The organism is Blastococcus sp. SYSU DS0510 (assembly GCF_054050835.1).
In genome coordinates this window covers 1-104,881 of the sequence record NZ_JBJHAC010000017.1, presented here as the reverse complement: position 1 = coordinate 104,881, position 104,881 = coordinate 1, and the positions used below count along the sequence as shown (strand labels likewise).

The 104,881-nt window shown below is 72.4% G+C and carries 98 protein-coding genes, 9 pseudogenes and 2 other annotated features; of the genes and pseudogenes, 59 read left to right on the top strand and 48 right to left on the bottom strand.

The genetic code is table 11. The features are described 5' to 3' along the window. The coding region (locus ACI79P_RS14925) for an SDR family oxidoreductase (protein ID WP_456581830.1) at positions 1–775 on the top strand (775 nt) is incomplete at its 5' end. Here the strand turns inward: ACI79P_RS14925 and ACI79P_RS14920 are convergent. Both ACI79P_RS14920 and ACI79P_RS14915 read right to left on the bottom strand, forming a co-directional pair. Further along, entirely contained in the window at positions 762–1,532 is a 771-nt protein-coding gene (locus tag ACI79P_RS14920) for an MBL fold metallo-hydrolase (protein ID WP_456581829.1), read from the bottom strand. The two genes, ACI79P_RS14925 and ACI79P_RS14920, sit on opposite strands and share 14 nt — an antisense overlap. Beyond that, complete coding sequence (locus tag ACI79P_RS14915) at positions 1,529–2,080, bottom strand: DUF429 domain-containing protein (protein ID WP_456581828.1); 552 nt, start codon at positions 2,078–2,080, stop codon at positions 1,529–1,531. Before ACI79P_RS14915 ends, ACI79P_RS14920 begins: the two co-directional genes overlap by 4 nt. 27 nt (positions 2,081–2,107) lie before the next feature. Here ACI79P_RS14915 and ACI79P_RS14910 point away from each other — a divergent pair, with 27 nt between their 5' ends. Together ACI79P_RS14910 and argG are read left to right on the top strand one after the other, a co-directional pair. Beyond that, on the top strand, positions 2,108–2,599 hold the full coding sequence (locus ACI79P_RS14910) for a ribose-5-phosphate isomerase (protein ID WP_456581827.1): 492 nt from the start codon (positions 2,108–2,110) through the stop codon (positions 2,597–2,599). Between the two features lie 90 nt (positions 2,600–2,689). After that, positions 2,690–4,141: an argininosuccinate synthase gene (gene argG / locus ACI79P_RS14905; protein ID WP_456581826.1), complete on the top strand. Its 1,452-nt coding sequence runs from the start codon at positions 2,690–2,692 to the stop codon at positions 4,139–4,141. Positions 4,142–4,282: 141 nt separating this feature from the next. Here argG and ACI79P_RS14900 read toward each other — a convergent pair whose 3' ends face one another. Next, positions 4,283–5,524: a GNAT family N-acetyltransferase gene (locus ACI79P_RS14900; RefSeq protein WP_456581825.1), complete on the bottom strand. Its 1,242-nt coding sequence runs from the start codon at positions 5,522–5,524 to the stop codon at positions 4,283–4,285. 295 nt (positions 5,525–5,819) lie between these two features. Between ACI79P_RS14900 and ACI79P_RS14895 the strand changes: the two genes are divergently transcribed. The 3 genes from ACI79P_RS14895 to ACI79P_RS14885 all read left to right on the top strand — a co-directional run bounded on the left by ACI79P_RS14895 (position 5,820) and on the right by ACI79P_RS14885 (position 10,498). Then, positions 5,820–7,484 (top strand): hypothetical protein, encoded by a 1,665-nt coding sequence (locus ACI79P_RS14895; RefSeq protein ID WP_456581824.1) that lies wholly within the window; start codon positions 5,820–5,822, stop codon positions 7,482–7,484. Between the two features lie 108 nt (positions 7,485–7,592). Continuing rightward, entirely contained in the window at positions 7,593–9,380 is a 1,788-nt protein-coding gene (locus tag ACI79P_RS14890; RefSeq protein WP_456581823.1) for a bifunctional metallophosphatase/5'-nucleotidase, read from the top strand. A gap of 134 nt (positions 9,381–9,514) precedes the next feature. After that, positions 9,515–10,498 (top strand): sigma-70 family RNA polymerase sigma factor, encoded by a 984-nt coding sequence (locus ACI79P_RS14885; protein ID WP_456581822.1) that lies wholly within the window; start codon positions 9,515–9,517, stop codon positions 10,496–10,498. A gap of 178 nt (positions 10,499–10,676) precedes the next feature. Here ACI79P_RS14885 and ACI79P_RS14880 read toward each other — a convergent pair whose 3' ends face one another. From ACI79P_RS14880 to ACI79P_RS14870, 3 genes are all read right to left on the bottom strand, one after another. Further along, positions 10,677–12,047 (bottom strand): FAD-dependent oxidoreductase, encoded by a 1,371-nt coding sequence (locus tag ACI79P_RS14880; protein WP_456581821.1) that lies wholly within the window; start codon positions 12,045–12,047, stop codon positions 10,677–10,679. 121 nt (positions 12,048–12,168) lie between these two features. Further along, positions 12,169–13,818, bottom strand: coding sequence for a LuxR C-terminal-related transcriptional regulator (locus ACI79P_RS14875; RefSeq protein ID WP_456581820.1), 1,650 nt, complete (start codon positions 13,816–13,818; stop codon positions 12,169–12,171). Between the two features lie 74 nt (positions 13,819–13,892). Then, a complete protein-coding gene (locus tag ACI79P_RS14870; RefSeq protein WP_456581819.1) occupies positions 13,893–15,440 on the bottom strand; it encodes an MFS transporter in 1,548 nt (515 codons plus the stop codon). 132 nt (positions 15,441–15,572) lie between these two features. Here ACI79P_RS14870 and ACI79P_RS14865 point away from each other — a divergent pair, with 132 nt between their 5' ends. Next, complete coding sequence (locus ACI79P_RS14865) at positions 15,573–17,615, top strand: cation:proton antiporter domain-containing protein (RefSeq protein WP_456581818.1); 2,043 nt, start codon at positions 15,573–15,575, stop codon at positions 17,613–17,615. A gap of 142 nt (positions 17,616–17,757) precedes the next feature. Further along, positions 17,758–19,902 (top strand): RNA polymerase recycling motor ATPase HelR, encoded by a 2,145-nt coding sequence (helR, locus tag ACI79P_RS14860; RefSeq protein ID WP_456581817.1) that lies wholly within the window; start codon positions 17,758–17,760, stop codon positions 19,900–19,902. Between the two features lie 6 nt (positions 19,903–19,908). On the opposite strand, the gene ACI79P_RS14855 is transcribed toward helR, so the two are convergent. Together ACI79P_RS14855 and ACI79P_RS14850 are read right to left on the bottom strand one after the other, a co-directional pair. Continuing rightward, positions 19,909–20,778 carry a DUF4349 domain-containing protein gene (locus tag ACI79P_RS14855; RefSeq protein WP_456581816.1) on the bottom strand — a complete coding sequence of 290 codons (870 nt, stop codon included), beginning with the start codon at positions 20,776–20,778 and terminating at the stop codon, positions 19,909–19,911. A gap of 41 nt (positions 20,779–20,819) precedes the next feature. Next, complete coding sequence (locus ACI79P_RS14850; protein WP_456581815.1) at positions 20,820–21,137, bottom strand: GNAT family N-acetyltransferase; 318 nt, start codon at positions 21,135–21,137, stop codon at positions 20,820–20,822. A 173-nt stretch (positions 21,138–21,310) separates the two neighbouring features. On the opposite strand from ACI79P_RS14850, the gene ACI79P_RS14845 reads away from it, so the two are divergent. Continuing rightward, positions 21,311–21,682, top strand: coding sequence for a CBS domain-containing protein (locus tag ACI79P_RS14845; RefSeq protein ID WP_456581835.1), 372 nt, complete (start codon positions 21,311–21,313; stop codon positions 21,680–21,682). A gap of 22 nt (positions 21,683–21,704) precedes the next feature. Here ACI79P_RS14845 and ACI79P_RS14840 read toward each other — a convergent pair whose 3' ends face one another. Both ACI79P_RS14840 and ACI79P_RS14835 read right to left on the bottom strand, forming a co-directional pair. After that, positions 21,705–22,172 (bottom strand): hypothetical protein, encoded by a 468-nt coding sequence (locus ACI79P_RS14840; protein WP_456581814.1) that lies wholly within the window; start codon positions 22,170–22,172, stop codon positions 21,705–21,707. Further along, entirely contained in the window at positions 22,169–23,023 is an 855-nt protein-coding gene (locus ACI79P_RS14835) for a hypothetical protein (RefSeq protein ID WP_456581813.1), read from the bottom strand. The genes ACI79P_RS14840 and ACI79P_RS14835 overlap by 4 nt, the downstream gene beginning before the upstream one ends. A gap of 87 nt (positions 23,024–23,110) precedes the next feature. Between ACI79P_RS14835 and ACI79P_RS14830 the strand changes: the two genes are divergently transcribed. Next, positions 23,111–24,829: an FAD-dependent oxidoreductase gene (locus ACI79P_RS14830; protein WP_456581812.1), complete on the top strand. Its 1,719-nt coding sequence runs from the start codon at positions 23,111–23,113 to the stop codon at positions 24,827–24,829. A 5-nt stretch (positions 24,830–24,834) separates the two neighbouring features. Then, positions 24,835–25,431: an SRPBCC family protein gene (locus ACI79P_RS14825; protein ID WP_456581811.1), complete on the top strand. Its 597-nt coding sequence runs from the start codon at positions 24,835–24,837 to the stop codon at positions 25,429–25,431. Between the two features lie 75 nt (positions 25,432–25,506). Here the strand turns inward: ACI79P_RS14825 and ACI79P_RS14820 are convergent, their stop codons facing one another. After that, complete coding sequence (locus tag ACI79P_RS14820; protein WP_456581810.1) at positions 25,507–26,283, bottom strand: hypothetical protein; 777 nt, start codon at positions 26,281–26,283, stop codon at positions 25,507–25,509. 180 nt (positions 26,284–26,463) lie between these two features. Here ACI79P_RS14820 and ACI79P_RS14815 point away from each other — a divergent pair, with 180 nt between their 5' ends. Further along, complete coding sequence (locus ACI79P_RS14815) at positions 26,464–26,856, top strand: DUF2200 domain-containing protein (RefSeq protein WP_456581809.1); 393 nt, start codon at positions 26,464–26,466, stop codon at positions 26,854–26,856. Here the strand turns inward: ACI79P_RS14815 and ACI79P_RS14810 are convergent. Continuing rightward, positions 26,846–27,862, bottom strand: a complete 1,017-nt coding sequence (locus ACI79P_RS14810; RefSeq protein WP_456581808.1) for an SDR family oxidoreductase — start codon at positions 27,860–27,862, stop codon at positions 26,846–26,848. The genes ACI79P_RS14815 and ACI79P_RS14810 overlap by 11 nt on opposite strands. 151 nt (positions 27,863–28,013) lie before the next feature. Here ACI79P_RS14810 and ACI79P_RS14805 point away from each other — a divergent pair. Together ACI79P_RS14805 and ACI79P_RS14800 are read left to right on the top strand one after the other, a co-directional pair. Further along, a pseudogene (locus tag ACI79P_RS14805) lies at positions 28,014–28,379 on the top strand (hemerythrin domain-containing protein); the annotation flags it as partial. 70 nt (positions 28,380–28,449) lie between these two features. Beyond that, positions 28,450–28,641: a hypothetical protein gene (locus ACI79P_RS14800; RefSeq protein WP_456581837.1), complete on the top strand. Its 192-nt coding sequence runs from the start codon at positions 28,450–28,452 to the stop codon at positions 28,639–28,641. Between the two features lie 174 nt (positions 28,642–28,815). Here the strand turns inward: ACI79P_RS14800 and ACI79P_RS14795 are convergent, their stop codons facing one another. Both ACI79P_RS14795 and ACI79P_RS14790 read right to left on the bottom strand, forming a co-directional pair. Beyond that, complete coding sequence (locus tag ACI79P_RS14795; protein ID WP_456581807.1) at positions 28,816–29,532, bottom strand: spermidine synthase; 717 nt, start codon at positions 29,530–29,532, stop codon at positions 28,816–28,818. Next, positions 29,529–29,909: a MerR family transcriptional regulator gene (locus tag ACI79P_RS14790; protein WP_456581806.1), complete on the bottom strand. Its 381-nt coding sequence runs from the start codon at positions 29,907–29,909 to the stop codon at positions 29,529–29,531. Before ACI79P_RS14790 ends, ACI79P_RS14795 begins: the two co-directional genes overlap by 4 nt. Positions 29,910–30,114: 205 nt before the next feature. On the opposite strand from ACI79P_RS14790, the gene pgi reads away from it, so the two are divergent. The 5 genes from pgi (at position 30,115) to ACI79P_RS14765 (ending at position 34,240) form a co-directional block, all read left to right on the top strand. Next, a complete protein-coding gene (gene pgi / locus ACI79P_RS14785) occupies positions 30,115–31,746 on the top strand; it encodes a glucose-6-phosphate isomerase (protein WP_456581805.1) in 1,632 nt (543 codons plus the stop codon). 197 nt (positions 31,747–31,943) lie between these two features. Next, entirely contained in the window at positions 31,944–32,855 is a 912-nt protein-coding gene (locus ACI79P_RS14780) for a hypothetical protein (RefSeq protein ID WP_456581804.1), read from the top strand. Positions 32,856–32,963: 108 nt separating this feature from the next. Further along, positions 32,964–33,335: a hypothetical protein gene (locus tag ACI79P_RS14775; RefSeq protein WP_456581803.1), complete on the top strand. Its 372-nt coding sequence runs from the start codon at positions 32,964–32,966 to the stop codon at positions 33,333–33,335. Further along, on the top strand, positions 33,332–33,538 hold the full coding sequence (locus tag ACI79P_RS14770) for a hypothetical protein (RefSeq protein WP_456581802.1): 207 nt from the start codon (positions 33,332–33,334) through the stop codon (positions 33,536–33,538). Before ACI79P_RS14775 ends, ACI79P_RS14770 begins: the two co-directional genes overlap by 4 nt. 84 nt (positions 33,539–33,622) lie before the next feature. After that, positions 33,623–34,240, top strand: coding sequence for a hypothetical protein (locus ACI79P_RS14765; RefSeq protein ID WP_456581801.1), 618 nt, complete (start codon positions 33,623–33,625; stop codon positions 34,238–34,240). An 8-nt stretch (positions 34,241–34,248) separates the two neighbouring features. Here ACI79P_RS14765 and ACI79P_RS14760 read toward each other — a convergent pair whose 3' ends face one another. Then, a complete protein-coding gene (locus ACI79P_RS14760) occupies positions 34,249–35,223 on the bottom strand; it encodes an ADP-ribosylglycohydrolase family protein (RefSeq protein ID WP_456581800.1) in 975 nt (324 codons plus the stop codon). Positions 35,224–35,296: 73 nt separating this feature from the next. After that, complete coding sequence (locus ACI79P_RS14755; RefSeq protein ID WP_456581799.1) at positions 35,297–36,982, bottom strand: ribonuclease J; 1,686 nt, start codon at positions 36,980–36,982, stop codon at positions 35,297–35,299. Between the two features lie 488 nt (positions 36,983–37,470). Between ACI79P_RS14755 and ACI79P_RS14750 the strand changes: the two genes are divergently transcribed. Next, a complete protein-coding gene (locus ACI79P_RS14750; RefSeq protein ID WP_456581798.1) occupies positions 37,471–38,520 on the top strand; it encodes a S1C family serine protease in 1,050 nt (349 codons plus the stop codon). Positions 38,521–38,894: 374 nt separating this feature from the next. Here ACI79P_RS14750 and ACI79P_RS14745 read toward each other — a convergent pair whose 3' ends face one another. Then, entirely contained in the window at positions 38,895–39,323 is a 429-nt protein-coding gene (locus tag ACI79P_RS14745) for a TIGR03618 family F420-dependent PPOX class oxidoreductase (protein WP_456581797.1), read from the bottom strand. Then, positions 39,320–39,919, bottom strand: coding sequence for an NADPH-dependent FMN reductase (locus tag ACI79P_RS14740; RefSeq protein ID WP_456581796.1), 600 nt, complete (start codon positions 39,917–39,919; stop codon positions 39,320–39,322). The genes ACI79P_RS14745 and ACI79P_RS14740 overlap by 4 nt, the downstream gene beginning before the upstream one ends. Before the next feature lie 299 nt (positions 39,920–40,218). Between ACI79P_RS14740 and ACI79P_RS14735 the strand changes: the two genes are divergently transcribed. The 15 genes from ACI79P_RS14735 (at position 40,219) to trxA (ending at position 54,487) form a co-directional block, all read left to right on the top strand. Then, positions 40,219–40,575 (top strand): sigma factor, encoded by a 357-nt coding sequence (locus ACI79P_RS14735; protein WP_456581795.1) that lies wholly within the window; start codon positions 40,219–40,221, stop codon positions 40,573–40,575. Positions 40,576–40,898: 323 nt separating this feature from the next. Then, a complete protein-coding gene (gene ftsH, locus ACI79P_RS14730; protein WP_456581794.1) occupies positions 40,899–43,028 on the top strand; it encodes an ATP-dependent zinc metalloprotease FtsH in 2,130 nt (709 codons plus the stop codon). Positions 43,029–43,296: 268 nt separating this feature from the next. Next, positions 43,297–43,740 carry an Hsp20/alpha crystallin family protein gene (locus ACI79P_RS14725; protein WP_456581793.1) on the top strand — a complete coding sequence of 148 codons (444 nt, stop codon included), beginning with the start codon at positions 43,297–43,299 and terminating at the stop codon, positions 43,738–43,740. Positions 43,741–43,948: 208 nt separating this feature from the next. After that, complete coding sequence (locus ACI79P_RS14720) at positions 43,949–44,674, top strand: peroxiredoxin (protein ID WP_456581792.1); 726 nt, start codon at positions 43,949–43,951, stop codon at positions 44,672–44,674. A 51-nt stretch (positions 44,675–44,725) separates the two neighbouring features. Beyond that, positions 44,726–45,016, top strand: coding sequence for a glutaredoxin family protein (locus ACI79P_RS14715; RefSeq protein WP_456581791.1), 291 nt, complete (start codon positions 44,726–44,728; stop codon positions 45,014–45,016). A 73-nt stretch (positions 45,017–45,089) separates the two neighbouring features. Beyond that, complete coding sequence (locus ACI79P_RS14710; RefSeq protein WP_456581790.1) at positions 45,090–45,473, top strand: DUF2267 domain-containing protein; 384 nt, start codon at positions 45,090–45,092, stop codon at positions 45,471–45,473. A gap of 145 nt (positions 45,474–45,618) precedes the next feature. Continuing rightward, positions 45,619–46,092 (top strand): Dps family protein, encoded by a 474-nt coding sequence (locus tag ACI79P_RS14705; protein ID WP_456581789.1) that lies wholly within the window; start codon positions 45,619–45,621, stop codon positions 46,090–46,092. A 277-nt stretch (positions 46,093–46,369) separates the two neighbouring features. Beyond that, positions 46,370–46,849 carry an Hsp20/alpha crystallin family protein gene (locus ACI79P_RS14700; RefSeq protein ID WP_456581788.1) on the top strand — a complete coding sequence of 160 codons (480 nt, stop codon included), beginning with the start codon at positions 46,370–46,372 and terminating at the stop codon, positions 46,847–46,849. 151 nt (positions 46,850–47,000) lie between these two features. Then, complete coding sequence (locus ACI79P_RS14695; RefSeq protein ID WP_456581787.1) at positions 47,001–47,390, top strand: hypothetical protein; 390 nt, start codon at positions 47,001–47,003, stop codon at positions 47,388–47,390. An 87-nt stretch (positions 47,391–47,477) separates the two neighbouring features. Then, a complete protein-coding gene (gene dnaK / locus ACI79P_RS14690) occupies positions 47,478–49,364 on the top strand; it encodes a molecular chaperone DnaK (protein WP_456581786.1) in 1,887 nt (628 codons plus the stop codon). 10 nt (positions 49,365–49,374) lie between these two features. Further along, positions 49,375–49,995: a nucleotide exchange factor GrpE gene (locus tag ACI79P_RS14685; RefSeq protein ID WP_456581785.1), complete on the top strand. Its 621-nt coding sequence runs from the start codon at positions 49,375–49,377 to the stop codon at positions 49,993–49,995. Further along, positions 49,995–51,029 (top strand): DnaJ C-terminal domain-containing protein, encoded by a 1,035-nt coding sequence (locus tag ACI79P_RS14680; RefSeq protein ID WP_456581784.1) that lies wholly within the window; start codon positions 49,995–49,997, stop codon positions 51,027–51,029. Before ACI79P_RS14685 ends, ACI79P_RS14680 begins: the two co-directional genes overlap by 1 nt. Continuing rightward, positions 51,026–51,388, top strand: a complete 363-nt coding sequence (locus ACI79P_RS14675; RefSeq protein WP_456581783.1) for a chaperone modulator CbpM — start codon at positions 51,026–51,028, stop codon at positions 51,386–51,388. Before ACI79P_RS14680 ends, ACI79P_RS14675 begins: the two co-directional genes overlap by 4 nt. A gap of 1 nt (position 51,389) precedes the next feature. After that, entirely contained in the window at positions 51,390–54,026 is a 2,637-nt protein-coding gene (clpB, locus tag ACI79P_RS14670) for an ATP-dependent chaperone ClpB (protein WP_456581782.1), read from the top strand. An 11-nt stretch (positions 54,027–54,037) separates the two neighbouring features. Continuing rightward, positions 54,038–54,487: a thioredoxin gene (gene trxA, locus ACI79P_RS14665; protein WP_456581781.1), complete on the top strand. Its 450-nt coding sequence runs from the start codon at positions 54,038–54,040 to the stop codon at positions 54,485–54,487. 113 nt (positions 54,488–54,600) lie between these two features. Here the strand turns inward: trxA and ACI79P_RS14660 are convergent, their stop codons facing one another. From ACI79P_RS14660 to ACI79P_RS14620, 9 genes are all read right to left on the bottom strand, one after another. Continuing rightward, positions 54,601–55,815 (bottom strand): calcium:proton antiporter, encoded by a 1,215-nt coding sequence (locus tag ACI79P_RS14660; RefSeq protein ID WP_456581780.1) that lies wholly within the window; start codon positions 55,813–55,815, stop codon positions 54,601–54,603. 94 nt (positions 55,816–55,909) lie between these two features. After that, positions 55,910–56,527 carry a hypothetical protein gene (locus ACI79P_RS14655; RefSeq protein WP_456581779.1) on the bottom strand — a complete coding sequence of 206 codons (618 nt, stop codon included), beginning with the start codon at positions 56,525–56,527 and terminating at the stop codon, positions 55,910–55,912. 117 nt (positions 56,528–56,644) lie between these two features. Further along, on the bottom strand, positions 56,645–57,631 hold the full coding sequence (locus ACI79P_RS14650; RefSeq protein ID WP_456581778.1) for a M48 family metalloprotease: 987 nt from the start codon (positions 57,629–57,631) through the stop codon (positions 56,645–56,647). 1,787 nt (positions 57,632–59,418) lie between these two features. Beyond that, the gene (locus ACI79P_RS14645; protein WP_456581777.1) at positions 59,419–60,531 is read right to left on the bottom strand and encodes a CapA family protein; all 1,113 of its coding nucleotides are present in this window, start codon (positions 60,529–60,531) and stop codon (positions 59,419–59,421) included. A gap of 416 nt (positions 60,532–60,947) precedes the next feature. Next, entirely contained in the window at positions 60,948–61,574 is a 627-nt protein-coding gene (locus ACI79P_RS14640) for a LysE family translocator (protein WP_456581834.1), read from the bottom strand. 427 nt (positions 61,575–62,001) lie between these two features. Beyond that, entirely contained in the window at positions 62,002–62,556 is a 555-nt protein-coding gene (locus ACI79P_RS14635) for an SgcJ/EcaC family oxidoreductase (RefSeq protein WP_456581776.1), read from the bottom strand. A 371-nt stretch (positions 62,557–62,927) separates the two neighbouring features. Then, positions 62,928–63,197 (bottom strand): helix-turn-helix domain-containing protein, encoded by a 270-nt coding sequence (locus tag ACI79P_RS14630; RefSeq protein ID WP_456581775.1) that lies wholly within the window; start codon positions 63,195–63,197, stop codon positions 62,928–62,930. A 14-nt stretch (positions 63,198–63,211) separates the two neighbouring features. After that, positions 63,212–64,150, bottom strand: a complete 939-nt coding sequence (locus ACI79P_RS14625) for a hypothetical protein (RefSeq protein WP_456581774.1) — start codon at positions 64,148–64,150, stop codon at positions 63,212–63,214. A 316-nt stretch (positions 64,151–64,466) separates the two neighbouring features. Beyond that, positions 64,467–65,210, bottom strand: a complete 744-nt coding sequence (locus tag ACI79P_RS14620; RefSeq protein WP_456581773.1) for an SDR family oxidoreductase — start codon at positions 65,208–65,210, stop codon at positions 64,467–64,469. Between ACI79P_RS14620 and ACI79P_RS14615 the strand changes: the two genes are divergently transcribed. Further along, positions 65,136–65,555: an RrF2 family transcriptional regulator gene (locus tag ACI79P_RS14615; RefSeq protein WP_456581772.1), complete on the top strand. Its 420-nt coding sequence runs from the start codon at positions 65,136–65,138 to the stop codon at positions 65,553–65,555. The genes ACI79P_RS14620 and ACI79P_RS14615 overlap by 75 nt on opposite strands. A 147-nt stretch (positions 65,556–65,702) precedes the next feature. Here ACI79P_RS14615 and ACI79P_RS14610 read toward each other — a convergent pair. Next, positions 65,703–65,993: pseudogene (locus ACI79P_RS14610) on the bottom strand (MerR family transcriptional regulator); the annotation flags it as partial. Positions 65,994–66,207: 214 nt separating this feature from the next. Here ACI79P_RS14610 and ACI79P_RS14605 point away from each other — a divergent pair. Further along, positions 66,208–66,879 carry an aminotransferase class IV gene (locus ACI79P_RS14605; protein WP_456581771.1) on the top strand — a complete coding sequence of 224 codons (672 nt, stop codon included), beginning with the start codon at positions 66,208–66,210 and terminating at the stop codon, positions 66,877–66,879. Positions 66,880–67,513: 634 nt separating this feature from the next. On the opposite strand, the pseudogene ACI79P_RS14600 reads toward ACI79P_RS14605, so the two are convergent. Then, positions 67,514–68,332 (bottom strand): annotated as a pseudogene (locus ACI79P_RS14600) (MFS transporter); the annotation flags it as partial. A 48-nt stretch (positions 68,333–68,380) separates the two neighbouring features. Here ACI79P_RS14600 and ACI79P_RS14595 point away from each other — a divergent pair. After that, positions 68,381–68,764 carry a MerR family transcriptional regulator gene (locus tag ACI79P_RS14595; protein ID WP_456581770.1) on the top strand — a complete coding sequence of 128 codons (384 nt, stop codon included), beginning with the start codon at positions 68,381–68,383 and terminating at the stop codon, positions 68,762–68,764. A 497-nt stretch (positions 68,765–69,261) separates the two neighbouring features. Here the strand turns inward: ACI79P_RS14595 and ACI79P_RS14590 are convergent, their stop codons facing one another. Beyond that, positions 69,262–69,555 (bottom strand): DUF1330 domain-containing protein, encoded by a 294-nt coding sequence (locus tag ACI79P_RS14590; protein ID WP_456581769.1) that lies wholly within the window; start codon positions 69,553–69,555, stop codon positions 69,262–69,264. A gap of 554 nt (positions 69,556–70,109) precedes the next feature. Between ACI79P_RS14590 and ACI79P_RS14585 the strand changes: the two are divergent. Further along, positions 70,110–71,375, top strand: a pseudogene (locus ACI79P_RS14585) (IS256 family transposase). Between the two features lie 55 nt (positions 71,376–71,430). On the opposite strand, the gene ACI79P_RS14580 reads toward ACI79P_RS14585, so the two are convergent. After that, on the bottom strand, positions 71,431–72,024 hold the full coding sequence (locus tag ACI79P_RS14580) for a hypothetical protein (RefSeq protein ID WP_456581768.1): 594 nt from the start codon (positions 72,022–72,024) through the stop codon (positions 71,431–71,433). A 134-nt stretch (positions 72,025–72,158) separates the two neighbouring features. Between ACI79P_RS14580 and ACI79P_RS14575 the strand changes: the two genes are divergently transcribed. Further along, entirely contained in the window at positions 72,159–72,425 is a 267-nt protein-coding gene (locus tag ACI79P_RS14575) for a hypothetical protein (RefSeq protein WP_456581836.1), read from the top strand. A 10-nt stretch (positions 72,426–72,435) separates the two neighbouring features. Here ACI79P_RS14575 and ACI79P_RS14570 read toward each other — a convergent pair. From ACI79P_RS14570 to ACI79P_RS14550, 5 genes and pseudogenes are all read right to left on the bottom strand, one after another. Then, positions 72,436–72,732: pseudogene (locus ACI79P_RS14570) on the bottom strand (pyridoxamine 5'-phosphate oxidase family protein); the annotation flags it as partial. 128 nt (positions 72,733–72,860) lie between these two features. Next, entirely contained in the window at positions 72,861–73,586 is a 726-nt protein-coding gene (locus ACI79P_RS14565) for a sodium-independent anion transporter (protein WP_456581833.1), read from the bottom strand. 102 nt (positions 73,587–73,688) lie between these two features. Continuing rightward, positions 73,689–74,444: pseudogene (locus ACI79P_RS14560) on the bottom strand (SulP family inorganic anion transporter); the annotation flags it as partial. A 28-nt stretch (positions 74,445–74,472) separates the two neighbouring features. Further along, positions 74,473–74,733: pseudogene (locus tag ACI79P_RS14555) on the bottom strand (SulP family inorganic anion transporter); the annotation flags it as partial. 98 nt (positions 74,734–74,831) lie between these two features. Continuing rightward, a complete protein-coding gene (locus ACI79P_RS14550; protein ID WP_456581767.1) occupies positions 74,832–75,212 on the bottom strand; it encodes an ArsR/SmtB family transcription factor in 381 nt (126 codons plus the stop codon). Positions 75,213–75,762: 550 nt separating this feature from the next. Between ACI79P_RS14550 and ACI79P_RS14545 the strand changes: the two genes are divergently transcribed. The 6 genes and pseudogenes from ACI79P_RS14545 to ACI79P_RS14520 all read left to right on the top strand — a co-directional run bounded on the left by ACI79P_RS14545 (position 75,763) and on the right by ACI79P_RS14520 (position 80,077). After that, positions 75,763–76,503 (top strand): GAF and ANTAR domain-containing protein, encoded by a 741-nt coding sequence (locus ACI79P_RS14545; RefSeq protein ID WP_456581766.1) that lies wholly within the window; start codon positions 75,763–75,765, stop codon positions 76,501–76,503. 73 nt (positions 76,504–76,576) lie between these two features. Next, the gene (locus ACI79P_RS14540; protein WP_456581765.1) at positions 76,577–76,732 is read left to right on the top strand and encodes a helicase-related protein; all 156 of its coding nucleotides are present in this window, start codon (positions 76,577–76,579) and stop codon (positions 76,730–76,732) included. A 422-nt stretch (positions 76,733–77,154) separates the two neighbouring features. Then, positions 77,155–78,407 (top strand): IS3 family transposase gene (locus ACI79P_RS14535; protein WP_456581764.1). Its coding sequence is split into 2 segments (ribosomal slippage): positions 77,155–77,449 and positions 77,449–78,407, totalling 1,254 coding nucleotides; the frame shifts between segments, so codons are not numbered across the junction. After that, positions 77,436–77,567: a sequence feature (AL1L pseudoknot), on the top strand. (Overlaps the previous gene by 132 nt.) 30 nt (positions 78,408–78,437) lie before the next feature. Continuing rightward, positions 78,438–79,336 (top strand): annotated as a pseudogene (locus ACI79P_RS14530) (IS256 family transposase); the annotation flags it as partial. A 206-nt stretch (positions 79,337–79,542) separates the two neighbouring features. Further along, positions 79,543–79,776 carry a hypothetical protein gene (locus ACI79P_RS14525; protein WP_456581763.1) on the top strand — a complete coding sequence of 78 codons (234 nt, stop codon included), beginning with the start codon at positions 79,543–79,545 and terminating at the stop codon, positions 79,774–79,776. Next, positions 79,766–80,077 (top strand): type II toxin-antitoxin system PemK/MazF family toxin, encoded by a 312-nt coding sequence (locus ACI79P_RS14520; protein ID WP_456581762.1) that lies wholly within the window; start codon positions 79,766–79,768, stop codon positions 80,075–80,077. The genes ACI79P_RS14525 and ACI79P_RS14520 overlap by 11 nt, the downstream gene beginning before the upstream one ends. 365 nt (positions 80,078–80,442) lie before the next feature. On the opposite strand, the gene ACI79P_RS14515 is transcribed toward ACI79P_RS14520, so the two are convergent. The 3 genes from ACI79P_RS14515 to ACI79P_RS14505 form a co-directional block, all read right to left on the bottom strand. Then, positions 80,443–81,255, bottom strand: a complete 813-nt coding sequence (locus ACI79P_RS14515) for an ABC transporter permease (RefSeq protein WP_456581761.1) — start codon at positions 81,253–81,255, stop codon at positions 80,443–80,445. Beyond that, positions 81,252–82,151, bottom strand: coding sequence for an ABC transporter ATP-binding protein (locus ACI79P_RS14510; RefSeq protein WP_456581760.1), 900 nt, complete (start codon positions 82,149–82,151; stop codon positions 81,252–81,254). The genes ACI79P_RS14515 and ACI79P_RS14510 overlap by 4 nt, the downstream gene beginning before the upstream one ends. A gap of 173 nt (positions 82,152–82,324) precedes the next feature. After that, a complete protein-coding gene (locus ACI79P_RS14505) occupies positions 82,325–82,696 on the bottom strand; it encodes a hypothetical protein (RefSeq protein ID WP_456581759.1) in 372 nt (123 codons plus the stop codon). A 988-nt stretch (positions 82,697–83,684) separates the two neighbouring features. Between ACI79P_RS14505 and ACI79P_RS14500 the strand changes: the two genes are divergently transcribed. From ACI79P_RS14500 to ACI79P_RS14470, 7 genes and pseudogenes are all read left to right on the top strand, one after another. Beyond that, positions 83,685–84,818, top strand: coding sequence for a sensor histidine kinase (locus ACI79P_RS14500; RefSeq protein ID WP_456581758.1), 1,134 nt, complete (start codon positions 83,685–83,687; stop codon positions 84,816–84,818). Then, the gene (locus ACI79P_RS14495) at positions 84,815–85,471 is read left to right on the top strand and encodes a response regulator (protein WP_456581757.1); all 657 of its coding nucleotides are present in this window, start codon (positions 84,815–84,817) and stop codon (positions 85,469–85,471) included. Before ACI79P_RS14500 ends, ACI79P_RS14495 begins: the two co-directional genes overlap by 4 nt. Before the next feature lie 416 nt (positions 85,472–85,887). Beyond that, a complete protein-coding gene (locus ACI79P_RS14490; protein WP_456581756.1) occupies positions 85,888–87,549 on the top strand; it encodes a response regulator in 1,662 nt (553 codons plus the stop codon). A gap of 223 nt (positions 87,550–87,772) precedes the next feature. Continuing rightward, positions 87,773–87,916 (top strand): ATP-binding cassette domain-containing protein, encoded by a 144-nt coding sequence (locus tag ACI79P_RS14485; protein ID WP_456581832.1) that lies wholly within the window; start codon positions 87,773–87,775, stop codon positions 87,914–87,916. 8 nt (positions 87,917–87,924) lie between these two features. Next, a complete protein-coding gene (locus ACI79P_RS14480; protein WP_456581755.1) occupies positions 87,925–88,386 on the top strand; it encodes an ABC transporter ATP-binding protein in 462 nt (153 codons plus the stop codon). Beyond that, positions 88,383–88,703, top strand: coding sequence for a hypothetical protein (locus tag ACI79P_RS14475; protein ID WP_456581754.1), 321 nt, complete (start codon positions 88,383–88,385; stop codon positions 88,701–88,703). The genes ACI79P_RS14480 and ACI79P_RS14475 overlap by 4 nt, the downstream gene beginning before the upstream one ends. Positions 88,704–88,714: 11 nt before the next feature. Continuing rightward, positions 88,715–89,964, top strand: a pseudogene (locus ACI79P_RS14470) (IS3 family transposase). Further along, positions 88,993–89,121 (top strand) — a sequence feature (AL1L pseudoknot). Its footprint overlaps the pseudogene before it by 129 nt. Before the next feature lie 743 nt (positions 89,965–90,707). Here ACI79P_RS14470 and ACI79P_RS14465 read toward each other — a convergent pair. After that, positions 90,708–91,487 (bottom strand): DUF389 domain-containing protein, encoded by a 780-nt coding sequence (locus tag ACI79P_RS14465; protein ID WP_456581753.1) that lies wholly within the window; start codon positions 91,485–91,487, stop codon positions 90,708–90,710. 165 nt (positions 91,488–91,652) lie between these two features. Here ACI79P_RS14465 and ACI79P_RS14460 point away from each other — a divergent pair, with 165 nt between their 5' ends. Further along, on the top strand, positions 91,653–92,606 hold the full coding sequence (locus tag ACI79P_RS14460) for an IS481 family transposase (protein WP_456581752.1): 954 nt from the start codon (positions 91,653–91,655) through the stop codon (positions 92,604–92,606). Positions 92,607–93,126: 520 nt separating this feature from the next. Continuing rightward, the gene (locus ACI79P_RS14455) at positions 93,127–93,321 is read left to right on the top strand and encodes a MerR family DNA-binding transcriptional regulator (protein ID WP_456581831.1); all 195 of its coding nucleotides are present in this window, start codon (positions 93,127–93,129) and stop codon (positions 93,319–93,321) included. Positions 93,322–93,577: 256 nt separating this feature from the next. Here ACI79P_RS14455 and ACI79P_RS14450 read toward each other — a convergent pair whose 3' ends face one another. The 7 genes from ACI79P_RS14450 to ACI79P_RS14420 form a co-directional block, all read right to left on the bottom strand. Beyond that, positions 93,578–94,447 (bottom strand): alpha/beta fold hydrolase, encoded by an 870-nt coding sequence (locus ACI79P_RS14450; RefSeq protein ID WP_456581751.1) that lies wholly within the window; start codon positions 94,445–94,447, stop codon positions 93,578–93,580. After that, the gene (locus tag ACI79P_RS14445) at positions 94,444–94,956 is read right to left on the bottom strand and encodes a hypothetical protein (protein ID WP_456581750.1); all 513 of its coding nucleotides are present in this window, start codon (positions 94,954–94,956) and stop codon (positions 94,444–94,446) included. The genes ACI79P_RS14450 and ACI79P_RS14445 overlap by 4 nt, the downstream gene beginning before the upstream one ends. A gap of 122 nt (positions 94,957–95,078) precedes the next feature. Continuing rightward, positions 95,079–95,948: a metallophosphoesterase gene (locus ACI79P_RS14440; RefSeq protein ID WP_456581749.1), complete on the bottom strand. Its 870-nt coding sequence runs from the start codon at positions 95,946–95,948 to the stop codon at positions 95,079–95,081. Next, on the bottom strand, positions 95,945–96,949 hold the full coding sequence (locus tag ACI79P_RS14435) for an alpha/beta fold hydrolase (RefSeq protein ID WP_456581748.1): 1,005 nt from the start codon (positions 96,947–96,949) through the stop codon (positions 95,945–95,947). The genes ACI79P_RS14440 and ACI79P_RS14435 overlap by 4 nt, the downstream gene beginning before the upstream one ends. Then, positions 96,946–97,602: a phosphatase PAP2 family protein gene (locus tag ACI79P_RS14430; protein WP_456581747.1), complete on the bottom strand. Its 657-nt coding sequence runs from the start codon at positions 97,600–97,602 to the stop codon at positions 96,946–96,948. Before ACI79P_RS14430 ends, ACI79P_RS14435 begins: the two co-directional genes overlap by 4 nt. Positions 97,603–97,613: 11 nt before the next feature. After that, positions 97,614–98,417, bottom strand: coding sequence for a phosphatase PAP2 family protein (locus ACI79P_RS14425; protein WP_456581746.1), 804 nt, complete (start codon positions 98,415–98,417; stop codon positions 97,614–97,616). 247 nt (positions 98,418–98,664) lie between these two features. Then, positions 98,665–99,099 (bottom strand): ATP-binding protein, encoded by a 435-nt coding sequence (locus tag ACI79P_RS14420; RefSeq protein ID WP_456581745.1) that lies wholly within the window; start codon positions 99,097–99,099, stop codon positions 98,665–98,667. A 475-nt stretch (positions 99,100–99,574) separates the two neighbouring features. Between ACI79P_RS14420 and ACI79P_RS14415 the strand changes: the two genes are divergently transcribed. The 4 genes from ACI79P_RS14415 (at position 99,575) to ACI79P_RS14400 (ending at position 104,545) form a co-directional block, all read left to right on the top strand. Next, positions 99,575–100,330 carry a response regulator transcription factor gene (locus ACI79P_RS14415; RefSeq protein WP_456581744.1) on the top strand — a complete coding sequence of 252 codons (756 nt, stop codon included), beginning with the start codon at positions 99,575–99,577 and terminating at the stop codon, positions 100,328–100,330. Between the two features lie 8 nt (positions 100,331–100,338). Then, positions 100,339–102,144 carry an ATP-binding protein gene (locus tag ACI79P_RS14410; protein ID WP_456581743.1) on the top strand — a complete coding sequence of 602 codons (1,806 nt, stop codon included), beginning with the start codon at positions 100,339–100,341 and terminating at the stop codon, positions 102,142–102,144. 1,079 nt (positions 102,145–103,223) lie between these two features. Further along, positions 103,224–103,817: a helix-turn-helix domain-containing protein gene (locus ACI79P_RS14405; RefSeq protein ID WP_456581742.1), complete on the top strand. Its 594-nt coding sequence runs from the start codon at positions 103,224–103,226 to the stop codon at positions 103,815–103,817. After that, a complete protein-coding gene (locus ACI79P_RS14400; protein WP_456581741.1) occupies positions 103,814–104,545 on the top strand; it encodes a B3/B4 domain-containing protein in 732 nt (243 codons plus the stop codon). Before ACI79P_RS14405 ends, ACI79P_RS14400 begins: the two co-directional genes overlap by 4 nt. Here the strand turns inward: ACI79P_RS14400 and ACI79P_RS14395 are convergent. After that, on the bottom strand, positions 104,514–104,738 hold the full coding sequence (locus ACI79P_RS14395; protein WP_456581740.1) for a hypothetical protein: 225 nt from the start codon (positions 104,736–104,738) through the stop codon (positions 104,514–104,516). The two genes, ACI79P_RS14400 and ACI79P_RS14395, sit on opposite strands and share 32 nt — an antisense overlap. Positions 104,739–104,881: the final 143 nt, after the last annotated feature.

Genomic DNA, 104,881 nt, shown 5'->3' with positions numbered 1-104,881 from the left:
GCATCCTGTCGGGATGCCGCACCCCACCCGCCAGCGCATCTTCATCTCCGGCGCCAGCTCCGGCCTCGGCGAGGGCATGGCCCGCCGGTTCGCCGCCATGGGCCGGGACCTCGCCCTGTGCGCCCGCCGCGTCGACCGGCTGGAGGCCCTGCAGGCCGAGCTGCGCGCCGCGCACCCCGGCATCCGGGTCGAGGCGGCCGCGATGGACGTGGACGACGCCGCCTCGGTGCCCACCGTCTTCACCGACCTGGCCGACCGCCTCGGCGGCTTCGACCGCGTGATCGTGAACGCCGGCATCGGCGCCGGGAAGTCCGTCGGCACCGGGGGCGCGGCGGGCAACCGTGCCGTCCTGCACACCAACGTGCTCGGCTCGCACGCGCAGTGCGAGGCGGCGATGGAGCTCTTCCGCCGCCAGGGGATGGGGCACCTGGTGCTGATCTCCTCGGTGGCCTCCGTCCGGGGGATGCCCGGCAGCCGGACCGCCTACGGCGCCAGCAAGGCTGCGCTGAACTCCCTGGCCGAGGGCATCCGCTCCGACGTCTACGGCTCGCGGATCGTCGTCTCCACGATCCTGCCGGGCTACATCGCGACCGACATCAACGTCGGCCGCCGCGGCCCGCTGACCGTCGGCCTCGACAAGGGCGTCACGGCACTCGTCGAGGTGGTCGAGCGGGAGCCGGTGCGCGGTTACGTGCCGGAGTTCCCGTGGCGCCCGGTCGCCGCGCTGCTGCGCGTCCTGCCGCTGTCGGTCGTCCGCCGCCTCACCGGCTCGTGAGCGGCCGCCCGGCGGCGACCGCCATCGTCGCCGCCGGGTAGGGCCCCGGCCCGCCCTGGCGCAGGGCGGTCAGGACGGCGAGCAGTTCCTCCCGCTGGGCACCGACGAAGCCCGCGTCCACCACCGCGCCGTGCCCGGGCACCACCGGGCCGCGGGCCAGCGCGTGCAGCCGGCCGAGGGTGGCCGGCCAGTCCGCCGGCCAGGAGTCCTCGAAATCCGGCGGCGCCCCCTGCTCGACCAGGTCCCCGGCGAAGAGCACGGTCGCGTCGCCGGCGGTCTCCACCTCGACCACCAGGTCGTGGTCGGTGTGCCCCCGGCCGAGGTGCCGCAGGACCACCTCGCGACCGCCGACGTCGAGCACGGCGACGTCGTCGACGAGGTGGTCCGGCGGGTCGATCGGGGTTGCCCGTAGCAGTGGGGCCTCCTCGGCGCCCAGCGTGGCGACGACGGCGGCCCGCTGTGCCTCGCCGTCGGCACGGAGGGCGGCCGCGCAGCCCCGCGAGCCCCACACCTGCGCCGGGCGGAAGGCCGCGTTGCCGAAGCAGTGGTCGTAGTGGGCGTGGGTGTTCACCACGGTCCACGGGTGCGGCGTGACCGCGCGGACGGCCGCCACCAGGTCCGCCGCCTCGCCGAGGTGCGACCGGGTGTCGACGACGAGGCACGCGCCCTCGCCCAGCACGAGGCCGCAGTTGAGGTCCAGGGAGCGGTGCCGGCGCACCAGGACGCCCTCGGCCACCTCCTGCCAGCCGGTGCTCACCAGGTGATCCGCATCGGCCGGCCGCGGGCGTCGAGACGGCCGTCGCCGACGTACTCGGCGCGCCCCTCGGCCAGCCGCTGCGCAAGCCCGCGGGCGGTGATCTTCGGGTCGCGCACCCGGTCGTCCAGCGCCCGGAAGGCCAGTTCCGGGTGGACCTCGTGCACCCGCGGGTCCGGCGGCTCGCCGAGGGCGTCGTCGAGCGTGCGGATCGACGGCACGAGGAACCACGCCTGCTTCGACAACGCCTTGCCGGACGCCTCCACCGAGAGCCGGCACGCCTCGGCGCAGTCGGCGGCGTCCAGCACCGGTCGCAAAGGCGCCGGGAAGACCGAGCTGCCGGCCCGGCCCAGCAGCCGCCGCGCCGCGACGTCGCAGCCGCGCGACCCGTCGACGGAGAGCCCGATCGGCATGTCGACGGCGACGACCTCCACCCCGGGTACGGCGAGCGCCGCCGCCGCGTCGGGGAGGGCGAGGAGGGTCACCCCACCGTCGTCCAGCAGCGCTCCGGCCCAGGCCCCGCGCCAGCCGTCCAGCCCCAGCACCGCCACATCGGGCAGCCTGTCAGACTCCCCGGCATGCGCGTCTTCATCGGCACCGACCACGCGGGCCTGGAGTTCAAGGAGCACCTCAAGCAGGCGCTCGCCGAGGCCGGTCACGAGCCGGTCGACTGCGGCGCGTTCGAGTACGACGCCCAGGACGACTACCCGCCGTTCTGCTTCGAGGTGGGGGAGCGGACGGTCGCCGAGCCGGGCACCCTCGGCGTCGTCATCGGGGGCTCGGGCAACGGCGAGCAGATGGCGGCGAACAAGGTCCCCGGTGTCCGGGCCGCGCTGGTCTGGAACACCGCGACCGCGCGGCTGGCCCGCGAGCACAACGACGCGAACGTGGTCTCCATCGGCGCCCGCCAGCACAGCGACGAGGAGGCCACGGCCCTGGTCCTGGAGTTCCTCGGGACGCCGTTCAGCGGCGACGAGCGGCACATCCGCCGCATCGGGCTGATCACCGACTACGAGCGCGACCGGCACCGCCCGGCGGGCGGCCTGCCCACCCGCACGCAGCACCCCTGACCCGTCCCGACGGCGGGGCGGCCCGCGCCGCCGTCGGGAAGCTGGACGGCCGGTTGTGAATGACCATGCACGGTCATGCATACTTGTGCCGTGTCCAAGGTGCTCACCTCCCTGCCCGTCGGCGAACGCGTCGGCATCGCCTTCTCCGGTGGTCTCGACACCTCCGTAGCGGTCGCGTGGATGCGCGACCGGGGCGCGGTGCCCTGCACCTACACCGCCGACATCGGGCAGTACGACGAACCGGACATCGCCTCGGTCCCGGGCCGGGCCACCGCCTACGGTGCGGAGCTCGCCCGCCTGGTCGACGGCAAGGCCGCCCTGGTCGAGGAGGGGCTCGCCGCGCTCACCTGCGGCGCCTTCCACATCCGCTCCGGTGGCCGCAGCTACTTCAACACCACCCCGCTGGGGCGCGCGGTCACGGGCACGCTGCTGGTCCGCGCGATGCTCGAGGACGACGTCCAGATCTGGGGCGACGGCTCGACCTTCAAGGGCAACGACATCGAGCGGTTCTACCGGTACGGCCTGCTGGCCAACCCGGCGCTGCGCATCTACAAGCCGTGGCTGGACGCCGACTTCGTCACCGAGCTCGGCGGGCGCACGGAGATGTCCCAGTGGCTGGTCGCCCACGGCCTGCCCTACCGGGACAGCGCCGAGAAGGCCTACTCCACCGACGCGAACATCTGGGGCGCCACGCATGAGGCGAAGACCCTCGAGCACCTCGACACCGGCATCGAGACCGTCGAGCCCATCATGGGCGTGCGGTTCTGGGACCCCGCGGTCGAGATCGCTCCCGAGGACGTGACGATCGGCTTCGCCCAGGGGCGGCCGGTGACGATCAACGGGGAGGAGTTCGGCTCCGCCGTCGACCTGGTGCTGGCGGCGAACGCCATCGGCGGACGGCACGGCCTGGGCATGTCCGACCAGATCGAGAACCGGATCATCGAGGCCAAGAGCCGCGGCATCTACGAGGCGCCGGGCATGGCGCTGCTGCACATCGCCTACGAGCGGCTGGTCAACGCCATCCACAACGAGGACACCCTCGCCACCTACCACTCCGAGGGCCGGCGGCTGGGCCGGCTCATGTACGAGGGCCGTTGGCTGGACCCCCAGGCGCTCATGCTGCGGGAGTCCCTGCAGCGCTGGGTCGGGATGGCGGTCACCGGCGAGGTGACCCTGCGGCTGCGCCGGGGCGAGGACTACTCGATCCTCGACACCGCCGGCCCGGCGTTCAGCTACCACCCGGACAAGCTGTCGATGGAGCGCACGCAGGACTCGGCCTTCGGGCCGGTCGACCGCATCGGGCAGCTGACCATGCGCAACCTCGACATCGCCGACTCCCGGGCGAAGCTCGAGCAGTACGCGCGGCTGGGCATGGTCGGGGGCGCGCCGTCGCACGTGGCCATCGGCGCGGCCCAGGCCGCGGCGACCGGGCTGATCGACGTCACCGAGGAGGGCGGCGCCGAGACGATCGCCTCCCGCGGTCAGGTGCCGGCCGACGAGGAGCTGCTGGACCGGGCGGCGATGGAGGCCGGCACCGACTGAGGAAGGACCTCCCTGCCCCCCACACCTCGCAGGCTCGGCGCGGGTCCCTGCAGGGAGGCCGTTCCAGCACGTCGCCGGGCTCGGCGCGGGTCCCTGAAGGAGGCCGTTGCAGCACGTCGCCGGGCTCGGCGCGGGCTCTCTTCAGAAGCTGTCGGGGCACCAGGGCGTCACCGGCCAGCCGAACGCCGTCGACGCCAGCGTCACCGCCCCGGGGCTCACCTCGGTCACCCGCCCCGCCGCCTGCAGCCCGGCCAGCGAGACGCCGCCCAGGTAGGCCGCCGAGAGCTCCTCGATGCCCAGCACGATGTCGGGGTCGCGGTCGGTGCGGCCGCAGTAACCGCCGGCCGGGTGCCCGGAGAGCCGCCAGCGCCCCTCGTTCCAGGGGCAGAACGGGTCCCGCACCTCCAGGACGAGGTCGATGGGCGCGGGGTAGCGGCGGGCGGCGAGGGCGCGGTCGACGTCGACCAGCCGCACCCAGAGCCCGTCGACCGGGGTGCTGTGCAGCGCGCGGGCGTCGGTGATCAGCCAGCGCAGCGGGTCGTCGGGGGAGGCGGCCTGGTACTTCACGGTGCGGACCAGGTCGATCGAGAGCAGCACCTGCCACAGCGCGGCGTAGGCCGGGGTGCTCGTCGCCCGCACCTCCTGGACGATCACCGTGCCCTCGGGCTCGCCGGCGTCGCTCCAGGCGCCCTTCACCCGGTAGGCGGCGTACCCGGTCACCGTGCCGTCGGCCTCCCGGTGCAGCAGGTACCGCCGCGCGGACGCGCCCTCCCGGCCGGAGGGCTCGTCGCGCAGCTGCCGGTCCCACCACCGGTCGTCGCGCACCATGTTGCCGGGCACCCAGCGGTGCACCGCGCCGTGCACGGCCACCGCGGCCGGGCGGTACTCCTCGACCGGCACCTGCTCCACGCGGCCGGTGCCCAGGTCGACGTCCGGGCGCAGCCGCAGCCGCTCCGTGCGGCCGGAGAACCGAGCCTCCCGGGTCGCCGGCGCGTACCCGAAGCGGCCGTAGATCGGGTACTCGGCCGCCCACAGCGCGGCCACCGGCTCGCGCTCCTGCTCGTGCAGCTCCGTCAGCTGCCGGCGCATGATCGCGGTGAGCACGCCCCGCCGGCGCTGGGTCGGGGCCACGGTCACCCAGGTGACGCCGGCGCAGGGCACCAGCGCCCCCGGGACGGCGAGGGTCCGGCTGTAGATGCCGGCGGTGGCGACCACCCGGTCGCCGTCCCACATCGACAGCGACCGCTCCAGCTCGGCGACCGAGGAGGGCTTCTCGGCGAAGGACGGCGGCGCCTCCTCCGCGAAGACGTCGTGCATGGCGTGGGCGAAGGCCGGCCACTCGTCGAGGGTCACGGGGCGCAGCCGGGCGTCGACATCGGTCACGTCGACGTGTCTACCGGGCCGGTCCGACGGACCGCCAACGAGTTCGGCCCCCGCCCGCGCAGGCAGCCGGGCAGCGGGCACCCGCCGGCGCCGGGCCCGTCCCGTCGGGCGGCCGGTCCGTGGCCGGGCCGTCCCGGACTGGTGCCGTGGTCATCCCGGCGCGGAATGCTCCTCGGCCCGCGGCCAGCGTGTCCGGCGACCCGGCCGCGGCGCGCCCCCGGCTAGGGTCGGTGCCGTCACGCCGACGTCGACGTGCCCGTCCGGTCGTCGGCGCCCCGACCGACGGAGGCTCCACGTGCGCTCTCGCACAATCCCGCTCGCGCTCAGCGCCGCCCTGCTCGCCGGCTGCACCTCGTCCGGCGACGAGGAGCAGCCGGAAGAGGCTCCGGTCGCCGAGGCGGTCACGGCGGCACCCGGCGAGTTCCTGACGGTGGTCGCGGACGAGGACCCGGTGGCGACGGCGGTGAGCACCAGCCGCGCCCTGTACGGCTCCTCCGACGTCGCCGTCCTCGCGGACGAGGACGACCGCGCCGGTCTGCTGCTCGGGGCGTCGGCCGCGGTCGCGATGGGCGTCCCGCTCCTGGTCACCGGTGGCGCGGAGACCCCGGAGCCGGTGACCGGCGAGCTGGAGCGGCTGGGCACGGGCACGGTGCTCGCCGTCGGCGACGCCACGCTGTCCGGCTCGGGCGTGGACGTGGTGGCGGTGGCGGCCGACGCCGAGGCGGTGGCGGCGGCGACCGGCGTCGACCTCGCCGACGGCGACCCGGTCCCGACCGACGGCGACGCCCCGGCCGTGGCCGCGCTCGACCCCGAGCAGCCCACCGCGCTGCAGCCGGAGAGCGGCGGAGGCGCTGCGAGCGAGCCCGCGGAGGAGACGGCGGAGGACGGGTCGCCCGGGGAGCTCCCCGCGACCACCCGCCCCGAGCCGCTCGAGGACACCGTGGTGCTGGCCTCCGGCGAGCCCGGGTCGCTGGCCGCCATCGCGACGGCCCGCGCGGCCGGCGCCCGGGTGCTGCTGACCGGGGGGACCACCGACCCGCGGGCGTCCGCCGACGTGGTCAGCGCGCTCGGCGAGGCGGACCCCGGCTCGGTTCTGGCGATCGGCCCGGGCTTCGCCGCCGAGGAGGGCCTGGACTGGAAGGTGGAGACCGCAGCCACCGGGGTGGAGCTGCCCGGCGGTGGGCAGACCCTCTTCCCGGGGAAGCTGCTCGTCGCCCTCTACGGCCACCCCGGCACAGCCGCGCTCGGCCTCATGGGGGAGCAGCCGGTCGACGCGGCCGTCGAGCGGGCGCGGGCCCACGCGGCGCCCTACGAGCCGCTGGTGGAGGAGACGGTGGTGCCGGCCTTCGAGATCATCTCGACCATCGCGTCGGCGTCGGCCGGGGCTGACGGCGACTACTCCGCCGAGGCCGACATCGATCTGCTGCGGCCGTGGGTCGAGGCGGCGGGCGAGGCCGGCATGTACGTCGTCCTGGACCTGCAGCCCGGGCGCACCGACTTCGTCACCCAGGCGGAGCTGTACCGGCCGCTGCTGGAGATGCCGCACGTCGGCCTGGCCCTCGACCCCGAGTGGCGGCTGGGCCCGAACGAGGTCCACCTGCGCCAGATCGGCTCGGTGGACGTCGAGGAGGTCAACCGCGTGGTGACCTGGCTCGCCGACCTGACCCGCGAGAACCAGTTGCCGCAGAAGCTGCTGGTGCTCCACCAGTTCCGGCTGGACATGATCCCGGGCCGCGAGCGGGTGGACCTCAGCCGCGACGAGCTCGCCGTGATGGTGCACGCCGACGGCCAGGGCGGGCAGGGCGCCAAGCAGAGCACGTGGGCGGCGCTGCGGCGGGACGCGCCCGAGGGCCTGTGGTGGGGCTGGAAGAACTTCTACGACGAGGACATCCCGATGCTCACGCCGGAGGAGACGATCAGCCAGGTCGAGCCCGACCCCCAGTTGATCAGCTACCAGTAGCGCGGCGGTCACCGGCCGGCCGCCGGGCTGTCGGTCCCCGTCCCTACTCTCCATCGAGGATCCCCTGCACACCGTCACGGGGACCGTTCGATCGAGAGGAACCACCGGATGAGACGGCGGACCACGCTGTCCGTGGCGGCCACGGCCGCGGTGCTGACCATGGCGCCCCTGAGCCCGGCCGCGGCCGCGCCGCCCGCGGCGGACGACCTGACGCTGACCATGCTCGCCACCACCGACCTGCACGGCCGCGTGCAGAACTGGGACTACTTCGCCGACCGGACCTACTCGGAGAAGGCCGGTTTCGAGACCGGGCTGGCGAAGGTGGCCACGGTCGTGGACTCGGTCCGCGCGGAGCGGGGCGAGGAGAGCGTCCTCGTCGTGGACAACGGCGACTTCCTGCAGGGCACGCCGCTGAGCTACTACTACGCCAAGCAGGAGCCGGTCACCGAGACCCGCGTCGAGCACCCGATGGCGGCCGCGTTCGACGCCATCGGCTACGACGCGCAGGTCGTCGGCAACCACGAGTTCAACTACGGCCTGGACCTGCTCCGGGCCTACGAGAAGGACGTCGACCACCCGGTGCTCGGGGCCAACGTGCTCCGCGACGGCACCCCACGGCCCTACCTGAAGCCGTACACCATCGAGACGATGCGGGTGCCCGGCCACAAGCCGGTCCGGGTCGGCGTCATCGGCCTGACCACCCCTGGCTCGGCCATCTGGGACAAGGGGAACGTCGAGGGCCGTGTGACGTTCCAGGACATGGTCGAGGCGGCGGAGAAGTGGGTGCCGGTCGTCGACCGCAAGGCCGACGTCGTCGTCGTCCTCTCGCACGCGGGCGTCGGCGGGACGTCGTCCTACGGCCCCGAGGTGCCGACCGAGAACCCGTCGGACGTCATCGCCCGCACCGTGCCGGGGATCGACGCGATGGTGGTCGGCCACACCCACCGGAACGCCCCCTCCCAGGTCGTCGTGAACGAGGTCACCGGCGAGGAGGTGCTGCTCACCCAGCCCTACCGCTGGGGCGCCACCGTCTCGCAGGTCGACATCGAGCTCGAGCAGGTGCGCGGCGGGAAGTGGGACGTCGTCGGCACCTCGGCGCAGGCGCTGAGCACCGCGGGGGTCGAGGAGTCGCCCGAGGTGCTGGCCGCCACGGCGGAGGCGCACGGGAAGACGGTGGCGTACGTCAACCAGGTGGTGGCGACCTCGGCGGAGGAGCTCTCCGCGCGCACCAGCCGGTACGAGGACACCGCGATCCTGGACTTCATCCAGGACGTGCAGGCCGACACCGTGGCCGCCGCCCTGGAGGGCACGGACCGGGCCGACCTGCCGGTGCTGTCGATCGCGGCGCCGTTCAGCCGGGACGCCGTCTTCCCGGCCGGTGACGTCACCATCCGCGACATCGCCGGGCTCTACATCTACGACAACACCCTGGAGGCCGTGGAGCTCACCGGGGCGCAGCTGAAGGAGTACCTGGAGTTCTCCGCCCGGTACTTCCAGCAGCTGCCGGGCACCGGGGACGTCGACCCGGAGACCATCACGAACGCCCCGACGGCCGAGGCGCCGAACGGGACGCCGGACTACAACTACGACATCCTCTCGGGCGTCGACTACGACGTCGACGTGTCCCAGCCGGTGGGCTCGCGGATCGTGGGGCTCTCCTACGACGGCACCCCGGTGGCCGACGGCGACCGCTTCGTCGTCGCGGTCAACAACTACCGGCGCAGCGGCGGTGGCGGCTTCCCGCACATCGCCGCGGCGCCGGTGGTCTACAACGAGCAGCTGGAGATCCGGCAGCTGCTCATCGAGCGGGCGCAGGCGGTCGGCGTGATCGACCCGGCGGAGTTCTTCGTCGAGAACTGGCAGCTCGTGCGCGACGGCGAGCCGCTGCTGCCGTGACGCGCTGACACCGACCCGCCCTTCCGGGTGGGGAAGACCGGGAGCCCCCGGAGCCACGGCGCTCCGGGGGCTCCCGTTCTGTCGGTGGCCTGTGGTGTGCTGACCGGCACATCGATCCCGAGGGGTGGACTCCTGTGACCAGTGCCGTCATCGGTCCCGCGGAACAGCTCGACCCGCGGCTGCTCGAGCACCGCCGCGAGCTCACCGGGTACTGCTACCGCATGCTCGGCTCGGTCTTCGACGCCGAGGACGCGGTGCAGGAGACCCTGGTCCGGGCCTGGCGCGGGCTGGCCGACTTCGAGGGCCGGTCGGCGCTCCGGTCGTGGCTCTACCGCATCGCGACGAACGTCTGCCTCGACCAGCTCGCCGGCCGGCAACGCCGCGCGCTGCCCATGGACCTCGCCGGCTCCCCGTACCCGCCGGTCCCCGCGTCGCTGAACGGGCGCCGGCCGACGACGGCCTGGATCGAGCCGGTGCTCGACCGCCAGGTCCTCCCCGAGGACGGCGACCCGGCCGACCAAGCGGTGGCCAAGGAGTCGGTGCGCCTGGCGTTCGTCGCCGCGCTGCAGCACCTGCCGCCCAAGCAGCGCGCGGTGCTGATCCTGCGCGAGGTGCTGCGCTGGAAGGCCGACGAGGTCGCCGAGCTGCTCGACACCACCGTCGCCTCGGTCAACAGCGCCCTGCAGCGGGCCCGGGCGACGCTCGCCGATGTGGGCGGCCGTCCCACGCCCCGCACCCTGGACGACGAGGACCGCGCGCTGCTGGCCCGCTACCTGGACGCCTTCGAGCGCTACGACATCGACGCCTTCGTGCAGCTGCTGCACGAGGACGCCACCCAGCACATGCCGCCGTTCGAGATGTGGCTGCGCGGGCGTGAGGACATCGGCGCCTGGATGGTGACGGAGCCGGCCAGCGCCTGCCGGGGGTCCCGGCTGATCCAGACCTCGGCCAACGGGACCCCGGCCTTCGCCCAGTACCGGCCGGCGGAGGGCGGTGGTCACGTGCCGTGGGGCCTGCACGTGCTGGAGATCGAGGACGGTCGCATCGCCCACATCTCCAGCTTCCTGAACCTCGACTGCGAACTGTTCGCCGCTCTGGGGCTGCCCACGACGCTGTGAGCCCACGGCTCCGCAGCGGACGGGGGCTGACCCGGCCCGCGCCGCGTTGACCGGGTCGGCGGGGGAGTCCTGCGTCGGTACGGCCCGGCTGGAACACCAGCGGCATCCGCTGTGGCGCCGGGCCGCGGACGCCGGAGGTGGCTGGGCCGTGCGGAAGGCGGCGCGCCCGCCGCGGTAGTCAGCGCGTTCCCGCGGGAACGCCGGTGGTCACCTCGCGCCCGGTCCGGCGGCGGGACCCGAGCAGCACCCGCGCGACCAGGTGCGGGCGCATCAGCTCCCGAGGACGGGCGAGCATCCCGATGGCCCGGATGAAGGCCGCGGCCACGACGGGATCGCGGTGCGCCGCCGGCACGAGGCGCTGCAAGTAGGCGGTGGTGAGCCGCCACGACGCCGGCCGCGGGCCGTCCACCTCCGGGTGCGCGAGGTCGGAACCCGTCGCGAGGTCCCACGCGTCCTGCACGGCCGGACGCGCCGCCGAGAGCGTCCGGAGGCCGACGCCGTCCAGGCCGCGCGCGTCGAGGGCACGGCCCAGCTCAACGGCCTCGATGATCGCCACGGTCATGCCCTGCCCGAAGCGGGGATCGAAGGAGCAGACCGCGTCACCCGCGACGAGGAAGCCCTCGGGGAGCCGCCGGAGGCGGTCGTACCGGTGCCGCGAGAACGAGGGGAAGGCGACCCGGGCGGCGTCCCCGACCGGCTCGGCGCCTTCGACGATGCGTGCGAGGTCCCGGTTCCAGAGGCCGGCGGCGTAGTCGGCGAACCCGGGCAGGTCGGCCGGCGGGCGCTCGCCGAGCATGCCGATGAGGGTGACGATCCACTTCCCGTCCTCGACGGCCAGCGCGGCCCCGCCCCTGCGCCCGCCGGGCGGCACGTCCACGAGCACGTTGCGGCCCCCGTCCAGCACCGCCGGATCGCGGCGGAACACCCGGGTGGTGTAGTGCACGTCGACCTTGAGGCGATCTTCCGCCGGTGGCGGGTAGCCGAGCTCGGCCAGCCAGCGGGGCGAGGCGGAGCCGCGGCCGGTCGTGTCCACGACCAGGTCGGCGTCCAGGGTCCGCTCCTCCGCGCGATCGGCCTGGGACCGCAGCCGCACACCCGTGACGCGGGTCCGCTCCGCGTCCGCCGCCAGTCCGCGGGCGGCCCATCCGTCGAGCACCTCCACGCCGGCCAGCGCGCGGACCCGGTCGCGGACGACGCCTTCGATCAGCGGCCGGGTGGCCCCGGTGATGCGGAAGTCCGTGCCGGTCAGGTCCAGCCGGCCGCCGCCCATGTGGAAGCGCCACTCCGGCGCCTCGATGACGTGCGCACCGGCGGCGGTCAGGTCGTCCACGATCCCCGGCAGCAGCTCCTCCAGCCGGCTCAGGCCGCCCGGCACCAGCAGGTGGATGTGCTGACCCTGCGGCACCCCCCGGCGGTCCTCCCGGCCGTCGGGCAGCCGGTCCCGTTCGACCAGCGTGACGCGCCGGAAACGCCGGGCCAGCGGTACGGCGTGCACGAGCCCGGCCATTCCGGCACCCAGCACGATGGCGTGTTCTCCGAGGTGGGGCACGGCTTCCTCCTGGCGGCAGCGGCTGCGGGTCTCCTCACGCTAGGAACGGTGGGACCCCACCGGCATCGGCCAGACGGTGCACATCGGCGGGAGCTGACATGCACCGTCCTGTCCAGGACGGCTACACCAGGTGGTGCTCGTAGGCGTACGCCGTCGCGGCTGACCGGTTGGGCAGCGCGAGCTTCGTGAAGATGTTGTGCAGGTGCCGCGCCACGGTCTTGTCGCTGATCACCAGCTGCGCGGCGATCTCGCGGTTGGTGCGGCCGGCCGCCACGAGGCGGACGACGTCGAGCTCGCGGGGCGTCAGCCCGCTCGCGGGGGGAGGGGCGGAGAGGCGCTCCAGCTCCGGCGTCGCGCCGATCGACTCGAAGACGCTCCTCGCCGTGGTCACCTCCATCGCGGCCGTGTCCTCGTCACCCAGTCCGCGCAGCGCACGGGCGACCAGGACGCGGGTCCGCGCGGCCTCGTAGGGGGCCGCCAGCGCCGACCAGCGCGCCAGCGCGTCCGACAGGTGCTCCAGCGCCGGTGCGTACCTGCCCTCGGCCAACGACACCCTGCCCCGGGCGCACGCGGCCGTGGCCCGCATGGCGCTCGTGCCGACGACGTCGGCGACACCGTCCAGCTGGTCGCAGGCGTCCCCGGCCGCCCCGACGTCCCCCGCAGTCAGCAGGACCTCCACGGCGGCGGCGAGCAGCTCCGCCCGCGGGCGAGGAGCGCGCACCTCGCCGACCACCCCGGGCCCGCCCAGGGCGGGCCGGTCGACGGCGCAGCGGACGGCGGCCACCGCGGCCTGCGTCCGGCCCTGGGCCAGCCGCAGCAGCGCGAGCCCGGGCTGCGGGTCGTGGCCGAGGGAGACCGCCTGCTGGAAGGCGGCCTCGGCAGCGGCGGGCTCGCCGCGCACGCGATGCAGCTCGGCCAGCCGGTAGTACGCGGCTCCGGCCGCGAGGTCGGGTGGGTCCGACAGCCAGCGGCAGGCGCGCTGCGCCTCCGCGACCGCCTCCGCCCAGTCGCCGCGCCACTGGGCCAGCTCGGCGCGGTGCACCAGGCACTGCCCCCGGAACGGGACGAGGCCGGGCTGCGCCTCGCACCACCCGGTCAGCGCCGCCGTCCACTCCTGGGCCCGGCGCAGGTCGAGGACCTCCTGGCAGGCGAGGACCACGGCGCAGTAGACGATCCCGGAAGCGATCGGCGAGACCCGGCCGGCCTGGACGGCGACCATCGCCTCGTCGAGCTGCGCCAGCCCGCGGGCCGTCGCGCCGCTCCGGAGCAGCGCCTGGCCCTGCCCGAGGCAGCCGAGCGTCGCCAGGTCGACGTCCCTGAAGCGCCGGCCGGTCCTGGCCGCCCGGGCGAAGGCACGGCGCGCGGCCGCCGGATCACCGCGGTCCATCTCGCGCAGCCCGACCGGGAGCAGCAGGTAGCCCCGTTCGGCGCACGCTCGTGGCGCCGTCTCCTCCACCACCCGCTGTGCACGGGCGATCCAGCCACCGCCCCGCTCCTCGGCGCCCCGCGCCATGACCAGCACCAGGCCGAGCCAGAAGGCGCACCGGACGGCGGCCAGGGCGTCGCCGCGGTCGGCGAACGCCTCGTACGCACGCTCCCACGCGCGCTCGGCGACCTCGTCCCGGCGGGTGAGGTGGGCGCTGAGCCCCAGCCGCAGCAGGTCCTCCGCATCCCGCAGCCCGCCCTGGTCGTCGGCGGCGGCCAGGTGCCCGTACGCCTGCTCCCACGCGCGGCGGTCGACCGCGGCGCGACCCACCTGGAGAGGGTCCATGGGTCCTGGCTACACCTCGGCCGGTGCTGCGGACAGGGCTTGCCGCGCGCGGGCAGACGTCGGGCCGCTGGGCGTCAGGACGAGGCGGAGCGGGGCTCGGGGGCCGGCGCCTCGTCCCGAGGGTGCACGGCCGGGCCGGCCACCGGGCAGTGCAGGCACTCCTCGATCCGCATGCGCTCGGCGCCGGACGGCCGCGCCCGGGTCTCCGTTCCGGCGTCGCCGAGCGGGCGGCGCACGTACGCGGCCGCCACCAGCGCGCCGGCCAGCAGCAGCCCGGCGAGGATGAACACCGCGGTCCGGAAGCCGTCGGCGAAGACCTCCGGGTCGGAGTAGTCGGCGCCACCGAGCCCGGCCGCGACCGGGACGACCGCGACCGCGAGCAGCCCCGCCGCCCGGGCGACGGCGTTGTTGACCCCCGAGGCGACGCCGGCGTAGCGGTCGGCGGCGGAGTCGAGCACCGTCGCCGTCAACGGGGCGACCAGCAGCGTGAGCCCGGCGCCGAAGAGGACAGCGGCGGGCAGCACGTCGAGCAGGTAGGAGGCGTCCGGCCCGATCCGGAGCATCAGCAGGACGCCGACCGCCGAGACCAGCGGCCCGCCGGTGAGCAGGGCGCGGGGCCCGATCCGCTGGGCGAGCGCCCCGACGCGGGCCGAGAACAGCAGCATGAGGACGGTGACGGGCAGCAGCGCGGTGCCCGCCAGCAGCGGGCTGAACCCGGACACCACCTGCAGGTGCAGCACCAGCAGCACGAACAACGCGCCGAGCGCGGCGTAGACGAACAGGGTCACGGCGTTGGTGGCGGAGAACTGGCGGTCGGCGAAGAGCGTCGGCGGGACGAGGGGATGCCGCGACCGCAGCTCGACGGCGACGAACACCGCCAGGGCGACCAGCCCCGCGGCGCCCCACAGCCAGGGGCCCGCGCCGGCACCCGCCTCGCCGGCGGCGGTGAGCGCGTAGGTCAGCGCGCCGAGCCCGGCGACGACGAGCACGGTCCCGGTCCAGTCCAGCCGCGGCGCGGCCGCCGGGTCGCGCGACTCGGGCACGTGCCGCACGGCGACGAGGACGACCAGCGCCGCCAGCGGCAGGTTGATCAGGAAGACCGCCCGCCAGCTCCACTCCACCAGCCAGCCGCCGACGAACGGCCCGATCGCGGCGGCGACCCCCGAGAGCCCGGACCAGGCCCCGACCGCGGCCGCCCGGTCGGGGCCGGAGAAGGACGCCGAGATGATCGCCAGGCTGCCCGGGGTGAGGAGGGCACCGCCGATGCCCTGGAGGGCGCGCGCGGCCACGAGGGTGTCGATGTCCGGCGCCAGCCCGCACAACAGCGAGGCGGCGGCGAACCAGCACACGCCGACGACGAAGATCCGCCGCCGCCCGTAGCGGTCGCTCAGCGAGCCGCCGAGCAGGATGAGCGCGGCCAGCGTCAGCGTGTAGGCGTTGACCGTCCACTGCAGACCGGCGAAGTCCGCGTCCAGGTCGGAGCCGATCCGCTCCAGGGCCACGTTGACGACGGTGGCGTCCAGCATCGCCACGCCCGAGCCCAGCACGGTCGCGAGGAGCACCCAGCGTCCCCGGGCCGTGCCCATGCGGAGGCCCGTGCCGGCCGGGGATGGCGCAGCCATGGGTCGTCCTCCTCCACCGCCTGCCAGCAGCGTCGTCGCTCTGCAACGCCCGCGGCGCCCAGTGATTCCCCTTGACCCCGCGGCGCCGGTACGGCCTTGGGGACCCCGGCCGGCGGCGCGCATCATGTCGGCATGTCGCCCCAGGCAGACCTCGTCATCGCCGCCGGCGAGGTGCCCGGCTACCTGGCGCCCACCGCCGCCCTCGTCGTCGCGGCAGCGGTCGTCGGCTACCTCACCGCCCGGGCCCGGGTGGTGCCGATCGTCGGGTTCCTGGTGGCGGGCGTCCTCATCGGCCCGGCCCAGTTCGGCGTCGTCGACAGCAGCGAGGCCGTGGAGGCCGCGGCGGACATCGGCGTGATCCTGCTGCTGTTCACCATCGGCATCGAGTTCTCGCTGGAGCGCCTGGCCCGGGTCTGGACGTGGATCGCCGTCGCCGGCGGGCTGCAGCTGGTGCTCGCCACCGGCGCCGGGCTGGGGGTGACCCTCGCCCTCGGCGGCGACTGGCGCGACGGGCTGTTCACCGGGTTCCTGCTCGCCCTGTCGTCGACGGCGATCGTGCTCAAGCTGCTGGGGGAGCGGCGGGAGGGCTCCAGCGTCCGTGGCCGGCTGGCGCTCTCCGTGCTGATCGCCCAGGACCTCGCGGTGGTGGCGATGGTGCTGGTCGTGCCGCTGCTCGGCCCGACCGCCGAGGGCGGCGGCTCGGCCGGCGGCGCGCTGCTGTGGGCCGTCCTCACCGCGGTGGGCGTCATCGTCGCCGTCCTGGTGCTGGCCCGCCGGGTCATGCCCGCCCTGCTGGACGTGGTCGCCCGCACCTGCTCGCCCGAGGTGTTCCTGCTCGCGATCGTCGCGGTCTGCTTCGGCACCGCCTACCTGACCGCCCTCGCCGGGGTGAGCGTGTCGCTCGGGGCCTTCCTCGCCGGCCTGGTGGTGAGCGAGAGCCGGGCCAGCACCCAGGCGCTCGCCGAGGTGCTCCCGCTGCAGATCGTGTTCAGCGCGGTCTTCTTCGTCTCCGTCGGCATGCTCCTGGACGTCGGCTTCATGCTCGCCAACCTGCCGCTCGTGCTGGGCGCCGCCGCCGGTGCCCTGGTGCTCAAGACGCTGACCACCGCCGTCGCCGCCACCGCCGTCGGCATCCGCTGGCGCACCGCCGCCGCGACCGGGCTGCTCCTGGCCCAGGTCGGCGAGTTCTCCTTCGTGCTGCTCACCGTGGGCACCGCCGCCGGCCTGGCGCCGCTCGGGCTCGCGGACGACGGCGCGCAGGTCGTCGTCGCCGCCACGGTGCTGCTCATGCTGGGCACCCCGCAGCTGGCCGCGGCGGCGGCGCGGCTCGACCGCGCACCCGTCGCGACCGCGGGCGGTCCCGGGGCGACCGACGAGGACGGCGCGCACCGGGACCACGTGGCGATCATCGGGTGGGGGCCCACCGCGCTGGGCCTGGCGGCCACCCTGCGCGACCGCGGGGTGGGCGTGGTGATGACGACGCTCAACCCCGACGGGGCGGCGCAGGCGGAGGCGGACGGGCACGCGGTGGTGCGCGGGGATCCGACGAAGGCGGAGATCCTGCGGCTGGCCGGGGTGCCCGCCGCCCGCCTCGCCGTCGTCGCCGAGGACGACCCGGAGCAGGCCGTGCGGGTGGTCACGGCGGCGCGGGCGGTCACGACCGCCCCCATCGTCGCGCGCCCGCTGGGTGCCGTCGACGTCGTCGAGCTGGCGGAGGCCGGCGCCGACCACGTCCTCGACCGGGACCGGATCTCCGGCCACGCGCTGGAGCGCGCCGTCCTCTCCGAGCTGGGGCACCAGGTGGCGCACCCGGACGCGCGGCGGACCGCCGTCGACACCACGCGGGTGGTCCGCTACGCCTGGCCGCAGGGCAGCGGCTGCGAGCACGGGGACACCTCCCGGCCCGTGGTGCCGTGGGCGCACGGGTGCGTGGGCTGCCTGCGGGAGGGCACCGAGTGGGTGCACCTGCGCGTCTGCCTGGGGTGCGGGTACGTGGGCTGCTGCGACTCCTCGCCGCGCCGGCACGCGCGCGCCCACGCCGCCGCGGACGACCACCCGCTCGTCGCCTCGGCCGAACCGGGGGAGAGCTGGGCCTACTGCTTCGTCGACGACGTGACCGTGCCGGCGCCCGGTGGCGCCGCGCCGGAGGCGGAGGCCCCGGCCGCGCAGCAGTGACGTCGTGTTCTCGTCCCACTCGAACGTATAGCGCACCCCAGGGCTTGCGGCAAGACCCCGGTCGGGCCGCACACTCGCCCGCCGGGGGCGGCTGACCGCGCGCGGACGGGCGCGGCGGCGCCCCCGGATCGGAGCCGCTGCCGTGACCGTGTCCACCCGTGCCTTCGACCTCCCCGGCCACCTCGCCGCCAAGGCCGACCCCGCGCTGATCGCCGCCGACGAGCGGCACTTCGCCCTGATCGCCGAGAGCCTCGCGCGGTCGATCGCCGAGCTCACCGAGCGGCTGGCCGCCGAGCGGGCGGCGCCCGGCGGCGCCGGTCAGGGGGCGCTGGACCGCGACCTGGAGGTGCACCGGCTCGCCACCCGCCTGCGCACCCTGCGCCGGTTCGGCCTCGACCTCTGCCTCGGGCGGGTGGTCCCCGCGGACGGCGGGGAGCCCGTCTACGTCGGGCGGTTGGGCCTCACCGACGGCGCCGGCCGCCGGCTGCTCGTCGACTGGCGGTCGCCGGCGGCCGAGCCGTTCTTCGCCGCCACCCACGCCGACCCGATGGGGTTGGCCAGCCGCCGCCGCTACCGCTGGACCCGCGGCCGGATCACCGACTACTGGGACGAGGTCTTCGCACCGGACGGGCTCGAGGGCCACGCCGCCCTCGACGACCAGTCCGCCTTCCTCGCCAGCCTCGGCGGCAACCGGTCGGCCCGGATGCGCGACGTGCTCGGCACCATCCAGGCCGACCAGGACGCGATCATCCGCGCCGGCTCCCGCGGCGCGCTGGTCGTCGACGGCGGGCCGGGCACCGGGAAGACCGTCGTCGCCCTGCACCGCGCGGCCTACCTGCTCTACTCCGATCCGCGTCTCGGGCACCGCGGCGGTGGCGTGCTCTTCGTCGGCCCGCACCAGCCCTACCTGGCTTACGTCGCCGACGTCCTCCCCGGCCTGGGGGAGGAGGGGGTGCGCACCTGCACGCTGCGCGACCTGGTGCCCGAGGGGGCCGGCGCCGCGCCCGAGGCCGACCCCGAGGTGGCCCGGCTCAAGGCATCGGCGTGGATGGGCGCGGTGATCGAGGCGGCCGTCCGCTTCTACGAGGAGCCGCCGGCCCGGGCCACGACGGTGACGACGCCGTGGGACGACCTCCGGCTGACCGCCGCGGACTGGGCCGAGGCGTTCGAGGCGGCCGAGCCGGGCACGCCGCACAACGAGGCGCGCGAGCAGGTGCGGGGCGCGCTGCTGGAGATCCTGGTGGATGCGCACGACGCCGACGTCGACCCGGATCAGGTGCGCGCCGCGCTGGAGCAGGACCGCGAGCTGCAGGCGACCGTCGACCGGGCGTGGCCGATGCTGGACGCCGGCGACGTCGTCGGTGACCTGTGGTCGGTGCCCGCCTACCTGCGCCGGTGCGCGCCCGAGCTGAGCACCGAGGAGGTGCGTCTTCTGCAGCGGACCGAGCCGCAGGCGTGGACGGTCGCCGACCTGCCGCTGCTGGACGCGGCGCGGATGCGGCTGGGTGACGCGGGTGCCGTGCGGCGCCGGCAGCGGGAGGCGGCCGTCGCGGCGCGGGAGCGCGAGCGCATGTCGGCGGTCATCGACGAGCTCATCGCGGCCGACGACTCCGAGCTGCTGCTGATGACCACCCTGCGGCACGGCGACCTGCGCGACGCCCTGGTCGACCAGGACGAGCTCCCCGCGGTGGACGCCGATCCGCTGGCCGGCACGTACGCGCACGTCGTCGTCGACGAGGCCCAGGAGCTGACCGACGCGGAGTGGCAGATGCTGGTGCGGCGCTGCCCGTCGCGGAGCTTCACCGTGGTGGGGGACCGCGCGCAGGCGCGGCACGGGTTCCCCGAGCCGTGGGAGGAGCGGCTGCTCCGGGTGGGGCTCGCCGAGGTGCGCCGAATGTCGCTGACGGTGAACTACCGGACGCCGGTGGAGGTCATGGTGGAGGCGGAGCCGGTGATCCGGGCGGTGCTGCCGGACGCCAACGTGCCGACGTCGGTCCGCAGCACCGGGGTGCCGGTCGCGCACGGATCGGTCGCGGAGCTGGGGTCGGTGCTGGACGGGTGGCTGGCCGCCCACGCCGAGGGGGTCGCCTGCGTGATCGGGGCTCCAGCGCTTCCGGGGCGTCCCCGGGTGCGGTCGCTGACGCCGTCGCTGGCGAAGGGGCTGGAGTTCGACCTCGTCGTCCTCGTGGACCCGGATGACTTCGGGACGGGAGTCGGGGGAGCGGTGGACCGCTACGTGGCGATGACCCGGGCGACGCAACAGCTCGTCGTGCTCACGAGCCGGTGAGGTGGCTCACCCCTCGGTCGCCGCTGCCGGAGGCGGGGTCGCCGCCCGCCGGCGCGACCGGCGCAGGGGCACCAGGACGACGGCGGCCACCAGGGCGACGACCACCAGCCAGGGCAGGACGACGCCGATCGCGACGACGGCCGCGCCGGTGACCGCCACGAGCGACCGCCACCCGGTGGCCAGCCCGTCGAGGAAGCCGTCCGGCCCGCCGGCGGGCGCGACGCCGGAAGGCTCCAGGTGCACGCGCAGCGTGGACAGCTCCACCTGGTCGGCCAGCGCCGCCCGCCGGGACTGCAGCGACTCCAGCTCCTGCTGCCGTTGGGAGAGCGCCTGCTCCGCCTCCAGCAGCGCCTCGGTGGTGGCGGCGTCGTCCATCAGAGCGAGCAGCCGCGCCACGGAGGACTGCAGCGCCGTGATCCGGGCGTCCAGGTCCATCGCCGCGGCCGTGACGTCGGAGCGGGACACCGAGACGCTGCCGACGTCGCCGAGCTGCTCCAGGTCGGCCAGGACGCCGGTCAGCGCCGCGGCCGGCACGCGCACCACGAGTGCGGCGACCGTGCCCTCGACCCCCTCCTGGACGGAGGTGGCATGCACGGTGCGCTCGTCGACGCGCCCACCGGCGGACTCCACCAGCTCGCTCACCCGCTGCGCAGCCTCCGCCGGGTCGTCGACGGCGAGCGAGGCGTCCGCGGTGGTGACCACCTGCCGGTCGGGAGCGGCCTCGTCGCTGCCCGGGACGGCCGTCACGGGGGCGACCGCGCCTCCGGCGCCGTCCGCGCTGTCCGATTCCCCGCCGGAGGGACCGGTGCAGCCGACGAGCAGCACCAGGAGCAGCGCGGCGGAGGCGAGGAGGCGCGTGGCAGGAACGGTGTCCATGCCCGGTGGACGGGGTGGCGGCGAGGATCGGTTCCCGCCGGTCAGCGGGGCGCGAACTGCGCACGGCGCTCCGCGGGCACGAGGTCGGCGTAGTCGGGGTGGCGGTGGATCCAGCCGCGGATGAACGGGCACAACGGGAGGACCGAGGCGCCCTCGGCCCGCACGGCGTCCAGCGCTCCCCGGGCGAGCGCCGATCCCACACCGCGGCCCTCAAACGCCGGCTCGACGACGGTGTGGGTGAACGCGACGGAGGACCCCCGTCGCCGGTACTCGGCGAACCCGGCCACCGTGCCGTCGACCAGCGCCTCGAAGCGGCCGGCCCCCCGGTTGTCCACGACGACCGGTGCACTGGTGGTCACGCCTCTCCCTCTGCCCGGGGCCGGGCACGACGGGCGGGTCCCGCCGGCCGGTCATCAGCGGCACAATGCCGACGTCCCCACCTCTCCTGGAAGGGACCGCCATGTCGGAGCAGCCTGCCGCCGCGCGTCCACCGGAGGTCGCACCCCCCGGACGGCTCACCGTGGGCCACGTGATGCGCCCCCCGGTCACGACCGTGGAGAGCACCGCCCACCTCGCCGGCGCCGCCTACCTCATGAAACGGGCGCGGGACAGCGCCCTCGTGGTGCTGAGCGACCCCGAGAGCCGCCATCCCGTGGCGTTGGTCTGCGACGCCGATATCGCCCAGGCGGTCGCCGACGGCCGGAACCCGGAGGAGACCCGGATCACCGACCTGCACCGTCCCGTGCCCGCCACCGTCGGCCCGGAGGTGACCGTGGTGGACGCCGCGGAGCTGATGCTGTCCGGCGGGCTGCAGCACCTGCCCGTGGTGGAGGAGGGGCGGCTGGTCGGGCTGGTCGACCTCACCCTCGTGTGCCGCGCGCTGCTCGGGCGGCCGGCGGCGTAGCGCGGGGGCGGTCACTGGCCGGTCACCGCCGGCCCTCCTCGACGAGCGCGAGCAGCACGCCGGCGGCCAGCCCGAAGGTGGCGTGCCCGACGACCCCGCGCGCATGGCTCACCGGCGGGTAGGCCGTGAGCGTGGGCAGCGACGTCCCCTCGTCGACCAGCAGGAACGCCCCCGCACCGACGGAGAGCCCGGCGGCGAGCGGGCTCACCCCCCGCCGGACCAGGGCCGCGGCGGAGATCCCGTAGACCACCCCGAACGTCCGGTGCACCGCCACGCCGATGCGGCCCGCCGCCTCCTCGTCGAGGTCGCGGCCCGCGGCCGCGCCCAGCTGCTTGCCCAATTGCACCAGCGCCCCGCCCGGGGCGATCTCCTCCTCCCGGGCCCGGGAGGCGTCGTCCTGCCGGCGGTGGAACCACGCCGTCGCGGCGTCCATGGTGCGGCTCGCGGCATAGCCCACCAGCGCACCGCGCCACAGGTGGGCCCGGCTCACGCCGACCTCGCCGCGACCGGGTGCCCCACATGCAGGCGGCGCAGCGCGTACCCCGCGCTGAGCAGGGTGGACACCATGAGGGCGACGAACACCCACGCCGCGGGGGAATCCCACCGCACGGCGTCGGGGTAGCGGGCCAGGACGACCAGCTCGAGCGCGCCGAACACCGCGTACGCCACCGCGGCGAGCCGGAGCCGGTCGAGGTCGCGGTCGCGCAGCGCCAGGGCGATGCCGACGCCGAACGCGAGGAGCCACGACCCGACCGCCCGGGCCGTCAGCGGGGTGAGCGCCCACGGCCAGAGCGCGGACGCCGTGCCCGGCGCGGCGAACAGGGCCGCGCCGACGACCAGGAACACCACGCCCTGCACCGCGAGCACCGCGGCCAGACCCGAGGGCAACCCCAGCCGGAGCGGCGGATCGGGGTACGGGAGCCGCTGTTGCCCGACGAGCATCGCGAGCATCCCCACCGGCACCACCACGTAGACGGCGAGCCAGAACCAGGCGGCCGCGTTCGCCACCAGGCCCGGTGCCCCGAAGTGGAAGCGGTCCAGGTGCAGCAGGGTGGCCGCCAGGGTGAGGACGGTGAAGACCAGCACCGTGGCGAACGGGATGCGGACGTGCGCCCATACCGGGGTGCGCAGCGACAGCACGACGAGCACGCACCCGGCGGCGTAGGCGGCGCCGAGGAAGGCTGCGGTCGCCGGTGGGTCGATCGTCCAGGCGAAGTAGTCGGTGGTGCGCGACGAGCCGAGGAACAGCGCGACGAACGCCAGCAGGGTGAGAACGGTGAAGGCTTGCAGCATCCGGCGGGTGCCGGGGAGCACGGCGCGGGAGCCGAGCGGATCGGTCATGACCAGGCCTCGGTGCGGTGGAGTACCGGACGGGCGTCGAGCCCTACGTCCCTTGACCCCCGTGCGGTGACGCCCTAGGCATGCTATGTGGCTGCCCACGAGCCCGACAGCGGTTTCGCCCCGCGAGCGGCACTGGTCCTGGTCAGCCGGGACCCGCCGGTGCGCGATCAGGTCGGGACGGAGCTGGACAAACGCTACGGGGCCGATTACGCGGTGGCGGTCTGCGGCGCGGAGGACGACGTCGGGCCCCGGGTCGCGCAGTTGCAGGAGGAGGGCATCCCGGTTGCGGCGGTCCTGGCGGGCCTGGGCCCGGCCGATCCCGACGGCCTCGACGTCCTGGCGCGGGTGGGTGGCCTGGCGCCGGGTGCGGTGCGTGCCTGCATCGTGCGGTGGGGCGATCTGGCGACGGCGGCGCCCATCTTCGAGGCGATCACGCTGGGCCGGCTGGACGGGTGGCTCTACCGCCCGGAGCGCCCCGGCGACGAGGACTTCCACCTCTCGGTGACCGAGCTGCTCGCCGAGTGGGACAGCCGGCGGGGCACCGGCTACGAGGCGGTGCAGGTGATCGGCGAGCGGTGGTCGGCGCGCTCGCAGGAGCTCCGCGACATGTTCACCCGCAACCGGGTGCCGGTCGGCTTCTACGACGCCGCCGCGCCGGACGGGCAGGAGCTGCTGGCGGGTCTGGGGCTGGAGGAGCCCGCGCTGCCGGTCGTCGTCCTCCGGTTCCGCCCGGAGCTGCCGGCGCTGACCGACCCCAGCGCGATGGACATCGCCGCCGCGTTCGGGGTCCTGGAGGCGGTGGACGAGAGCACGCTGGCCGACGTCGTCGTGGTCGGTGCCGGGCCCGCGGGGCTCAGTGCCGCCGTGTACGCCGCGTCGGAGGGGCTGCGCACGGTGGTCGTGGAGCCGCTGGCGATGGGCGGGCAGGCGGGCACCAGCTCGCTCATCCGCAACTACCTCGGCTTCCCGCGGGGGATCAGCGGCAACCGGCTGGCGGCCAGCGCGTACCAGCAGGCGTGGTCGTTCGGCGCCACCTTCGTCTGGTCGCGCAGCGTGGTCGGGCTGTCGAGCACGGACGGGGAGCACCGGGTGCACCTCTCCGACGGCGCGACTCTGCGGGCGCGCACGGTGGTGGTCGCCACCGGCGCGGAGTGGCGGCGCCTGGAGGTGCCGAGCCTCGAGGCGATGCAGGGCCGCGGCCTCTTCTACGGCGCGGCCGTCAGCGAGTCACGGGCCATGGCGGGCAAGCACGTCCTGGTGGTCGGCGGGGGCAACTCCGCGGGGCAGGCGGCGGTGCACCTGGCGCGCTACGCCGACCGGGTCACGGTCCTGGTCCGCCGCGGGCTCGCCACGACGATGTCGGAGTACCTGGTGCACGAGATCGACGAGGCGCCGAACATCGACGTCCGCTCCCGGGTGCAGCTCGTGGACGGGGCCGGGGAGCAGGTGCTGGAGGAGGTCGTCGTCGAGGACCTCGACACGGGCGAGCGGGAGACGCTCCGGGCCGACGCCGTCTTCGTGCTCATCGGGTCGAAGCCGGCGTCGGGGTGCCTGGGGCCGGAGGTGGCGAAGGACCGGGCGGGGTTCGTGCTCACCGGGCCGGACCTCGACGGCGCCTCGCCCGCGTGGCCGCTCGAGCGGCCACCGATGCTGCTGGAGACCAGCGTCCCGGGCGTCTTCGCCGCTGGTGACGTGCGGGCGGGCTCGGTCAAGCGGGTGGCCTCCGGGGTGGGGGCGGGGGCGATCGCCGTCGCGCTGGTGCACCAGTACCTCGCCTGGGCGGCCGCGGCCGCCGTCGGCGGGTGACCCCGGTGCCCGAGTTCGTGTTCCGGGACGAGTGGCGGGTCGCCGCGCCGCCTGCCGCGGTGCGGGAGGTGGTGCGCGCCGTCGAGTCGTGGCCGGAGTGGTGGCCGTCGGTGGAGAGCGTCACGCGGGTGCCGTCCGGCGACGGCGAGGTCTGGCGGTTTGTGTTCCGGACCCGGCTGCCGTACCGGATGGAGTTCGAGGCCCGGGTGCTGCGCGACGATCCCCTGCGCGGAGTTCGGACGACGGTGACCGGCCGGGTCGAGGGCGAGGGCCGGTGGGAGGTCGGGGAGGTCGACGGCGGCTCGGTCGTGGCCTTCGACTGGCAGGTGCGCCCGCAGCTGCTGTGGATGCGGGCGCTCTCGCCACTCGGGCGCCCGGTGTTCGTCTGGAACCACCGTGAGCTGATGGAGGAGGGCGGGGAGGCGCTGGCGCAGCGGCTGGGCGCCCGGTTGCTGGCGCCCACGGTCTGCGAGCCCGAGGTGGCGCCGGCGGTGGTCGCGGCCGCCCGGTGGCCGGCCGCCCTCATCGGCTTGTACCTACTGGCCCGGCGGCGCGGTCAGGCCACGCTCGAGCCTGTCGGTCCTGGTCGTACATCCACGTAGGGACTCCCGACTGGTCACATCCGTCCCCGCCTCACGTCGTGCGGTCCGACGCAGCGCGGCAGGAGGCCGCGCCGGTCAGCGACCGCGCTGGGGCCGGACGTTCGGGAACTTGTCGTTCGCCTCGCCCTCGGTCAGCCGGCGCGGGTCGTCTCCGTCCCGCTCGACGATCCACGCGGTGTCCGGGGAGGTGCCTTCGAGGGAGAGCGACCAGTACACGACCTGCCGACCGTCGGGCGTCCACGCCGGGAACCACTCGTCGACGGCGGGGACCCCCGCGAGCCGGCGCACGTCGCGGCCGTCGGCCCGCATGGTGTAGAGGTCGCGGTCGCCCCCGCGGTTGCTGCTGAACACGATCGTCCGCCCGTCCGGCGAGTACTCCGCCCCGTCGTCGTCGACGCCGTCCGGGGTGTCGGTGAGCCGCCGCACGTGCGCGCCGTCCGCCCGCATCCGGTACACCTCGGCGTTGAAGAAGCCGGCCCGGGTCGAGCCGAACAGGATGTGCCGGCCGTCCGGTGACCAGGCAGGGCTGTAGTCGCTGACGGTCGGGTCGGTCTCGGTCAACCGGGTCTGCCGCGTGCCGTCGGCGCGCATCCGGTAGATCTCGGTCTCCGCGCCGTCCCGGTCGGAGGCGAACACGATGTGCCGCCCGTCCGGCGACCACGCGGGGGAGAAGTCGCCGGCGGGGGTGCCCGGGGTCGCGCTGTTCCTCGTCAGCTGGCGGACCTTCCGGCCCTCGGCGTCCATGACGAAGACTTCCAGGTCCCCGTCCCGGTCGCTGACGAACGCCACGCGCCGGCCGTCGGGCGACCAGACCGCGTCGTCGTCGTGGACGTCGTTGTCGGTCAGCTGCACGGTCCGGCCGTCCGGGAGGAGCCGGTAGATCTCGTTGTCGCCGCCTCGACGCGGTCTGGCTGTGTTCCCGCTCGCTGGGGCGGCTCTCGTCGTCGCCGGTCGTGCTGCTGGTCAGCTGGGGCGTGGCGGGCTAGCGTCCGGGGCACCAGGCCGCTGCGACTGCAGACCGGGAGCCCCGCCGTGCCCGCACACCGCATCTTCACCGCCCCGTTCGCCAGCGTGTACCCGCACTACGTGGCCAAGGTCGAACGCAAGGGGCGTACCCGGGACGAGGTCGACGAGGCGATCTGCTGGCTCACCGGCTACGACGCCGCGGGCCTCGCCGCAGCGCTGGAGGACGAGGTCGACTTCGCGACCTTCTTCGACCACGCACCGGCGATGACGGCCCACGCGGCGCTCATCACCGGCAGCATCTGCGGAGTCCGCGTGGAAGACGTCGAGGACCCCCTCATGCGCAAGATCCGCATCCTCGACAAGCTCGTCGACGAGATCGCCAAGGGGCGGCCGATGACCAAGGTGCTGCGGAGTGGCCACGACAGCCGCCCCACGGTGGAGGCCCGCGCTACCGGGTGAGGCCGACCTCCGGGGACGCGCCCGCGCTGTGAGCGGTGTCCGGTGAGCTCTCCAGCAGACCGGTGGCCCGCCACGCCGCGACGGTGTCGTGGACGTAGGTCTCGAAGGACCGCGGCTCCCGGCCGAGCAGCTGTCGGGTCGTCCGGAGCCCCCGGCGCGAGGTGGGCATGGAGATGCGGCGCAGCACGCGGAAGGACGCCGTCCAGTCGGCGAGACGCGGCCCGTCGAGGTAGCGGGTGAAGGTCCGCACCATGACCTCGTCGTCGTCCCCGAGGTAGACCACCGGTCGCCCGAGGGCCTCGGCCCACACCGCTGCGGACTCCCTGCCGCCGACGGAGCGCGGTCCGGCGACGTCGTAGGAACCGGGGGCCACGTCGCCGTCGACCAGCGCCCGGGCGGCGGCCTCACCGACGTCACGCAGATCGACCCGGTTGACGCCCTTGTCGCTGAGCGGCGTCACGAACCGGCCGGCGCGGATCTCCTCGGCGAACACCTCGTCGTTCTGCATGAAGTTGGACGGGGCCAGCATGATCGGGCGCAGCGGCGAGCGGGCGACGTCGCGGGCGAGGGCGATCTTGCCGCGGTAGTGCGGCAGGATCCGACCGAAGACGACGCGCAGCAGAGCCTCCTGCCAGCGCCTGCGGGCGTGGACGTGGACGCCGACGAAGACGAGCCGGACGCGCTCGGCCTGGCACGCGGCCACGAAGCCGGCGGCGAGGGCACGCTCGTCGGTCTCGTGCGGCGAGACGTAGAGCGCCGCCCCGGCACCGCGCAGCGCCGCCCGCAGGGACGCGGGATCGCGGAGGTCGCCGCGGACTCGTTCGACGCCGGCGGGCACGTCGGCGCCCTCGGGATCGCGGAGCAGAGCACGGACCGTGGCACCGCGCGCGAGCAGGGCGGCGACGACCTGACGGCCGACCTGGCCGGTCGCGCCGACGACGAGGACGGGCGTGCCGGCCGGGAGCGGGCCGGTGAGGACGGGGACGGGGGTGCGGGACGGTGCCACGGCGGATGCCTCTCGGGTGCGGGGCCGGGTCCGTCCCGGCTGTGTGGACGAGCGTCGGTGGTGCCCCTTGTGGCGGACTTGTCCCTGGCTTGCCCCCGGTGCCGTGACGCGAGCCGACGAGGGCCCGGTCGCCCGGCGCCGCGGTGCAGCGATGGAGCGCCGGGGTCTCCAGAGGTCGAAGTCCGCGTCCTGCGGTGCCGGCGCGGGCGGACACCCTGCGAACGGCGTGGCCGCGGTCGATGGGGGTAGAAGGCCCGGCATGTCCGACTTCGAGATCACCGCCCTGGTCCTGGCCGAGCACGAGGTCTTCCGGCGGGAGTTCACCGCGCTCGACGACCTGCCCGCCGACGAGCTCGCCGCCGCCTGGGAGGCGTTGCACGCCAAGCTCGAGGTGCACGCGGTGGCCGAGGAGAAGCTCTTCTACCCGCTGCTCGCCCAGGAGGCGGACGACGAGCAGGGGACGGCGGAGGGCGTGCACGACCACAACGAGATCCGGCACGCCGCGGCCGCCGTCGGGGAGCACGTGGTCGGCAGCGAAGGGGTGGTGGGCGGCGGTACGGAACGCGCGACAGGTCAACGCCGACCACATGGCCGAGGAGGAGACGGAGTACTTCCCTCCCTTCCGAGAAGCCGTCGACGACGAGCAGCGGGAAGCCCTCGGCATGCAGTGGCTGGCGTTCCACGACGAGCACGAGCAGGCCGAGGGGTTGTCCGGCGAGGACGCGGAGGTGGCCGAGGTGATCGACACCGAGGTGCCCGAAGGTGACCCGTCGCTCTAGGTTGCCCCGCCCCCCGGACGCGGTCCTGGTACGTCGACTCGGCGAGCAGTTCGGCCTCGGACACGCGAGGAGCTCCCGACGATCGACACGTGGTGGGTCACAGGGGCGGCGGGGACCAGCGGTCGCGCGCCACCCATGCACCCTACCCTCGCGTCAGGGTAGCGTCTCCGGGCGTCAGGAGGCCGTCGTCGCGAGGTAGACGGTGTTCGTCGCCCGGCGGTCCTGCAGGGGGTTGGGGAAGCTGACGACCTCGGCGGAGACGTCCACGAAGACCTGCCGGAGCACGGCCAGGTAGTCGTCGTCGGGCGGGTCGTTGGACCAGAGCGCGAAGACGCCGCCCGGCCGGATGCGCGCGGCCAGGCGGCGGCTCCCGTCCACGTCGTAGAAGCCGGGGTCGCCCTGGGCCAGCCGGTGCCGGGGAGAGTGGTCGATGTCGACGACCACCGCGTCGAACACCCGGTCCGGCGCGTCCGGGTCGAATCCGGTGCCGTCGGTCATCGCGAAGAAGTCGCCGTGCACGAACCGGCAGCGATCGTCGCCGGTGAGCTCCGGGCCCACCGGCACCAGCCCGCGCTCGTGCCAGCGGATCACCGGCTCGAGCGCGTCGACCACCAGCAGGCTCCGCACGCGGTCGTCGGCGAGCACGGCTCGGGCGGTGAAGCCGAGCCCCAGACCTCCCACGACGACGTCGAGGTCGGAGCCGGGCAGGCGGGCGAGGGCCAGCCGGGCGAGCTCGATCTCGGCCACGGTGAAGAGCGAGGACATGAGGAACTCGTCCCCGAGCTTCACCTCGTAGATGTCGACGTCGCTGCCGGGTGCCCGGCGGCGGCGGAGGCTCACCTCACCGATGGGGCTCGGGCTCCAGTCCAGCTCTTCGAACCGCAGGCTCATCGTCGCCCGGCCCGGGAGCGGAGCTGCTGGGCCAGGTCACCGGCGAAGCTCTCCGCCACCTCGAGCTGCTTCCGCAGCGTCGTCACCCGCGCGGTGGCGGCCTCGTGGAAGCTCCGCAACCGGTCGAGCAGCTCGGGGCGGCCGGCGCCGTCGTCCTCGAGGTCGTGCAGCAGCGCGAGCAGTTCCTGCATCTCCTCCAGCGTGAAGCCCAGCGGCTTCATCCGCTTGACCAGGTCGAGCCGGGCGACGTCGGCCGCGCTGTAGAGCCGGAACCCGCCGTCGGAGCGTGCGGTGGGGACGACCAGACCGTTCTCCTCGTAGAAGCGGATCGTCCGCAGGCTCAGGCCGGTGCGCTCGGCGACCTGCCCGATCTGCATCAGGTCGCCTCGAGGAGTTGCTGTCACGTCCCCTTCATAGAGCATGCAACCGGTGCCGGCCCCGCCGGAGGGGGTGCGCGACGCCGATCCGGTGAGGCCGCGGCAGCAGCCGACGCGGTGAGCCGGTCGTGCGATGGCGTCACCCGACGCGACGGCGGGCACCACGACCGCACCACCCACGTCGTCCTGAGGAGCAGGAGTCAGCATGGACATCACCGCGACAGCCGAGTGGCGTGCGCTCACCGAGCACCACCGGGAGCTCGCCGCCACCCACCTCCGCGACCTCTTCGCCGACGATCCCGGCCGCGGCCGGCGGCTGACCGGCCGCGTCGGCGACCTGCACGTCGACTGGTCCAAGCACCGCGTCACCGACGAGACGCTGCGGTTGCTGATCGCTCTCGGCGAGCGCGCCGGGCTGCCCGAGCGGATCGCGGCGATGTTCCGTGGCGAGCACGTCAACACCACCGAGGACCGCGCCGTGCTGCACGTCGCGCTCCGCATGCCGGCGGACGAGGACATGGTGGTCGACGGCCAGCACGTCGTGCGGGACGTGCACGAGGTGCTGGCCCGGATGCGCGGGTTCGCCGAGCGCGTGCGCTCGGGGGAGTGGCGAGGGCACACCGGGCGGCCGATCCGGGCGGTGGTCAACATCGGGATCGGCGGCTCCGACCTCGGCCCGGCGATGGCGTACACCGCGCTGCGGGCCTTCGCCGACCGGGATCTGGCCGTCCGCTTCGTCTCCAACATCGACCCCACCGACTTCGCCGAGGCCACCCGGGACCTGGACCCCGCGGAAACCCTGGTCGTCGTCAGCTCCAAGACCTTCACGACGTTGGAGACGCTGACCAACGCCACGGTCGCCCGTGACTGGCTGCTCCGCGGGCTGGGTGCAGACGACGCCGCGGTCGCCAAGCACTTCGTGGCCGTGTCGACGAACACCGAGGCCGTGCGCGAGTTCGGCATCGACCCGGCGAACATGTTCGAGTTCTGGGACTGGGTCGGCGGGCGGTACTCCTTCACCTCCGCCATCGGCCTGTCCCTGATGGTGGCGATCGGCCCGCAGGCGTACGACGAGATGCTCGCCGGCTTCCACTCCGTCGACGAGCACTTCCGCACCGCTCCGCTGGAGGCCAACGTCCCGGTGCTGCTGGGCCTGCTCAACGTCTGGTACCGCGACTTCTTCGACGCCCAGAGCCACGCCGTCCTGCCCTACAGCCAGTACCTGTCCCGGCTGCCGGCCTACCTGCAGCAGCTGACGATGGAGAGCAACGGCAAGTCCGTGCGCGCGGACGGGCAGCCGGTCGACACCGCGACCGGTGAGGTCTACTGGGGCGAGCCGGGGACGAACGGCCAGCACGCCTTCCACCAGCTGCTGCACCAGGGGACGACGCTGGTCCCCGCCGACTTCATCGGCTTCGGCGAACCGAGCCACGACATCGGCGAGATGCACGACCTGCTGATGGCGAACATGTTCGCCCAGTCGGCGGCGCTCGCCTTCGGCCGCACCGCCGAAGAGGTGGCCGCCGACGGCACGCCGTCCTCGCTGGTGCCGCACAAGGTGATGCCCGGCAACCGGCCCAGCACGGTCATCCTCGCCCCGCGACTGACCCCCTCCACCCTGGGGCAGCTCGTGGCCCTCTACGAGCACGTCGTCTTCACCCAGGGTGTGATCTGGCAGATCGACTCCTTCGACCAGTGGGGGGTCGAGCTGGGCAAGGTGATGGCCCGCGAGCTGGCACCCGCGCTGACCAGCCGGGAGCCGGTCGCGGTGGAGCAGGACGCGTCCACGGCGGCGCTGGTGGCGGAGTACCGGCGGATGCGGGGCCGGCCGGCCTGACGACCGCCTGGTTCGGTGGTGACCCGGGGCGGCCGCGCGCGCAGCAGCGACCGCCCCGGGGGCCCAGGAGGAGACCGCTGCCGTCCGGCGGCGGTGACCTGCTCCGATCACTCGACTCTAACGTAAGGTTAGGGTCGGCGCCGACCGAGCTGATCGGTCGTGGATCGCGGCGCCTCCGAACCTGACGGGAGAGGCCCATGGACGAACCTGCCTTCCGGCAACGAGCGGCCAGTCGTTACGAGGAGATGCGCGGGGAGGCCGAGGGGCTCGTGCGCCGGTGGCGCAGCCGACTGGCCGACGACGCGGCCGGCGCGGAGGTGCCGGCCGGTGCCCGGATCGATCCCCGTGCCGAGGAGGCGTTGGCGCGGATCCTCGGCGACCTCGAGATCGTGGCCGACGTCTGGGCCCGCCGGTCGGCGGACCGTCCCGAACGCTCGCCGGGCCACGCGAGCGGTGCGACGGGCGGGGGGGTGCGGTCGGCTGCCCCGGCGGGCCTGCTGCCGGACGACCCGGACCTGTACGCACTCCTGGATCGCGTGGAGCGCCGCCTCCTCCGGCCGCTCGCGCTGGCCGTCGCCGATACCGCGATGGCCCGGTGCATGCCCGCTCCGCTGTCGGAAGGTCGAACCGTCCTGGCGGCGTACCGGACGGCGAGGCGGGCGATCCCGCCCCCCGGCTCCTCGCGGGCCGTCGCGGCCGCGAACGGCCGGTGGAGGCTCGTGGGTCTCCACGTCGTGGATCCACCCGCGGACGCGCTCGGCGTCCTGCAGGCCGCCCTGATGGAGTTGTCGGCCGCCCTGGCGTCGCCGCCGGTGGGCGAGGCCGGCGATGCCGCTCGGCGCATCCTCCTCCGCGTGGCCGCGGCAGCGGTGGCGACGCCGGACGCCCTGGTGGGGGATCTGGCGCGAGTGCTGGCGTTGCTGGACATGCCCGCCGACCGGGCGACGCTGGAGCTGAGGTCGCTGCTGAGGTCGGATGCGGCCGGCGAGGTCCGACTCGACCTCCGGCAGGCGGAGCTGTACCGGAGCTTCGCCCAGCGCACCATCCCGCTGGTCCTGGACTTCCACCGGGTGACGCCGACGCTGTTCGACGACCCGGATCCCTGCTGAGCCGCGTGCCCGCTTCGACGTGAGCCCGACCCTCACGTGAGAGTAGAGTTGATGCCGCGAGGATCGCTGCCCGTGGAGCGCGGCTCGCCTGCACGGAGGAGGACGACCATGCCCTTGCACGTCGAGTGCCCGCACTGCGGGGAGGCGGAGAACCTGATCGGCGACCGAGGCGTCGACGGCATCCGCGTCGCCTGCGGATCCTGCGGTGTGTCGTTCCTGCGCGACCAGCGGCTGCGCTGCGCCACCTGCCACGGCACCGACCTGGTCCTCCGGCCCCAGGTGCTCGCCCAGCGGTCCCGCGGCAGGGAGACGTCTGTCGCCGGCTGGACGCGGACCCACTGCTGCGCCGTCTGCGACGCCGAGGCGCTGCTGCGCTCCGACCGCGCCGGCGGCCCGCTCCCCGCGGAGTACCGCCCACGAGCGGTCACCGCCCAGCCGTCCTGCTCCAGCGGCCTGCCGGCGCGAGGGAGGAAGCGATGATGCTCACCCGGCGGCGGATCCTCGACTACGTCCAGGACGCCTTCGACCAGGGGCCGATCACCACGGAGGAGATGCGTGCGGCAGCGGCGGCGAAGGGCGCCGGACCCGAGGTCCTCATCATGCTCGGAGAACTCCCGTCGCGGACCTTCACCAGCCCCCGGGGCATCTGGCCGTACCTGCCGGACCTGCCCGTCGAGGCCTGAGGTCACCACGGTGGCTCGACCGGGCAAGGCCGGCGGCCCTCGATGAGCCCACGTCTCCCGGGGCCGGCTCGCGGTGGACACGGCGTGCTGCTCCCCGACGTGCGCGGTGAACTGTCACGACCTCTGGAACTCCTGGCCGACCTGCTCGCGGACGTCCGGACCTGGAGCGACGAACAGGTGGGCGCGCGCAGCGCGCTCTCGCTGCCCGGGATGCTCGTCGCCCACGGCACGCTGCAGTCCGTCAGGCGACTGCTCTACCTGGTGGAATCGACGCAGTGCCGTCCCGCCGGCGCCGCCTGCGTCTACGGACCAGGCCGCCGTGATCCGCACACGGTCCTCAGGCCGCTGCAGCTGCCGGCGCTCGACGTGGAGGCGCTGTCCCTCACCGCCCGGGTGCTCGGGCATCCGGCTCTTCCCGCGCCGCTGCGCGACCTGGTGACCAGCTACGCGGGCGTCGGCGTCCCCGACGAGTCGCGGGCCGATGCGGGCGACCTCGTGGCCCGGCTGGCCGGGTTGGCGGGGCTGCTCGCGCCCTGCCCGGTACCGGCCGCGCGGATGCTCGCCGCCCGGCTCCTCGTCCTCCAGCGCCGGGAGGAGCCCTCCGTGCTGACGTATACCGAAGAAGCGGCGTACCAGGCGGTGCTGGCCCACATCAACCTGCTGTGGACGGCGAGCAGCCCGCGACACCGGCCGTTCCGCTGAGGAGTGGGTCAACCCGCGGCGACCGGACCGCCGCCGCGGGCGGCCAGCCGCCGGGCCACGTCACCGATGCGTCCGCGGCCCTCGAGGCGGCCGAGCAGGTGCTCGGGGATCGCCCGCGCGCCGGCGTAGGCGCCGGCGACGGACCCGGCCATGGCCGCGATGGTGTCGGTGTCCCCGCCCATCCGCACGGCGAAGGTGATGGCAGCCACCGGGTCCGGCAGCCGGGGGAGCGCCGCGCAGAGCGCCGCGCCCACGGCCTCGTGCGCCGTGATGCCGTTCCCGGTCGCCCTCGCCGCCTCCTCCGGGTCGGTCGACCGGGCCGCTGCCGCAACGGCGGCCAGGACGCGCTGGAACTCGGGGGTCGGCAGGTGGCGGCTGCAGAACTCCAGCACCTCGTCGACCGGCGGTGGGTTCCCGGGGGGAGCGGCGAGCAGGTGGTGGACCGCGAGCGCGATCGCGACGGCGCCGTCCTGGCCGACGGGATGGGCGTGGGTGATCTCCGCACTGCGCCTCGCGACCTGCGCCACCCGAGCCGGCCCACCGCTCAGCGTGCCCACCGGCGCGGCCCGCATCGCGCCGCCGTTGCCCAGGGAGCCGAGGCCGTCGAAGGACTCCCGGGCGACCGCGCGCCAGTCGTCACCGGCCAGCACGGCGGCGAAGATGCGCGGGGGATTGGCGCCGTACCCGCGCCACGGCTCCTCCTCCCAGGTCCGGGCGAAGGCCAGGGCGAGGCGGTCCTGGTCGACGGCGTCGTCCTCGAGGCCGGCGAGGTGGTCGGCGAGGGCCACCTGCAGCGCGGTGTCGTCGGTCCAGCGCAACGCCTCCTCGGAGGTGAGCAACCGGCGGAACTCGTCCTGACGCACGGAACGGGAGCCTTCGAACGGCGCACCGAGGGCGTCCCCGATCGCCCCGCCCATCAGCAGGCCGCTGACCCGGTCGTCCCAGGGCGCGCGCACGACGTCCGCTCGAGAGGGTTCTGGCATCGGGTGATCCTCCGGGTCCTGACCACGGGTGACCGGGCTGACGGACCGCCACCGCCTGCCCGGGTGGGTCCTCCTACGCGTCGATGACGATCGGGATGACCAGCGGGCTGCGCCGGTAGGCCTTGTCCGCCCAGCGGCCCACGGCCCGGGCGATCAGCTGCTCGAGCTGGACGGCTCCTCCGACGCCCTCCTCGGCGGCCTTGGCCAGCGCCTTCTCGATCAGCGGGACGACGCCGTCGAACGTCGTCTCGTCGTGGACGAAGCCGCGGGCCAGGAAGTCGGGCTCCTCGGCGAGCCGGCCCGTGTCGGCGTCGACGATCGCCACGACCGTGATGACGCCTTCCTGGGCCAGGGTGCGCCGGTCGCGGAGGTGCGCCTCGGTGGCGCCACCGACGTCCGTGCCGTCGACGTAGACGTAGCCGGCGGGGACCTTGCCGGCGATCCGCACCTTGCCCTCGTGGAGGTCGACGGCGACGCCGTCCTCGGCGATGACCACACCACGCGGGTGCACGCCGGTGCGGATGGCGATCTCGGCGTTGGCCTTCAGGTGCCGCCACTCGCCGTGCACGGGCATGACGTTGCGCGGCTTGACCAGGTTGTAGACGTAGGAGAGCTCGCCGGCGCTGGCGTGCCCGGAGACGTGCACCTTGGCGTTGCCCTTGTGCACCACATTGGCGCCCCACCGGGTCAGCTCGTTGATGATCCGGTAGACGGCGTTCTCGTTGCCGGGGATGAGAGAGCTGGCCAGCAGCACGGTGTCACCGTCGGCGATGCGGATGACGTGGTCGCGGTTGGCCATGCGGGACAGGGCCGCCATGGGTTCGCCCTGCGACCCGGTGCAGATCAGGCAGACCTTCTCGGGCGGCAGCTTCTCGAGCTCCTTCATGTCCACCAGGAGGCCGGGCGGCACGGTGAGGTAGCCGAGGTCCTTGGCGATGCCCATGTTGCGGACCATGGAGCGGCCGACGAAGGCGACCTTGCGGCCGTGGGCGTGCGCGGCGTCGAGGACCTGCTGGATGCGGTGCACGTGGCTGGCGAAGCTCGACACGATGACCCGGCGGGGCGCGGTCCGGAACACCGTCTCGATGGCCGGGGTGAGCTCGGCCTCGGACGTGGTGAAGCCGGGGACGTCGGCGTTGGTGGAGTCGGTGAGGAAGAGGTCCACGCCCTCCTCGCCCAGCCGGGCGAACGCGCGCAGGTCGGTGATCCGCCGGTCCAGCGGGAACTGGTCCATCTTGAAGTCGCCGGTGTGCACGACCAGGCCGGCGCCGGTGCGGATGGCGACGGCGAGCCCGTCGGGGATGGAGTGGTTGACGGCGACGAACTCGCAGTCGAAGGGGCCGAACGCGGCCCGGTCGCCCTCGCTCACCTGCAGGGTGACCGGCCGGATCCGGTGCTCCTTGAGCTTGGCCTCGATGAACGCGAGGGTGAGCCGCGAGCCGACCACGGGGATGTCGGGACGCTCCCGCAGGAGGTACGGCACGCCCCCGATGTGGTCCTCGTGCCCGTGGGTCAGCACGAGCGCCTCGACGTCGTCCAGGCGGTCCCGGATGGCGGTGAAGTCCGGGAGGATCACGTCGACCCCGGGCTGGTGCTCCTCGGGGAAGAGCACCCCGCAGTCGACGATCAGCAGGCGACCGGCGTGCTCCAGCACGGTCATGTTCCGGCCGATCTCACCGAGACCACCCAGGGCCACCACCCGCAGCCCTCCGTCGGGTAGCGGCCGAGGCGGGCGCAGCTCAGGGTGTGCGTGGCTCATACCTTCACGCTACGGGAGACCCGTCGGCGGGCGTGCACGGTCGGGCACGAGGTCCCGCGACGGCGCCCCACACCTCTCGCGCCCGCCGCTCGGCTCCCGTCACGCCCTCCAGGCACCGGGCGAGCGTGACCTTCCGGCCGACGCCTCGACGGCGTTCCGGGCTCGCCGGAACAGCCGCTGTCACCGCGTCGGTCGGCGCCGGGCGGCGCACCCGGCGGGACCTCCCGTCCCCGCTGGCGCCCCGCCGGGGACGGCACCTGCGGGGGTACGACCGTGGTGGTGTCCGTCCCGCCGTCCTCCTCGGGGTGGGCTTTCCTGCCGCCGGCGCATCGGCGATCCTTGTCGGTGCATCCGTAGAGGCGCAGGCGCGGAGCGGTGTTGCTCCCCACCGGTCCGCCGTGACGTCGGGGCGGAGGGTGGCACCCCCGTTCGCCGACGCCGCGGCGGCGGGCCCTCCGGCGCGCCGGCAGGCGAGGAGGTGCGAGGACATGGCGAGGCGGAGCCGGCGGGTTCCCTGGCTCCTGATGGTGGCGGCGGTCGTCGGCGCCGGCTGCACCGGACCGACGGGCACGCCCGCCGAGGTTGCGGGCGGCGGTGCCACCCCCGTGGCACCCGCCGGTCAGGCCGGCACGCTCGCGGTCGTGCCCGAGGTGGCGGCGCGGGTGCAGCCCAGCGTGGTGACCATCCTGACCGCCACCGGCAACGGGAGCGGGGTCGTGTACGACGAGGATGGGCTGATCGTCACGAACGAGCACGTGGTGCGTGGAGCGACGACGGTGGAGGTCGCGTTCGCCGACGGTCAGCGCGCACCCGGCACGGTGATGGCCACCGACGTCGTCACCGACCTCGCGCTCGTCCGCTCGGACCGCGGTGACCTCCCCGCGGCCCGGTTCCAGTCAGAGCTGCCTCAGATCGGGGAGCTCGTGATCGCGATCGGCAGCCCGCTCGGCTTCGAGAGCACGGTGACCGCGGGGGTTGTCTCCGGGCTGCAACGGGAGATCCCCGGCAGTGCGGGCCGGACCCAGGCGCTGGTAGACCTCATCCAGACCGACGCGGCGATCAGCCCCGGGAACAGCGGCGGCGCGCTGGTGGACGGCGACGGCGAGGTCATCGGGATCAACGAGGCGTACATCCCTCCGCAAGCCGGGGCGGTGTCCCTGGGGTTCGCGATCCCGTCGGCCACCGTGACCGACGTGGTGGAGCAGTTGCGGGAGGACGGGCAGGCGGAGCACGCCTTCCTGGGGATCGCTCCGGCCCCGCTCACCCCGCAGATCGCCGAGCAGTTCGGTGTCCCGGGAACGGACGCCGTGATCGTCGCGGCCGTGGTGCCGGGCAGTCCCGCGGCGCAGGCGGGGATCGCGCCCGGGGACCTGGTCGTCGCCGTCGACGGATCGCCCACCACCGCCCCCGAGGACGTGCTGGCGGCGCTGCGCGCCCGCGATCCCGGAGACAGGGTCGCGGTGACGGTCCGCTCGCCGGACGGACAGGAGCGCGACGTCGACGTGGTCCTCACCGCGCGGCCCGGCCCCGGCGGATAGGGCATCGCGCTCCGCTACCGAGGTCCTGTCGGCGTTTGCTGGCGGTGGCGTACCCAATCGTCGAAGACCTCGTGGTGGCGCATCCACCGCCATCCCGGCCGGTCCAGGCTCGCCCGACCTCGTCGTCACCTCCTTTCTGTTACCTGGCCGGCGCCGGGGTCTGGTTGGGCTGCGTCGCCGAGGCCGTGGGGCACCGGCGCGGGCGCCGCGGTCGGGAACCCGTCAGCGCGCCCTGAGTGCCCGACCAGCCGGGGTGGTCGGACTGGTCCACCGGATTTGCGCACGGAGCGGCCGGCGGCGCCGTCGAGGACCGAACGCGCCGTCCACCACCAGCTGCCCTCCGGAGACGGCGGTGGACGGCGCCATGGCGCCGATCAGCCGTGGGTGCGCGCTATGAGTCGGTCCGGTCGGACCCGGACGAGCACGTCACCCGGGGGCGCAGCAGCGTCGTCTGCGGGTTGGGCACCCACGTAGCGGCGCCAGGTCCGGCGGGCGACGTCGTCGCGCAGGCGCGGCTCGTCCACGAACTGCGCGGCTCCCTCGACGAGGACGAACCGGTAGGGCGGCCCGTTCTCGGCGACGACCACCGCGACGCGTGCGTCGCGACGGAGGTTGCCGGCTTTGACGGTGCCCGTACCGGTCAGGAAGAGCAGGTCATCGCCGTCGGTCACGAACCCGACCGGGGCGGCGTGCGGGCGTCCGTCCGGACGCAGCGTCGCCACGACCGCGGTCAGCGTGCCGCTGTCCAGGAAGGCCGTCGTTTCGGCGGGTGTGAGGTCCCGGAGCACTGGTTCCGTGCTCACGCCGCGTACACCTCCTTCGCCCGGGCCTCGCGGAGCGCGGTGCCCCACCAAGCCAGTCGGTCGAGCAGCACCTCGAGCGCGGGTTCGGCGTCGGGGTCGGTCGGCGTCCCGGCTGCGTCGAACGCGCTCTCGGGGCCTGCGAAGCTGACGGTGTCGCGGATGGTGACCGCATGGAGCTCGGCGAAGACCTGGCGGAGCTGTTCGACGGCGCGCAGTCCTCCGGCGACGCCGCCGTAGGAGACGAAGGCCACCGGTTTGGTGAACCACTCGTGGTAGGCGAGGTCGACGGCGTGTTTCAGCACGGCGGGATAGCCGTGGTTGTACTCCGGCGTGATGACCAGGAAGGCGTCGGCGGCACCGATCCGGCCGCGCAGCTGTACCGCGGCGGGATGCTGCCACTCGTGGTGAGGCGGCAGCGGGGTCTCGGCGAGGTCGATCAGGTCGAGGTCGATGTCCGCGCGCGAACGGACATGGTTGAGCACCCAGTCGGCGACCGTCGGTGCGAACCGCCCGGGCCGGTCGCTACCAATGAGGACCGCAACGCGCAACGGGGAACGCAGCATGAGGGACACCTCCTTCGCCTTGTGGAAGCGCATCGTTCAACGTCGCGCCACGAAATGACTGTTCCGCCACGTCCCGACCGGCTCCCCCGGCGGCGTGACCCGCGGCGGGTACGGACCAGCCGCGCGGTGACGGAGGCCGCGACCCCGGACGTCGGGCCCCTGGCGGCACGACTGAGGCACCTGACGACGGAGGTGCTACTCGAGCCGTCATCGAGGCCCGGGCGACAAGCCCCCGACCGGGGACGCTGGGTCGCCAGGACCGGAGTCGTGGCGACCCCTGGCGCGGAGCCCGTAGGTTCTCGTGCCGTCAGGAGCGGAGGCCGTGAGCGGGGATGGGTGAACTGGTACCGGTAGGGCCGCTGGGTGCACAGGCAGATGCACCGGCGTCGGAGGCTGCTTGGTTCGAGCCGCACCGGCGGGAGCTGGTCGGGTACTGCTACCGCATGCTGGGCTCGGGATTCGAGGCCGAGGATGCGGTGCAGGAGACGCTGCTGCGTGCCTGGCAGAGCCTCGATCGCTTCGACGAGGGGCGCTCGGCCCGGTGCCGGATGCGAGTCGTGGGCGCTGAGACCTGGTGGGGAACCGCGCTGCGGGCCCTGAGGGTCGTCGACCAGGCCGTGGACGTCGACGGGGACTCTGCACCACGGGGCGCCGGCACGGCCTATCCGTTGGTCAGGGTGTCCGCGTAGAGCACGCCGTCCCGGACCCCCCGCCGGAGTCGGGAGCCGATGCCTCCGGCAGTGCCCGGTGCGGCGAGGCGGGTGGGCGCTGACAGCGCTGCGGGGCTGACCGCCCGGCCCGGGGCCGGCCCGCGTGTGGTGTGTCAGGACGTCGTGCCGCGCGGTCTCCCGAGCTCTTCGTCGCGGGAGCATCCTGCAGGAGGCGTGTTCGCCGGGCACTCCGGCAGGCAACACGGTCACGTGACCGGCTCGGGCACTGTCCGTCCGGGGGCGGACCGGGACGGGGTGAGCTGAGCACGGAGGCCGGCGCAGGACGGAGAGGAGGCACGACGATGACCGCCCGGGAGGAGCGGGCTCTCGCCGACCGAGGCCCCGCGGTCGATCGGCGCGAGGGCACCCCGCAGGGCCCTGACACGAACCCGCGATGGCGGCCCCCCTGGCGGGTGGAGGGGGAGCGCCCCGATACCGAGTCGGATCGGTGGGCGGCGAGTTGGCGCAAGCCGGGCGGCAGCCGGTTCTGGCTCGTGCTGGCCGCATTGCTGGCTCTGAACTGGGTGGTGTCGGGCCTGCTGCTCGCGCCACCGCAGCGCCTCGAGGTCCCGTACACGTTCTTCCGGGACCAGGTCGAGGCGGGCAACGTGGCCGAGGTCACCACGATCGGCGACACGATCGCGGGGAGGTTCGAGCAGGAGGTCACGTACCCCCTCGAGGACCAGGGGGGACAGGATGCCGGCACCCAGGAGCCGCCGGCTGCGCCGGGCGACCAGTCGAGGAGCGCGACGCTGTTCTCCACGCAGCGGCCGTCCTTCGCCGACGACGGGCTCATGGACCTGCTGCTGCGCGAGGACGTGACGGTGAACGCGGAGCCGCCGGACCGGGTGCCGGTGTGGCAGCAGCTGCTGTTCGGTTTCGGCCCGACGATCCTGCTGGTGGCCCTGCTGGTGTGGCTGGCCCGCCGCTCGGCCGCCGGCGCCGGTTTCGGGGCAGGACTGGGCCTGGGCAGGTCGAAGGCCCGCCGCTACAGCCCGGAGAGCGGGCCGCGGACCACGTTCGAGGACGTGGCGGGCATCGATGACGTCGAGGACGAGGTCAGGGAGATCGTCGACTTCCTGAAGAACCCGGACCGCTACCGGCGGCTGGGCGCCACGGTGCCCAACGGGGTCCTGCTCGCCGGACCACCCGGCACCGGCAAGACCCTCCTGGCCCGGGCGGTGGCCGGCGAGGCCGGCGTGCCCTTCTTCTCCGTCTCGGCCGCGGAGTTCATCGAGATGATCGTGGGTGTGGGCGCCAGCCGGGTGCGGGACCTGTTCGAGCAGGCGAAGAGGGAGGCCCCGGCGATCATCTTCATCGACGAGCTCGACGCGGTCGGTCGGGCGCGGGGCGGCGGGGTCACCGTCGGCGGCCACGACGAACGGGAGCAGACGCTCAACCAGATCCTGACCGAGATGGACGGGTTCGACGGCAGCGAGGGTGTGGTCGTCATGGCGGCGACCAACCGCCCCGAGATCCTGGATCCGGCCCTGTTGCGGGCCGGCCGGTTCGACCGGCGGGTGACGGTCAACCCGCCCGACACCAGCGGCCGCCAGCAGATCCTGGCGGTGCACACGCGAGGGGTGCCGCTGGCCGATGACGTCGACCTCGCCGGGCTGGCCTCGGTCACCCCGGGGATGGTGGGCGCCGACCTCCGCAACCTGGTCAACGAGGCGGCGCTCCTGGCCGCCCGCCGCGACCACGACCGGGTGCGGATGGCCGACTTCACCGACGCCCTGGAGAAGATCGTCCTCGGCGCCGAACGCAAGATCCTGCTCACCCCGGAGGAGCGTGAGCGCACCGCCTACCACGAGTCCGGTCACGCGCTGCTGGGCATGCTGACGCCGGGCGCCGACCCGGTCCGCAAGATCTCGATCATCCCCCGGGGGATGGCGCTCGGGGTCACCTTGCAGAGCCCGGAGACGGACCGCCACGGCTACGGCCGCCGCTACCTGCAGGGCCGGATCATCGGCGCCCTCGGAGGGCGCGCGGCGGAGGATCTCGTCTACGGCGACATCACGACCGGTGCGGAGAACGACCTGGAACAGGCCACGAAGATCGCCCGGCAGATGGTCGGCCGCTGGGGCATGTCCGAGGCCGTGGGGCCCGTCTCCGTCCTGCCCGATCCCCGTACGGAACAGCAGGTGGGCCTGGACGGGAACGGGCCCGCGCCCGCTACCCGGGAGCTGGTCGACGCCGAGGTCCGCCGCATCCTCGACGAGTGCTACGCCCAGGCCCGCGACACCCTGGCCGGGCACCGTGACCGGCTGGAACGCCTCGCGCGGGCGCTCCTGGCCGCCGAGACCCTCGACGCCGACGAGGCATACGCGGCCGCGGGCCTGCCCGAGCGTTCTCCCGCGGAGACCACGTGGCGCCCTGCCGGGGCCACCGCCCTCCCGCTGATCGGCGACGGGCCTTCCGGTTCCGGATGAGGCTGGGCCGGCGCAGCCGGCTGGTCCCGCCCCTCCCGCCGAGGCGGCGACGTGCCGGTCCTGGCCGTGAGGTCGGGCCCCGGGTGGCGCGGTGGTGGGCCGCCCTGGCTCGGGGCCCTCGGACCCCTGGCGCGCCCGGCATCCGCGCGCCGGATCCTCGACCGACCTCCTGGGAATCTACAGCAACGGCTGTAGGTTTGACGGGGTGGCGATACGAGTACCGCGTAGTCGCCGTCCACATCTCCCGGTTCGAGAGGAGGCTACTCAGATGACACTGCCTGTCCGTCCACGGCCCCGTGCAGTCGCCGGCTGGGATCCCTTCCGTGAGCTGGACGAGCTCACCGACCGCGTCAACTCCCTGTGGGAGGCCGGCGTCGACGGTGGCCTGCAGGGCTGGGCTCCGCTGGCCGATGTGGAGGAGACCGACGACGCCTATGTCGTCGAGATCGACCTGCCCGGCGTGAAGCGCGACGACATCGACATCCAGCTCGACGACCGCCAGCTCACCGTCTCCGGCGAGTTGAAGGAGAAGGAGCGCGCCGGGGTCCTGCGCCGGCGGACCCGTCGGGTGGGGCGGTTCTCCTACGCCGTCACCCTCCCCACCGAGGTCGACTCCGACGAGGTGCAGGCCCGCCTGGACGACGGCGTGCTGACCGTGCGCGTGCCCAAGGCCGCGCAGGCCAAGCCTCGACGCATCCAGATCAGCAGCTGACCTGCCGGCCGGCTGCCTCGACGGAGCGCCCGCAGGGTCCCCGGCCGCGCGCCGCCGCCCGGGGGCCGCGAGTGCGGTGGGGACGTCCCGGACGACCCCCACCACCGTCTTGGCGGCCGTCGCACGCGGCCCAGGTCGGCGACGTAGCGCGCGCCGACCCGGCGGTCGATCGTTCCTGTGGTCCTTCGTCGCGAAGAGGTGTGATGCGATGACGTCCTCCCCTGCGAAGTCCGTGGCGCCCACGCGCCTCCAGCAACTCGAGGAGCGCTTCGCCGCACTCGGCGACCGGCTCGATGAGTCGCCGGTCGGCGAGGCGCTCTCGGTCCTGCACGCGATCGTGCAGGAGGTGGCCCGGCAGGCCCCGCCACCGGAGCAGTCTGCATCGGGCACCACGCTGCAGGACGTGGCAGACCTCTACCTGACCGCACCTCCGATGACCGGAGCTGCGGAGTCGACCGGCCTGCCCGTGGGGACCGTGGCGCCGGAATTCACGCTGCCGGACGCCGATGGCCGGCCGGTCAGCTTGTCGGACTTCCGGGGCCGGTCGGTGGTCCTGGTCTTCTATCCGCTCGACTGGAGCCCTGGATGCAGTCGCCAGCTGGAGCTCTACGAGCAGGAGCTCGCGGAGTTCGAGGCACGCGGGGCGACGCCGATCGGCGTATCCGTCGACTCGATCTACAGCCACGGCGCCTGGGCCGCCGTGCGGGGGATCACGTTCCCCCTGCTGTCCGACTTCCACCCGAAGGGAGATGTCGCCCGACGGTACGGGGTCTGGCGGGAGTCCGACGGCTTCAGCGATCGTGCGCTGTACGTGGTGGATGCCGATGGGGTGATCCGCTATGTCGACGTGTCAGCGCGGGTCGAGCACCTGCCCGACATCTATGACGTCTTTGCCGCGCTCGACCAGATGGCCGGCCAACAGCCGGCGGCCTGAGCGCGGCCCGAGTCCGATCGGCCGACCGAATCGAAGAAGGGAGGTGGCGAGATGACGGCTCCCGTCATGACCGGCGTTCCCCCGACCATCCCGGCAGCGCCGGTCACCGTGTACGGCAACCGGTGGTGCGGCATCACCCAGATGACCCGCCGACTGCTCGACCGGGCTGCGGTGCCCTACCGGTACATCGACCTGGAACTGCACCCGGAGATGCAGCGGCGACTGCGGTGGATGGCCGGGGGCGACCTGCGCAACCCCGTGGTCGACGTCGCGGGGGAGTGGCTGGAACAGCCGACTCCGCGGCAGCTGCAGTGGGCGCTGAGGCGACACGGCCTGCTCTGAGTCACCGGGGCGGGTCTGCCCCGACTCATGGCCCGCAGTGCACCGTCCGAGCTCACCGCGAGAAAGGAGCGCCATGCGGTACGACGACTTCCTCGCCGAGGTTCGCGAGCGCGGCGAGTATGCCGACCGATCCGAGGCCGACCGCACGACCCGGGCTGTGCTCGGCCTGCTGAGCCAGCGACTGGTCGACGGCGAACGCAAGGATCTGGCTGCCCAGCTGCCGGCCGAGCTGAAGGACGCCGTCCTGACAGCCCGGCCGCAGGAGGCGTTCGGGGTGGAGGAGTTCCTCCGGCGGGTGGCCCAGGAGCTGTCAGCCACCGAGGAGACCGCCCGCTGGGACGCCGGCGCGGTCCTCGCCACCCTGGCCGAGGCGGTCAGCGGTGGGGAGCTCAACCAGATCCTGACCCAGCTCCCCGCCGGCTTCGCCCCGCTGTTCGGCAAGGCGGACCTCGCCTGACCGCCGCTACGACCATCGCCGGAACGATCACGGTGGCCGGACCGCACGGCACGGCGGCTCCGGTCGCCGCCACCCCGGCCGCGGAGCGGTGACCCGCGGCCGGCACGTCGACATCCGAGTACGTCGCACTGAGGAGGTATCCGAGGTGGCACCGATCACGAGCCCCCTTCCCGAGAACATCCAGAAAGTCGCCGGTGAGGCGCTCCAGGAAGCCCTGGTCGACCTCACCGACCTCAGCCTGATCGCCAAGCAGGTCCACTGGACCCTCGTGGGACGCACCTTCCGCAGCATCCACCTGCAGCTCGACGACGTCGTAGACACGGCCCGGCACCACACCGACGTCGTGGCAGAGCGCGCCGCGGCCATCGGCGTCCTTCCCGACGGCCGCGTCGAGGCGCTCGGGCAGCAGAGCCGCGTCCCGCAGCCCCCCGTGGAGTGGATCCGGGCCGAGGATGCGATCGACTTCTTCGTCGACGTCTTCGCCCAGATGGTCGCCCGCATGCGGGACCGCATCGAGGCGACCCGGGACGACCAGGTGACTCAGGATCTGCTGATCGACATCACCGCCGCTCTGGAGAAGCACTACTGGATGTGGCAGGCGGAGAACCAGTCCCGCTGAGGCTGACGACAGCGATCGGCAGGCCGTTGCAGGGGCCGGCCGATCTCGATGTCGCCGGGATCCGACGACCGCAGGTGTGGATCCCGCTGATAGAGGAAATATGTATCGACGACTGTAGGTTTGGGTAGGAGGCGGGTGCGCCCTCCACTGGCAGTGGCCATGGGCGGGACCTCCCGGGGTCCCGGCGACGGGCTACGCAGCCGGCGGAGCGGCACCGAGGAGGGCGCACGACTGCTGGAAGAACTGCACACGACACACCGTCAGGAAGGAGAGACCCATGAGCGTGATGCGCTTCGAGCCGTTCGGGGACCCCTTCCGGGGTCTCGACCGTCTGACCAGCCAACTGGTCTCGGGCCGGCGGACGCCGATGGGCATGCCGATGGATGTCTGGCAGGCCGATGACGGCTATCACGTCGCCCTGGACCTGCCGGGTATCGACCCGGGCAGCGTCGAGATCACCTGCGAGCGGAACGTGCTGACCATCCGCGCCAACCGCAGCGCGGAGTACGACGAGGGCCACAACGTGCTGCTCGCCGAGCGCCCGCAGGGCACCTTCACCCGGCAGCTCCAGGTCGGTGACGCCCTGGACACCACGAAGGTGCACGCCACCTACGACAACGGCGTGCTGACGCTGACCATCCCGATGGCCGAGGCGGCCCAGCCGCGCCGGATCGAGGTCCAGACCGGAGGCAGCGCGCAGCAGCAGCTGTCGGCCGGCAACGCACAGCCCGCCGGCGAGGGTGGCCGACGGAGCTGATCGGTGGCGCAGCGGACGGTGCGCCATCCCGAGGAGGGCGCGCCGTCCGCTGCGCCCGGCAGCCGGGCAGAGGGATCCGGTGGCTCGTCACCACGCCGCCGGAGCGACGACGGACAGGGAGCGACAGGTAGGGCAGAAGGGGTGACCCACGGTGCTCAAGGAGTTCGCGGTGGAGCGCTACCGCTTCGCGTGCGCCGGATGCGGGCACAGCTGGACTGCTGACTACGACATCCAGCACGTCGAAGACGGGCACGGTCTGACGTGGGAGTACTACTCCCTCGACGGTGTTCCCGTGCCGGCCCCGACGGCGCCCGGGTCCCTCATGTGTCCGCGCTGCGGGGCGACCTGGATCCACTTCCAGCTCGTCGCGGTGCGCCCGGTCCCGCTGGCAGAGCCGACGGCCGGCCGGCCGGACCCTGACCGTCCGCGTCAGCGCGTGGACGCCGACCGGCAGGCGGCTCGCCGGCATGCGCCGCTGCTCTCCGGTGAGCAGCTCGTGTTCGGAGAGTCGGCACCCGGCGTGCCCAGCGCGGAGCCGTGACCTCGCACTTGTGCGGCGCTGCCCTCCCCGCATTTTCCTGACGAACTCACACACGTGGCTTCCTCATGAGCACGACAGGAGGTTGAGATGGCCAAGGCGGTCGGTATCGACCTGGGCACCACCAACTCGGTGATCGCGGTCACCGAGGCCGGCAAGCCCGCTGTCATCGCCAACGCCGAAGGGTCCCGCACGACCCCGTCCGTGGTGGCGTTCACCGACTCCGGTGAGCGGCTGGTCGGGCAGATGGCCCGCCGGCAGGCGATCCTGAACTCCAAGGGCACCATCTCCTCGGCCAAGCGGTTCATCGGCCGTCGCTACGAGGAGGTGGCCAGCGAGAAGGACGCGGTCACCTTCGACGTCGTCCCCGGCCCCGAGGGTGCGGTGCGCTTCGACGTCCGAGGCAAGCGGTACGCGCCCGAGGAGATCTCCGCGCAGGTGCTGCGCAAGCTCGTCGACGACGCCTCGAAGTACCTGGGCGAGAAGATCACCGAGGCGGTGATCACCGTGCCGGCGTACTTCAACGACGCCCAGCGGCAGGCCACCCGTGATGCCGGGCGGATCGCCGGGCTGGACGTGCTGCGGATCGTCAACGAGCCCACCGCGGCGGCGCTGGCCTACGGCCTGGACAAGAAGAAGAACGAGACCGTGATGGTGTTCGACCTCGGCGGCGGCACCTTCGACGTGAGCCTGCTCGACGTGGGTGACGGTGTCGTGGAGGTCCGCGCCACCGCCGGTGACGGGCACCTGGGTGGCGATGACTTCGACCGGCGGATCGTCGACCACCTGGCCGAGGACTTCCAGCGGGCCGAAGGCATCGACCTGCGCAAGGACCCGCAAGCGCTGCAGCGGTTGTTCGAGGCGGCGGAGAAGGCCAAGGTGGAGCTGTCCTCGGTCACCCAGACCACGGTCAACCTGCCCTTCATCACCGCCGACGCCAACGGTCCCAAGCACCTGAACACCACGCTGATGCGGTCGACGTTCGAGAAGGTCACCGCCGACCTGGTGGAGCGGTGCATGGGGCCGGTGCAGCAGGCGATGACCGACGCCAAGGTGACCGCGGACGACATCGACGAGGTCATCCTGGTCGGCGGCTCGACCCGGATCCCCGCGGTGCAGAACCTGGTGCGCCGGCTCACCGGCGGCAAGGACCCCAACATGTCGGTCAACCCCGACGAGGTGGTGGCGCTGGGCGCCGCGCTGCAGGCCGCGGTGATCAAGGGCGAGGTCAAGGACGTCCTGCTGCTCGACGTCACCCCGCTGTCCCTGGGCGTGGAGACGATGGGCGGCGTGATGACGAAGGTCATCGAGCGCAACACCACGATCCCGGCCCGCCGCTCGGAGGTCTTCTCCACGGCCGAGGACAACCAGCCCGCCGTCGACGTCGTCGTGCTGCAGGGCGAGCGCGAGCGGGCCAGCGACAACCGCGTGCTGGGCCGGTTCCGGCTGGAGGACATCCGTCCCGCGCCGCGCGGAGTGCCGCAGGTCGAGGTCACCTTCGACATCGACGCCAACGGCATCCTCAACGTCACGGCCCGGGACAAGGACACCGGCAAGCAGCAGCAGATCACCATCAGCGAGTCCTCCAACCTGGACAAGGCCGAGGTGGAGCGGATGGTGGCCGACGCCCAGCAGCACTCCGCCGAGGACGCCCGGCTGAGGGAGCTGGTCGAGGCCCGCAACACCCTCGACTCCACGGCGTACCAGGTGGAGCGGCGGCTGGCCGAGCTCGGCGAGTCGGTGCCGGTGCACGAGAAGGCGCGGGCGGAGATGCTCGTCGCCGATGCCCGCCAGGCGGTCAAGGACGAGGCGGAGCCGATCGACCGGCTGCGCTCGCTGACCGGTGAGCTCCAGCAGGTCTTCCACGGCATGGCCGCCGGGTCCTCCGCTGGCAGCGGCCCCGCCTCGGGCGCCGGACGGCCGTCCGCCCGGTCGGATGACGACGACGTGATCGATGCCGAGGTCGTCAACGAGTGAGGTGAGAACGATGGCCGAGCAGGACATTCGCCCGGCCAGGCCCGACCCGTCCGCCTCCGCGCCCGGCGCTACCGCCGGCGCCGGGCCGCAGGACGGCGACCCGGGCTCGCGGGTGAGCGAGTTGCAGGAACAGGTCACCGACCTCGAGCGGCAGGTGGCGGAGCTGGAGGACCGGTGGCGGCGGGCGCTGGCCGACCTGGACAACCTCCGCAAGCGCTACGAGCGCGAGTCCGCCACCCAGCGCGCCCGGGAGCGGGCGCAGGTCGCCGCCGCATGGCTGCCGGTGGTCGATCACCTGGAGCTGGCCCTGGCGCACGCCACCGCCAGCCCGGCGTCGATCATCGACGGCGTCCGCGGTGTCCGCGACCAGGCGCTCGCCGTGCTGTCGGGGCTGGGCTTCCCGCGCCGCGACGACGTGGGCACGACCTTCGACCCCGCGCGGCACGAGGCAGTGGCCGCCACCCCGACCCACGCCGCGCCGGCCGGCACGGTGCTGGAGGTGGTGCGCCCGGGCTACGGGGAGGGGGAGCAGCAGCTGCGTCCGGCGGCCGTGGTCGTCGCCGCCGGTCCCACCACGGGCGGGCACGACGACACCGGTAGCGGCGATCGACGGGATGCGGGAGCGCGGTGATGGCCGACCGTGACTACTACGCCGCGCTCGGGGTCCCTCGCGGCGCCGGCGCCGAGGAGATCCAGCGCGCCTACCGCAAGCTGGCTCGCCAGTACCACCCCGACGTCAACAAGGACCCTGGAGCGGAGGAGAAGTTCAAGGAGGTCTCCGAGGCCTACGACGTCCTCTCCGACCCGGAGACCCGGCGACGCTACGACGCCTTCGGCCCGGATTTCCGCCAGGTCCCCGAGGGCGTGGACACCGAGACCTGGCGTCGGGCCCGCGCCGGCGCGACCGCCGGGGCCGGTGCCCGCTCCGGACCGGGTCGGTCGTCGGGCTGGCCCGGCGGCGCCGACGGCGAGCAGGTCTGGGTCGGCGGTACCGGCTTCGGCTCCGGGGACTTCGGTGAGGGCATCGACCTCGACGACCTGTTCGGTGGCATGTTCGGCGGTCGGGCGACCGGCGCCCGTGGTGCCGGCCGGGCCCGGCGTGGCTGGGGACAGGTGGCCGGCGCCGACCAGGAAGCTGAGCTGCAGCTGAGCGTCGAGGACGCTGTCCGCGGCGGCCGCCAGTCGCTCACGCTGTCCGGTCCCGAGGGGCCTCGCACGCTCGAGGTCAACATCCCGGCCGGCGTGACCGACGGGCAGCGGATCCGGCTGACCGGGCAGGGTGGAGCCGGCAGCGGCGGCGCGCCCAACGGCGACCTGTACCTGGTGGTGCGGCTGGCCCCGCACCCGCGTTACCGGGTGGACGGTCGCGACCTCTACGTCGACCTGCCCCTGGCCCCGTGGGAGGCGGCGCTGGGCACGTCGGTCGCCATCGAGACCCCGGGCGGGGAGGCGAAGGTCAAGGTGCCGGCAGGTACCTCCAGCGGGCGGCGGCTGCGGCTGCGCGGCCGGGGGCTGCCCAACCCCCGCGGGGAAGCCGGGAACCTCTACGCGGAGGCGCGGATCGTGGTGCCGCACCGGCTGACCGAAGCCGAGCGGAAGCTGTTCTCCGAGCTGGCCGCGGCCTCCACCTTCGACGCACGCAAGCAGGCCAGGAGGCGGTCATGACCTACACCCTCGTGCGCCGCAGCCGGGCACCTCTCCTCGAGCTGAACTCCTTCGCGACCCAGGCACGGCTGCACCCGGAGCTGGTGCGCCGGCTGGTCGCGCTCGGCCTCCTGGAGGCCGAGCGCGACGCGGGCGGCCGGCTCTGGCTCGCGCCGGCGGAGCTGGCGACGGTCGCGCGGATCCAGCGGCTGCGAGCCGGCTTCTCGATCAACTACGCCGCCGTCGGCCTGGTCCTCGATCTGCTGGACCGCATCGAGGAGCTGCAGGCCGTGCTGCGGCGTGCCGGGCTGCCGGCCGGCGCAACGACCCGGCGCATCACAGCAGACCAGACCACGACACGGACGATCATCGGAGGCTGACGTGGACCTCAACCGACTGACCCAGAAGTCCCAGGAGGCCCTCCACGACGCGCAGACCAAGGCGCTGCGGTTCGGCCACACGGAGGTCGACGGCGAGCACCTGCTGCTCGCGCTGCTCGACCAGCCCGAAGGCCTGACGCCGCGGCTGCTGTCCCAGGCGGGCGCCGATCCCGACCGGGTTCGCGTCGACGTGGAGGCTGAACTCGGCCGCCGGCCCCGGGTGACCGGACCGGGAGCCGCACCCGGCCAGGTGCACGTGACCCAGCGGCTGTCCCGGTTGTTCGACACCGCCGAGCGGGAGGCCCAGCGGCTCAAGGACGAGTACGTCTCGGTCGAGCACCTGGTGATCGCGCTGCTCGAGGAGGGCAGCGCCACCGCCGCCGGACGGCTGCTGCGCTCGGCCGGCCTGACCCGGGACACGTTCCTGTCCGCGCTCGGCGACATCCGCGGCAACCAGCGGGTCACCTCCGCGATGCCCGAGGTCGCCTACGAGGCCCTGTCCAAGTACGGCCGCGACCTGGTCGCCGAGGCCGCCGCCGGAAAGCTCGACCCGGTCATCGGCCGGGACACCGAGATCCGCCGGGTGGTGCAGATCCTGTCCCGCAAGACCAAGAACAACCCGGTGCTCATCGGCGATCCCGGCGTCGGCAAGACCGCCATCGTCGAGGGCCTGGCCCAGCGGATCACCCGCGGCGACGTCCCCGAGGGCCTGCGCGACAAGACGATCTTCGCCCTCGACATGGGGTCGCTGGTCGCCGGTGCGAAGTACCGCGGCGAGTTCGAGGAGCGGCTCAAGGCCGTGCTCAGCGAGGTGCGCGCCGCCGAAGGGCGCATCCTGCTGTTCGTCGACGAGATGCACACCGTCGTCGGCGCCGGCGCGGCCGAGGGCGCGATGGACGCCGGCAACATGCTCAAGCCGATGCTGGCCCGCGGCGAGCTGCACATGATCGGCGCGACCACGCTGGACGAGTACCGCAAGCACGTGGAGAAGGACGCCGCGCTGGAGCGTCGGTTCCAGCCGGTCGTCGTCGATGAGCCCACGATCGAGGACGCCGTCTCCATCCTGCGCGGGCTGCGGGAACGGTTGGAGATTTTCCACGGCGTGAAGATCCAGGACGCTGCGCTCGTCGCCGCGGTCACCCTGTCCCACCGCTACATCTCCGACCGGTTCCTGCCCGACAAGGCCATCGACCTGGTGGACGAGTCGTGCGCGATGCTGCGCACCGAGATCGACTCCATGCCCGCCGAACTGGACGAGCTCACCCGGCGCGTGCGGCGGCTGGAGATCGAGGAGGCCGCACTGGCCAAGGAGAGCGACCCGGCGAGCGCGAAGCGGCTGGAGGAGCTGCGCCGCGAACTGGCCGACCTGCGCGCCGAGGCCGACGCCATGCACGCTCAGTGGGAGGCCGAACGGCACGCGCTGCGCAAGGTGCAGGCGCTGCGCGAGGAGCTCGAGCAGGTTCGGGTGGACGCCGAGGCGGCCGAGCGCTCCTACGACCTGAACCGGGCTGCCGAGCTGCGGCACGGGCGGCTGCCGGAGCTGGAGCGGCGGCTGGCCGCGGAGGAGGAGCAGCTCGCGGCCAAGCAGGGCGGTCAGCGGCTGCTGCGCGAGGTGGTCACCGAGACCGAGATCGCCAACATCGTCTCGCGCTGGACCGGCATCCCGGTGTCCCGGCTGACCGAGGGGGAGCGGGACAAGCTGCTGCGCCTCGACGAGATCCTGCACGAACGAGTGGTCGGGCAGGACGAGGCGGTGCAGCTGGTCGCCGACGCCATCATCCGCGCCCGCTCCGGGATCAAGGACCCGCGCCGGCCGATCGGGTCGTTCATCTTCCTCGGCCCCACCGGTGTCGGGAAGACCGAGCTGGCCCGCACCCTGGCCGCGGCGCTCTTCGACACCCCGGACAACGTGGTGCGGCTGGACATGAGCGAGTACCAGGAGCGGCACACCGTCTCCCGGCTGGTCGGCGCCCCACCGGGCTACGTCGGCTACGAGGAGGGCGGTCAGCTCACCGAGGCGGTGCGGCGCAAGCCCTACTCGGTCGTGCTCTTCGATGAGATCGAGAAGGCCCACGCCGACGTCTTCAACACGCTGCTGCAGGTCCTCGACGACGGCCGGCTCACCGACGCGCAGGGCCGCACCGTCGACTTCCGCAACACCGTGGTGATCATGACGTCGAACATCGGGTCGCAGTACCTGCTGGACGGCGTCACCGGCGGCGGGGAGATCAAGCCCGAGGCCCGGGAAGCGGTGATGGCCGAGCTGCGGGGGCACTTCCGGCCGGAGTTCCTCAACCGGGTCGACGACATCGTGCTGTTCAAGCCGCTGACCCTGGCCGAGATCGAGACCATCGTCGAGCTCATGGCCGGTGACCTGCGGGCTCGGCTGGCCGAGCGCCAGATGCGCCTGGAACTGACCGAGGACGCCCGTCGGTTCATCGCCGGTCAGGGTTTCGACCCCGTCTACGGTGCCCGGCCGCTGCGCCGGTTCATCGCCCGGGAGGTCGAGACCCGCATCGGCCGTGCGCTGCTGACCGGGGACGTCCTCGACGGGGCCACCATCCGCGTCGACGCCACCGACGGGCAACTCGTCGTCCGGTGGGAGAACACCACCGGTGACGAGCGGGCTGTCGCCTGAGGAGGGCCGAGATGACCTCACCCACCGTCGTGGCCTGCCCGGCGTGCGGCCGTCGCAACCGGGTGCCCGCCGATGCGTCGGGCACCCCCCGGTGCGGGCAGTGCCGGGCACCGTTGCCGTGGATCGTCGATGCCGGTGACGCAGACCTGGCTGCCGTCGCCGATCGCGCCCCGTTGCCGGTGCTGCTGGACCTGTGGGCCCCGTGGTGCGGCCCCTGCCGGATGGTCAGCCCCGCCCTGGAGGAGCTGGCCCGCAGGTTCGCCGGCCGGATCAAGCTGGTCAAGGTCAACATCGACGCCGCCCCGCAGACCGCGCGACGGTTCACCGTGCAGGCCGTACCCACCCTCATGCTGCTCGACCACGGCCGGGTCATCAGCCGCCAAGCCGGCGCGGCACCTGCACCGGCGCTGCAGAGGTGGGTGGAGGAGGCACTGTCGGAGGCGGGCCGCCCCGGCCGGTGAGACTTCGCGCCACCACCGGCGACCGGAGCCGTGGCACCCGTGGTCGGTGCCCCTCGCCCCGAGGGCGGCAGCAGCGAGGTTGCGGTGGTGATCGGCTCCGTCGGCGGCTGAGCTCAGGGGTTCGCGGCGAGGAAGACGAAGGCGACGCACAGCACCAGGTGGACGGCGGCCTGCAGCAGGGTCGACCGTCCCGGCATGACGGTCAGGATGCCGACGGCCGCGGTGAGCACCAGCAGTGCGATCTGCAGCGGCCCCAGCCCGAGCAGCAACGGCCCGGGCAGCCAGAAAGACGCAACGGCGATGGTCGGGATCGTCAACCCGATGCTCGCCATGGCTGAACCCAGCGCCAGGTTCAGGCTGATCTGCACGCGGTCGCGGAGGGCGTTGCGCACCGCTGCCAGGGTCTCTGGCAGGAGCACGAGCACGGCGATGATGACGCCGACGAACGACGCCGGCAGCCCCGCGCCGGTCACGGCGTCCTCGATGGTCTTCGACTCCACCTTCGCCAGCCCCACCACGCCGATCAGCGCCGCCACGAGCAGCACCAGGCTCAGGAGCGCCCATCCGGTCGACGGCGGCGTGGCGTGCTCGCCGCCCGGAGTCCGCCGGTGAAGGCTGAGGTGCTTCTCGGGGTCGTCGCCGCGGGGCGGCAGGAAGTAGTCGCGATGACGGATGTTCTGCACGAACACGAACAGCGCGTACAGCGCCAGGGACACGACGGCGGCGAAGACCAACTGGGCTGAGGTGTAGGTCGGGCCCGGGGCACTGACGGTGAACGTCGGCAGCACCAGGCACAGCGCGGCCAGGGTGAGGACGGTGGCCAGCGCGGCGCCGGTGCCTTCGGCGTTGAACCTGGCCACCCCGTGCCGCAACGCACCGATCAGCAGGGCCAGACCGACGATCCCGTTGCAGGTGATCATCACCGCGGCGAAGACGGTGTCGCGGGCCAGGGACTCGGTCCCCGGTCCGCCGGAGAGCATCACCGTCACGATCAGCCCGACCTCGATGACCGTCACCGCCACGGCCAGGATGAGCGAACCGAACGGCTCACCAACGCGCAGGGCGACCGTCTCGGCGTGGTGCACGGCAGCCAGCACCGAGCCCGCCAGCAGGCAGGCGACCGCGACTCCCGCAAGGGGCGGCAGCTGCGGCCGCCCCCAGACCATCGCCAGCACGCCGACGGCCAGCAGCGGAACGACGACGGTCGCCCAACGGGTCAGCCGGGCGGCCAGGCTCGCCGCCGGGGGAGTGACCGGGTCGCTGCCCGGGGGACCGGTGGCCGGGGGCCGGACGGTGACGGCATGTGGTGGTGTCGCGCTGCGGCGCACCTTGGGTCCTCCCCTCGTGGCGTGGTTGCGGGCTCGCAGACGACCGCGCGGCTCGCGGCTCGGATCGCCCCGGTCGCGCGCTGCCGGCTGCGCGTCAGAAGCCGATGACCGGTTCGCGGGGCAGTGGCTCGGGCGCGGGCGCCACGATGGCCCGGACGGTGACCTGACCGGCTCGGGCGAAGGTGAGGGTCACATCCTTCGACTGCGCCGCATCGATTGCCTCCGTGAGCCCGGTCAGCACCACGGACGGGCCGCCCATGCCCACGTACACCGCCTCGTCGGCCAGAACTGGGATGCGCACCTCGCCGGTCGCATCTGTCGACGGCGCGCTGACCGGCTCGGCCTCCACGCGCTGCGCCGCGAGCACCGTCTCGGAGGGGACCGCCGGAGCAGTCTCGGTGGCGGAGGGTGTTCCGGTGACGGTGACGCCGGTGAAGAAGTCGCCGGCGACGGCCAGCAGTTCGTCGTCCTCCTGACCGCTGTTGACGATCGCCATCGACAGTTCCGCCTGGTCGCCGGGTCGATAGATGCCCTCCGGCGGATAGGCCAGTTTCGCGGCGCGAATGGTCACATCTCCCACAGTGCCGAAGCCACCGGTCTTGTCCCGCTGCTGTGTCGCAGTCTGCGTCACCTGACCGGCGCTGCACGCGCTCACCAGCATCGTCGATGACAGAAAGAGTGCGAGGACGACCTTTCGGAGGGTCCTGCCCATGTTCGATCACCCCTTCCGGCTGTGGACAGGAAAGGTCGCGAGCGCGGAACCGGCGTCACGGTCGGTGTGACGCCGGGCTGGTGCTGTTCCCGCTCGAGAGCTGTCGGCCCGGTCAGCTCACGCGGCCCGGGCGCCGATCAGTCGGGCGATGCGGTCCGCGACCGGGGGATGGGTCATGAACAGCACCGAGAGCGACCGCCCGTTGCCGCGGAGCGGGTTCACCAGGTACTTGGAGGCCTGGGACGGCTCCACCGGCATCGGCACGGAGCGGGCCGCATGGTCGATCTTGGCCAGGGCGCCGGCCAGCGCCTGCCCGTCGCCCAGCAACGCCGCGCCCGTGCGGTCGGCCTCGTACTCCCGGCTGCGCGACAGCGCCAGCTGCAGCAGCGCCGCGGCGATCGGCGCGACCAGGGCGGTCACCAGCATGGCCAGCGGTCCGGGATCCTCCTCGTCGTCGGAGGAGCCGAAGAATGGCAGCCACCCGATCACGTTCGCCAGGAAGCTGACCCCGGTCGCCAGCGCGGCGGCCACCGACGTCAGCAGGATGTCGCGGTTACCGACGTGCGCCAGCTCGTGCGCCAGCACCGCCTTCAGCTCGCGCGGGGTCAACAGATCCAGCAGACCTCGGGTGACGGCGACCGCTGCATGCCGCGGGTTGCGTCCGGTGGCGAAGGCGTTGGGCTGGCGGTCCGGCGTCACGTACAACCTCGGCATCGGCAGGCCGGCCTCGGCAGCCAGTTCACGCACGATGCGGTGATAGGCCGGCAGCTCGCGATCACTCACAGGGACCGCCCGCGCGGCCGCCAGCGCCAGCCGATCGGAGAACCAGTAGGAGCCGCCTACCGCCGCCAGGCCGGCGACCAATCCGAGCACCGTGCCGACCTCGCCGAACTGCGAGCCGAGCATGACCAGCAACCCGCCCAGCGCACCCAGCAGCACGGCGGTCTTGACGCCGTTCCAGCCGGCGCGCGCGGTCGAGAAGTACGACCGATGGGGAGACGGTGATGCGGACGTGGGCCGACCACCCGAATGCGCCCCCCGCTGCCACGTCGTCGTCGGGGCGAACTCCGAGTAGCGCGTGGAGTCGCGGAGTGCTGTGGCCATCGATGCCTCCTCTCACGGTGAGAACCCACGCAGCTGTGCGCCCTGAGCGGTGCGCTCGCTGCACAGTTGAAGACGCCGGAGGTGATTGCCTTGTTCCTGTGCCGTTGTCTGCAGGCGGCCGCCGCGACCAATCCGGAGAATGGCTCCGCGCGGGTGCTCCGCTTCTCGACGAGTTGTCCTATGTGCGACTGTGAAACGCGGCAGCGAGCAACGGTGGGGGCTTCGAGGCCCACGGGGCCGGCCATCTCGAGCCGCAGTTCTCACGGTTTGTCCAGGCCGCGGATCGGCAACCCCGCAGACGCGTCTCACGACCTGACGGAGGAGCACCGCCGCGAGAACCAGGGGAGGTAGTCGGCATTCCGACCTGCCCGACTCGTTGACGAGACCACGTGTTGAAGGGGGCGGGCCCTCGACCCCAGTAATGGGGGACCCACCGAAACTGACGTGCCGACCCGTGTCTCCGACAAGCTGTTGTCGTCCCGTGCGCCACCTGGTCGTTCGAGAGCCTGGGGCAAGACCCGGCGGACGACCATCAGCTCGGTGAGTCGGACTCCCTGAGCCGCCGAATCGCCTCCGACCACGTCACCGGTAGTCCGTCGGTCGTCCAGAAGACGAAGCGCGAGCTCGCCATCGCCCGACGGTGCCCTGCCATGGAGGACCGGTGGGGCTCGCTGCGGACGAAGACGTTCAGGGCTGTACGGTCGCGCCACGCTGACAAGGTCCTGAAGGTTCGATCAAGGGGCGTGCCTCGAGTGCTACTCCGAGAGCGCCCTGCGCCCTGAGCGCCTGGCGACGAATGCGCAGCGAATCCATGAGGAAACCTGGGACGTATCTGAACGAAGTGAGGCGGAACTCCGAGGCCATGATGAGGGGCGAACCCTCGATGACGGCGACGGTCTTCCAGGGGACATACGTCATGACAAGCCTCCACCGGACCTGACCAGGGAGCGGGCTGGTGGCTGACGGAAGGACTCCAGCGAGCGTGGTCGTCGCGGTGAAGAGCGCCAGACCTTGCCGCGAGTTGTGAGCCGCCCCCGCACCCGTCGCTTCTCCAGGGGATGGCAGTCGCTGTGGCGATCAGCGCTAACGAAGGGGGCGCGCCCATCAGGTCGATGGCCATGGCTGAACCCTCCGCACGGACCCGGTCGGGCGTAAGGGGCAGACCTGCCGAGTTTCGGGGGATTGCTGCCAGTGCAGCTCGGCGGTCTGTCCGCCATGCGCGCCGGCGGGTCGGGCTGCTGGAGGTGCGCCGGCTGTCGTCGACCGTGAACTACCGGACGCCGGCGGAGGTCATGGCGGAGGCCGAGCCGGTGATCCGTGCCGTGCTGCCGGACGCCAACGTGCCGACGTCGGTGCGCAGCACCGGGGTTCCGGTCGTGCAGGGGTGCGTGTCTTCGCGGCGCCGGATGGTCGACGAGTGGCTGGGCGCGCATGCGAGGGGATCGCCTGTGTCATCGGCGACCCGGCGACCCCGGAGACGCCGCCGGTGCAGTCGCTGAGCCCGTCACTGGGGAAGGGGCTGGAGCTCGAGCTAGGTCGTGCTCCTCGACGCCCAGTGGTTCGGGACGGGCATCGGGGGAGCCCCGACCGATATGTCCCGATGACAGGGTGACCCGACAGTTCGTCGCGCTCATGAGCGGGTGAACCCTGATGGCGGACGAGCAGGGAGCGGTGGTGCAGCGGCAACGCATCGACGTGGACGATGCTGCACCGCAGGGCTTCGAGGAACCTGACGGTGAGCTGGTGGCGGCAGCCGATGATGAGTACCGTCGCCGTCGCCGTCGCCGTCAGCAGGTCGGGTCCTCCAGCCGACCGTCTTCGGCGTTCCGCACGCCGCACCCGCCGAAATCGTGGCCCGACAGGGCGCGCACCAGGTCGATCGACTGTTGGTCGTGATCGGGTATCCCCGGTCCGACCATGCGACTGGGCAGCAGCCGGCCCCCGACCCAGCGGCCGTCGCGGTTCAGCTCGATCGACAGCACAATTCCCACGCCCAGTGGGCCGTCGTGGGAGAGCGAGCGATAGCCGAGGAAGTTGCCGAGGCTGTAGGCGATGAGGCGACCGTTGTGCCACTCCATACCGCGCAACACGTACGGTCCCGCACCGAGGACGACGTCGGCCCCGGCGTCGATCACCGCGTGGGAGAACGCGATCGGGTTCCCGCGGTCCTCGTCGAGGAACGTCTCGGTGCCGGGGCGGGTGTGCTGGTGGCCGGCGCCCTCCGCGCCGGCGTGGATCGTGACGATGACCAGGTCAGCTTTCGCGTCGCCCTCCCGTACGAGCTGCTCGGCGGCTTCGATGTCGAGCAGGCTCTGCGCCCACCAGTAGGGCGCGAAGCCGATGATGGCCACCCGGACGCCGTCCACCTCCCGGTACGTGATCTGCCCCGGCATGCCGGTGTAACTGACGCCGGCCGCGATGAGGGCCTCCCTGGTGTCGGTCAGCCCTCGCTCGCCGAAGTCACGGGTGTGGTTGTTCGCCAGGTTGACGACGGTGAATCCGGCGTCGGCGAGCACCTGTGCGTAGGCCGGCGGCGTGCGGAAGGCGAAGCAGTCGGCGCGGCCTGGCCCGCACTTCGATGACACCGTCGCGTCCGTCAGTGCCTGGTCCAGGTTGGCGAGGACGACATCGACGACCAGCAGATCCTTCACCGCGGCAAACAGGCCGCGTCCGCCGTCCGAGGGGAGTCGCGGCACTGCCCCCATGACCACGTCGCCGACCGCCACGATCCGCACGTCTTCCGCGGTGCCGGCGTCGGCCTGTCCGTGGAGGAGGGGGCACCCGGGGTGTTCCCGCCCGGTCGGCGCCGAGGTACTCGCCGACGGCGTAGAGGCAGCCTCCGGTCCCGCGGTCCCGCGGTCGTTTGCTTCGCAGGCGGTCGACACCAGGACGAGGAGCACGGCTGCCGTCCTGTGCACCGCCTGGCGAACAGCCCGTCCGCGCCGGCACAATCCCGGTGGCGACCGGTCCGGCGTACGGGTGCCCTCCGATCCGAGGTCCGGAGTTGGACGACGGTGGGCGCGTGTGGGCCGGCGCACGGTGGTCACGGTGCTGGAGGCCTGTCCTTTCGAGGGGCGGTACGGACGTTCCGCCGCGGATGTGGGCGGTCCGGTCGTTGGCTGGTTGCAGCCGCTCGCCGAGCCCCCCGTGAGAGTCGGGCGGTCGAGTTCAGGGCCGCCCTCCGCGACGGCGGGCCGCAGGGCATGGCGTTCGACCGCCCCGGCGGATGGTGCGAAGCCGGCGGTGCTCGCCTCGTCGGCCCGACCGGCCCGGGCGGGTATCGCCGCCTCGAAGGTTCGGTGCCGCTCCGCGAACCTCATTCGCAGAGCACCTCGTAGAGCAGCAGCCCGGCCAGCACGGCGTAGACGCAGGCCGCCGCCCGGTTGAGCGCGGTGGCGGCGGCTCCGTTGGGCGCGAGCGCCGTTCGCAGCCGGCCGGCGCCCAGGCCGACGAGGCCATCGATCGTCAGCCCGACGAGCAGGAAGAGCAGTCCGAGCACCAGCAGTTGCGAGGCAAGCGGTCGCCCCGCCGTGGTGAACTGCGGAAGGAACGCCGCGAAGAAGAGGACGATCTTCGGGTTGGCCAGGTTGGTGACGGCTGCCCGCCGCAGGAGATGCCCCGCCTCCGGCAGGGGCTCGGGGCCCGAGCTGTCCGGCGCTGTCGGCCGAACGGCCTGGACCGCGAGGTGGAGCAGGTAGCAGGCGCCGAGCAACTGCACCGTGCGGAGCGCGTGCGGGTACCGCTCGAACATCACGGCCAGTCCCATGGCGGCGGCCACCGTGTGCACGAGCATGCCCACCGACATGCCGAGTGCCGCCAGCAATCCTCCTCGAGGTCCGTGCCGAAGCCCCGTGGCCATGACGAACGCCAGGTCCGGTCCCGGCGCGAGACAGATGACGAGCACCGCTCCCAAGAATGCGGGGAGAATCGCGGGGTCAGGCATCGCGCCGCCGTCCGCGATCATCCGGTGCGCGGCGCATCCACCGGCCTCCGGCGGGTGCGGCACCCGCCGGAGCCTCGGGCCCGAGGACGACGCGGTGCCGACCCGCGGGGCGTCTCCCCCTCGGACAGGTGCTCAGTGAGTCGTCGCCACCGGTGACGGGATCGGTCACCCGAGGGATGCTCGGGCACGGTCGCCGGCTCCGGCCAGGGACATTCCTGCCACTCGCCGTTCGGCATCTGCCAGATTCCCGCGACGCTTCTACCACCCGGAGTCACCGCCTGAGGCCGTCGCGCAGCGGTGGTGCCCCTGGCCGCACGGACCAGCTCCACACCGGGTTTCCGATACTCCGGGCAGTAGTTGCTAGTTCAGCCCACCAGGACCCCTTCTCGAACTGGAAGCCCAAGCTCAGAGTGCCCACGGACGCGAGTCATCTCCATGCCGAACCTTGCCTCACCGCCCGGCCCGAAGACCGCACTGCACCCCTCGGTCGGACGCAGAGGCACCCGGCCTGATGGCCCCTGCCCGCTACTCGCCTTGACTGCCGAGGCGAAAGCCAGGCCTTGACCACCGGCGTGTTCTGGTTGGCCGTGAGAAGCCAGCGCCCGTGCTCCTTGGTCATCACGTACATCGGTGTCCCTTCGGTCTCGAGATCGCCGTTGAGGTCGAAGTAGCGCTGGTGAACCTTGACTGCCGCGACGTCCGGTCGAATGAACAAGACGTGCTGGACGTCGTATGTCGCTCGGCCGTGCGCGCTCGAGCCCGGCAGCACGGTGGCGGTGAACTCGGCGATCGCGTCCCGACCGAACAGGCGCTTGCCATGCCCGGTGGTCCAGATCGCGTCGGCTCGGAAAAGTGAGACGAATTCATCGACGAGTTCCTGCTCCTGGAGGCGCTGGGCGGTGGCGACCAGGTCCCGAATCGCCTCTAGCTCTGTCGCTTCGTCGTGGGGGCCGTGCTGGACGGTGTTCTCATCTCTGGTCATGTCCGGAGCCTTCCAATTGAGGTTCGTTCGAGGTCGAGCCGATAGACCATGACGTGGGTGGTGAATCAGTTGACTCACGAATGGGCGGCGACCGTGATCCGCTGTCTGCGGTGGGGCGGGGGTCGATCTGGTCGAGGATGGGAGCCCTGGTCGTCAACGTGCACCCATCTGGTCAAGCGCGTGATTCAGGACAACCGCCCTACTGGGCCAACGGATCGGTGGCCTGGCGTAACGCCGACGATGCCGAGCCGATCACCGGCTGACCATGGCCGAAGCAAGCGGCCTCGACGCCGAGGCCGGCCAGGTGCTGCAGGGATTGCCACGCACCTTGTCGGTCGACGTTGAAGGGCCCCAAGAGGATTTCTCGATCCTCAGGCAGCCAGTTCGAGGTCGCGGCAGAGCGCCTCCAGCCGCGGGCGGCGGCTGGCCAACTCCCGGAGCATGGCCCCGAGGAGCTCGGACAGAGCCAGGCCGAGGCAGATGGCCGCGAGGACCTCCGACGAGGGCTCCTTGCGGCCGCGCTCGACTTCCGAGAGGTGCCCGACCGACACTCCGGCAGCGTCAGCGACCTCTCGAAGCGTCTTGCCCTGTTCGTGACGCACTCGACGCAAGACTCGTCCGATCAGCTCTCGCCGCAACACGGGGCCACTCTGTCCTACCGTGCCACCGCATGGTGGCCGGTGAACGACTCGCGGCTTCTCCGCGCCGCATGGGCCCGCCGCCAGAACGCCGGCTCCTCGCCGGCGAGGTGCAGTGCCGCCAGGTCGAGGACGCGCCGTGGCGAGCGCGCTCGCGTCGCCGCAGGGCACGCCGGCGGTGGCGGAGCACTTCGGGGCGTGACCCCTTGGCCATCGACGTTTCCCCGCCCCGGCCGTGTCAGGGGGCTCTTGTCCAGAGGCCCGTCGTGGGACCGTTCTCCGCGATCCGTTGGCGCAGGGAGGGAGAGTCCGTAGGCCACGCTCCCGGCGGGCGTTAGGAGCGCCAGCACGATGATGGCTGGGCTTGGATCGCCCTGGTTGGCCAGCAGCACCTGGGTCGGGGCCTGCAACGCGGCGGTCGTGCACCCCAGCCACGTGAGCACCCACGCGGTGCGCGGCCGGAGACCTCGCGGCGCCACGAGAGGAACCGCCCACCCGACCAGCGCGAGCACTCCGGTGACGACGAGGACGGTGCGCTGGGGGAGGGCATCCATGGCTCGGGGGCCGCTCTCCCCGGGGCCGAACAGGCCCCAGTAGGTCATGGCCATTCCGAAGGCCACCATGCTCAGGGCGCCGACGGCGATGGCCCGGCCTCGTGGACGCGGCGGGGGAGCGCTGAGCAGACGTCCCCACCGTTCGAGTGCGAAACACCAGGCGAGGACTGCGATGCCGATGACGAGCAGGCCGAATCCGCCGTACGTCAGCGCGAAAACCCACGGGCTCAGGTGGTCCATCCCGTGGGTGTGCAGCGCGCCCGTCCCCACCAGCTGGAGCGCTCCGCCTAGGGGAAGCCCGACGAGGATCGGAGCCAGCAGGCCGGTCGCTCCACCCGCGAGCACCACCACGACCCACCCGGGAACGCGCCGGCCCCACGGGCGGATCAGCGCGATCGCCAAGCCCACAGCCGCGAGCTCGAGCAGCAGCGTGACGACGTTGCCGACGATGACGCGGGTGCTGTGGAGCTCCGCTGCGCCCGCACAGCTCTACTCCGACCGTGCTGCCGGTGAGCCACAGGATCTTCAGCGTCATGTACGGCGCGACCGCGGTCACGACCACGCACAGGGCGATGCGCTGAGCGCGCGAATACATGTTCGGCCTCCGGTTACCTGCCGAGGTGCTCGACCACGGTGCGGGCGCGATCTGACGACCAGACGGGGGTGGGCGGATCGGGCCGATGCCGCCGTGCGATCGTCGTGGTCGGGACTGGCGTGATCACCGCTGTGCGGCGAGCCAGTCGTCGAAGGTCGTGGGTGCGATGCGGGCGCCGTCCGCAGGGAGGAGCAGCTCGCCGGCCATCTCCGGGCCGAAGACCGTCGACCAGCTGGGGAGGAGCTTCACCTGACGGCCCAGCGCCTCGTGGGTACGGCGGACCATGTCGACCAGGTCCTGTGGTTCGGGTCCGGCGACGTCGACGTAACGGCCCTTCGGCTCCCCGACCGCGAGCTCGACGAGGATGCCGGCAACGTCGTCGGGCGCGACGGGTTGCAGCAGGAGCGGTGCCACGGTGGCCACCCCGTCCTGCTCGGTCCAGCCGGCGACCATGGCCGGGAAGTCGTGGAACTGGGTCGCGGGCACGATCGTCCAGGGCACGGGACCTTCCTCCACGAGGCGCTCCTGGAGGCGATTGCCTGCGTAGTGGGCGTTCGCCTGGACGCGGTGGAGGCCGGCGATCGAGAGCAGCACGTGGTGGCGCACGCCGGCGCGATCCTCGGCCGCCAGGAGGTTGCGGGTGGCGGTGCCGAAGCAGGCGAGCGCTTCGTCCACGTCGGTGGTCGCGCAGTTGGTGACGTCCACGACGGCCTGTACCCCGATCAGGGCGTCGTCGAGGCCCTCGCCGGTGAGGAGATCGACCCCGGACGACCGACTGACGCGGAGGGCCTCGTGGCCTGCGTCCTCCAGCACTCGCACGATCCTGGCGCCGATGTTGCCCGTGGCGCCGGCAACCGCGACTCGCATGGTTCCTCCCTCGCTCGGTCGAGTCGGCACGGCGTCCTGCGCGCCAGCACCGGCCCTCGTGGCGGGTTCGAGCTGGCAAGACCGGCGGAGGAGGTCAGCTTGCTTGACGTCGTCGAGGCCGTCGACGGAGCGGTCTCCCGTACGTCTGCCGGGAGATCCGCCGACGCGGGCGCGGCGCCCTACCTCCCGAGGAGCGCCCGCGCCTGCATCCTCGCGGTCAAGATGGCCGAGGCCCACGCCGCGTGGCGGCAGAGCCTCGCGTCCGTCAGCCTCGCCGACATCGTCGCCTCGCTGCGGGACTACGCGCCGGCGCGAACCCGGGAGCGCATGCGGCGCGGTTCGTGACCGCCGGTTCGCCCGCTCCGGGCCCGAGCCGATCTCCGGGGTGTCGGCTCCGAGCCGGCGGTGAGGCCCGGACGCCTGAGGGACCTCTCCCGGGTCGCCGCCGTGTTCGGCCGCGGGCGGTGGACGGGGACGGGCCCGTCCAGCGGGTCAGGGAACGAGCTCTGGCGCGGAGCCCTGGATGTAGGTGGTGAGGAGGCCCCGACGGCGCCGCAGGTCCTGTACCCGGGCGTCGAGGTCGTCGAGCTCGTGCTGCAGTGCCTCGCGCAGGTCGGCGCACCAGTCGAACGTCGAGCCGTCGCCGCGGGTGCACGGCAGCACCTGGCGGATCACCGCTGTGGAGAGCCCGGCGTCCAGCAGCGCCCTGATCCGGCGGACGGTCGTCACGGCTTGCTCGTCGTACTCGCGGTAGCCGTTCGAACTCCGCCCGGCAGCCAGGAGCCCTTGCTCCTCCTAGTACCGCAGAAGCCTCGGCGGCACCCCGCTGCGCCGGGCCAGCTCACCGATGCGCACCCGCTTCTCCCCGGTCGTGGCTTGACCCTCACACGATGTCAACGTCTTCGCTGGGCGTCATGGAAGCTAGCAAATCGTCCGAAGCCACTGCGACCGGTGAAGCCGGGGCGTCGGTGCCCGAGCAGGACCGCGCGCGACCTACGTGTGCCACCTCAACGGCGAGCCGGCGACCGCGGATGATCTCGCGCCCGTCGCCTTCTCCGGGTATGCGCACTTCACGGCCATGCAGGTGCGTGACGGGCGCATCCGTGCACTCGACCTGCATCTGGAGCGACTGCGTACGGCGACCGCGGTGATGTTCGGCCGGGCACTGGACGTGGAGCGGGTCCGAGCGCTCGTGCGTGCGGCGGTGCTCGCCGGTCCGAGGGACGTCTCGCTCACTGCGACGGCCTTCACGAGCGACGGCGAGTTCACCGTCGGAGGCGACGGCGGCGGCGTGGACCTGCTCGTGCGCACGGGTCCTCCGGCATCGGGGCCGGTGGGGCCGTTGGCGCTGGACGTCGTCGAGCACGAGCGGGGCCTGCCGCACGTCAAGCACGTCGGTGAGGTCGCCAAGACCTGGTTCCTGCGACGGGCCGTTGATCGGGGCTACCACGACGCCGTCTTCGTCGATCGGCAGGGCCGGCTCAGCGAGGCGACCATCTGGAACCTGGCCTTCTGGAACGGGACCACGGTGATCTGGCCGGTTGCCGACATGCTGATCGGCACGACCATGCAGGCTCTTCGGCGTCAGCTGGCGAACCGTGGCATTCCGCAGTGCGAGGACCCATCCGACGGTCGGACGTCGGGACGCTGTCAGGAGCCGTGGTCATGAACTCGTGGACACCGGCGGTGCCGGTCCACCGGATCGGTGGTGCGTCGCTACCCGATGCGCCCGAGTTCGTCGAACTCCTGCACTCCGCGTTCGGTGCGGAACCACCCGTCTCCCCGTGATCCCTCGACCGGCGGCCGCACCGGTCATCCGGTGGTGCGGGAGCACAGCTCCGGGGCCAGTGCGGCGACGACCGACGGAGGCTGCCGGCGTCCCGGGCCGGACCGGCGGCGGGGTGGCGGTGCAGCCGGAGGACGCTGACGGCTAGCGAAAGCCCGAGCGTCGCCGCCAGCGCCAGCGCCGTGGCCGGCGCCGGGAGTAGCGCGACCCCCGCCCCGGCGACGACGGCGCTGCCCAGCGCGGCGCCCACCGCGATGCCGAGGTTGAAGACGACGGGGACCAGCGCCCCGGCGGTGTCCCGGTGCGCGACGCCGGCCGCACGCATCATCCGGGTCTGCACCGCGGGCCCGACGGCGCCGGTGGCGATGCCCCAGACGCCGATGAGGAGGACGTCGAGGACGGGGTGGACGCCGAGGACGGCCACCGCGGCGAGGCTGGCGGACAGCAGTGCCCCCACCCCGACGACGGTGCCGCGGGGGAACCGGTCGCCGGCCCAGCCGGCCGCGGCGACGCCCGCCACGCTCGTGACCCCGAAGACCAGGAGCAGCCCCGAGGTGGGGATGCCGCCGGCCGGACCGTCGAGCAGTTCGGTGATGAACGTGAACGCCGTGAAGTGGGCGGCCAGCAGCACGCCGCCCAGCGCGCCGAGGAGGACGACCGGGCGCATCGGCGGCGCCTCCGGCCGGGCCGTACCTCCCCTCGGCGCCGCCCGGCGTGCCGTGGTGGGGACGGCGGCCAGGACCGCCGCGGCGACCAGGAGACCGAGGGCGGCCAGGGCGACGAACGGCACGCGCCACCCCCAGGCGCCGGCCACGGCGGCCGCCGCCGGGATCGCGAGCACCGTGCCGAGGGTGCCGCCGGTCAGGACGACCGCGGTGGCCCGCCCGAGCCGGTGCTCGGGCACCATGTCGGCGACCTGGGCGTTGACCGTCGCCCACAGCACGCCGGTGGCGGCTGCGCCGACGATGCGGGAGAGGGCCGCGACGGTGAACGCGTCGGCCGCCGCGGTGACCAGCGTGGCGGCCGACACGACCAGCAGGCCCCCCGCGATGACACGCCGGCGCGGGAATCGGGCGGTGAGCCGGGCCAGCGGGAAGCTCACCACCACCACCGTTGCCGCCCAGGCCGAGACGAGCAGGCCGGCCGAGGCCACCTCGACGCCGAGGCCGGCAGCGAGCCGGGGGAGGACGGCGGTGGGCAGCATCTCGCCGGAGACGACGACGAACGTGGTGGCGGCCAGAGCGAGCAGGCCCGCCCACGAGGCGCCGGGGGACTCGGGCGGAACGGCCGCGGGTCGGGTGCGCGGGCGCGGCGAGGGACGGGAGTTGCGGTCCATGCCGCGACGCTAAAGTCTCACATTGATGTCAATGTCAAGGGGTGAAGCGTGAAGATCGGTGAGCTCGCCCGCCGGACCGGTGTGGCTCCGCGCCTGCTGCGCTACTACGAACAGCAGGGTCTGCTGGAGGCGGAGCGGTCGGACAACGGGTATCGCAGCTATGGCGAAGAGGCGGTCGCCCGCGTCGAGCGAGTGGCGCTGCTGGTCAGGTTCGGGGTGCCCACTCGGCTGGTGCGCGCGATCCTCGACCTGGAGGGCATCCGGGCCCCCGAGATGGCCGCGGTCTGCTCACGGGGGGTGGCCGAGAAGCTCGCCGCCGAGCTGGCGGAGCTCGACGACCGGATCGGGTGCCTCAGCCGCAGCCGGGAGACCATCCGGGCATTCCTGGCCACGACCGAGCACCGCGACCTGCTCGACGGCGCCGGCCGCTGAGCTCGCGCGCGCACCGGCGGGGCATCAGCCAGAACAGCCGGCGGAACATCGCCACGTGGTCGCCGCCGCCGTGTCCCATCCCATGGTTGCCGTGACCTCCTTGGCCGGCGTGGCCCATCGGCGCGCTATGACCGCTGTGGTGTGCGCGGTCCACGTCGGTCCCGGGGTATCCGTCAGGAGCCGCGTGCGTGGCAGCGTGCAGTGGTTCCTCGACGGCGGAACGAGTGCCGGTCCCACTGTCGGCGACGGGCATGCCCGTTGCGTGAGCCGGGCGACGCGGATGACGGGGGAGTCCGGGGTATGGTCCGCCACCAGCGCCGGCGCTCTGGCCCTGGTCGATGAGCAGTTCGGGGCAATCCCGTGGCGTTGCGCAACTGGGTGGCCGAGGCCGAGATCGACGGTGGGGTCCGACCCGATACGGCGACCGCCGAGGCGGCGCGGATCCCTCGGCCGGACCGGGAGGACCGGCAGCTATGCCGGGTTCAGCCTTAGCAAGATCAAGAGGCGGATTGGATTATCCGGATATCCCGCTCGGCACCGTCGTCAAGAGCCGCGAGCGCGCGCTGGTAGGCGTCGCTGCGATACGCCGCCACGGCCTGCTCGACAGTGTTGAACTCGATCAATGTGGTCCGTTCCAGCACTCCCGATTCGAAGGCCGCGGCCGGGGTGCCTCGCGCTAGGAACCGCCCGCCGCCGGCGAGCATCGCAGGGCCGGCGAGGTCGACGTAGGCGGCGAGTTTTGCAGGGCTGTTGATCGCGCGGAACGTGTTGATCCAGTACGCCTTGGTCAAGGGTGTCCCTTCTCGGTGCCGCTCAGGTGCTGCACCTGTCGAAGACGTCGGGGAACGCAGGGGCGAGGCGGGTCGGGGCCGTCAGATTGACGGCCACGGCTGAACCCTCTGTGCGGACCTTGTCGGGCGACAGGGGCAGACCTGCCGATTTCCGAGGCGTTGCTGCCAGTGCGGCTCGGCGGCCTGCCCGCCACGCGCGCGACGATCAGAGATTTGCCAGGTCGGCCGAGGACACCGGTGTGGAGCTGGTCATCTACGGCACCGATGGCGGCCCCGACGTACCGACGTGACCCCCTCCTGCTCTTTCGACGGCGACCGAGCGGACCCCCTCCGAGATGCTGTTGCCAGCTGAGCCGTGGCGGGAGTGGGTGTAGGCGGTGACGTGAGGACTAGGCGGAGACATGCCCCGGCTGCACCGGGGGTGACGTCCCAGGAAGTTGTGTAGCTGGTCGGTGGCTCTGAGCTCGTCGGCGTGGTGCTGGCGTGCGAGGGGCCACCGCGTGGATCTTCTGCGTGAACCCGCCAAGGATCACGTCGAAGAGAAAGGCCACGCGATGGCCCTGAACCAGTCTGCCCTGCTCGAACTTCTCGAGGCGCTCAAGCTCGCCGACGTCGATGACCGCATCCGGTCGGCGACCGAGACGCTGTATCAGGCGCTGATCGAAGCGGAGCTGACCGCCACGATCGGCGCCGGCCCGCACGAGCGCACCGACGCCCGCACCGCCCAGCGCAACGGTCGCCGGTCGCGGACGCTGACCACCACGGCCGGAGATCTGGAGCTGCGGATCCCGAAGCTGCGGGTCGGGTCGTTCTTTCCCTCGCTGCTGGAGCGCCGCCGGCGGATCGACCAGGCGCTGTTCGCGGTGGTGATGGAGGCCTACCTGCACGGCGTCTCGACGCGGAAGGTCGACGACCTGGTCAAGGCACTGGGCGCCGACACCGGCATCTCCAAGTCCGAGGTCTCCCGCATCTGCGCCGACCTCGATGAGGAGGTGGCCGCCTTCCGCGACCGCTCGCTGGCCGAGATCGCGTTTCCCTACGTCTTCTTGGACGCCACCTACTGCAAGGCGCGGGTCAACCGGCGGGTGGTCTCCCAGGCGGTCGTGATCGCCACCGGCGTGGCCGCCGACGGCCATCGGGAGGTGCTCGGCTTCGCCGTCGGCGACAGCGAGGACGGCGCCTTCTGGACCGCCTTTCTGCGCTCGCTGAAGGCCCGCGGACTGGCCGGCACCCAGCTGGTCATCTCCGATGCCCACGCCGGGCTCAAGCCGCGATCGGCGCGGTGCTGCTCGGCGCGGCCTGGCAACGGTGCCGGGTCCACTTCATGCGCAACGTGCTCGCCCGGGTGCCCCGCGGCAACGCCGAGATGGTCGCCGCCGCCATTCGCACCGTCTTCGCCCAGCCCGACGCCGAACACGTGCACTCCCAGCTCGACGTCATCGCCAGCATGCTGGGCCGCCAGTTCCCGCAGGTTGAGGCCCTGCTGCGCGAGGCCCAGGACGACCTGCTGGCCTTCACCGACTTCCCGCTCAGTCACTGGAAGAAGGTCTGGTCGACCAACCCGCTGGAACGGCTGAACAAGGAGATCAAGCGCCGCACCGACGTCGTCGGTGTCTTCCCGAATCCCGCATCGCTGCTGCGGCTGGCCGGCGCGGTGCTGGTCGAGACGCACGACGAATGGCAGGTCTCCGACCGCCGCTACCTCTCCGAGGGCTCCATGGCCCTGCTCACCCGACCCGGGCCAGCCCGGTCCGCAGCCAGGCAAGCAGCGTGACAACTCGACCGAGGAGGTGGCGCAGCCGGCACTGGTCGCGTCATAGTCCAACCCGTAGAAGACCCCGCGAGCCGGACCGAGCTACACCACCGGGCGGGACGTCACCGCACCGGGGGCCGGGGGATGCTGATCAGGGTGATCGCTCGGGTCTTGGGGCTCTGGAGGAACACAGTGGAGGCGGCGCTGGTAGGGACGGGTCGTCGAGGGTGACCGGGCAGATGGGTCGCCGAGGTGATCGAGGAGGTCTGGCCGGGCGCGTCGGTGACCAACCATCCGTCAATCGTGCAGTTGTGGCCCTGGTGGCAGGTAGCCGTGCAAGAAGGCGTGTACGCCTGAGCGGACGATGCGCTCGACAGTCGCTCGTTCCAGTGGGATGGCGCCGTAGTAGGAGCGATCGGTGACGTCCCACGCGGCGAGCAGTACGAAGTGGTTCGCGGCCTGGGCGGGGTCGTCGATGTGGAGCAGGCCGCGATCGGCAAGTCCTTCAGGCGCAGGGCGAGCTCGCGCATCACACGGCGTGGGCCGGCGTCCTGCCAGCTTTCGATCAGTTCGTGCGGCAGGTGGCCGACTTCTGCCGTCATCTGCCGCACGAGAGCGAAGTGATCAGGGAAGTCGGCCATGGGGGCGACCCAGGCGAGTCCGAACTCCACGAGGTCGGCTTCGAGGTCGGTGATCTTGTAGAGGTAGCGGTCCATGAGGGCCAGTTGGGCGAGCGGCCATCTCTCTGGTCTCGGCGTTGGGCGGGCGGGTGTACGACCGCGTCGGCCCACGCCCCCTGGCGATCCCGGGTGCGAACGTCTGGACGGCATCCCTGTGGTTCCTCAGCACCGTGGACGAGGACACCGCCGTCGGGACGGCCCTGGTGGCCTACCTGGTCATGTCCGCGTCCCAGGCCCTGATGTGGGCACCCATGACGACGACGGCCCTGGCAGGGCTGCGCGCCGACCTCTACCCGCACGGCACCGCGGCGTTCACGACCATCCAGCAGCTGGCCGGCGCCGCGGGCGGGGCCGTGCTGATCTCCGCCTACACCATCGGCTCCGACGCCGCGGACGCCGGCGTGGCGCGCACCAAGGACATGTGCAGGGCGATGTAGCAGTGCGCCATGGCCGGTGCCACGGCAGAACCCCGAGCGCGTCCAGCGCTGTGACGCGGCTGGGATCGCTGATCAGTTGGGACGGCCCGACGACCGTGACGTTCCACCCGGTCCGTTCGGTCAGGTCGTAGTCGTCGACCTCGAACGCCAATACGGCACTTCTGCTGCCGGCGGCCATCTTGCCGCCCACGCCGGTCAGAATGAGCACGTCGTCCCCGCTGGCTGCGAAAGACGCAGTTTGGATCGCTGGCATCGCTCCCTCGGTGAAGGCGACCCGCCCGATGGACGCCGTCGCAAACAGTCGCATGCACTCGGCTCCGTCCAGCACCTCGAGCAGGCGTTCGTCCTCAGCCATGCTCATGGACCCCGCCGCGTGACATCAGAACCTTCATGCCAGCAGGTTGTCTCCTCTTGTAGGTGTCTCAGTCGATCGATCTAGCCGCACGGAGATCCACGCCTGCTCATCCGTCCCAGCAATGGGTCATAACCAACATAGATTCGAGATCGGCCGTGCCCCAGGGTCGCCGGACGTTGCGCGAAGGGACCTCCTTCCCTGCCGACACCGAAGCCGGGTGGGGAGGCGGGCAGGATCTGTGCTGAACACGAACTCCCCGCGGTGGCCTGCCGGCTTTCCCAGGATGATGCGCTGGTACGCCGAGCCGGGCCGCAGCTCGACCCAGAGCACCCGCGCGGTAAAGGCAAAAGCCCCAGCCAGGCATCGCGACGTGAACGGCCATCAGCCGGGGCGCAGACTGCGGCGTGCGTCAGGGCGTGGGCGACCGCCCCGGGCATGGTCGCGAACACGTGCCCCCGGTCCACCAGGGGGCGCAGCGTGCCGACGACGTCCAGCAGGCGGAGGTGCTCGGGGCTCGCACCCTTGAGCAGCACCGTGATGCCGCGCTCTTCCAAGTCTTCCACCACCTCGCCCAAGGCGCGGGCGCCGCTCGCGTCGAGCATCCCGACCGCGCTCAAGCGCAGGATGACGACCCGGACGTCGGCGGTGGCGGTGACCTCGGCCAGGAAGCGGGTCACGGCCGCGAAGAACAGCGGCCCGTCGAGCCGGTAGGCCAGCACGTGCCGGGCCAGCAGGGCCTGCTCCCCATCGCTGTCGATCTCGGGGCTGGTGACCTCCTCCGGGACGGCGCGCGCGGTGCCGGCCATCCGGGCCACCGCGATGACGACGGCGAGGGCCATTCCGAGGGCGACCGCGATGACGAGGTCGAGCGCGACCGTGGCGATCGCGGTCAGCCCGAAGATCAACGCGTCCCCGCGGGTGGAGGTCAGCACCGCACGAACCGTGTGTCGCTCCACCATCCGCCAGGCGGTCACAAGCAGCACCCCGGCCAGCGCGACCAGTGGGATGCGGCCGACCAGCCCGGAAGCCGCGTAGACGACGACGGCCAGCAGCAGAGCGTGGGTCAGCGAGGCGACCCGCGTGCGAGCACCGGCGCGGGCGTTGACGGCGGTCCGCGCGATGGCGCCGGTCGCCGGCATGCCGCCGCATACGCCCGAAGCGATGTTGGCCAGCCCCTGCCCGAACAGCTCGCGGTCGGCGTCGCTGCGCGGGGCGTCGGTCATGCCGTCGGACACCCGGGCCGAGAGCAGGCTCTCGAGGGCCGAGAGGAAGGCCACCACGGCCGCGGGGGCCAGGAGCGCGCTCAGCGTGCCGAAGTCGGGCAGCGCCGGCACGGGCAGGCCCGTGGGCAGCACGCCGATCGTCGTGGCACCGGCCCCGGTGACCTCGGCGACGCCGGTGACGACGACGACCGCGACGAGGCTGCCCGGTAGTGAGCGGTGCAGCCGCGGCAGCCCGGCGGTCAGGACGACCGACAGCACGAGCAGGCCGATGACGGCCCACTGCGGCTGCGCGAGGAAGTCCCCGACGGCGAGGACTGCGCCGCCCGTCGAATTCTCGACCTCGGGCTGCTCGATGCCCAGGGCGCTCGGCACCTGCTGGGCGGCGATGACGACAGCGATGCCGACCGTGAAGCCCTCGACCAGCGGCCACGGGACGTACCCGAGGAGCCGGCCGGCCCAGCCGCAGCACGGCGGCGCCGACCACGAGCACCCCGGCGAGCACCGCGACGGGGTAGACGACCTGCGGCCCGTGCTCGGCGACGAGGGGCACCAGCACGACCGCCATGGCGCCGGTCGGGCCGGACACCTGCAGCGAGGAGCCACCGAACACCGCGGCGACGGCCCCGGCGACGACCGCGGTCACCAGGCCGACGGAGGCACCCACGCCGGTGGCGACGCCGAAGGCGAGGGCCAGCGGCAGGGCGACGATGCCGACGGTGACCCCGGCCATGACGTCCCGTGGCCACGATCGGCGCAGGCCCGCGTAGTCGGACCGGCGGGGCAGCAGTCGCAGCAACGGGGAGGTGACCGCCGGGCCGTTCGCGGCGCTCACGTCCGGTTCCGCGCCGCGCCGGCCAGCGAGACTGCGTCGTCGGCGTCGTCCAGGGCGGCCAGCAACGCCTGCCCGTCGCGCAGGGTGCGGCTGAGCAGCCGTCGGGCGACGGCGAGCAGTTCGGCGGTCTGCGGGTCCCGGAGTGTGCAGACGACGTTGCTGCGCACCCGCAGGCTCTTGACGATTCCGGCGCGGCGCAGCACTGTCACCTGCTGCGACAGGTGCGAGAGCTCGAGCCCGGTCGCCTCGGCAAGCTCGCCGATGGTGTGCTCACCCTCGGCGAGCAGCTCGAGCACCCGGACCCGCGCGGGGTGGGCGAGCGCCTTGAACAGATCGGCCTTGGCCTCCGCGACGGGGCGTCCGGGGGTGAAGGGCATAGGGCCAAGGTAACGGCTTGATGAACATGTAAACCCATCAACTCGATGTGACCTCGCCCTCCGCACCGCCGGCGTATCGCGGATCCGGCCTGCTCGCCATCGCCAAGTACGACGAGGGCTACGTGATCCCGATGATCCCCCCGAGACACTTTGCCGCGCCCCGCGCCGCCGGAAATGGCAGGGGTGCGCCGATAGCTCTCGGTGACACGCCCGTGAGGTGGCCGATCGTGTGCCACACTTCGATTACCGAGGACACCCCGCACGATGACCGAGTCGGCGCAGTCTCGGGCAGCATGGCGTTCTGATGCCCTGCCAGGGGGACGGCCACCACGGGCACCGCACCCGTCCGGAACACCCCGCGCCGTCCGCGGAGGGGGCTGACCGTGTGTCGGTCGGCTGGGCGCGAATATGTCGTAGCAACGCTATTGGTGGCAGGGCGAGCCGGATGCTGTGGGCGTCGAGGGCCGCGGCCCGAGACGGTCACACAGATGGTCGGCGGTTGCGACTCCAATCGGACCGCGGAGATGTACTGCTTGGCTAGATTCGAATCATGGCCATGGTGCGGGACCATCCGGAAGGTCACATCGGTCCGACGGAGGGCTTGGGTGACCTGATGAGTCGCGTGGCTCGGCGACTCCAGGAGGAGCATGGCGACGTGGAGGGCACCCTGCAGGCCATTAGTGCCACCGCTACCTGGGTCGTGCCCAACGCAGAGGAGTGCGGCATCACTTACGTGATCGGGCGGTCGAAGATCGAGTCCCGGGCGTCGACCAGCGGTCTTGCTGAGTCGGTCGATTCGTTGCAGGAGCGACTCGAGGAAGGACCGTGTTTCGACGCGGTTTGGGATGAGCAGATCGTTCGCGTCGACGACGTCGGTGTAGATGAGCGTTGGCCTGAGTTCGGGCGACAGGCCGCCGGCTTGGGCGTGGGCAGCATGTTGTGCTTTCAGCTGTTCGTCGAGGGTGACCGCTTGGGGGCCCTGAACCTGTACTCCCGCACGCCGGGAGCCTTCCACGACGATTGTCAGGAGATCGGCGTGATGTTCGCTGCGCATGCCGCGGTGGCTCTGGCCGGCGCCGAACACGAATCGAATCTGCGTACCGGTATGAGCAACCGCGATGTCATCGGGCAGGCGAAGGGCATTCTCATGGAGCGGCACCGACTTACCGCCGACCAGGCATTCGGTGTGCTCGCACGTGTCTCTCAGGAGCTGAACCGGAAGCTGGTCGACATCGCCGGCGAGATCACCAGCACTGGTGCAGTCCCCGGAACCGATCGCCGCCGGGAGTGAGACCTCGCGGTCGAGACCCCTACGCGGACGAGCTCGCACAGATCGCGGCCCGAGTCGTGGCCACAACTCAGGGATGAAGGCGGTCGAGCGGCAGCGGGTGCACGAAGACTTCCTGTCCGACGACGTCGACGTGGTGGTAGGCACCTCGGCCTTCGGGATGGCGATCGACAAGCCCGATGTCCGGTTCGTCGTCCACGCCTCGGCCGTGGACTCCTCGACACCTATCTAGGGGACTGCTGCGACTTCAGTTGACACTCGTTCTGCGAGATCTCGTCCCCCGGACAGGATGTCGCTGTGCCCAAGAAGTTCCCGCAGACTTCAAGCCCTGGTGGACCGCCTGGCCGCTGGCCGTGACGAGTTCCGGGTGCTGAGCCGGCGCGCCGTGAGCGGCTCGCCCGTCGCCCAGCAGATGGTCGACGAGCTGAGCACCGGCGCCGGCCCCACGGTGGCCCCGGACGGGTTCGACGCCGTCGTGCACTGCGCCGGCACCGGCTGGTGGAGGCAGCAGCGGCGAATGACCTCCCGCACTTGGATTACGTGTCGATCGTCGGCGTCAATCGCATCCTGATCGGCTATCAGCTGTTGAGCGATGTCGCGGATGAACCGTCCTGGATCTGGCAGAGGCTCTGATCTCGCAAGGAGACTGAGACCGTGCCAGCACGCCGCAAGTGCGACGAGGAGACCCGCGCCCGGGCCGTGCGGATGTACACCGAGCGCATCCGTGATCTGGGCGAGTCGAAGCTGACCACCCGCAAGGCGGTGGGCGCGCTGCTGGACATCAACCCCGCGACCTTGCGCAATTGGGTGGAGCGCGAGGAGATCGACACAGGAGTCCGTCCCGGGGTGACCACCGAGGCCTCGGACGAGCTCAAGGCGTTGCGCCGGGAGGTTGCCGAGCTGCGCCGGGCGAACGAGATCCTCAAGACCGCCTCAGCGTTTTTCGCGTCGGCGGAGCTCGACCGCCGACTCAAGTAGTCGTCGACTACATCGACGCGCACAGGCAGCGCTTCGGGGTCGAGCCGATCTGCGCCGTGCTCACCGAGCACGGCGTCAAGATCGCCCCGAGCACTTACTACGCGCGTGTCGCCTGCCCGTTCTCGGCCGCGGAGCTGGCAGACGCCTACGCCGCGAACACGCTGGTCGACCTCTACCGGAAGAACCGACGGGTCTACGGGGTGCGGAAGTTGTGGCACACCGCCCGCCGCGCCGGGCATCCGTGGGGCCGAGACCAGGTCGGCCGCCTGATGGCCATCGCCGGCATCGACGGCGTCCGCCGCGGCCGGCACTCGACGATCACCACGACCCGAGACGCCTCCGCGGCTCGGCACCCCGATCTCTGCGATCGGGCGTGGTCCTCGCCGACCCGGCCGGACCAATGGTGGGTGGCGGACTTCACCTACGTGTGGACCCTGGCCGGGTTCGTCTACGTCTCCTTCGTCACCGACGTCTACTCCCGCCGCATCCTGGGCTGGCGGGTGTCGGCGTCGAAGACGACACCACTGGTCAGCAGTGCGCTGGAGCAGGCACTGTTCACCCGCCGCCGGGGCAACGCCGCCTTCACCGCCACCGGCCTGCTGCATCACTCGGATGCGGGGTCGCAATACACGTCTCTGGCGTTCACCGAGGCCCTGCTCGAGGCCGGCATCGCCGGGTCCATCGGCTCGGTCGGCGACGTCTTGGACAACGCGCTGATGGAGTCCACCATCGGGCTCTACAAGACCGAACTCATCGACCAGCTGCGTTCTTGGACCGGACGCAACGAAGTGGAGCGGGAGACCGCCGCCTGGGTCCACTGGTTCAACACCGAACGCCTGCACTCGGCGATCGACTACTGCCCGCCGGTCGAGTTCGAAGACCACCACTACCGTGACACCACGACCCCCGCGGACCTCGCGGTGGCGTGAACCGAGCGTCCGTCACATCCAGGACGGTTCACCACGCGGCGGATGGAGAAGCTGGTCGAGTCCCTCGGCATCACCCGGCTATCGAAGTCCCAGGTCAGCGAGATGACCAAGGAGCTGGACGCGCAGGTCGCGGACTTCCGGCACCGCCCACTGGACGCCGGTCCGTACACGTTCGTCGCCGCCGACGCCCTTGTCCTGAAGGTTCGCGAGGGCGGCCGGGTCGTGAACGTGCATGCCCTGGTCGCCACCGCGTGAACGCCGACGGGCACCGGGAGATCCTCGGCCTGCAGGTCACCTCCGCCGAGGACGGCGCCGGCTGGCTGGCCTTCTTCCGCGACCTGACCGCCCGCGGCCTCACCGGAGTCCAGCTCGTCACCTCCGACGCGCACACCGGACTGGTGACCGCCATCGGCGCGACCCTGCCCGGTGCGGCCTGGCAGAGCTGCCGGACCCATTACGCGGCCAACCTGATGGCGGCCACGCCGAAGAGCAGCTGGCCGTGGGTGCGGGCGCTGCTGCACTTGGTCTACGACCAGCCCGACGCCGCCTCCGTGCACGCGCAGTTCGACCGGGTCCTCGACGCCCTGGCCGACAAGCTGCCCAAAGTGGCCGAGCATCTCGAAGGCGCCCGGGCCGACGTGCTGGCCTTCACCGGCTTCCCCAAGGAGGTGTGGCGCCAGATCTGGTCCAACAACCCGAGCGAGCGGCTCAACCGGGAGATCCGCCGCCGCACCGACGTGGTCGGCATCTTCCCCGACCACGATTCGGTGATCCGACTGGTCGGCGCCGTCCTCGCCGAGCAGCACGACGAATGGACCGAAGGCCGCCGCTACCTCGGCCTCGACGTCCTCGCCCGCTGCCGCATCCGACCCGTTCCCGACACCGACTCCACCACCGAGGAGGTGACCATCCCGGCGCTCAGCGCCTAACCAGACACGAAGATCGCGCGGAAGCCGTCACACACCACGCCAGCGGACTTGACCCCTTGCGCGGTGTCCTTGCTGGCAGGGCTCAGCCGACAGCACTCGTGCCTTTCAGTTGCCTTATGCGCCGCGGAGGCAGGTGTCGGAGCCGCCTTCGGGGGCAGGTGCGCAGCGCCCTCCCCGCGTCTTACTCTCCGTGAGACACTTCGGGAGTGGCCGAGACGATCACCTTCCGCCCCGACGAAGACGCGCGCCGAGCGTTGGCAGTCCTGACGCAAGACGGCACCTCTGTCTCCACAGCCGTTCGAGCGGCCCTGATCGATGCCGCCAAGACAGCGGCGCAGGACAGGCTGCGCGCCGAGGCCGCTGCGCTGGCAGCCGATGACGCCGACCGTGCCGAGAGCGCTCAGGTCCTCCGGGACATGGAGACGCTGCGTGCGTGGTGAGGTCTACCGCCTGCGCTCTCCCCGCGGCGCCCGGGGCCATGAGCAGGCCGGCACCCGCTATGCCGTCGTCGTCCAGTCCGACCTGCTGCCGCTGTCGACCTGGCTGGTCGCGCCGACGTCCACCTCGGCCCGAGCGGCCACGTTCCGTCCTGAGGTGTCCATCGACGGCCGCCCAACCCGGGTGCTGGTCGAACAGACGAGTGCGGTGGACCCGCAGCGCTTAGGAGAGTCGGCCGGGCACCTCAGCTTCGATGAATTGCGCCAGGTTGACGCCGCGCTGCGCCTGGTCCTCGGCCTGTGACCAACACCCCGCAACCTGTCCCGGCAGCGGCTCACCGCCGAGCACGAGTCATCCTCCACCAGCAGTCGCTCCTCGTGACCGACCTGCTCCTCGAGCGGCTGAAGGGGAGCGCCACGGCCCGCATGGTCACTGTCTCCTCCCACGCAGCCCCGTAGGGCTTCGCGCGGGGGAGACGGAAGCGCACGGGGCTGCATGCATCCGGGTTGCAGCCGCTCTGCAACGTGCCGGGCCATGGTCGGCGCACGGCGGAACCACCGCCCGACCGCGAAGAGCGAGTAATGACCGACACCATCGACGGTCCACGACGAGACGGCGGTATCCGGAACGCACAGATGAGTTCCGGATACCGCCGCCCGTGTGTGTGACTACTTGACCTCGGAGCGGCGCAGGGAGAGCAGCCCGACGACGAGGGGAATGACGATCCAGATCATCGTGGTCGAGGCGAGCATCCCCCACTCCTCACCGGTGTTCGTGGCGCCCTCGAGGAGCGCCACCTGCGTTTCGTTCCAGTCGATCCACGGCTGCAGGTCCTCGAACCACGAGCGCACCTGGGCCAGGAGGACGAGGATGCCCGGCAGGACCAGGGAGACGACGAAGTATCCCACGATCGCTGCCGCGGAGTTGCGCAGCACGACACCGAGGGTGAAGCCGATGGCCATGCCGACCAGGTTGAAGAGCACCATCTGGGGCGCCATGGACATCGAAATGTCCCACACGGTGTCGACGCCGGTGAGTGCGGAACCGGCCACGTTGCCGAGGGCGCCCACAGCGAAGGCGACGGCCACGGAGCCGAGGCCCACCAGGAGGGTCGCGACCGCCTTGGCGCCGATCACGCGTCCGCGGCTCGGCACCAGCGTGAATGTCGTGAGCCCACTGCGCTGGCTCCACTCACTGGTGACGGCCAGGATCGCGATCATCGGCAAGATCACCGACATCGGGAACCCGCTCGCCCTCGCGAAGCTCTCGTAGGTGACGTCGCTGTCGGGAGCGAAAATTATGACCGACCCGGTCGCGATGGGCGACAGGACGCCGATGCCGATGAGCATCCAGAGTCCCGAGCGGGTGGTGAACATCTTGCGTAGCTCGACCTTGACGAGCCGGGTGGTCGGGATGGGACGGGCGGCCCGGCGGACCGGTGCCTCGGTGGTGGTGGCCGGAGGGATGATCGTGGCGGTCATGCCGCAACTCCTTCGCGTTGGGTGTCGGCAGTGAGCGACAGGAACATGTCTTCGAGCCCGGCGCCCTCGGCGGACCGGAGCTCGGTGAGGGCGATGCCCGCTGTCAGGGCCACGGCCCCGACCCGAGCGGGGTCGGCGTCCGTGCGGACCGAGCCGTCCCCTGCGAGCGTGCTGGGGACCCCGGCCAGCTCGAGGGCGTGCGCGAGGTCGCGCGGTGACGTCGACCGGACGAGCGTCCCCGCTGCGGCCAGCAGCTCTTCCTTGCTGCCGGCCGCGACGATCTTGCCGTTCCCGATCACGACCAGGTCGTCGGCGATGACCTCGATCTCGTGCAGCAGGTGCGAGGACAACAGGACGGTGCCGCCCTGCCTGGCGAAGCCCGTCAGCAGGTCGCGCATCCACCGGATCCCCGCCGGGTCGAGCCCGTTGGCGGGCTCGTCGAGGATCAGGACCGTGGGGTCTCCGAGGAGTGCAGTGGCGATACCGAGCCGCTGGCGCATGCCGAGGGAGTAGTTGCGCACCCGGCGCTTGGCCTCCGATGACGTCAGGCGGACGAGTTCGAGCATCTCGTCGACGCGGCGGCGGGGCAGACCCATGGTGTCGGCGGCGAGCGTGAGGATCTCGCGTCCGGTGCGACCGGCGTGCTGGGCGGAGGCGTCCAGGAGGACGCCCACCTCGAGGCCGGGGTTGGGGAGGTCGGCGAACCGTTCTCCGTTGATGGTCACGGTGCCGGACGTCGGGACGGTGAGACCGACCATCACGCGCATCGTGGTGGACTTGCCGGCGCCGTTCGGGCCGAGGAAGCCGGTGACGCGACCGGGCATGGCGGTGAAGGAGACGTCGTCGACGGCGGTGAAGCCGGCGTACTTCCGGGTCAGTGATTCAACGGTGATCATGTGACAACCCTCGCCGCGTCGCGGCGTGCGCACATCGGTTTGATGGCCAGTTCTGACCTAGCCGAAAGCATGGGCGCCGGGCCATGCATGCCTGGGGCCAATCTCAGGACCTGTTCAGGCGCACCGCCGGTTACCGCATCGGAATGACCGGCCATCGAGACGATCTGCTACCGCTACGCGGGTTCGACCTCGCCGTGCCCCGATGCGGTGACAACCCACAGCGCGGAAGCCGGGCTGTCACGTAGCCAGAAGGGCTCCCTGGGCAGGCTGCGCCACAGAAGTCGAAGCCACGTCCCGGCGACGTTCGCGAGGACGCCCGCACCGAGCAGGACCGGCACGAGCAAGACAGTTCCGAACAGGAACGTCCCTGTCTGGTCACGACCGGCGGCGTGGGCAGACCACGCGGCCGCGAACCCGATGGCCATTCCCATCGTCACCAACAGTGGCCTCAGCTTCCAGGACATCGGCACCGCGACCAGGAGGTAGGTCAGGGCGCAGCCGACGACCTGCGCCGTGCGGTAGGGACCTGGGAAGGACTGGGACACCTCGTCCCAGTAGTACTCGCTGTCCCACAGCGAGACCGCCCAGGTAACGAGACCCGCCGCGCACCGGAGCAGCGGGGTGATCGCTGTGGTCGTCGCTCACCTCATGCGCGGACGGAAGGGCCGCGCAACTGCCAGTCAAGGCGGTGTCGGGTCGAGCGACTGGCGCAGATCGCCCGCCGGCAGCTCGATGTGGCCGAGGTGCTCCTACAGCTCCTACAGCACGTAGAGCACCACGGCGAGGTCTGAATGATCAGTTCCTGGCAGGAACTTGCGTGCGCCGTTCACGCCGCCGCCAAGACCTCCGCTATCCATTCCAGGTCCCGCGCAGCAGTAGAAACGCGCGTCGCGACCCGTCGGTGCAGGTCGTCCAGTGACTCGACCGCACTGAACTCCGCTTCGCGGTCACGGACGCTCGGCAGCCGCCGTGCGACATGACCCAACCAGAACTCCGTCACCTCGCAGCAGTGGACGATGAGGGCGCCGGCCGCATTCGTTGTGGTCCCAGCGGTCGCTGGTGAATGCGTGGCTCTCCCAGCACCCCGGCCACGACGAGCATCTGGTCGAAGGCATGCTCGAGAAGAGCAAGGGACGTCTTCGGCATCAGCTTCATGCGCATGTCCGTACGAGGCGCATCGTTCTCGCGACGGCGGCTCACGCGCGGCCACGGCATTCGCGGTTGAACGCTCACGGCGGGCGGCACTGCGGCGCAGCGGGATCAACCGCGATGGTCAGCGGGGCTGCCACACTGCCCACGAGAATCGGGAGCCGAGCGACAGCGGAAGCGTGGCGCTGCTACATACCTCTGCCCCCCGGCTGTCTGCTCGCACACGGCGGCGCCGGTCGTCAGCAGCAGGAGGGCCGGGGTCATGCTGCCGGGCCACACGCCTGCGGGCTCCAGCCGTCCTGGCCGCAGGGACGGGACATCCGCAGTACTTTCGGCTGATCCGCCCGAGCGGCGGCCCCTCTACGTTGGCCGGGAGGGGGAAGCATGCTTGCTGGAGTGTGGGCCGAGCCTCGCCCCGCGTGCCCGCCGGCGCGGGTCTGGCGGGACTGGGCGCTGTCCTCGGGTCTTGTCGCGATCTCGCTCGTCGAGATGCTGCTGCGCGACGACAGAGCATGGGCGCCACTCCTGATCGGTGTCAGCGTCGTGGTCGCGGCGTGCCTGCTGTGGCGACGCACGCAGCCGCTGGCCGCGGTCGCCGTGGCCTTCGGAGCCGTCCTTGCCTTCGACATCGCGAGGATCGTGGCTGTCGATACCACCGGTCTGCTGGGCATCGCCGGGTTGCTCGTGCTGCCCTACGCCCTGCTGCGCTGGGGGGCAGGTCGCGAGGCTGTCCTCGGACTCGGCATCATCCTCATCTGGCTGCCCGTCACCCTCGCCGCGGTCCCGACCTCACCCGCGGAGATCGTCGGCGGCTACGGCTTGTTCCTGTTCTCGGCCGCGCTGGGCGCGGCAGTGCGCTATCGCACCAGAAGCCACGATCGCGAGATCGAGCAGGTGCGGCTGCGCCAGCGCAACGAACTCGCCCGCGAGCTGCACGACACGGTCGGCCACCGCGTCTCAGCCATCGCCGTCCAGGCACAGGCAGGTCGTGCGCTGTCGGCCGCCAATCCTGAGCGCGCGCTGGCCACACTGAGCACCATCGAAGAAGAGGCGTCCCGGACGCTGAAGGAGATGCGGGCGCTGGTGGGTGTGCTGCGCGACGGAACGGACGCCGATCTGGCCCCCCGCCGGGGCGTGGCGGACATCGAGCGGCTGGCCCGGCCCGGCGGCGAGGTGCTGGGCGTCCGCGTGGAGGTCTCCGGTGACGTCGAGGCCCTCGACCCAGCAGTCAGCACCGCCCTCTACCTGATCGCCGCCGAGGCGGTCACCAATGCGACCCGCCACGCATCCGGGGCTACCCAGGTCACCATCGACCTCGCCGCATCCCGCGGCCAGGTGGGCCTGCGAGTGCACGACGACGGCGAGGCAAGTACGGCCGGATCTGCTGCGGCCGGCTTCGGGCTCCGCGGCATGGCGGAACGGGCGAGCCTGCTCGGAGGCACCCTGCGGGCGGGACCTGACCCGGACGGCGGCTGGAGCGTTGACGCCTCGCTGCCTCACACGGTGCGCGTGTCATGACCATCCGCGTGCTCGTCGCCGACGATCAGGACATCGTCAGGGCGGGGCTGTGCATGATCTTGCACGCCCAGCCAGGCATCACCGTCGTCGGCGAGGCCGCTGACGGCCGACGGGCGATCGCCATGGCGCGTTCGCTGCGTCCCGATGTGTGCCTGCTGGACATCCGCATGCCGGACGTCGACGGGATCGAGGCCACCCGGCAACTCGCCGGGCCCGATGTCGTTGAGCCCCTGGCCGTCGTCGTCATCACCACCTTCGACCTCGACGAGTACGTCTACGGCGCGCTGAAGGCAGGCGCCCGGGGGTTCCTGCTCAAGGACGCCGGCGCCGAACTGCTCACCCAGGCCGTGCATGCCGCCGCCCGTGGCGACGCCCTGATCGCACCCAACATCACCGCCAGGCTCCTGTCCTCCTTCGCCGACAACCGCTCGCGCCCGATGCCACCCGAGCCCGTCGAGCCGCTGACCGCTCGCGAGGAACAGGTCCTGCTCGCTGCCGCTCGAGGGAGGACCAACAGCGAGATCGGCAAAGAGCTGTCGATCAGCCTAAGCACCGTCAAGACCCACATCGCCGCCCTGATGCGCAAGCTGAACGCCCGCAACCGCGTCGAGATCGCCATGTGGGCCTACGAGACGCACCGCGTCGACACCTGATCGGCTCGCAAGCCGCGAGGCCACAGCCGGGTCGACGGGACGCTGGAGCCGTGGGCTGTCCACAGCGACGTCCACCGCGAGCGCGGGCGGGCGCCGGGACTCGCGGCCCGGCCCACATGACTCGCAGCGCCGCCCTGAAGCGCCCTAGCTAGGGAGGTTCCGTCGCGCCTCCGACGGGGTTACGTTCGAGCGGTGACGTGGTGGCGTGCTCTACCTGAGCTGCTACGTGATGCTGTCGGGGCTCTGGCGATCATCCTCATCTTCGTCATCGCCCAGCAGATCTACGGTGACGGGGGATCGCTTCCTAGAGCGGTCGCGATCGTGGTCGTCATGGGGTCGCTCTGACTGTTCGGCGCCGCTGGCCCGCGGCCAGTTACGCCGCTGGTCTGCTCACCGTCGTCTTCGCCACGACCGGTATGGAGTTCCTGGCCGTCGTCAGCTACACCCTCGTGGCCTACCGGAAGCGGGTCCGACCGGCGCCCGTAGCTGGCATCTCCGCGCTCGCGCTCGTCATCGGGCACCTGGACTATTGGCCAGAGCTCGTCGTGGACGAAGTCGCCGGCGATCTCATCCTGATCGCCGGGATCTCGGTGCTGCCGGTCGTGCTCGGCCAGGCCGTGCGCAACGCGCGTCGCACTACCGCCGAGCTCACCAGGCGCAACGCCGAACTCGTGGTCCTGCGGCAGCAGGCCGCCGACCACGCCGTCGAGGCGGAGCGATTCCGCATCGCCCGGGAGCTACACGATGTCGTTGCCCACCACATCAGCGCCATGACGGTTCACGCTCGGGCCGGCCACCATGTCGCCGAGCGCGACCCGCAAGCGGCTCTCGACGCCCTCGGCTACGTCGCCGAAGCGGGCTCGGAGGCCGTGACGGCGATGGGCAGCTTCGTCGGGACACTCCGAGGGGAGGTCGCCGCCGGTGGTCGGGACGAGCTGGTTCCTCAGCCGACTCTCGAGGACCTGCCGGACCTGCTCGAGTCCTTCCGCCGCACCGGGCTGGTCGTGCACGAGGACCTCCACACGACCGGTGTCTCGGTCGCTCGCGCGCTGGGGCTCAACGCTTACCGGATCGTGGAGGAGGCGCTCACCAACGCCATCCGGCATGGTGCTGCCGAGCGGGTGTGGGTACAGGTGTGGTTCGACGGCGAGGACCTGCATCTGCAGGTCGATGACAACGGGCGCGGCCTGGATGGGGGCTGCACGCCGACCGGGCACGGGCTGGTCGGCATGGCCGAGCGCGCCGAACTGCATGGGGGTGCGATGGTCTTCGGCCCCAGCCCGCGGGGCGGCTGCCGGGTCGAGGCCACGCTGCCCACCGGCCACGCGGACAGTCAAGGCGCCGCCAAGTCAGGTTCCCGTCGGCGGCCCGGCCGCGGTGGTGACGTGATCCGGGTTCTGCTCGCCGATGACCAGCAGGTCGTGCGTTTGGGCTTCCGCATGGTGCTGGACGGCGAGGACGACATCGAGGTCGTCGGCGAGGTCGGCGACGGCACCGCCGCGATAGCTGTCGCGGAGGAGCTTCGTCCGGATGTGGCGTTGATGGACGTTCGGAGGCCGATCATGGACGGCATCGCGGCGACTTCAGTAATCGCTCAGCGTTGCCCGGAGGTCCGTGTCGTCGTCATCACCACCTTCGAGCTCGACGAATACGTCGACGGCGCGGTCCGGGCGGGTGCAGCCGGCTTTCTGCTCAAGAACATCGAGCCGTCTGCGCTGATCGAGGCGGTGCGAACGGTGGTGCGCGGCGACGCGCTGGTCGATCCGGCGATGACCCGGTCGCTGATCGACTATGCGATGCGGCAGCGTGACGAGCCTGCCGGCGCCGTCGACCCGCAACTGCTGGAGCAGCTGAGCAGCCGGGAACGCGAGGCGCTCACGATGCTCTCGCGAGGTATGTCGAACGCACAGGTGGCGGCGGCCCTGTTCCTGGGGGAGGCGACCGTGAAGTCGCACGTGAGCAACATGCTGGTCAAGTTGCACCTGCGCAGCCGGGTCCAGGCCGTCGTCCTGGCCTACGAGACGGGTTTCGTCCAGCCGGGCACCGTGGGCTACGCGGACCTGCTCAAGGACGTGTGAGGGCCTCGGCTCCTCCTTTCGACGGGGACGCACCCCTTCTCCGGGCGGTTCTGACTCCGGTCGCCGCTGCCTAGCGTGGCCGGCATGCGTCGCATCACGACGTCGTGGTCTCCTCCGCCGTCACCGGCGCGGGACCAGACGAGCACGGGCGCCGAGGGCGCCGCGCTGATATCGCTGAGCCCTCGCCAAGACGTACACCACCGGTTCGGTCAGCTTCACCGCCCTGGACGCGGTCGACCTGACGGTTAGGGCCGGCGAGTTCCTAGGCGTGGTGGGCCCCTCCGGCTCGGGCAAATCGACCCTGCTGAACCTGGTGACCGCGATCGACCGGCCCACCGCCGGCCGGGTGAGGTCGACGGCGTCCTGATCTCTGACTTGAGCGCGGACGATGCGGCACGGTGGCGGGGACACAACGTCGGTGTGGTCTTCCAGTTGCTGCCGACGCTCAGCCTGGCGGACAACGTGGCGCTGCCGATGGACTTGTGCGGCGTGCACGGCCGGGGGGAGCGCCCGGAGATCGCGCGTGACCTGCTGGCTCGGGTCGGGCTCGCCGGGCACGCCGACAAGCTGCCGTCCCAGGTCTCCGGCGGCCAGCAGCAGCGCGCCGCGATCGCCCGGGCCCTGGCCAACGATCCGGCGCTCATCGTGGGAGACGAGCCGACCGGCAACCTCGACTCTGCCTCGGCCGCGTCGATGCTCGCCTTGTTCGACGGGCTGGTCGACAGCGGCCGCACCGTGCTCCTGGCGAGCCACGACCCCGAGGTGGCCGAACGGACCGGCCGCACCGTCCTGCTTCTCGACGGCACTGTGACCGAGGACGCGACGGGCGCGCGATGACCGGCGCGCACAGGCGGAAGGTCCGCGCCGACCTGCTCACCGACAAGCTCCGGTCGTTGCTGGTGATCGTCTCCCTGGCCGTCGGCGCGGCGGCCGTCGCGGGCATGTTCCTGGCCGCCACGGCGGTCGAGGCGTCCTTCGCCGCCAATCTGCGGGCGGCGAACCAGCCAGCAGCCGTGCTCAGCACCGGTCCCTTTCCGGCCGGCCTCGTCGAGCAGGTGGCCGGCCACCCGCTGGTGCGTCAGGCCGAAGGGCGGCGGTTGCACCGGGCACAGGTGTCCCGCCCCGGGTCTGATGGAGGCTCTCAATCCACGTGAGGATGAGAGTCATGGCGGCACCGAGGAAGTACCCCGACGAGCTGCGTGAGCGGGCGACCCGACTGGCGGTCGAGGCGCGGCGTGATCCGGCGACCCGGACCGGCGCGTTGAAGCGGATCGCCGAGCAGTTGGGCATCAACGCCGAGACGTTGCGCAACTGGGTCATCCAGGCCGAGATCGACGACGGGCACCGGCCGGGCACCACGACCGATGACGCCACCCGGCTGGCCGAGCTCGAGCGCGAGGTGCGAGAGCTGCGCCGGGCGAACGCGATCTTGAAGAGCGCGTCGGCTTTCTTCGCGGCGGAGCTCGACCGCCCGTCTCGCTGATCGTCGACTACATCGATCAGCACAAGCTCGAACACGGGGTCGAGCCGATCTGCGCAGTCCTCACCGACGCCGGCGTCAAGATCGCCCCGAGCACCTACTACGCGCACCGGTCGAGGCCGCCCTCGGCGCGGTCGGTCACCAACGCGGCCACCACCGCGGTCATCGAGAAGGCGCACACCGAGAACTACGGGGTCCACGGCGCCCGCAAGGTGCATGCCGAAGTGCGCCGACAGGGTCATCCGGTGGCCCGCTGCACCGTCGAGCGACTGATGCGCGCCGCCGGACTGCGCGGCATCACGCGGGCCAAGGGCCCGCGGACCACCGTGCCCGGCACCGGGCCGGACACCCGCCCGGACCTGGTCGACCGGGCGTTCACCGCAACCGACCCGGACCAGCTGTGGGTCGCTGGCATCAGCTACTGCCGCACCTTCTCCGGGTGGGTGTACGCCGCCTTCGTCATCGACGTCTACTCCCGCCGGGTGGTCGGCTGGCAGCTGTCGAGGTCGCTGCGCACCGACCTGGCTCTGGATGCGCTGGAGATGGGCATCTGGACCTGCCGGCGAGCCGGCCACGACGTGACCGGGCTGGTCCACCACTCGGACAAGGGCGTTCAGTACGTCGCCGTGCGCTACACCCAGCGCCTCGCCGAGGCCGGCGCAGTCGCCTCCGTCGGCTCGACCGGTGACTCGTATGACAACGCGCTGGCCGAGGCGTTCAACTCGCTGTTCAAGGCCGAGCTGGTCCGCAACCGCGGCCCCTGGAAGAGCGTCGACGACCTCGAGATCGCCGTCGCCGAGTACATCGACTGGTTCAACCACCGACGCCTGCACGGCGAGATCGGACTCGTCCCACCGGCCGAGCACGAGGACACCTTCTACGGACACAACACCGCGGCGGCTACCGTCGCCGCGTCAGTTCCGAGCCTCCACTAAACCCGGGGCGGGACAGTCCGTCCTATGGGGGGCTACGGGCACGCGTCGTGCGGCGCGGTCCCATCTGGCCTGATGACCGTCTGCCCGAAGTTCCCAGGGGCAGACGCTGTTGGCCCCACGATGATCCCTCCGAACGGCACGACGTGCCGGGCCGTCGTGCTTGCGGTCGCGCCGGTGCAGCCCTGAGCGGCGCCGGCGGGAGAAGCCGCGATGAGCGGCGTCAAGACCGCGACTGCTCCTATGACGGTCATCCGGATCGCGATCTTGCGCTAGCTGCTCCTTGGAGACGACGGTTACCGGGTACTGGTGACGGTGGGTCTACTCGGCGGCGTCCCTGGGCGACAACAACCTCGATCACGAGACGACGACTTCCTCGACGGATCGCAGGCCCGTCACTAAAGGTGCGTGTCCGGTCACGATCACCTGGCGGACGTCGGTCCTCAGGGAGAGGGCGCCTGCTAACCGCGCGAACGTGAACGATGTCGAGGGATACCTGTGACCGGTGTCCCGCGACACCGCGGTGGAGCGGGTGACGGGAATCGAACCCGCACAGTCAGCTTGGAAGGCTGGGCACTCAGGTGCCATCTTTGCTGCTCAGGGCCGAGTCAGGCGGACGCCGTGCTTTTCACGTGCCTCAGCGCCACATTGCGGCTGGAGCGGCTCCTCGCTTCCGCGTTGCGACAAGCCGTGGAACCCGCCTGCCGCTAGGGGGTCAGTTTTCGCCCGCCGTTGACATAGCGCGCTCAGACCGGCCCGGACGCCGTGCTCGACGTAGGGGCGGAGTTCGGGGGACTCTCCCGCACCGTGTCGGTCGATTGGGCCCAGACCAGCAACAGACCTACGACGACGACGATGGCGACCGGCGCCAGTGCCAGGGGGCGAAGCCCTCCCCTTCCCGCGGAGACCAGGAGAGCGATGATCCCCATTCCGACGATCAGGCCGACATTCATGCCAAGGAGCAGCAACCCGCCGAGGACGGGTGCTGTCGCGCCGACGTACGCCGCGACCGCTGACGCGCCGACGGCGGGCACCAGGGCCAGGGCCGCGACGGTGCCGATGAGGGTATCGGTCTTCTCGCGGGCCTGAGCGGTGGTCCCAGCCAGGCCGGCGGCCACCGCGGCGGCCATGGACCACCATCCCGGATGGACCCGTTCTTGCAGCAGGGGCTGGGTCAGCAGCGCGGCGTCGGAGGCAATGACGCCGAGCGCACCCATCACGGCGGTGGTGCTCCACGCGGTGGCGAAGGCCAGGGCGAGGCCGACAAGCGCGACGCTCAGGCCGCGCGCGGCCTCGCCGCGTCGCCGCGCCACTAGCGCGAATGGAATCAGCGCCAGCGCAGGCATCAGCGGCGCCACGATCATCGACCCGATCAGGATGGGAACCGAGCCCGACAGCAGCGCAACCGAGGCGAGCACCCCGGCGGTGGCCATATACAGCAGATAGGTGGCAGACAGTTGAACCTGGGAGGCGGTCTTGCTGACGGTGTCCTCGTCCATCAAGGGTCGAGGCGTGAAGGCGGGCACGTGGATCATCCTGAGCCGCAGAAGGCCACCCGGCATGCCCGGCGCCGCGGGCTAGGTGTCGCGACCACGGACGTTGTTGACAGTCGGCGTGGTGGCTTGATCATGAGGAAGACCTCCGGAAAGAGTGGTGGTGCTTGGCGTCACCAGTCCCAACCGGAGGTCTCCGTGGCCCACGCTAATGCCCGTACCACCCTGTATGCCCGCAAGCTGATCGTCGCCCGTGTCCTGGCCGGTCACCGCCCCGGTGAGATGGCCAAGCAGCTCGGCGTGAGCCGGCAGACGGTCTACAAGTGGATGGGCCGCTGGCGCACCGAGGGCGAGGCCGGGCTGCTCGACCGCTCGTCCCGGCCGCACCGGTCCCCGCGGAAGACGGCCCCGGAGACGGCCGCGGCGATCGTGGCTGCCGGCATCGAGCACCACGCCGGCCCGCTGCGGCTGGCCGCGATCCTGGGCATCGCGGCCTCCACCATCGGGGTGGTGATCGCCCGCGCCGGCATGCCGCGGCTGGCCGAGGTCGATCGGCTCACCGGCGAGCTGTTGCGCGGGCGGCGGCACAGCGACCGCTGCTATGAACGTGAGCGGCCCGGGGAGCTGCTGCACGTCGATGTGAAGAAGCTGGGCCGGATCCCCGACGGCGGTGGCTGGCGGGTGCACGGCCGCTCCGAGGAAGTCCGCGGCCGGGGCCTGGGCTGGGATTACGTGCACGTGGCCATCGACGACCACACCCGGCTGGCCTACGCCGAAGTCCTGCCCGATGAGCGAGCCGACACCTGCGCGGGTTTCCTCACCCGGGCGGCGGCCTGGTTCACCGGCCACGGCGTCACCCTGGAGCGGGTGCTGACCGACAACGCCTTGAGCTACCGCCGTGGCGCGGCCTGGATCGCCGCCTGCGCCTGCCTGGGCATCGGCCGGCGGTTCATCAAGCCCGGCTGCCCCTGGACCAACGGCAAGGCCGAGCGGTTCAACCGCACCCTGCAAGCCGAGTGGGCCTACACCACCGGCTGGACCAGCAACGACCAGCGCACCGCCGCACTGGACAGCTGGCTGGAGCACTACAACACTGTCCGCAGCCACTCTGCCCTCAAAGGTCAGCCACCGATCAGCCGCCTCGCCGCGTGAACAACCTGTCTGGTCGCTACGGCTAGGGGGCCAATCCCACGCGGTAGTGCCAGTGAGCGGCTTGCTCGGGCCCCGCGGCCACCACTTTCAACGTCGCGTCCGCAGACGAGGCGTTAGCGCGGTGTTCGACCGCTTCATCTACTGGGGGAAGCGTCGCTCGGGGAGCGCCCAATGATGGCGGCATGTCCCTCGGAGCAGGCTTCCTGCGGAGCTAGATAAATTGATTTGGTCTGCCAGCCGTTACGGGTCTTCGGGGGCGGTGACCGGATCCCGGTTCAGGACCTGCCTGTGCCCCCGCGACAGCACCAGTGCGCCGGCGGTGCCTGTTGGGGCTCTACGACAGCGTCGGGCTGTCGCACGCCACCCGTGACCGAAGGACCCAGCCGCATCACTGGCGGCACCGGCCATGCTCACGGCATAGTCACCACACCGCTGACCAACACGGTGAGGACTACATCCACCACTCAGCGGGACGTTACCTCCGCGTGGAGCAGCTGCTCGGGATGTGAGCCGAGGTTGACTGCCGCCCTGGGGGAGACGCCGAAGTCAGGCCCATGCGAGCGCTAGTGACATCGGCGACTTCTCGCGGATGACGTACCTCAGCGTGAAGGCGCTGCGGCACTACCACGAGACCGGGCTGCTGCAACCCGCGGCCGTTGATCCCGACACCGGTACCGGCACTACCGCCCGGCCCAGGTCGGCACGGCCCAAGTGATCCGCGGCTGCGAGATCTCGGCATCCCACTCGAGGACGTTGAAGAGGGTGATCGGCGCGCGCGACGTCGAGGCGCGCAATGCCGCCATCGTGGCGCACTTGAGCCGGATGGAACGGCGGCTGGAACGGACCCAGGCGTCGGCCGCGTCCCTCCGGGCACTGGGAGTCCTGGCGGAACCGGAAGCCATCCCAGGCGATCAGAGCGCGGTCGGGTCCGACCTCGACGAGGTGGATGAACGGCTAGAAGCGGTTCTCGCTCATGCGGGGCGGACCCGGGCGACCCAGCGAGCGATCTGCCAGGCGACCTCGGCACCATTGGTCAGCGGCAGCATGTGGCCGGCACCCGGATAGCTGACCAGCTCGCCGTCGGGCAGCGCCGACATCAGCTGGATCACTTCGTCGTCGGGTACCTCTGGGTCCTCGGTGCCGTGCAGCACGAGCGTGGGGACGTCGAGGCCTGGAGCCAGCCGCAGGCCGTCGTGGCGGACGCTGGCCAGCGTCGTCCCGGCCAGCGCCAGCGGGCGCGTGGACAGGAAGCTCTCCCGCACCCGGGCCACGAGCTCGGCCGGTTCGCCAGGGGCGAAGGCGAAGCGGCGGACCAGCCAGTCGGAGATCGTCTCGGCCCATCTCAGCCGGCGTCCCACCAGTGCGGTGATCCGCAGCATGCCGAACCAGCCGCGCTGCAGTGTGGTGGCCACCCGGGGCGGCAGATTCCGGGCGGGCAGGCCGGGCGCGGTGACCCCGGAGCCGCCGGACCCGGCGAAGACCGCCCCGGCCATCCGGGCGGTGCCGGTCTCGGCGACGGCGGCGAGGATGATCCCGCCGCCGAGGCTGTGGCCCACCACCACCGCCCGCTCGCCATGGGGGACGCAGGCGTCGAGCACCGCCGCCAGGTCGCGGCCGTGGGCCTCCAATCCGTACCCCCCGGCGCGGGCGTCGCCGCTCTGGGCGTGGCCGCGCAGGTCGTAGCCGACGACCCGGTGGCTGCCGGCCAGTCGCTCGGGGACCTCGCCCCAGGACTCGGTGGACAGTCCCAGGCCGTGCACGAGGACGACGGTCGGCGCGCCATCGGGGCCCTGGACGGTGAGGGCGAGCCGGGTGCCGTCGAAGGAGCGCAGGTCGGTCACGGAGCGGGCTCCACGATGGTGGCAACGAGGAAGGTCTCACCGTCCCATTCCTCGACCGCCTCCTCGTCGAGATCGAGGAGAAGCTCTTCGGCGACGGCCTCGGCGTCGAAGTCGTCGACCGGCGTCGCGGCGAGCAGCAGCGGTGTACCGGCCTCCGGTTCGGGGCCCCCGGCCCCGGCGGTGGCGACCACCAGTGCCGGCTCCACGCCGGCGTCGTCGGGGGAGGTGACGGTGAAGACCCGCGGGGAGATGACCTCGGCGACCTCGGCGAGCAAGGTGACCTCGATGCCGTCGTAGGCGTCGAGGTCCTCGCGGAAGGCTGCGTCCAGAACGCCGCTGTAGGCGTCGTCGATGTCCTCGGCTCCGCGGATGTCCGGTAGCTGCACCGGGGCGTTCGGTGCCAGCGGGTTGTCCTCGTCGTGACCGGTGCAGGCAACCAGGCCGGTGCCGGACAGTGCCAGGGCGGCCGCCAACGCGGGGCCGGCCAACCGGGAACGGTGCGTGGACATGGACGGGTCTCCTCCCTGTCCGTGCGCCGCACGGACTCCTGGCTCACCGGGCGTGGGTGCACCGGCGAGCCGAACTGCCGGTGGTGCCTTTCTCGTCATCGACCTGTCATCCGGCCCTGGTCTCAGGCCTCGGGCTGCAGCTCGAAGAACGCGACCTGGGGCGGGGCGTTGATCCGGATGGGTGCGATGCTGAAGCCGGTGCCGCAGGTGACGAACATCCGGTTGCCCTGGGCGCCGTAGCCGTCCGGGGCCCAGCCGTCGGCGACGATCTCCTCCTCGCTGGTCAGTCCCATGTAGGTCCAGCGCGGAGCGCCGGGCAGGGCGATCTGGCCGCAGTGGGTGTGCCCGGCCAGGGCGAGGGGTGCGCTGCCGGGGGGCAGGTCGGGGAAGGTAGTCGGGTTGTGCATCAGCACGACCCGGGGTGCGCCGTCGGGGACGTCGGCCAGGGCGGCGTCGATGTCGACCCGGTTCGGCTTGGCCGGGCCGAGGCCCACGACAAACAGGTCACCGGCCAGTCCGGGCACCGGCTCGGCCTCGTTGCGCAGCACCGGGGTGCCGTGCTCCTCCAGGGCCGTGATGAGTTCCTCGACCGCCCCGATGGCGTAGTCGTGGTTGCCCAGCACGGCGAACGCGGGGATGCCCGAGTCCCGCAATGGCTCCAGCAGCTCCAGCACTGTGTCGATGCGTGGCTCGATGTCCGGGGTGGAGCTGTAGAGGAAGTCCCCGCCCAGCAGCACCACATCGGGCTCGGCGGCGACCGCGGTCTCCACGGCCCGCCGCGACATACCGGGGTTGCCCCACCACATGCCGATCTGGAAGTCCGCGATCACCGCGACCTCGGTGCCGGCGAGATCGTCGTCGAGCTGCGCGATCGGCACGTCGGCCCGCTCCTCGTCGAGAATCAGCCGCGGCTCGATGAGCACCCCGTACACCAGCAGGAGGACGACGAGCACCCCGACCGCGATGCCGATGCGAACCAGCCAGCGCTTCACGACACTCTCCGTTCCCCGTGGCGTGCCCGGGCGAGGTCCAGCAGGTTTCCCAGCGCGGCGTTCACCGCGTCCGCGTGGGTGAGATTGACCATGTGCCCGGCTCCGGAAACCAGCACCAACCGGGCCCACGGCCCGCTCCGCTCAGCCAGCGTCTCGGCGGCGGTGGCGGGGATGGTGGCGTCTTCGGCGCCGGCGAGAACCAGCACCGGGAGGTCGCGTAGCGCAGTGGCCGCCGTCCGCCGGTCGTAGCGGGCCAGGCCGGGCAGGAAGGCGGCCAGCACCGCGGCCGGCGTCTGCTGCCACATCCGGATGATCGACCGGGCGTCGTCCTCGGGTGGATAGCCGGCGAACAGCCGGGACCGCAGCAGACGTTGCACCGGCGCGGACCGGAACGGGTGCAGCACGCCCAGCAGAGGAGCGGTCAGCCAGAGCAGCCACGCCCCGGCGGACGCCAGCGCCGCCCGGAGACGGCCTTCTTCAGCGTCCTGCCCGGCCGCAGGCAGCGGGCCGGCCAGCGTGGACATCAGCGCGACGCCGGCGATCCGCCCGCCGAACAGCTCCGGCCGCTGCGCGGCCAGGGCCAGCACCGCCATCCCGCCCATGGAGTGGCCGACGACCACGACCGACCCCGGCCCACCCAGCTGGTCGACCACCTGGCCGAGGTCGCGGCCCAGCCGGCGGGGGGTGGCCGACCGAACCCCGGCCCAGCCGCTGGCGCCGTGGCCGCGCTGGTCATACCGCACCAGGCGGACATGCCCCTCCAGCGCCGCCCACTGCGGGTCAAACATTGCGGCGCGGGCACCGAAGCCGTGCGCGAGGACAACGGTCACCGGCGCATCTGCCGCCCCACCGACCTCGACGTGCAAGCTCACCCCGTCGTCGGTGCGGATGCCGGGCGTGGCCGCGACAAGGTTCCGGGCAGTGCGGTGGGCCCGGTGGAGGCGAAGGCCGGCGACGCCGGCGACGCCCGCCGCCCCGGCCAGGACGCCGCGCGCGCTCACTGCCGCTCCCGGGCGGCGGCAGGCCGGGCCGCTGTGCCCGCCCGAATCCCCTCGCCGGGGGCGGGCAGCAGCACCCGGGCGCCGGCGTACACCCACAGGCCACCCAGCAGCAGCCCGGCCAGCACATCGGTGGGGTAGTAGGCAGCCTCGTAGATGCGGGAGATGCCGATGGCCGGGGCCAGCACCACCGGCACGGCCAGTACTGCCCACCGCCGCCGGCCACGGCCGTAGCCGATGACCAGCGCGGCCAACGCCCCGTACAGAGAAGCGGCCGCGGCAGCGTGCCCGGAGGGCCAACTCGCCCCGCTCGGCAGCCCGGAGGTCAGGTCGGCCACGCTGGGCCGCAGCCGGTCGACCACCTGCGCGCTGAAGAAGTACAGGCCCACCTCGCCGACGAGCGTCACCACGACGAAGACGACAGGGCGCCAGCTCGCCGCCACCGCCAGGCCCAGCACCGCCACGGCGAGCCCGACGGCGATCACCGCGCGGGTGCCCGAGAGCCGGCCCACGGCCTCCATGACCGCCGTGAGGTCGGCGCTGCGCAGATCGACGAACGTCTGGATGCCGGCGCGGTCGAGCCGGCCCAGCCAGGTGTCGCTCAGTACCGCGGTGACCAGCAGACCCAGCCCGCTGAGCAAGGCGAACAGAACCACGGCAACCCCGATCAGCCGCAGCGCGGCGCCCTGCCGGTGCGGCGCTGCAAGTTCGGGGGTGGGCGCGAGGTGCACCGCCTCGCCCGGTGGCACGTCCAGCGGGTCCAGCGGCTCATCGACGATGTGGCCCAAGTCGCGCTGCCATCCAGGAACGCCGCGGCGGTGATCGCGAGCCAGCTGGCACCCAGCGCCCACCCAGCGAGGACGTCGGAGACGAAGTGCACGCCCAGGGCCAGCCGGGTGAGACCGACCAGCACCACGAGCAGCGCCGTGGCAGAGATCAGCCACGGGCGGGCCCGGCGGCGTACGGAGGGCAGGGCGACCAGAAGCAGCGTTCCCCACACCACCAGGGCGGTTATCGCGTGACCGCTCGGGAAGCTGGTGTTCAAGGGTGTGTCGACGATCGGGGGGTCCACCACCGGACGGGCCCGGTCGACGATCGCCTTGGTCACCGGCCCCAGCACGGCCAGCCCTAGGCCGGCGGTCGCGACGAACGCCGCGAGCCGACGCTGCCGCCGGAGCAGCAGGAAGGCCGTCGCCAAGGTCATGACCAGGACGGCGACCCCGGTGCCTCCCAGATCGGTGACCACTCTCAACGCGGAGACCAGATGTGGTGAGTCGCTGACGCGCTCGTTGAGGGCGGCGGCGACATCGCCGTCCAGCGACTCCAGCGGCGACCAGGAGCGTTGCACCAGCATCCACAGCAGCAGGAACGGCGCAGCGCCGACCACCAGCGCGGCCCATCCGAGGAAGGCGCGCAGCTCGAAGCGGCCGATTCCCCAGGAGTCATCGCGTGCGGTACGGAGCGGCAACATGGCTCTCACCGATCGAGGGCTACCGATCAGGCCCCCCTTGGACCGCAGGCAGCCTAACGCGGTTCCGGGACATCGGCCGGGCGGCCCTCGCCGATGGACGGGACTGCGGCCCCACCGGAACCGGCTCGTCGGGTGCGACCCGACCGGAGGCCGTCTCGGCAGACCGCTCGGAGGAAAGCCGGTCGGTGACCCGGTGGGTGCACAGCTACTCGAGGTAGCGGCCGCGACAGCGGCCGGCTACTCGGGGTCACGACTGGTCGGCCGGGGCACAGGACGACGAAGGGGGCGCCTCCTCGCGCGTGTAGTCCACACGGGCCCACACCGTCTTGCGCCCGTTCCCGAGCGGCTCCCAACCGTGGGCACCGCTGATCTCGGCGACCAGGGCCAGGCCCAGTCCCCCGAGCGCGGCGTCCCGGCCCGGGTCGGGAGTCGGTGGCACGTCGCCGGCGGCGTCGGCAACCTCGAGCAGCCAGCAGTGGCCGTGGTCGGTCACCGTCACCTCGACCGGCGGCCGGCCATGCCGCAGGGCGTTGCTGACCAGTTCCTCGAACGCCAGAAGGAGCCGTTCGACGCCCCCCTCGGTCGCACCCGGGGGGCGCACGCCGTCGTGCAGAGCGGCGCCGAGTTGCCTGCGGGCGGCCGTGACGTCCGCGACCCGCATCGGGCGCCAGCGGTTCAACACGCGGACGTCGGACCGGGGCACTGGGCGCGGGCTGAGCACCCAGGGCGTCCGCACCGAAGGGGCGGTAGCCGTCGCCGCGGGGAGCAGGGGGCTACCGGTGCCGGTCTTCCTCGCCGCCGCGCTCTCGGCGACCCGGCGGGCCGAGCCCGTCGATCCCGTCGATCCCGTCGGAGCTTCGTCAGCGGGCACGGGGAGGCCGGGGGCAGGTCGGGGCGAAGGGACAAGATTGTCTGACACAGGCATTCCTCGTGGTTCTGACCAGTTTGGTCACGGCTGCGGGCCAGCCTTTCGACCGCGCGTTGAGACAACGTTGAGATTAGACCTAGGTGGCGACGTGCCATCGGCCCCAGTGTGGTCTGTGTTGCATCCGAGCATGGAGAGCCGACGTCTGTGTCCGCGCGTGGTTGACGGCCTGATCCAGGTCGTCAAGAGTCCCTGCCCGAGCGACTCCATCCCTTGTTGATAGGTTTAGGACATGGTTGTGACCCGACTCCCGGATCAACGGGACGTCAAGGATCCGGCCGTCAACGGGTCGTCGACCCGGCCGCTGCCCCGCCCGGTCGTCCTGATGATCGACGACGAGGCCGACTTGGTCGCGATGGCCGGCAACTACCTCGCCCGGAACGGCTTCGAGGTGCTCACCGCCAGCAACACGCGGACCGGGGCGGAGCAGCTGCGAGGGCGCCCGATCGACCTGGTCGTCCTCGACCTCGGGCTGCCCGACGGAAACGGCCTGGATCTGCTCCGCACTCTGCGCCAGGACGACCCCCAGGTGCCCGTCGTCGTCCTGAGCGGCCGCGGACTGGAGAGCGACCGGCTGCTCGGCCTGGAACTCGGCGCCGACGACTACATCGTCAAGCCGTTCTCCCTGCCCGAACTGGCCGCGCGCATCCGAGCGGTGCTGCGCCGCTCCGCACCCCCGCCCGCCGGCCCCCTCGTACCGGTGGGCGAGCTCGTTGTCGACACATCCGCGCACGAGGTGAGCGTGCACGGCACCCGGCTGGCGCTCAGTCCCCTCGAGTACGACTTGCTCACCCTGCTCGCCCGGTCCCCGCGACAGGTCTACTCCGCCGCCGAACTGCTCGAGCAGGTGTGGGGCTCCGCCGCCGGGCGGGCCGACGCCACCGTGTCCGAGCACGTCTACCGGATCCGGCAGAAGCTGACCCAGGCCGGCGCCTCCAGCCCGCGGATCGTGACCGTGCGCGGCGCGGGGTACCGACTGGACCCATGAGGCGCACCATGACTCCCGACGAACTCGACTACGCGGCGGTCTTCGACGCCCTTCCGGCCCCGTTCCTGGTTCTCACGCCGGAGCTGGTGATCGTCGGGATGAACCGGGCGCGGGAGCGGGTCACCGGGACGCAGCGAGCCGACGTGGTCGGTCGCCATCTGTTCGACGCCTTCCCCGACAACCCGGAGAACCCGCAAGCCAGTGGGGTGCGCCACCTGCGGGCCTCGCTGGAGCGGGTGCTGTCCACGGGAGAACCGCACACGATGGCGTTGCAGCAGTACGACATCCTCGACCGGACGACGGGCGAGTTCGTGGAGCGGTACTGGAGCCCGGTCAACGTCCCGTTGCTCGACGAGCACGGCCGCGTGGTGCTCCTGCTGCACCGGGTAGAGGACGTCACGGACTACATCCGGGAACGGCAGCTGCGGCGGGTCGAGCAGGAGCGGGGCGAGGAGGCGCTGCAGACACGTCTCGAGGATTTGGAGGCCGACCTCTTCAACCGCGCCAGCGAGATCCAGGAGGCCGACCGCAACTTGCGGGAGGCCGTCGCCCGGCTGGAGACCATCACCGCGGAGCTGCAGGAACAGGACAAGGCGAAGGACCGGTTCCTCGCCACGCTCGCGCACGAACTGCGCAACCCGCTCGCCGCCGTCCGAGCCGCCCTCGACGTCCTCGCCCTCGACATCGCCGGGAACCCGGTCCTGGCGGTGCTCGACCGCCAGACAGCGGCCCTGACCCGCATGACCGACGACCTGCTCGACGCCGCCCGCGGGATGACCGGACGACTCACCGTGCAGCGCCACCACTTGGACCTGCGGGCGCTGGTGGAGCAAGTCGTGGCCGACGTCGGATCCGCACACGGGGGACCGGCCCGCACCATCGACCTGGTACTGCCCGACACGGCCGTGCCACTCGACGGCGACGCGGTCCGCCTGGGCCAGGCGGTGACCAACCTCATCGACAACGCCTGCAAGTACACCCCAGCCGACGCCGCGGTCAGCGTCCGGCTCAGCGCCGACGACGGCAACGCCGAGCTACAGGTGCGGGACAACGGGCCCGGATTTGACCCCACCGTCGCCGAGCGGTTGTTCGAACCCTTCCACCGCGAGCCGGATCCCCGGCGGCAGGCACCCAGCGGCCTGGGCCTGGGGCTGGCCGTCGTCCGCGGCATCACCCAGCTGCACGACGGCACGGTCACCGCGCACAGCGACGGTCCCGGCACCGGCGCGACGTTCACCATGCGGCTGCCGCTCCGCGTCGAGCTGACCGACGCCACGCCGGCCAGGGAACCGGCCGCAACCGGCAGCCGGGCGACTTCCCCGGAACCGACACCGCCCGGGCCGGCGACGCCGCTGCGCATCCTGATCATCGACGACAACGAGGACCTCGCCCGCGCCTACCAATCGGTGCTGACACTCCGCGGCCACGAAGTCACCGCCGCCTTCACCGCCCGCGACGGGCTCGCCCAGGCCGAGAATCCCTTCGACGTCGTCCTCTGCGACATCGCCCTCGGCGAGGACGTCGACGGCTACGAGGTCGCTCGCCGGCTGCGCGGTACCGCGCAGCACCGCCGGACGCGGTTCGTCGCCATCTCCGGATTCGGCCGCGACAGGGACAGGTCCCGGGCCCTGGAGTCCGGATTCGACGCTCACTTCACCAAACCGCTCGACCCCGGCGACCTGGAGCAGCTGCTGCGGCGGTGGAGTGCGGACGAAGCCGCGGACCCGGACCGAGGCCGAGCTCCACCGCCCGCAGGCCAAGGCCGCCACCGGCGCCTGCCCGGGTCGCCGCCGGGCACCCGCCGCCGCACGTGACGAGCGAGCTGCGGTTAGCCGAGCGTCGCTGTGGGTACTCACAAGGTGACGGCTCGTCACTGTTCGAGCTGTGGTTGTTCGTCTGATAGCGGCATAGCAGCGCGGCATTCCGTCGAGGTGCCGTAGCCGAGGTCCCTATACCCCCCGGTTCTTTACTTGAGACCGGAGATCTTCTAGCCCAGCAGTCAGACTCCCCACGCCGGAACGTGGGCGCAGTCCGCGCCCGGCGCGGCCGCCCCACGCCCGCACCCTGGGCCGCTGGAGCCGCGCCCGGGCCGCGGACATCACGGCCAGCCGCCTGCAACTGTGTGCCGCACTGCACGACGGTAAGCGCCCTCCGATGGAACCGAGGCGGCCGCTGAGTGCCTTGCTTTGGTGTTCGAGGAACTGGCCAGCAACGCGGTGCGGCACGCCCGGCCACCGATTGAGGTGGGTCACCCGCCGATGATCATGTCGACCTTCGCGGAGAGCGTCGACCTCGCCGGCAGGACGGTCCTGCCGTTCACCACCCACGCCATGAGCGGTCTGGGCACCGTGCCAGGGACTACGCCCGCTCGGCTCCCGACGCCACCATCGGCGACGGCCTGGCCGTACAGGGCGAGGAAGTGCACGAGCTCGCCGGGAGGCTGCCCGAACTCATGGGTGGACACCGCGGCGGCGACCGGACGGGTGCGCCGGACGGAGAACCGACTTCCATCGCCCCGACCCCGTCGGGGCCGTCGGCGGAGACGATCGCGGCCTGGGCGCAGCTGCGCGCGCACCGGCCAGCCGTCAGCTCCGCGACGCGCCTCTCCTGACTCCGGCTGGTCGTCGACGTCGCCGTCGTCGCGGGAGTACTCCCGCCCCATCGCGTCCGGCGTCGCAGCGTGGAAGTCCGGCGCTGGGATGATCGGGACGTTGAGCGGCTGCCCCGCCCCGGACGGACGGCCTCCCACCGCGAGCCGGGTCTCCATCCGCAGCCCTTCGTCGTTCGAACCGTGCACCTGCACGGCATCACCGCACCTCCTGATGCACTATGTTGCACTCTCGGAGGCAGCGTAGATCGGTGCGGTGGGGATGACGCAAGGGAGGCGGCACTGATGACGGCCGAAGTGGTCGCGGTCAACGAGGTGATCGGGCAGCGGGTTCGGCAGCACCGGACCGCCCGCGGCTGGACGCTGGATGAGCTGGCCGACCGCTCCGGGGTCAGCCGGCGCATGGTCATCACCATCGAGCACGGCGAGGGCAACCCGAGCATCGCCACGCTGCTGCGGATCAGCGACGCCCTCGGTGTCGGGTTGCCCGTCCTGGTCGACGTCGAGCGCCCGCAGGCCCTCACCGTGACCGCGGCCGGGCGGGCGCCGGTGCTGTGGCACGGGGACCACGGCGGGCAGGCGGTCCTGGTCGCCGGCACCCAGCCGCCCGACGTCGTCGAGCTGTGGGACTGGTCGCTGCAGCCGGGCGACGCGAACACCAGCGAGGCGCACAGCGCCGGCACCCGGGAACTGCTGCTCGTCCTAGAGGGCGCGGTCGACCTGCGCGTCGGCGACCGCACCGAGCGGCTGACCGTGGGCGACTCCGCGGCCTTCGCCGGCGACATCGCCCACGGCTACGCCAACCCCGCCGACGCCGCCGGCCCCGCCCGTTTCGCCCTCACCGTATTCCAGCCCCACGTCACCGGGACCCATTCGTGACCGACCCCCAGCAGTGGCTCGCCGCCGCCACCGTCGACGATGCCGTGTTCGCGCTGCGGCCGGACTACCGCGTGGTGCTGCTGACCGCCGACGGCCTACAGGGCGGCCCCAGCGACGAACGGAGCGAGCAGGTCCTCGCCGCCGCCGAGGTGACCACGCGGGAGCGGCTCGACGGGCGCAAGCCCGGGGAGGTGCCGCACCTCGCCTCGTGGCGGGAGGCCTACCGGGCCTTCGGCGCCAAGCCGCAGCGCACCCGGCCCAGCGTGGAGGCGCTGATGCGCCGGCTCGACCCCGGCGGCCTGCCGCGCATCGACCGGATCACCGACGTCTACAACGCCGTCTCCATCGCCTCCATGCTGCCCTTCGGTGGGGAGGATCGCGCCGCCTACGCCAGCCCGCCGCGACTCGTCCGCGCCGACGGCACCGAGGCCTTCGACACCATCGCCGGCGGCGAGGCGGTCGTCGAGCCCCCGGAGGTCGGCGAGGTGGTCTGGCGCGACGACGTCGGCGTCACCTGCCGCCGCTGGAACTGGCGCCAGTGCACGCGCACCGGCATCACCACCGCCACCACCAGTGCCGTCTTCATCCTCGACGTGCTCGACCCGCTCACCGATGACGACGCACACTCCGCAGCCGACGCGCTCACCGAGGGGCTGCTCGCCCTCAGCCCGGACGCCACCTTCCACCGCCGGCTGATCACCCGCGCCGACGGAAATGCACCATCCTGATCCACCCCCGGGCGACGCCCACGATGATGAGGAGTAGCGCGCGCTCCTGCTCTGCGGCGGTGGACCCGAGCGGGGGAAGATGGCCCAGCACGTCGGTGATCCGGGCGGCTGCCGGTGCTGGCCCGGACAGGATGTCGGCCGCGCGGCCGTAAGGGAGCGAGTCGTCGACGAACCGGGTCGGACCGACCAGCACCCCGGTATCCTCGGTCCGCTCACTCATCGGGACGTCGGCGCCGTGTCCCTGTCGCCGGGGGGACGTGTGACTGGCTCACTGCCTTCGGGCACGGCACTGCCCCCGCGGTCGGATCCGGCGTTCGAGCGGTTCGCCCGCCTGGT

Bases quoted from the DNA above. Each gene is read 5' to 3' on its own strand.
- ACI79P_RS14910 (WP_456581827.1), top strand. From the start codon at position 2,108: ATGCGCGTCTTCATCGGCACCGACCACGCGGGCCTGGAGTTCAAGGAG.
- ACI79P_RS14890 (WP_456581823.1), top strand. From the start codon at position 7,593: ATGAGACGGCGGACCACGCTGTCCGTGGCGGCCACGGCCGCGGTGCTG.
- ACI79P_RS14875 (WP_456581820.1), bottom strand. From the start codon at position 13,818: ATGGACCCTCTCCAGGTGGGTCGCGCCGCGGTCGACCGCCGCGCGTGG.
- ACI79P_RS14870 (WP_456581819.1), bottom strand. From the start codon at position 15,440: ATGGCTGCGCCATCCCCGGCCGGCACGGGCCTCCGCATGGGCACGGCC.
- ACI79P_RS14865 (WP_456581818.1), top strand. From the start codon at position 15,573: ATGTCGCCCCAGGCAGACCTCGTCATCGCCGCCGGCGAGGTGCCCGGC.
- ACI79P_RS14855 (WP_456581816.1), bottom strand. From the start codon at position 20,778: ATGGACACCGTTCCTGCCACGCGCCTCCTCGCCTCCGCCGCGCTGCTC.
- ACI79P_RS14845 (WP_456581835.1), top strand. From the start codon at position 21,311: ATGCGCCCCCCGGTCACGACCGTGGAGAGCACCGCCCACCTCGCCGGC.
- ACI79P_RS14835 (WP_456581813.1), bottom strand. From the start codon at position 23,023: ATGACCGATCCGCTCGGCTCCCGCGCCGTGCTCCCCGGCACCCGCCGG.
- ACI79P_RS14800 (WP_456581837.1), top strand. From the start codon at position 28,450: ATGGCCGAGGAGGAGACGGAGTACTTCCCTCCCTTCCGAGAAGCCGTC.
- ACI79P_RS14795 (WP_456581807.1), bottom strand. From the start codon at position 29,532: ATGAGCCTGCGGTTCGAAGAGCTGGACTGGAGCCCGAGCCCCATCGGT.
- ACI79P_RS14790 (WP_456581806.1), bottom strand. From the start codon at position 29,909: ATGCAGATCGGGCAGGTCGCCGAGCGCACCGGCCTGAGCCTGCGGACG.
- pgi (WP_456581805.1), top strand. From the start codon at position 30,115: ATGGACATCACCGCGACAGCCGAGTGGCGTGCGCTCACCGAGCACCAC.
- ACI79P_RS14780 (WP_456581804.1), top strand. From the start codon at position 31,944: ATGGACGAACCTGCCTTCCGGCAACGAGCGGCCAGTCGTTACGAGGAG.
- ACI79P_RS14775 (WP_456581803.1), top strand. From the start codon at position 32,964: ATGCCCTTGCACGTCGAGTGCCCGCACTGCGGGGAGGCGGAGAACCTG.
- ACI79P_RS14770 (WP_456581802.1), top strand. From the start codon at position 33,332: ATGATGCTCACCCGGCGGCGGATCCTCGACTACGTCCAGGACGCCTTC.
- ACI79P_RS14760 (WP_456581800.1), bottom strand. From the start codon at position 35,223: ATGCCAGAACCCTCTCGAGCGGACGTCGTGCGCGCGCCCTGGGACGAC.
- ACI79P_RS14755 (WP_456581799.1), bottom strand. From the start codon at position 36,982: ATGAGCCACGCACACCCTGAGCTGCGCCCGCCTCGGCCGCTACCCGAC.
- ACI79P_RS14750 (WP_456581798.1), top strand. From the start codon at position 37,471: ATGGCGAGGCGGAGCCGGCGGGTTCCCTGGCTCCTGATGGTGGCGGCG.
- ACI79P_RS14740 (WP_456581796.1), bottom strand. From the start codon at position 39,919: ATGCGCTTCCACAAGGCGAAGGAGGTGTCCCTCATGCTGCGTTCCCCG.
- ACI79P_RS14735 (WP_456581795.1), top strand. From the start codon at position 40,219: ATGGGTGAACTGGTACCGGTAGGGCCGCTGGGTGCACAGGCAGATGCA.
- ftsH (WP_456581794.1), top strand. From the start codon at position 40,899: ATGACCGCCCGGGAGGAGCGGGCTCTCGCCGACCGAGGCCCCGCGGTC.
- ACI79P_RS14725 (WP_456581793.1), top strand. From the start codon at position 43,297: ATGACACTGCCTGTCCGTCCACGGCCCCGTGCAGTCGCCGGCTGGGAT.
- ACI79P_RS14720 (WP_456581792.1), top strand. From the start codon at position 43,949: ATGACGTCCTCCCCTGCGAAGTCCGTGGCGCCCACGCGCCTCCAGCAA.
- ACI79P_RS14715 (WP_456581791.1), top strand. From the start codon at position 44,726: ATGACGGCTCCCGTCATGACCGGCGTTCCCCCGACCATCCCGGCAGCG.
- ACI79P_RS14710 (WP_456581790.1), top strand. From the start codon at position 45,090: ATGCGGTACGACGACTTCCTCGCCGAGGTTCGCGAGCGCGGCGAGTAT.
- ACI79P_RS14700 (WP_456581788.1), top strand. From the start codon at position 46,370: ATGAGCGTGATGCGCTTCGAGCCGTTCGGGGACCCCTTCCGGGGTCTC.
- dnaK (WP_456581786.1), top strand. From the start codon at position 47,478: ATGGCCAAGGCGGTCGGTATCGACCTGGGCACCACCAACTCGGTGATC.
- ACI79P_RS14685 (WP_456581785.1), top strand. From the start codon at position 49,375: ATGGCCGAGCAGGACATTCGCCCGGCCAGGCCCGACCCGTCCGCCTCC.
- ACI79P_RS14680 (WP_456581784.1), top strand. From the start codon at position 49,995: ATGGCCGACCGTGACTACTACGCCGCGCTCGGGGTCCCTCGCGGCGCC.
- ACI79P_RS14675 (WP_456581783.1), top strand. From the start codon at position 51,026: ATGACCTACACCCTCGTGCGCCGCAGCCGGGCACCTCTCCTCGAGCTG.
- trxA (WP_456581781.1), top strand. From the start codon at position 54,038: ATGACCTCACCCACCGTCGTGGCCTGCCCGGCGTGCGGCCGTCGCAAC.
- ACI79P_RS14655 (WP_456581779.1), bottom strand. From the start codon at position 56,527: ATGGGCAGGACCCTCCGAAAGGTCGTCCTCGCACTCTTTCTGTCATCG.
- ACI79P_RS14650 (WP_456581778.1), bottom strand. From the start codon at position 57,631: ATGGCCACAGCACTCCGCGACTCCACGCGCTACTCGGAGTTCGCCCCG.
- ACI79P_RS14640 (WP_456581834.1), bottom strand. From the start codon at position 61,574: ATGCCTGACCCCGCGATTCTCCCCGCATTCTTGGGAGCGGTGCTCGTC.
- ACI79P_RS14635 (WP_456581776.1), bottom strand. From the start codon at position 62,556: ATGACCAGAGATGAGAACACCGTCCAGCACGGCCCCCACGACGAAGCG.
- ACI79P_RS14620 (WP_456581773.1), bottom strand. From the start codon at position 65,210: ATGCGAGTCGCGGTTGCCGGCGCCACGGGCAACATCGGCGCCAGGATC.
- ACI79P_RS14580 (WP_456581768.1), bottom strand. From the start codon at position 72,024: ATGGACCGCTACCTCTACAAGATCACCGACCTCGAAGCCGACCTCGTG.
- ACI79P_RS14565 (WP_456581833.1), bottom strand. From the start codon at position 73,586: ATGGCCGGCACCGCGCGCGCCGTCCCGGAGGAGGTCACCAGCCCCGAG.
- ACI79P_RS14550 (WP_456581767.1), bottom strand. From the start codon at position 75,212: ATGCCCTTCACCCCCGGACGCCCCGTCGCGGAGGCCAAGGCCGATCTG.
- ACI79P_RS14545 (WP_456581766.1), top strand. From the start codon at position 75,763: ATGGCCATGGTGCGGGACCATCCGGAAGGTCACATCGGTCCGACGGAG.
- ACI79P_RS14540 (WP_456581765.1), top strand. From the start codon at position 76,577: ATGAAGGCGGTCGAGCGGCAGCGGGTGCACGAAGACTTCCTGTCCGAC.
- ACI79P_RS14515 (WP_456581761.1), bottom strand. From the start codon at position 81,255: ATGACCGCCACGATCATCCCTCCGGCCACCACCACCGAGGCACCGGTC.
- ACI79P_RS14510 (WP_456581760.1), bottom strand. From the start codon at position 82,151: ATGATCACCGTTGAATCACTGACCCGGAAGTACGCCGGCTTCACCGCC.
- ACI79P_RS14500 (WP_456581758.1), top strand. From the start codon at position 83,685: ATGCTTGCTGGAGTGTGGGCCGAGCCTCGCCCCGCGTGCCCGCCGGCG.
- ACI79P_RS14495 (WP_456581757.1), top strand. From the start codon at position 84,815: ATGACCATCCGCGTGCTCGTCGCCGACGATCAGGACATCGTCAGGGCG.
- ACI79P_RS14490 (WP_456581756.1), top strand. From the start codon at position 85,888: ATGGAGTTCCTGGCCGTCGTCAGCTACACCCTCGTGGCCTACCGGAAG.
- ACI79P_RS14475 (WP_456581754.1), top strand. From the start codon at position 88,383: ATGACCGGCGCGCACAGGCGGAAGGTCCGCGCCGACCTGCTCACCGAC.
- ACI79P_RS14445 (WP_456581750.1), bottom strand. From the start codon at position 94,956: ATGTCCACGCACCGTTCCCGGTTGGCCGGCCCCGCGTTGGCGGCCGCC.
- ACI79P_RS14425 (WP_456581746.1), bottom strand. From the start codon at position 98,417: ATGTTGCCGCTCCGTACCGCACGCGATGACTCCTGGGGAATCGGCCGC.
- ACI79P_RS14415 (WP_456581744.1), top strand. From the start codon at position 99,575: ATGGTTGTGACCCGACTCCCGGATCAACGGGACGTCAAGGATCCGGCC.
- ACI79P_RS14410 (WP_456581743.1), top strand. From the start codon at position 100,339: ATGACTCCCGACGAACTCGACTACGCGGCGGTCTTCGACGCCCTTCCG.
- ACI79P_RS14405 (WP_456581742.1), top strand. From the start codon at position 103,224: ATGACGGCCGAAGTGGTCGCGGTCAACGAGGTGATCGGGCAGCGGGTT.